Raw genomic sequence first — 113,050 nt, 5'->3', positions numbered from 1 at the left:
CTCGGAGAGAGACGGATCCTTCGACGAGCAGTCCTTGAGCTTGCCCGGCATGCCGCCCGATTCGAGGAGCCCCTTGCGACGGGTCGCCTCGCGCGCCTTGCGGGCCGCGATGCGCGCGGTCGCCGCCTGGATGGCCTTTCGGATGATGTCGCGTGCCTGTGTGGGGTTGCGCTCGAACCAGTCGCCCAACTGGTCGCCCGTGACCTTCTGCACGAACGACTTCGCCTCGGTGTTGCCGAGTTTCGTCTTCGTCTGGCCTTCGAACTGCGGCTCGGCGAGCTTCACCGAGATGACCGCGGTGAGTCCCTCGCGCACGTCGTCGCCGGAGAGGTTGTCGTCCTTCTCCTTCAGGATGCCCTTCTCGCGGGCGTACCGGTTGACGAGGGTGGTGAGCGCCGCGCGGAAGCCCTCTTCGTGCGTGCCGCCCTCGTGCGTGTTGATGGTGTTCGCGTAGGTGTGCACCGACTCGGTGTAGGCAGTGGTCCATTGCATCGCGACCTCGAGGGCGATCTTGCGCTCGGTGTCCTCGGTCTCGAAGGAGATGATCTCGTCGTTCACGACGTCGGACTTCTTCGAGCGGTTGAGGTACTCGACGTAGTCGACGAGTCCGCGCTCGTAGAGGAAGGTGTCGGTGCGCGGTGCTGCGACATCCGTGTCGGTCTTGGCCGTGTCGTCGGGGTCGATGGCGGCGTGGCCCACACGCAGGTCGGTGAGCGTGATGCGGAGGCCCTTGTTCAGGAACGCGTACTGCTGGAACCGTGTGCGGAGGGTTTCGTAGTCGAACTCGACGGTCTCGAAGATGTCGGTGCTCGGCCAGAACGTGATGGTGGTGCCGGTGGCGTCGGATGCCTCGCCCTTTGCGAGCGGGGCATCGGGCACGCCGACCGTGTACGACTGGGTCCACGCGAAGCCCTGGCGTCGCACGTCGACGTCGAGCTTCGACGACAGGGCGTTGACGACGGACGACCCGACGCCGTGCAGGCCGCCGGACACCGCGTATCCTCCGCCGCCGAACTTGCCGCCGGCGTGGAGCATGGTGAGCACGACCTCGACCGTGGAGCGACCCTCGGTCTTGTGGATGTCGACGGGGATGCCGCGGCCGTCGTCGACGACGCGAACGCCGCCATCGGGGAGGATCGTCACGTCGATCTCGGTGGCATAGCCGGCGAGCGCCTCGTCGACGGAGTTGTCGACGATCTCGTACACGAGGTGATGAAGCCCGCGTGGCCCGGTCGAGCCGATGTACATGCCCGGCCGCTTGCGAACCGCTTCGAGGCCCTCGAGAACCTGGATCGCGTCGGCGCCGTATTCCGGCTTCTGCTGGGCCTTCGTGGGTTCGACTGTCATGTGTGAATCGGGCTCCTGACCGTCATTCTGGCGACCCTTAACCCTATCAAACGGTGGGTCCTCGGCAGCCCGGAAGCGCCGATCTGAGGCGATGACACAGGGGAAGTGACCGAATTTGCCGTGTCAGCCGTAAGTATCACGCGGACCGCGCCCTGGAACCGATCTGGGGCCCCTTTTCCAGGTGGGTGCATCCGGCCCTTGGAAGCGGATCGTCTCGACCCCCGCGCCCGGGTACCGGTCGAGGATGCGCGTGACGAGCTCCGTGCGCATGAGACGCAGCTGCGTCGCCCACGCCGTGGACTCGCACCGCACCTGCAGCACGCCGTTCTCGATCGCGATCGCCTCGGAGTGCTTCGCGGTCTCCTCGCCGGCGACCTCGGCCCATGAGGCGAGCACCTCGTGCTGCGACAGCGGGGCCGTCCATCCGAGCTGCGTGGTGAGTCCGTCGATGGCGTCGCCCAGCGGTTTCGGGTCACGCCCGGGGCTGAAGGGCTCGCTGCCGGATGCCTCGCGGGTGCGGTTGCGAGCGCGACCCGGTCGCGACCTGGTGTCGCCGAAGATCTCGCGGAAGTGCTGGTAGACGCGTGACGCCTCGGAACGCGTCGCGTCCGGACGTGCGGGGTCCGGACGTGCCCCGTCAGGCATCCGTCGTCGCCTCCTCCCCCACGATGCGGCCCGCCTCGATGTGCACGATGCGAGCGATGAGCGGCTCGGGTACGTCTTCGAGGACCGCCGCGGTGACGAGCACCTGCTCGAACCCGCCGATCGCCGCGGCGAGGCGCTCCCGGCGCATCCGGTCGAGCTCGGCGAAGACGTCGTCGAGCACGAGCACGGGATCCCCGGTGGTCGAGTCACGGCGGAGCAGCTCGGCGGAGGCGAGGCGGAGCGCGAGCGCGAACGACCACGACTCGCCGTGGCTCGCATAGCCCTTGGCGGGCAGGCCGTTGAGGAGCAGCACCACGTCGTCGCGATGCGGACCGGCGAGGGTGACGCCGCGCTCCAGTTCCTTCGGTCGCAGGACACGGAGCGCCTCGGTGAAGCGTGCGCGTGTGTCGGCCCGCGGATCGGCCGGCGCTTCGACATCCGCGTTCTCGTCATCGGGGTCGGCACCATCGATCGAGAGGAGCGGGCGCAGCCGGGGTGCATGGTCGTCGTCGACGATGGAATGGTATGCGTCGGCGAGCGGCGACGCGAGCTCGTCGATGAGGGCGACGCGTTGGTCGATGAGCTCGGCGCCGAGTGCCACGAGGCGCTCGTCCCAGATGTCGAGGGTCGGCAGTCGGTCCACCGGAAGGCCTCGGGCTCGGGCGCTCTTCAGCAGCGAGTTGCGCTGCTTCAGCACCCGCTCGTAGTCGGCCATGACGCCCGAGAGGCGCGGGGTGCGCTGCACGAGCAACTCGTCGAGCATGCGACGGCGCACCGACGGCTCGCCGCGCACGATTGCCTGGTCTTCTGGGGCGAAGAGCACGCTGTGCGCGTAGCGCGGCAGTTCGCGCGTCTTCACGGGCGAACGGTTGAGCTGCGCGCGGTTCGCGCCCTGCCGGTTGAGTTGCAGTTCGATGAGCAGCTCGCGGTCGCCGTGTGCGAGCAGGGCACGGATGATCGCGGCATCCGCCCCGGCGCGGATCAGCGCCTGATCGCCCGACACCCGGTGCGAGCCGAGGGTGGAGAGGTAGCCGATCGACTCCACGAGGTTCGTCTTGCCCTGGCCGTTGCGCCCGACGAGCACCGTGGCGCCCGGCCCGAGCACCAGCTCGGCCCGCTCGTAGTTGCGGTAGTCGGTGAGAGACAGGCGGGCGACATGCACGCGGGCCTCCCTTCCGATCCGAACTCGACAAGGCTACCCGCGCCGCCCGACAGCGCCCGGGGTGCATGCGGGTCGAGGAGCCTGCGCGGTGGGCTCTCAGCCCGCAAGTCGACTCAGCGCAGGAGCAGGTTGGGCTGCAGGAGGTAGCGGTACGTGTCAGCGCCCGCCTGTTCGCGCGACGACTGGCTCGTGATGAGCACGGGGCCCGGCTTGTTGGGGTTCTCGGTCTTCGTGAACGAGATGCGGACGAACTCGGAGTGCACCGCGCCGAGGCCGTCGAGCAGGAACTGGGGCTTGAGCGACACGACGGTGTCGTCGCCGGTGAGGATCGCGTCGATCGTCTCCGACGCCTGTGCCTGCTCGCTGCCGATCGCCTCGAGGGTGAGGCCATCGGCGGTGAAGGTGTAGCGCAGGGCCGCCTCGCGCTCGAGCACCAGGGCGACGCGACGGGTCGCCTCGATGAGCTCGGCGGTGTTCATGACCGCGTAGTTGTCGACCGTCTCAGGGAAGAGCCGCCGCACGGGCGGGAAGTTGCCCTTGATGAGCAGTGAGGTCACGGTCTTCTTGTCGGCGCTGAAGGCGATGAGCTCACGGTCGTCCCGGCTGGTGATAGCGACGGAGATCGTGCCCGAGTGGCCGAACGTCTTGCCGACCTCCTGGAGGGTGCGCGCCGGCACGAGTGCGGTGACGACCTGATCGCCGCCCCCGACGGCGCCGCCGTCCCATTCGATCTCTCGCACCGCGACCCGGTATCTGTCGGTCGCCACGAGGCCCAGATGGTTCTCGCGGACTTCGAGCTGCACGCCCGTGATCACCGGTGTGACATCGTCTCGGGATGCCGCGACGGCGACCTGCGCGACCGCCGTGGCGAACTCCTCGGCCGGCACGACCCCCGACTCGGGGCCGATCTCGGGGATCGACGGGTATTCCTCGACGGGCATCGACAGGAGGGTGAACGTGGCGGAACCGCAGGTCAGCGAGATTCGGGACTCCTCGGTCGCGACGCGTACCGGTGCGTTCGGCAGGCGGCCGGCGATCTCGGCGAGGAGACGACCTGAGACGAGCACCGTGCCGGTCTCCTCGACGTCGGCCTGGATCTCGGTCTGGGAGGAGACCTCGTAGTCGAATGAGGAGAGGACCAGTCCCTCGTCGTTCGCCTGGATCAGCACGCCGGACAGGATCGGCAGGGTCGTGCGCTGCGGGAGCAGCTTGACGGCGAAGGAAACGGCCTCACTGAATACGTCGCGATTGACCTGGAACTTCACGGTTCTCCCGTCGTGGAGGTGCTGGCTGGCTCCCCCATGCTATCCGGAGTGTTCGAGCCGGTGAGGGGACATTCTCGTGGGGGGCGCGAGGTTGTCGGCGGATGCCTGTTGAGGTGGTCTGACGCGGATGCCTCGTGTGTGTCGAGACCCGACAGGGTCGTGTGCCCGGGAGGCGCGCGCCTCGATCCGCGCGCCTCGATCCGCCCACGATCGAATGTTGTCGGGATCCCCCGGTTAACCACTTCTCTCTTAACGGTGTTAACCGCTGTGGAAACTGTGGATGGTGTGCAGGGATCCCCGGAACGACGCCCAAGTCGCCCCCTCCGATCTGTGCACAGTGTGTGGGTTTCGAGGCGAATGCTGCTCGTGAGCGCCGGGCCGGCAGACGGGTTATGCACAGGGCGGGACGCCGTCTCAACAGGGCCTGACGGGTTGCTCGTTAACAATCCACAACTTTTCCACAGCTGTGGGAATCGCCCCTGAACGGGGCGCACGGGGGCGCCTGCGGGGTCGATCGATCGGCCGGAGGGGCGGGATCGTCGGCGTGCCGGGACGGTGTCCGCGGCATCCGATCAGCGGTAGCGGCCCGTCTGCTTGATGCGGGCCGTGAGCTCGGTGACCTGGTTGTAGATCGACCGGCGCTCCTTCATGAGCTCGGAGATCTTCTTGTTCGCGTACATCACGGTGGTGTGATCGCGGTTGCCGAAGAGCTGCCCGATCTTCGGCAACGAGAGGTTCGTGAGCTCACGGCACAGGTACATGGCGATCTGTCGCGCGGTGGCCACCGCCTGCGAGCGGCTCGACCCGTAGAGGTCGTCGACGGTCAGCTTGAAGTACTCGGCCGTCGCGGTGATGATGTCGACCGGGGCCACGACGTTGTCCGAGTCATCCATGATCAGGTCCTTCAGCACCGTCTGCACGAGCGGCATGTCGACCGGCGTGCGGTTCAGGCTCGCGAACGCCGTGACGCGGATGAGGGTGCCCTCGAGCTCGCGGATGTTGCTCGACACCTTCGACGCCATGTACTCGAGGATCTCGTCGGGCACCTGGAGTCGCTCGGACTGCGCCTTCTTCCGGAGGATCGCGATGCGCGTCTCGAGGTCGGGCGCCTGCACGTCGGTGATGAGGCCCCACTCGAAGCGACTGCGCATGCGGTCCTCGAAGCCGGTGAGGTGCTTCGGCGGCACGTCGCTCGTGATCACGACCTGCTTGTTGTGGTCGTGCAGGGTGTTGAAGGTGTGGAAGAACGCCTCCTGCGTCTCCGCTTTTCCCTGCAGGAACTGGATGTCGTCGATCAGGAGGATGTCGATGTTGCGGTACCGCTGCTGGAAGAGCGAGCCGCGGTTGTTCGCGATCGAGTTGATGAAGTCGTTCGTGAACTCCTCGGATGACACGTACCGCACGCGGATGCCCGGATACAGGCTCATCGCATAGTGGCCGATGGCGTGCAGGAGGTGCGTCTTGCCGAGGCCCGAGTCGCCGTAGATGAACAGCGGGTTGTACGCCTTGGCCGGCGCCTCCGCGACGGCCACTGCAGCGGCGTGGGCGAACCGGTTGGACTGGCCGATGACGAAGCTGTCGAACGAGTACTTCGGGTTGAGTCTGGCGTCACGGGGCCGGTCGACGTTCACGTTCTCGAACACCGACTGCGGGGAGGCCGGCAGCTCGACCGGGTTCGGGTAGTCGTCGAACCCGACGGGCTTCGGCTCCGGGGCCCTGGTCTCCTCAAGCTCGGGATTCACGACCACGTAGAACGAGGTCACTGAGGACGGCGATTCGATGACGCTCATCGCTGAGAGCAACGACACCCGCATGCGCTGGTTCAACATGCTCGCCGTGAAGTCGTTCGGCACCTCGAGGTAGAAGGTGCCCGCCGCGATGCCCTTCGGCTCCACGAGATTGAGGAAGCCCTGCAGCATCGGGGTGATCGCGTCGTCGTCGGAGAGCCGGTCGAGGACGGTGGCCCATGTGTCGGAGATGGGCTGCTCGGTCATCGTTCCCCGCAATCATTCGGTGCCGTCGTGTGTGCCGCTCATCGATCCCCCGATCGACGACGCAAGCGGCGCGAGGCGAAGTGTTCACAGCGTTCTCCACCGCCTGTGGGCAGAATCGGGAAGTCGCCCGTGATTCCGCGCGCAAAGCTGGGGATAACTGGTCTCACACGGTATCGAATGTCGCCCGCCGGGACAAATGCCCGAGGAGGGATTCGACGGCATGGGCGTGTCGATCCACAGCGGATCCAGAGCTACGAGGGATACTGTGACGTTTGCACTACGCCGGGTTCGACCGCACCTGGTTTGACCCCGGGACTCCGAGGCCGTAGTTTTAATAGGTTGACCCCAGCCCTTTCGGGCACCCCAGTTTTCCTGCCGCAGCATTGCACGAGCTGCGCGCGGAGATCCGACAGCCGGAGAAGAAGAATGAGCAAGCGTACGTTCCAGCCGAACAACCGTCGTCGCGCCAAGAAGCACGGCTTCCGCCTTCGCATGCGCACCCGCGCAGGCCGTGCCATCCTGTCGGCACGCCGTGCCAAGGGTCGCACCGAACTCTCCGCATAGTCCCTCGGTGCTCGCCAAGGCCAATCGCATCACGAGCGCCGACGACTATCGAGTCATCGTGCGCCGCGGTGCGAAGGTTGCCGGTGCCCACACCGTGAGCTATATGCGCTCACGGGAGTCGGGCACCGACGCACGCTTCGGCTTCATCGTCTCCAAGAAGGTCGGGGGCGCAGTGCGTCGCAATCTCGTGCGGCGCCGCCTGAAGGCGGTGTGCCACGAGGCCCTCACAGACGGCGTGCGCGGCGTCGATGTCGTCGTGCGCGCGCTGCCCGGTGCGGCAGAGGCGGAGTGGGGCGACTTGCGCGCCGAGGTGATCGCGGCGCTTGCGCGGCGATCCGATCGTCGTGGTGCGAACGCGGTGCTCCCGGGCACGAAGGGTCGCTGACGTGCGCAACCTGGCTCTGTTCCTCATCCTCGTCCCCCGCAATGTCGGGGTGCTGCTCCTCCGCGCGTACCGCGCGGTGATCTCACCGCTCTACGGCGATGTCTGCCGGTACTACCCGTCGTGTTCCGCCTATGGCCTCGGCTCCGTGCAGCAACGCGGCCTGGCGCTGGGTGTCGCGCTCACCGCCTGGCGCATCGTGCGCTGCAATCCCTGGGCGGCCGGGGGCATCGACGACGTCCGTCCGGCTCGCCATGATCGTTATCGGATCACGACGTTCGGCTGGGTGGTGCCGAAGGGCATGTTCCCGAAGGCCGAAGCGGATGCCGCGGCCGCCCGCCGTGCACACGAACTCGAGCACCAGACGTCGGAGCTCGGAATCGCTCGCCACTCCCACCCTCGCCCGCTCGGCACCGAGTCGGCGTTCTCGGCTTCCTCCCCCACCCTGTCCCGGAAGGACTGACCCCGCACCCATGGACATCATCGGTACGATCCTTTGGCCCATCAAATGGGTCATCGAGCTGATCCTCGTGGCGTTCCACTCGATGTGGACGTTCTTCGGGCTCGACCCCGATTCCGGCATCACGTGGGTGCTGTCGATCGTCGGCCTCGTCATCGTCGTGCGTGCGGCCCTCATCCCGATCTTCGTCCGCCAGATCAAGAGCCAGCGCCGCATGCTCGAGGTCGCGCCGCAGCTGAAGAAGATCCAGGACAAGTACAAGGGCAAGAAGGACCAGCTCTCGCGCGAGGCGATGTCCCGCGAGACCATGGAGCTCTACAAGAGGACGGGCACCAACCCCCTCTCATCCTGCCTCCCGCTCCTCCTGCAGATGCCGATCTTCTTCGGGCTCTTCTCCGTGCTGAACGACGCGTCCGTGAAGGACCAGGCGGGCGTCGGCCTGCTGAGCCAGGAGCTCGCCGACTCATTCGCGAACTCCGTGTTCCTCGGGGCGCCCCTCAGCTCGACGTTCATCCAGGCGTGGAACAACGGCGGTCAGCCGTGGCAGACGATCGTGATCGCGTCGACCATGATCGTGCTGATGACCGCGTCGCAGTTCATCACGCAGCTGCAGATCGTCTCCAAGAACATGTCGCCTGAGACCAAGGCGAGCCCGATGTTCCGGCAGCAGCGCATCCTCCTCTACCTGCTCCCGCTGGTGTTCGCCGTCTCCGGTGTCGCCTTCCCCATCGGCGTGATGTTCTACTGGCTGGTCTCGAACTTCTGGACCATGGGCCAGCAGTTCGTCGTCATCCGCAACATGCCGACGCCCGGCAGTGAAGCGGCGAAGGCGCGCGAGGCGCGCCTCGCCAAGAAGGGCAAGCTGGCGGTCGAAGAGAAGCCCGAGCACGACGTCGTCGAGCAGAAGAAGACGACCCAGCGCCAGCAGCCGGTCAGCAAGACCCGCGCGAAGAAGCAGGGCGGGAAGTAGACCATGACTGACGTGCAGCACGAAGCCGAGAACCGCTCGATCGCCCAGCTCGAAGAGGAAGGCGACATCGCGGCGGACTACATCGAGGAGCTCCTCGACATCTGCGACCTCGACGGCGACATCGACATCGACGCGCGCAACGGTCGCGCCTACGTGTCGGTGAACGCGGGCGAAGGTGCGAACCTCAACCTCCTGTCGAAGCCCGAAACGGTGAGCGCCCTCCAGGAGTTGACGCGCCTCGCGGTGCAGACGAAGACCGGCGTGTTCTCACGCCTCATCCTCGACATCGGCGGTTCGCGAGACGCTCGGCGCAACGAGCTCGCCGACCTGGTGAACCGCGCGGTCGAGCGTCTCGAGGCGGGTGCCGCCGAGGCGGCGCTTCCACCGATGTCGTCGTACGAGCGAAAGCTCGTGCACGACCTGGTGAGCGAGCGGGGCTTCCACTCGGAGTCGCGCGGCGAAGGTGCCGATCGGCACACCGTGATCACCCGCGGCGCCTGACGTTTCACGTGAAACGATGATCGACGGACTCGAGCCCGAGCCTGCCGCCGCGGCTGAGATCTTCGGAACGCACCTGGAGCAGGGCCGCCGATTCACCGAGGCGCTCGCGCGCCATGGCGAGGAGCTCGGGCTCATCGGCCCGCTGGAGCTCCCCCGGCTGTGGACGCGCCACATCCTCAACAGCGCGCTGGTGGCCCCGCTCCTGCGCCCCGGCCGTGTGGGCGACGTCGGATCCGGAGCCGGCCTGCCCGGGCTCGTGCTCGCGATCATGCGACCGGATGTCTCGTTCACGCTCATCGAACCGATGGAGCGGCGGGTCGCATGGCTCGAGCGCCAGGCGGCCGAGTTGGAGTTGGCGAACGTCGAGGTCGTCCGGGCCCGAGCCGAGGAGTCGAAGCTGAAGGGCGCACTCGACCAGGTGACCGCGCGTGCGGTGAGCGCACTGCGCACGTTGATCCCGGTGACGGCTCCCCTGCTCCGACCCGGTGGCGAGCTGGTGCTCATGAAGGGCGCGGGGGTCGACGGGGAGATCGCCGCCGCCGACAAGGCGATCCGCAAGTACCGGGTCCACGACGCCGAGGTCCTGGTGCTCGGCGAAGGGGTCGTCAGCGAGATCACCCGCGTGTTCCGCGCGACCGTGGGGTGACAGTTCCGCCGTCCTTGCGTTTCCGAGCGTCCCGGTGGTTGGTGGGCGGGTGATCATCCGCTGAGGTGGATGTCAGGAACCGCTCGCAGAAGCGGCAGCGGGACCAGCGCGGAAGGCGGCAACCGGGGAACAGCCCTTGCCTCATGCGCTTCGAGAGCGTCGGTGTGTCGAATGGCCGATCTCGAACACCGACTTTGCGGCACTGGATCCTTCTTCAGCCTCCTCCCACGCCCGTGCTCGGCCGATCAAGACTCCCCCACCTTCCACAATCGCCCTACCGGCAGGGCGCCGGAGCGGGTACGTAGCGGTCGATCTACGCCTTTGAGCACGGGGGACGATGGATCGGCCGCGCCGGCCGGGTCTTCCCCGAGGCCTCGCGACAACGTGTCGCATCCCGGGTGGAATGCGAGCCGGCGGTGCTCGCGGAGCCGCTGACGACCCCGAGGCCCGCTTCCTCGTGGCGGCCGATCCCATAACCGATCCGGCGTCGTTGGCGCGCACGCCACGGAGCGCCGACATCGCGAACAAGGCGAGGCGGCTGGCAGACCTCGCGTCGGCACGCGTCCTTCGTTCCCTATGCAGCGCTGGGTTGGCACGCCCGTCAGGACGAAATCAACACTCGAGATCGATGCCGCCCAGACCGCATTCCCTGGCGGTCGGAGTGGCGTTCCCGACCCACGCTGGCATCCGTGAACCCCGCACGGCCACGTCCTTCGGAGCTCAGAGGATGCCGCCTCATGGCCGTTTCACGTGAAACACCCGAGGCGAGGCCGGCGTCTCGTCGCGATGCACGTGGGAAGGGGCTAGGACGTGTCTGACAAACGCGGCGCCGGTGCGGCGCGATGCTGGTCAGCGTGTCACGGTTCCAGTGCTCTCTGATGCCGATTGGGCGATGATCGCTGATTTGCTGCCAGCAAGGACGGGCAGGCAGGGTCGACCGTTCTCGGATGCCCGCACAGTGATCGAGGGGATCATCTACCGGTATCGCTGTGGGATCGCATGGCGGGACCTTCCCGCTGTGTTTGGGCCGTGGCAGACGGTCTGGACCTGGCTTCGGCGGCTTGCTGCCGAAGGCACATGGGATGTCGTGCTCGCAAGGCTGATTGCCGCAGCCGACGCTGCCGGCGCAGTGAACTGGTCGGTGTCAGTCGACTCGACGATCGCACGCGCGCACCAGCACGCCACGAATCTCACACGGCACACAGGGGGTTGGGTCGAACTACAAGAATCCGCTCCTCGAGCCGCCTGACCACGCGCTCGGCCGTTCCCGGGGCGCCTGTGGACCAAGATTCACCAGCTCGTCGACGGATGCGGGCTACCGCTCGTGATGCAGTCCCCCCGGTCAGGCGGGGACTCACCGATGTTCATGCCGCTGATGGCCCAACTCCGGGTACCCCGCACGGTCGGCCGGCCGCGAACCACGCCGGGACGCAGTCCGGGCCGGCAAGGCGCACTCCTCACTGGCGATGCGCGCGCACCTGCGTGATCGGCGCATCAAGGCGGTCATCCCGGAACCGGCCGATCAGGCCGGGCACCGGAAACGACGCGGCCCACGCGGTGGCAGGCCGCCGCAGATTCGACGCGCGCGACTACCGTGGCCGGAACGTGATCGAGCGTCGGTTCTGCCACCTCAAGCAACGGCGTGGACTGGCCACCCTCTACGACAACCTCGCGGTCGTCTACCGTGCTGCCGCGCTCCTGAACGTAGTCATCGCCTGGGCACGACATCTATCAAACGGGTGCTATAGCCCCTCCCCGGGCGACCAAATCGCTCACGCGCCTGCTGCAAGATGTCCGCGTAGCGTGGATCGAACGGCTCGACGAGGAGACGCTCGAGCGGCCCAAGAGAGCGCCCACAACGCAGTCTGCTCGCCGGGTAGGAGTTGTAAGTCCTATGGAAACGGTTGGGGGTTCGAGTCCCTCCGGGCCACGCTCATAACCCCATCTCGCCAGCCGGGGATTTCGGGCCCGCCGGTGCAGGTCGCTCCCCCGCCCGGCGTGCGGTGGCCCGATACGTTCGCCGCATACCCCGTCGTAAGATGGCGGCTGAGAGGAGGAGGGCGATGGCCGATCCCGTGGGCGACATCATCGGAGACTATCGGGCGTTCGCCGCGCAGCAGCGCGACCGCCTGCTCGCCCGAGGCATCGACATCGCGCCGTACGAGCTGAGCCACCTCGCCGTCCGCGTGCCGGAGTGGGACCAGTATGTCCACCTGCGGACCCTGCTCGAACGCCACGCCATCGCCAATGTGGAGGGCGTCTGGAACGGGCGGCCGATGTCCATGATCCTCCTCGCTGAGCCGCTCCGCTTCCTCGACGGCCAGGTGATCCCGCTCATCGAGCTCATCCCGCCCGTCCACCAGCGCGTCTACAAGATGGGCATGGAGCACTTCGGCGTGGTCGTCGGCGAGGAGGTCGACGCGTTCTCCCGCCGGCATCGGGCGGCGCTGACCGGCCAGCAGTTCCAGAGCCCGTGGAACGAGCCGTATTACGTGCTGTTCGAGGACTTCACTCACGTGAAGTTCCACCGCCGCTCGCTGCGAGCGGTGATCGAGCTGCAGGGCGGGACGTTCGACGGCATCCACCATGTCGACGGCTGGGTCCCGCAGCGGCTGGTCACGGCGACTGGCCCGAACCCTCTGCCGCGCTGAGCGGAGCGGGCGGTCGGAGTAGTCGAAATCCTCGTCTTCCCACCGATGCAGTACCTCGAAAAGGACAATAGCTGCTGCGTCCGCGTCCAGAACCACAGCTCGATCTGTCATGGGCAAAGGCTATTCACCTGGGACACGGGCCCTTAACCCCACGAGGCCAAGTTTCCAGCGCAGTCCGCGTTTGTCGCACACGCCCTGGTGGCCGGTGGGGCATTTTGGGACTCGTAGAGGAAATGACAGGACCGCTGTGCGAGACCGTCGGATCACCAGCGGAGTCCGACTTCCGCGGGGGCGTCGACTCGGGTGCCCGGGTTGAGTGTTCCCGACCCACGCCGGCATCCGTGGACCTCGCACGGCCACATCTTCTTCGGAGCCCGAGAAGGCGGGCGCGTGACGCGTTTCACGTGAAACAACGCAAGGCGAGGTCGGTCAGCGTCCGTGGGAAGGCGGGGTTTGTGGGACCGCGGCCGGGCCCTGATGCAGGCGGCGATCGGCGGGATCTTCGGTCTGTACGGCCAAGCACGCACTGAAGGAAGAGGTTCGAGATGGGCCTTGTCCCAGTCGGCCCTGTCCGAGCTGCTCGAGGCGTTCCGTGCCCGCGACGGCGTGGACCTGATCCGGGAGTCGGTCCGCGTGGCGTTTGCAAAAGTTGCTCGAAGCCGAAGCCGAAGCGACCGAGCGGATCGGTGCCGCACTGCATGAGCGCACCGAGTCCCGGGCGACCGAACGCAATGGCCACCGCACGAGGTCGTTGTCGACCAAGGCCGGCGAAGTCGACCTGCGGATACCCAAGCTGCGGTGGGGCTCGTGCTTCCCGGTCATCTTCGAGCCCCGCCGTCGCACGGACCAGGTCTTGTACGCGGCGGTATGGAGGCCGACGTCCACGGTGTCTCCACCAGGTCGGTCGACGATCTGGTCGAAGCCATGGGAACCGCCGGCCGACATGCACGACGAGTGGCAATCAGGCGAGTGCCACTACCTGTCCGAACCGTCTATGGCCCAGCTCAAACCAACCTCCGATACTGGCGGTATCGCCGCGATCGACTGCGGCGAGGAGACACCGACGATCAACCTCAAAGCCCACCACCCCGCGCGGCACCGCCGACGTTCGCGGGAAGCAGGACCACGAAACGACGACGTCAGCTACCAGCGGAGTCCGACTTCCACGTGGCGTCCGCTCGGCGGTCGGAGAGGCGTTCCACGACCCATGGTGGCATCCATGAACCTCGCACGGCCGCATCCTTCGGAGCTCAGAGGAGGCCGCCACATGGCGTTTCACGTGAAACACCTGAGGTGAGGCCGGCGTCTCGTCGCGGTGCACGTGGGAAGGCTGGTCGCCGGTGGGGCATTCTCGGACTCGTAGAGGAACGACAGGACCGCTGTGCGAGACCGTCGAGTCACCAGCGGAGTCCGACTTCCGCAGAGGCGTCGACTCAAGTGCCTGGGTCGAGTGTTCCCGACCCAGGCCGGCATCCGTGAACCTCGCACGTCCACATTCTCCCGGAGCCCGAGAAGGCGGGCGCGTGACGCGTTTCACGTGAAACACGCAAGGCGAGGTCGCCGCCTCGTCGCGGTGCACGTGGGAGGGCTCAGCCCTGCTTGTGGCACCGCCGAAACAGCGCCGTTTCACGTGAAACAGCACTCGCTCTTCTGAAGGTGACTCACCCTTCTTGAGACTCCATGGGCGGAGACATCACCATTTCTCCTGGCCGCGTCGCGGGTCGCGACGGTGAACCCTTGCCGTGCGCGTGCGCCATACCTTGGGCGCGCCATCCTCCGGTGCAGGAGTGGCCTGGTTCACATGAAACACAGGCGGGCCGCTTTCGGGTTCCCGACTCGGGTGCGGTCGATCCCCCTCACCGCGTGACTCTTGAGCGCGCTGGCGTTGAACACGCTGGCCAAGGCGGCCCGGGCGCGCACACGTCGACTGGCCTGGCACGGCGGCCCTCCGCGGCAAGTTGGTGGCCCGGAACGTGACTGGCTCGTCATGGCACACCTCAACGTGGCGCGGGAGATGGGTGGTCTCTCCAATACGTGTGACGTCGATCACCTGTCGGAACGCCGCTTCGGCAGGCGCGCGAGCGGATCCTCGTCCTCCCGCCGGTCGTGGAGGCGCTCCCCTCACAAGGACGCACGCCCCCGGATCACGATGTTCCACCCGCAGCGTGCGTACGCATCGAGCCCCGCGTGATCGCCGAACGATCGAGCGATGACACGTGAACCGGCCCGCGTCGGACGTGCCCACCTCGATCGGCGGGTGCGGGCGGTTAGGCTGGACTCGCGAGTCGTGCGGAGCCACCGCCGGGTCACGGACGTCGATGAGCAACGGGTTGGAGCAGTCGGGATGTCACAGGGTGGAGGTCGCGGATGGTTCCATCGAAAGCGGCATCAACCCGAAGCTGAGCAGCCCACCGGAACCACCCACGCGAGCTCGATGCGCCCGACCGACCCGACCACTTCCGATGCATCCCGATCGCGTGAGGCCCGGCTGTCGATCGGCGACGATCTCTCCCAGTGGAGTCCTGAAGCACGTCGGCCGGACGAGTCGGCGGTCGCGTCACCGACGGAGGGCCAGACGATCCCGTCGTCCTCCGCGACGCCGTCCCCCTACGGCACGTCGACGATGGACGACGTCCCACAGGCCGGGGTTGGCGCGTCCGGCGCATTCACGGCGACGCCGGACCCGGACGGAGCTGGATCGGGACTCCGATCGGCGATCAACGGGGACAGCGGGGAGCCTGCGTCCACGGACGCATCGCGGTATCCTCCATCGCCGAAGATCGCCGATGGTGCGGGAGCGTCGGCGGTCCCTGCCACCACGCCGATGTCTCCGCCCCAGCCCCTGACACCGGGCTCGACCGGACCGATCGCGCCCGGAAACACGCCGATGTCTCAGCCCGAGGCATCCACTCCTGATCCACCGGTCGCGATGCGCATCGACTGGGACGTCGCGACCGCTGCCGCCTTCGCCGATGAGCCTGAGCCGGTCGGCTCCGTTCCACCGCACCCCGCGAGCACGTCGTCGCCCGATCGACTGCTCGAGGATCTCATTCGCGAGATCGTCGGTGATGCCGCCGTGGACGCTGTCTCCACGTTGCAGCCCACGACGGCGTCACCCCAGGGGCCACTCGGCACGACGGCGCCGGGAACCGGGACGCCACGCACGTCCGGCTCGTCGACGGATGCCCCGACCCCTCCTCCGCGCCCAGCCGACACACCGGGCGCTGAATCGTACGTCTCACCGGAGGCGAGCGAGGCGGAATCGGAGCTGCAGCCGGCTCCAGATCCAGGCATCTCGCCTCCGGATGAACAGAGGGTCGCCGACGCACTCGTCTCCCGGCATGACACCGAGTCGCAGCCGCAGCCGCAGTCGTCGTCACTGCCACTGCCACCGCCACCGCCACCGCCAGCCTCGTCGCCGGCCGGGGCGGCCACGCCGAGCTCAGGGACATCCCCCACGACGCCAGTCGCCGCTCCCCCCAGTACGCTGGTCTCGCGGGTTCCGTCCGACGACGAGCTCCCGACGAGGAGCGTATCGCCTGGCCAGCCAGCGACCCGCCCGTCGCCTGCTCCCCATGCGGTTCTACGTGAAACCGCGAACACGCTTGCATCTCCCGTTTCACGTGAAACGGGTACTGAATACGGAGGAACTCCCCTGGCCGATCAACTTGCGGATGAGACACGGCGCCGCCTCGCCCTCGACGAGGAGGTGCTGCCGTTGCCGGCCGGTACTCGCATCCTGACGATCTCGAATCAGAAGGGCGGGGTCGGAAAGACGACCACCGCGGTGAATCTCGCCGCCGCACTCGCGCGGTCCGGAGCGCACGTGCTCGTGATCGACCTCGACCCACAGGGCAACGCGTCAACGGCCCTCGGCGTCGACCACCGTTCCGAGCAGCAGAGCGTGTACGACGTCCTCGTGGCGGATCTGCCGCTCACCGACGTGGTGCGTCCGTCCACCGAACACCCCGACCTCGATTGCGTCCCGGCCACAATCCATCTCGCCGGCGCCGAGATCGAACTCGTCTCGCTCGTCGCTCGTGAGCAGCGACTCCGGCGCGCGTTGGATGCTCATCTCGCGAGCATGGATCGCCCGTACGACTACGTCTTCATCGACTGCCCACCGTCGCTCGGGTTGCTGACCATCAACGCGTTCGTCGCCGCCCGTGAGGTGCTCATCCCGATCCAGTGCGAGTACTACGCGCTCGAGGGCCTCTCGCAACTCCTGAGCAACATCGAGCTCATCGAGAAGCACCTGAATCCCGACCTCCGCCTGTCGACGATCCTGCTCACGATGTACGACTCGCGCACGAATCTCGCGCAACAGGTCGCCCAGGAGGTTCGCGACCACTTCCCCATCCAGACCCTCGACACGATCATTCCCCGTTCAGTGCGAGTCTCCGAAGCGCCGAGCTACGGACAGAGCGTGATCAGCTACGACTACGCGTCGACCGGATCGCTCTCATACCGCGAAGCGGCAGCGGAGATCGCCCGCCGCGCCTCCGCGACCCAGAAGGACACCAACTGATGGCAACCAAGCGAACCGGTCTCGGCCGAGGCATCGGCGCACTGATTCCCACCGGCGACGACACGAACCGCGCCGCGCGGCCGGTCGACGTGTTCTTCCCCGACGCGGATTCGACCCCTGCGACGGCCATCGCCGCAGTCGAACAGGCGGCCGCGGCCGAGGGACTGCTCACCGTCCCGGGTGCGCACCTCGCACACCTGGACCCCGACACGATCGTGCCGAACGCCCAGCAGCCGAGAAGCTCATTCGACCCCGAAGACCTCGCAGAACTGGTGCACAGCATCCGAGAGTTCGGCGTGCTGCAGCCGATCGTCGTGCGCCCCCATCCCGACCTGCCCGGCAAGTACGAACTCGTCATGGGTGAGCGTCGGCTACGGGCGACGAAGGAAGCCGGACTCACCTCCATCCCCGCGGTCGTCAAGGACACCGCGAATGAGGCGATGCTCCGTGACGCCCTGCTCGAGAACCTGCACCGGTCGCAGCTGAACCCGCTTGAAGAGGCATCCGCGTACCAACAACTCCTCGCCGACTTCGGCATCACGCAGGAGGAGTTGGCCGCACGCATCGGACGTTCCCGCCCTCAGATCTCGAATACGTTGCGCCTGCTCAAGCTCCCCGAGCCGGTGCAACTCCGGGTTGCCGCCGGGGTCCTGAGCGCAGGCCATGCGCGCGCGATCCTCTCGGTGGGCGACGACCCCGAGGAGATGAAGCGCTTCGCAGACAAGATCGTGAACGAGGAGCTCTCGGTGCGAGCCGCCGAGGCGATCGCCACCAGCACCCCGAAGCCATCACGAGCCAAGCCCGCGGCGGGCAAGCGCCAGGACTTCCTGGACGACCTGGCAGGGCGCCTCGGTGACCGCCTCAACACCCGCGTGCGGATCGCACTGGGCGCTCGAAAAGGCCAGATCAGCATCGATTTCGCGACCGTTCAAGATCTCCGCCGCATCCTCAGTGATCTCGGCGAGGAACTCGACGGCGTCTGAACCGCAGGCGCGCGCAGGATCGTTCCTGATGAACTGAAGGCACCGGATTCACGTTCACCCGAGGACCGGTCGGCGCCGTCGGCACGTCAGGACGCGCGTGCGGCCGCCGCTCGAACGAGGCTCCCGTACACGGTCGGCGCGTCGGTTCCCGACGCCTCGATCGCGAGCGGAACCAGCGAGGTCTCGGTGAGCCCCGGGATGACGTTCGCTTCGAGGAACCACGGTGTGCCCTCGCCGTCGACCACGAAGTCGACTCGCGAGAGGTCGCGGAGCCCGAGCGTCCGATGCGCGAGCACCGCGGCATCCGACAGGGCGGTCGCGACGTCGTCGCCGAGTCGCGAGGGGGCGTAGAAGGTGGTCTCACCCGCGTTGTACCGTGCCTGGAAACCGTACACACCATGGGTCGGCTCGATCTCGACCGGCGTGAGCGCACGCGGCCCATCTCCGGTGTCGACGACAGCGACGGCGATCTCAGTGCCGAACACGCGGCGCTCGACGATCGCCACCTCGTCATAGGTGAACGCCTCCACCATCGCGCGCGGCAGGTCGTCGGGGTCGTCGACGATCGTGACGCCCTGTGCGGACCCGCCGGAGCCGGGCTTCACGACCAGGTCGCCCTCGAGCGCTTCGCGCACGACGCGCAGCACGCTGGCCGCACCGAGCTCCCGGAACGCCTCGTGCGACAACACGATCGACTCGGGCACCGAGAGTCCGGCGCCGGCGACGAGTGAACTGGCGACCGGCTTCGACCACGCACGACGCGCGGCGGACCCGGTCGATCCGACCGTGGCGATGCCGAGTGCGCGCAGGAGGTCGAGCAGTGAGCCATCCTCTCCGCTCGATCCGTGCAGTGCCGGGAACACGGCATCGGGACGCTCGCTCGCCAGGAAGGGCAGGAGTCCGGCGTCGGGATCGCGCAGCACGACCCGATGGCCCGCCGCCGCGAGCGCGTCGGCGACACGTCGGCCGCTGCGGAGCGAGACATCTCGCTCGTGTGAGATGCCGCCTGCCAGCACGACGACGTACAGGCCACTGGAATCGCTCATGATCAGAGGGTTCTCCATTTACTTGAGGTCAGAGGGCGGGGCGGAGTCGTAGCCGTCGCTCGGGGGGAGCTGCAGCGAGCCGGTGCCGGCGAAGGTGTCGAGCAGGTCGAGCTCGCCGTTTACGACCGTCGCGAGTCGCCGGATGCCGACCCGGATCGCATCAGGTGTCGGGTAGCAGAAGGACAGGCGCATCGCGTGCCGGCCGCGGCCGTCGGCGAAGAACGCGGTGCCCGGTGTATAGGCCACGAGCTCCTTCACGGCCCTGGGCAGCATCTGCTTGGAGTCGAGCACGTCGGGCATGGTGACCCACACGTAGAAGCCGCCGTTCGGATTGGTCCAGTGCAGCTGCGGCAGGTACTCCCCCAGCGCCTCGATCATCGCGTCCTTGCGTTCGCGGTAGACGCCGCGGAAGGTGTCGATCTGTGCTCGCCAGTCCGTCGTCGACAGGTACTCGGACACGACGAGCTGGCTGAAGGAACTCGGTGAGAGGATCGCGGACTCCGCGGCGAGGATGAGCTTCTCGCGGATGGCATGCGGTGCGAGCGCCCAACCGACACGGAAGCCGGGCGCGAGGGTCTTCGAGAAGGAGCCGAGGTAGATCACGCCGTCCGCGTCGAGCGAGCGCAATGCGTTCGGCGCCGGCTCGTCGAAGTGCAGCAGCCCGTACGGGTTGTCCTCGAGCACGAGGATCTCGTTCGTGCGGCAGATCTCGAGGATCTCGGGCCGCCGCGACGCCGACAGCGTCACCCCGGCCGGATTGTGGAAGTTCGGGATCGTGTAGAGGAACTTGATGCGTCGACCCTGCCCCCGCAGATGCGCGATGGTCTGTCGCAGCGCCTCGGGGATGAGACCGTCGTCGTCCATCGCGACGTGCACGACGCTCGCCTGATACGAACGGAACACGCCGAGGGCACCCACGTAGCTCGGCGACTCGGCGAGGATCACATCGCCCGGGTCGATGAACAGCTTCGCGACGAGGTCGAGCGCCTGCTGCGAGCCGGTCGCGGTCACGACGTTGTCGACCGAGCCGCGGACGCCCTCGAGCGACATGATGTCGAGGATGTGCTCGCGGAGCTCGGGGATGCCCTGGCCCGATCCGTACTGCAACGCGGTCGGCCCCTGCGTGCGCATGACCCGCTCCATCGAGGAGACGATGAGCTCCTGCGGAAGCGCCGAGACGAACGGCATGCCGCCGGCGAGGGACACGACCTCGGGACGGGAGGCGACGGCGAAGAGGGCTCGGACCTCGGATGCGGCCAGCCCGGCGGCTCGCTCGGCGTAATTCGCGTACCAGGGGTCGAGATTGTTGCCGGTCCGTTGGGGGACGCCGTCAGGGGTCACGTCGCTTCCGTTTCTGCTCAGGATATTCATGCTAGTTGCTGGGTTCGGGGGGCCCGGATACGCGAGAGACCCGCCCGGCGTGTGCCGGGCGGGTCTCGATGCGTGTGCGAGGCGGCCGGCTACGAGATGTAGGCGGCGAGGTCGGCCTCGAGGGCGGGCTTCGGCTTGGCGCCGATGACGGTCTTCACGACCTCGCCCGCCTGGAACACCTTGAACGCCGGGATCGCGGTGATCTGGTACTTCATGGCGAGCTGCGGGTAGTCGTCGACGTTGAGCTTGACGATGTCGAGCCTGTCGGAGTGCTCCGTGGCGATCTGGTCGAGGATGGGGCTCACCGCGCGACACGGTCCGCACCACTCGGCCCAGAAGTCGACGACGACGGGCTTGTCGTTCTTGAGGACCTCCTGCTCGAAGGTGGCCTCGGTCACTGCACGTGCAGTCATTGCGTTTCTCCTTTGGTGAAGCGGATGTCGCGTCGCGTCAGTCGACCACGACGAATTCGTTCTCGAGCAGTGCCTCGGCAGCGTTCTCGTTGCCGAGTGCGGCCAGGTAGTGCTCGGCGTCGAGCGCGGCGACCGTGCCCGAACCGGCGGCCGTGACGGCCTGCCGGTAGTGCGGGTCGATGACGTCGCCGGCGGCGAACACGCCCGGTACCGACGTCTTCGAGGAGCGGCCGTCGACCGCGATGGTGCCCTCCGCCGTGAGCTCGAGCTTGCCGTGCACGAGGTGGGTGCGCGGGTCGTTGCCGATCGCGACGAACAGGCCGTCGAGGTCGAGTCCGCGCTCCTCGCCGGTGACGGTGTCACGCAGCGTCACACCGCTCACGGCGTTCGCGCCGTGGATCGCGGCGACCTCCGCGTTCCAGATGAATTCGATCTTCTCGTTGTCGAACGCCCGCTGCTGCATGATCTTCGACGCCTTCAGCGAGTCGCGCCGATGGATCACGTAGACCTTGTCGGCGAACCGGGTGAGGAAGCTCGCCTCCTCCATGGCCGAGTCGCCGCCGCCGACCACCGCGATGGTCTTCTGACGGAAGAAGAAGCCGTCGCACGTCGCGCACCACGAGAGCCCGTGGCCCGAGAGGATCTCCTCCTCTGGGAGGCCCAGCTTGCGATACGCCGAGCCGGTCGCGTAGATGAGCGCCGCGGCCTCGTGCTCCTCGCCGTTGCCCAGCTTGACGCGCTTCACGGGGCCGTCGAGCTCGAGCTCCACGACATCGTCGTAGACGACCTCGGTGCCGAACCGCTCCGCCTGCGCCTGGAACTTCGCCATCAGGTCGGGGCCCATGATGCCGTCGGGGAAGCCCGGGTAGTTCTCGACCTCGGTCGTGTTCATCAGCTCGCCGCCGATCTCGACGGAGCTCGCGATGAGCAGGGGCTTCAGATCTGCGCGCGCGGCGTAGATCGCGGCCGTGAATCCGGCCGGGCCCGAGCCGATGATGATGATGTCGCGCAACTTCGCTCCTGTCGTCACATGCGTATCGGCAGCACCGGCGCGCCGGAAATGCCACCGTCATGGTGAACACAGTCTAGGCGGCGCGTATTCCAGCGCCTGTCGACGGTCTGCGAGAGTCGGATGCCGCGGAGCGGCGCTCGGTTGCACGGATGCCGCGGTGCGGGGAACGCCGCATCCTCAGGTCCAGTTCATCCGCGCCGCATCCGGGACATGAGCGGCGTCGCGAAGCCGCGGAGCTCGGGTGAGCGCAGCAGCCAGAGGATGCCGAAGTACGCGGCCGCCATGACGACGCCGATGAGGGCCATCGAGATGATCGCCCCGAACCGATCGCTGATCGCGAAGCCGCCGGCTGTGGTGCCGCCGAGCGCGATGAGGAGCACGACGCCGACGCCGGCGGGCACGAGCACGGCGGCGAGGTCGCGTCCGAGGCTCACCGCGATCCGACGGCCGTCGAGTCCGCCGAGTCGTCGTCGCAGCAGCACCGTCGCGAGGATGAGTTGCGCAGTGCCGGCGATCGTCGTCGCAACGGCGACGCCGACCGCGATCCACTCGAGCGGGAGCAGGACGCATCCGAGCGCAGCGATCGTGAAGAGGACCACCTGGAACAGGGTGAAGAAGAACGGCGTGCGGGTGTCGCCGAGCGCGTAGAACGTGCGTTGCACGACGAACAGGATGCTGAAGCCGACGAGGCCGATCGCGAACGCGATGATGACGTTGCCGAGCGCCGATGCCCGCTCGAGACCAGGCTGGAAGACCGCGGCGAACGGATAGGCCACGACCATCAGCACCGCGGCCGCGAGCACCAGGATCACGCTGACCCCGCGCACCGCGCTCGAGAGGTCGTCGCGCACGCGGTCGACCACACCGGCGTGCGCGTGCTCGCTCATGCGCGTGAAGTAGGCCGTGGCGATCGACACCGCGATCACCGAGTGCGGCAGCATGAACACCAGCCACGCGTTGTCGATGGCCGCGATGGACGCGCCGGTACCAGAAGCGCGCAGCACCACCTGCTTCTGCACGATCCCGGCGAACGTGGTGAGCAGCAGCATCCCGAACGTCCACCCGGCCATGCGGCCTGCGGCGCCGAGCCCCACGCCCCGCCAGGCGAAGTCGGGGCGGTAGCGCAGGCCGATGCGCCGCCAGAACCAGAACAGCACGAGCGCCTGCGTGGCGATACCGAGGGTCGCAGAGCCGGCGAGCAGCGCGACCATGCCGGGCGTCCAGTCGGCGACTGCGCGCGCGCCGTCGGGATCGAAGCCGAACAGCACGCCGAACGCCACCAGGCCGGCGAGCGCGACGACGTTGTTGAGCACCGGCACCCAGGTGAATGGGCCGAAGCTGCGACGCGCGTTCAGCACCTCGCCGAGCAGCGTGTACAGGCCGTAGAAGAAGATCTGCGGCAGGCACCACCATGCGAAGGCGATCGCGAGCGGCAGGATCTCGCTGTTCGAGCCGGCGTAGATCCAGGTGAGCACGGGTGCGAGCACCGTGGCGAGCACGGTCGCCGCGCCGATCACGACGAGCGCGAGGGTGAGCAGCTTGTTGATGTAGGCGCTGCCGCCGTCGGTGTGCGTGCTGGCACGCACGATCTGCGGCACGAGCACCGCCGACAGCACGCCGCCCGCGACGATGACGTACACGGTGTTGGGCAGGCCGTTCGCGACCGCGAAGGCGTCGGCCGACGTCGACCCGATCACGCCGATGGCGGCCGCGAGCACGATCGCCTTCACGAACCCGAGGATGCGGGAGACGATCGTGCCCGACGCGAGGAAGACGCTGGCCCTGCCGATGCGATCGTCGTCAGCCACGCGCGGGGTCCGTCGGTTCGCCGGCTCGGGGCGCAGGGTTGTCATCGGGCGTCGCCTCGCTCGGGGTCTCGGTTTCGGCTCGAGTCTCTTTCGCGGTTCCACCCTCGTCGGTGTCGGCCGCGTCCCCGTCTGGCCCGGTCACGTTCCCGTCGGCGTCGGCCGTCGTCGCGGTCGCGACGGCGCCCGCCCCCGACGTGCCGACGGCCGTTGCCGCTGCCGCTGCTGCCGCCGCTGTCGCCGCACGCTCGCGCCGCCGGCGCCGGACATTCCGCCACACGCCGATGCCGAAGACGAGCACCACGATGGTCGCGATGACCGCGGCTCCGAGCCCCTCCCAGTCCGCCTGCACGTTGGCGGGGATCACCACGGTGCTGCCGATCGGCACGCCGGTGGTCGATGTCAGCGAGACCGCGAGCGACACCTCGCCGTTGCCGACCCCGGCGGCGACCGGCACCCGCACCGTGGACCGCGATTGCGGTTCGACGGTGACCTCGACGCGGTCCTCGACGATGAGGCGTCCGTTGGAGGGGTCGACGTTGACGACGACGGTGACCGCATAGGGCAGGGTGTTCTCGATCGTGGTGGGCACGCCCGTCTCGGTGGACACCACGTTGATCGTGCTGCTCGGCACGACCGAGACGGCGCCGAGCACGCTCCGCTGCGCGGCCAGCCAGTCCGCCACGGCGGCATCCCATGCCTCGCGATCGTCGAGCCAGGCGACATCGAGGAGCGACAGCAGCTCGCGCCGGGTCGGACCCGTGAGCAGCGCCTCGTCGTCGAGCACGGTCGCGAACTCGGTGAGCTGGGCTTCGGTCTCGACCATGCGCGCGACGGTGGCGACGCGCTGGTCGGACTCGGGTTCGTCGATCAGCATCCGCGTCTCGGGCGGCGCGCCGATCGCGTCGGCGAGCCCGGCCAGCGACGACCAGCCCGATCCGGCGATCTCGTCGATGAGGGCCGACACCCGTGCCGACTGCGAGGCCGAGCCGCGATCGAACGTCGCGAGCACGGTGGTGCGGGCCGTGCCCGCGTCGAGCGCGAGCTCGGCGAGGAGCCGGCCGGTGGCCTCGCCCCACTCGGTGTCGGTCGAGGCGTCGGATGCCGCCCTGAGGGGCTCGGTGAGCCCTGCGTCCGCGACGAGGGCGGTGGAGCCGTCGATGGTGGCCGACGAGGAGGTCGGGCCATCGACCGGCTCGACGTTGCCCGGGGCGAGCAGGGCCGTGGTGAGGCCGGCTGCGTCGAAGTAGGCGAGGTCGCCCGCCGCGACCGTATCGTCGGCCGGCCAGGCGAGGTCGGTGCGGGTGTACGGCCAGTCGAGGAGCTCCTGCGCGGTCGGCAACTGGCCCGGCGTCGGTTCGGGCTCGCTCGGCTCGTCGGTGGCCGGCGCGGATGCGCCACCGCCGGCCGCGTCGTCGCCTGCCGCATCGTCGGACTGTGCGGCGAAGTTCGCGGGGTCGAGCACGTCGGAGAACGAGGTGGGCGTGAGCGGGGAAGGGAGGGCGAGCTGCGCCTGCACGGCGAGGTCGGCGTCGGCGTAGGCGAGGGGGAAGACCTCGTTGGGCACGTTCGCAAGTCGTTGCAACCACGCCGTGGCGGATGCGGGCGCGCTCGAACCGAGCACGCGGATCGATGCGATGATGCGCGGATCGATGCCGATCGCGACGCGTCGACCGGAGAGCGCATCGAGTTGCCGGGTGAGCAACCCGGTGGGTCCCGTCCAGTTCGTGAGCCGGTCGGCGTCGATGAGTCCGACAGCGCCCCCAGTCGTGGGCGTGGTCAGGGGGGCTGCGAGGGCGACCGCCACGGAACCGGCAGCGGCGACGTCGGCGTTCGCGTAGGCCGCGGTACCGGCCGCCACGACGGTGTCACCGACCATGAGCTCGGCACCGAGGCCGATGACCGCCGACTCGTCCACGTCGGCGAATGCCTCGCCGGGAACGGTGAAGGACACGACGGCGGCGCCGCCGGCTGCGAGGCTGCGGGAATCGCCCTCGCCGAGCGGCACCGCGGAGGAGCCGATGCCGGCACTGCCCTCGGCATCCGCTGCGAGCCAGTCGTCGAGCTCGGCATCGTCGTCGATCGCCGCGCCGGCGCGCACGAGGCGCACGACGCCGGGCGCGATGGCCTCGCCCGTGGCGTTCTCGATCTCGACCGAGATCGCCACCGGCGCCTCGAACGAGAGGGTGGTGGCGATGGTCGGCGCGACTCGCACGCGCAGCCCGGTGGTTTCGTCGACCACCTGTGGAGGGCCGGACTTCGCGAGCCCCGTGCCCTCCAGCGACCCTGCGCCGCCCGCGAACGCGAGCACGGCCTGCAGGCCGGCAGAGGGATCCACGCCGGCGTTCGCGGCAAGGGGCGCAGCGGCCACGCCCGCGAGCGCGGCGACGGCGAGGCCCGCCAGGGCGAGGCGCGTGCGGCGTGTGGGGCGCCGGGGGGATGAGTCGGCGCGGCGACGCGCAGGGTTCGACTCGGCCACCATGCACGCGATTCTACGGCGTGGGGTCGGGGCATCCGCTCGGCGTCCACAGGCGGAGGCCGTCCGGCGCCCGTCAAGGGACTCTCGCGCGAGCCCGCTTAACATAGGGGTCATGCAGAGTGTCGCGGCGGCCCTCGACCGGCTGGGCGAGCTGGCTGCTTCGCCGACCGTCGCAAGGCTCTCGGAGGCGTTCGACGCCGCGGGGCACGAGCTCGCGCTCGTGGGCGGCCCCGTGCGCGACGCGTTCCTCGGACGCGGCACGAACGACCTCGACTTCACCACGGATGCCACACCCGACGAGATCCTCGCGATCGTCAGGCCGATCGCCGAGGCGCACTGGGACATCGGCCGCGCGTTCGGCACCATCGGCGCGAAGATCGCCGGCGAGACGGTCGAGATCACCACGTACCGCGCCGACACCTATGATGGCGGCTCGCGCAAGCCCGAGGTCGTGTTCGGCACGAGACTCGAGGACGACCTCATCCGACGCGACTTCACGGTGAACGCGCTCGCGCTGCGCCTGCCGCAGCTCGCCCTCGTCGATCCGTCGGGCGGTGTCGAGGACCTGCTCGCAAAGACCCTCCGCACCCCGGCGGCGCCCGAGCAGTCGTTCGGCGACGACCCGCTCAGGATGCTGCGGGCCGCCCGATTCTCGGCTCAGCTCGGCTTCGACGTGGAGCAGGGCACCCGCGTAGCCATGACCACGCTCGCGCCCGAGATCGACCGCATCTCGGCCGAGCGCGTGCGCGATGAGCTGTCGAAGCTGCTGCTCACCGCGGTGCCGCGCGGCGGCATCCGCCTGCTCGTGGACTCGGGGCTCGCCGACCGCGTCATTCCCGAGATCCCCGCCCTGCGCCTCGAGGTCGACGAGCACCACCACCACAAGGATGTCTACGAGCACTCGCTCACCGTGCTCGACCAGGCGATCGACTACGAGGTGAGCCGCGGCAACCTCGACTCCCCCGATCTCGTCGCGCGGCTCGCGGCGCTGCTGCACGATATCGGCAAGCCGGCGACCAGGCGCCTCGAACCGGGCGGTGCGGTGTCTTTCCACCACCACGATGTCGTGGGGGCGAAGCTCGCCCGCAAGCGCCTGCGCGCGCTGCGCTTCGACAACGACACGATCGCGGCCGTCTCGCGGCTCATCGAGCTGCACCTGCGGTTCTTCGGGTACACTGACGGCGCGTGGACCGACTCCGCCGTGCGCCGGTACGTGCGCGACGCGGGCGACCAGCTCGAGCGCCTGCACATTCTCACCCGGGCGGACGTCACGACCCGCAACCGGCGCAAGGCCGACCGCCTCGGCTTCGCCTACGACGACCTCGAGGAGCGCATCGCGGTGCTCGCCGAGGAGGAGGAGCTCGCCGCGGTGCGCCCCGAGCTCGACGGGGAGCAGATCATGGCGCTGCTCGACGTGAAGCCCGGGCCGGTGGTCGGTGAGGCATACCGATACCTGCTCGAGGTGCGACTCGACGAGGGCCCGATCGGGCCGGATGCCGCGGCCGAGCGCCTGCTCGAATGGTGGGCGGCCCGCGAAGCACACTGACGCCGGCCGCTCGCTGCCCGGTGAGTCACCGTGTCAGCTCTCGATGAGAGTGGCCGTGGCCCGCAGGAACTCCGCAAGCGCTTGGTTGCGGGCAACGGTACCTCCGGCCGCCACGACCCCATCGGGCACCGGGACCGGCCGGCCGGTGTCACTGGTCGGCGTGTGCGGAACGACGGTGGGTTGGTCGGGAACGCCCGTGAGCAGCTTCCGCGCCTGCAGAGCGGGAGGCTTCAGCACCGGGGTCTGCCGTCGGCCATCGCCGAAGGCGGCGAGCACGGCGTCGTAGAACTCGGCGTTGGTGGAAGTGCCGATCGCCGCATGGAGCAACGGGATGGCCCGCGCTGTGAAGTCCCCGCTCGAGACAGTGCCGTCGGGGGTCTCGTGTGGGCTCTCGTAGGCCGGCTGGTTTTCGAGGCAGGCGCCGAAGAACACGCTCCGCTCGTTGTCGCGGGCTGTCGTGACCGGTATGCCGCCACGCTTCTCCTTGTACGCCGCGACCGTCGTGCGCCCAAGGCTGACATAACGGGATCGGGTATCCGCAGCGACTTTCTCGCCGAGCACCTTGCGCTGCGCACCGCCGGAGTGGCAGGAATCGAAGAAGATCGTGAGGCTCACGCCGTCGGGCAGCAGATCCCAGATGGCGCCGAGGTCATCGTCGATGAGCAACTCGCCGTCGTGGAAGTCCCAGGGACACAGTGCTTCGTCGACGAGCTCGCCCTCCCTGTCCTCGATCGCCTCATCGCCATCGAGGTCGACGATGGTGGTGCCGTGGCCCGAGAACTGCAGGGCGAGCACATCGCCCGGACGGCTGGACACGACGAGGTTCTGGATGGCGTCGACCATGTTCGCGCGGGTCGCGTCCTTGTCATGCAGGGTCTCGACCCGGAACCCGGCGGTGGTGAACTCCTTCGCCCACGCCTTGGCGTCTTCGACGCATCCGTTCAGCGGGGCGGTCGGGTAGGTGTCGATGCCGATGCACAGGGCGCGGCGGCGCCCCTCGGCGTCGGGCACCGTCGAAGGCGCCCCGGTCCGTGACTCGACGTACTCGAACACCTCGTCCTCGGTCGGCCACAGTGCATCGTCGATGGCGCGGGCACGCTGCCACGGCCGCGTCAGGTCGGATCCGACGACGCGTCGGGCGACGCTGTTCATGGTGTCGGTCTCACCGTCGAACGCGCCGTGGGTGGTCGCCTGGCTGCTCGTGCGCGACCCTCCGCCAACGGTCCTCGACCACATCACCTCACCCTTGGCCCCGCTCCCGGGAGCACCGAACAGCGCAGACAGCTCCGGGTCGGCCTTCACGACCTCCTGCAGGCCGAGGATTGCGGCACCGGTCTCATTCTCCAAGGCGGCGCGGATGAGGTAGAGCAACGACTTCTTGTAGATGCCCAGGCAGGTGTCGTCGAGCTCGAAGGCCTTCGTCATCGTGAACAGCGCCAGCGAGTCGACCTGGTCGAGCACGGGCACGAGCTTCTTCTTGAAGGTGTCCACACGCACGGCGGGGGCGAGCAGATTGAGTGTCGAGATGCTCGGAACCCCAGCCTCCAGCGCGACCGGCAGAAGATGCGAGTGGAAGATCGACCCCGCGCTGTGGCCGACGGCGTGCACGGTGATCTCGCCCGGGTTCGCCTTCATGAACGCGCCGAGGCGTTGCGCGAACTGCCAGGCGCCGCCCGTCCCCGGCTTGGAGGCGTTCTCGGCGATGGTCTTCATCGCGCCCCAGGTCGCCTTGCCGTTGGCGAGGCGTACGGCCTGTTCGATGACACCGTCGAAGAAGTCGTCCATGCTGCGCGGCCGGCCGGGGAGGGCGTCCTTCACGGCGTCCCAGAGCGAGCTGGCCAGGCCCGTCTCCCAGACGAAATGGACCGGGTAGGCGCCGTTCGCCTTCCACCAGGCCACCTGCGCCTGCGCCACGGTGAGGCCGGCTCCCTTGTCGACGAGGCCGCCGTGCGCCCAGATGACGAGCGGTACCGGGCGCTGCCCGTTCTGCGCTGCGATGAACTGCGGCAGGTGGGTATCGAACAGGGCGTCGAGGTCGGCGGGGACGGTCTTGAAGTCCGTGTCGCTGCTCGGCAACACGGTGGGGCCCGTTGCGAGCTTGCCGTCGGGGATGTTGACGACGTGCGGGTGCAGGGCACGAAGCTGCGCAGCAGTGAGGTTAGACGATCCGCGGCTGGCTGAGGGAGCGGGGGAGGTCATGGCAGTTCCTTTCGAGAGGGTACCGGCCGCGGTGGCGGCCGATTCGCGCGTTGAGGATTTCGGTTCGATGCCGTCGAGTTCGACATGGGCGTCCGGGTGCGCATAGACGGTGTAAGCGAGCCATGAGCTGTCCCCGCTCATGCGGGCGGCCAGCCGCGCTCGGATCGTCGCCTTCGATACGGAGAGGCCCTCGTGCAGGCCGTCGTAGAACGCTTCGACGAAGGCGCGCGCGGGCTGGTCCCCGATGGACCACAGGCATCCGACGAATGCAGCGGCGCCACCACGCAGGAAAGCCTCAGCGAAGCCGCCCTGCTCGGAGCGACGGGTTGGCGCTCGGCCCAGCCGGCATGCGTTCAGCACGATGAGTGGCCCGGGCTCGGAGAGGGTGAACGGTGGCTTGTCGGGTAGGTCGAGGCGCAAGTCGTCGAGCGAGTAGGCGACCGTACGCGGGTCGGGAGGCTCCTCGGCATTTGCGTCCGCGTCGTCCGAGGGCAGGCGGAAATTCGCGAGCACCATCTGCTGCAGCGGCGGCGTGACCGAGTCGTCGGTCACTCCATGACCGGCGAAATGGAGGAGATCGACGTTTTCGCTGTGCAGCAGGGCGCTGATGTCCGCGGCGCTGCCGGGGGTGATCGGGGTCGCCTGGAACGCGTCGAGGTATTCGAACTCGAACTCCGCCTCCGAGAGGGCGATGCGGGGATCGACGTATTCGGGTATGAGGTAGTGAGCAGCGCCCGGGCGGATGCGCATGGTCTTCGGGTGCGCCGTGCTGTAGATCCAACGCACGAGTCCGGCCCGGCCGAGGAAACCTTCATCGAACTCGTCTTCGCCCGATGTTTCATCCCAGATGTAGAGCAGCTCCCATGGGATGTCGGTCTCCGCGCTTGTGAGGATCGTGAGCTCGTCGAACTCGTCAGGGTGCGCCCGCAGGTAGGCGTAGAGGTCGCCGGGCAGCACGTGGCGGGCGAGCCGATTGCCTTGTTCCCGCAGCAGCCCACGGAAGGAGGCGCTTCGCTCTGTCGGGTCGAGGTTCGCGAACTTCTCCCAAGCCGCCTCGATGTCGGTGTACAGGGTGGCCATCAGTTCGGCCTTGTCGAGGGCGACGGAATCGTAGCGATGGTGAAAGCCGGGCAGCACGAGTTCGAAGGTCAGCCGGGATTGCGTGTCGACGAGGTCCTCGTCGACAGTGAGCGTCTTCGGCGCGAGGAAGCGGTCGATCGAGCGTGCGACTCCGCCCTCGACTTCGGCCAGCATGGGTTGATCCTCCTCGCGGATGGGCAACTCCTGCACGACGGACTGCAGTCGCAGTACGGCGATCGGCTGAGGATGATCCTGTCGCGCGATCACCTGCACCTCAACGTCTCCGAGTTGGACCGCAATCAGTCGGAAGGTCTCGCTCTTCTCCGGTGCGTCGACCTCGGGGATCTGCATCAGCCGCTCCCCGGTCTCGTCGGCGTCGAGGTCGAGCCCCTGGCGCACGAGTGTGACCGTGACCGCCTGGTTCGGGTCGACGACGATCACCGTTTCGTCGTGCGATGAGCCGGCGGTCACGTGCACCCGCCCTCGACTCAGCCTCACGACGACGGGCACCGGTTGGCCGATCTGGGCGACGAGCGGCATGCTCGCGCCGATCTGCGCCAACTCAGCCGCGCGATGCTCGACTTCGGGGGCCGGTCCGAATCCCTCTTCGAAGGAGCCCGCGGGTCCCTCGCCATTGGGAAACGGGCTCTGTGCCCCCGCATCATCGAAGGCTCCATCCGGCTCCAAGGCATTGCCGCCGAAGTCGGCCTGAGGTTCGAACGCCGGGCCCTCTGGGAACTCCTCGTCGATCGATACCGCAGGTGCTTGGGGCGGGGCCGGGTGTCGAGTCGCCTCAGGTGGAGCGGGTGGACCTGGCGCCTCGACGGGCTTGCCGGCGGGTTCGCCGAGCAGCGTCATCAACCCTCCGAGCTCGAACCCATCCTCATGGGCGAGGAGATGGATGCGCTCGGTGGTTCCGCCGACGATGTGAACATCGAAGACCTGACGACCCTCGCCGTCGCGCGTCGGGCGCACGAGCCGGAATCCAGCGAGGTCCTCGCGAATCAGCGCGAGGGGGTGGAGGCCGGGGGAGACGAGGACGGTGATGCGGCCGTCGTTCTCCGCCTGCACCCCGAAGGACGCGAACAGGCGGATCGAGTCGTTGCCGCCGCTCTCATTGCGGATCGAGAGTGCCTCGATGAGTCGAGGTGTGACGTCTTCTGGACTGAGGAAGCTGAGGGCGAGGCCCTCGTCGGCGGTCGCGGTCGCCAGACGGTCAGCCAGATCCAGGCTCGTCGGTCCTGCCATGATGCCTCCACCTCGAGGAGGTCGTCGGACGATCGCCCGGCGCTGCTCACGCGCAGCTTAGGGTGCCCAAGCCGCGGGGGCATCCGTGCTCACACTGATCTGTCATCCGTCCTGTTCACGGCATGCCCCGTGGTCGGCGAGGCGACCACGAACTCCGCGATCAGGCAGCGGTACTGGGGCACACCGCCGGCGGTCTCCTGCTGCCATTCGGCGATGCGATCGACGACCAGTCCGGATGCCGCGCCGAGGCGTTCGAGAGCCTCGGGCGAGCCGAACCGCGCATGCGGGTCGGCCGCCGCCCCGCCCGGCTCGGGTGCGGGACGATGTCGTGACGTGCTGTCGTCCGAATAGCTCGCGACCACGATGCATCCGCCGGATCTGAGGAGTCGGCGCCATCCCCGCATCGCGGCGACCGCATCGGGCAGGAAATGCATCACGGTCGCGCACGTGACGAGGTCGAACGAGGCGTCGGGGAAGTCGAGGTGCATGGCATCCGCGACGTCGAGCTGCGCGTTCGGCAGGGCGGCCCGTGCGACGTCGAGCATCCCGCTCGACAGGTCGACGCCCACGAGCCGCCACGGCCCGGCGGGCAGCGATCGCAGCACGAGCCCGGTGCCGGTCCCCACATCGAGGATGTCGCGCACGCCCCGCAACCGCACGAAGTCGGCGACCGCCTTCGCGAGCCCGCGGTGCATCTCCGAGTCGTCGTAGGTCGATGCGCGTCGGTCGAAATGGGCGGCGAGTTCCGCGGGGGTCTCCACGGGGCAAGCGTATGCCGGGGGCCCGAGTCGCGGTCAAGGTGAGGAATCCGCTAGACTGCCAAGGTTGCCCGTGCGCCGCATTGCGCGGCCTCCTCGGAGCGACGTATGCACAACCCTCCTGCTGCAGAGAGTCTGTAGCCGTTTAGTCCGAAGGAGGTGGGTTAGTCATGCACCAGTACGAGCTGATGGTCATCCTCGATCCCGAGATCGACGAGCGCACCGTTGCTCCCAGCCTCGACAAGTTCCTCAACGTCATCCGGAACGATGGCGGAACGATCGACAAGATCGACATCTGGGGACGACGTCGCCTGGCCTACGAGATCAACAAGAAGTCCGAGGGCATCTACGCCGTCGTCGACTTCACCGCCGAGTCCGCGACCACCAACGAGCTCGACCGCCAGCTGAACCTCAGCGAGGCCGTCATGCGCACGAAGGTGCTCCGCGCCGAGGAGGCCATCGCCCAGGTCGCCGCGCACGCGAAGGCCCAGGAGGAGAAGGCCGCCAAGAAGGCCGCCGCTTCGGCGAAGGCCGGCGCGAAGGCGGCCGCTGCCGCATCCGCCCCCGCTGCGGCATCCGCCCCCGCCTCGGCATCCGCCCCCGCTGCGGCATCCGCCCCCGCCTCGGCCGCGAAGGACGCCTAGTCCTCATGGCCGGCGAGACCATCATCACCGTGGTCGGCAACCTCACTGCAGATCCCGAGCTGCGTTACACGCAGAACGGTCTCGCGGTTGCCAACTTCACCATCGCGTCCACGCCCCGCACGTTCGACCGTCAGGCGAACGAGTGGAAGGACGGTGAAGCGCTGTTCCTGCGTGCGAGCGTCTGGCGTGAATTCGCCGAGCACGTCGCGGGTTCACTCACCAAGGGTTCCCGGGTCATCGCTTCCGGGCGTCTCAAGCAGCGTTCCTACGAGACGAAGGAAGGCGAGAAGCGCACCAGCATCGAGCTCGAGATCGACGAGATCGGCCCGAGCCTGCGCTACGCCACCGCGTCCGTGACGCGCGCCCCGTCCAACCGCGGCGTCGGCGGCGGCTCCTTCGGGGGCGGCCAGTCGGATGACGCGTGGGCGCCCAGCGCTCCCGCAGCCCAGCAGTCGGGCGGCGGCGACGTCTGGAACACGCCGGGCACGAACTACGGCGACGAGACCCCCTTCTAATACTCAGCGGGTTTCGAGACGGCGCTCCGCGCCTCCTCAACCCGCACCAACTCCAAGACAGGAAAACCAATGGCTGGAAAGAGCAGCGGCGACCGCCGCAAGCCGAGCCGCGGGAAGGGCGCGAAGAACGCCGCCCCGGCGAAGTCGATCAAGGTAGGCGTCATCGACTACAAGGATGTCGCCACCCTTCGCAAGTTCATCTCGGAGCGCGGCAAGATCCGCGCCCGTCGCATCACCGGTGTCTCCGTGCAGGAGCAGCGCCTCATCGCCCGTGCCGTGAAGAACGCACGCGAGATGGCGCTCCTGCCCTACTCGGGCTCCGGCCGCTAAGGAGCACGACAATGGCAAAGGTAATTCTCACGCACGAGGTCACCGGCCTCGGCACCGCCGGCGACGTGGTCGAGGTCAAGAACGGCTACGCGCGCAACTACCTGCTTCCCCAGGGCTTCGCCACGCCGTGGACCCGCGGCGGCCAGAAGCAGGTCGAGCAGATCAAGGCCGCCCGCGCGGCTCGCGAGCTGCACTCGCTCGAGGACGCGCAGGCCCTCAAGGCCAAGCTCGAGTCGGGCAAGGTCAGGCTGGCCGTCAAGGCCGGCCTCGGCGGGCGCCTCTTCGGCTCGGTCAAGACGGCGGATGTCGCGGCTGCGGTCGAGGCCGCCGGCCTCGGCGTGCTCGACAAGCGCAAGATCGAGATCCCGACGCCCATCAAGACGATCGGCGAGCACGAGGCGACCGTTCGCCTCCGCGACGAGGTCTCGGCCACGATCACCCTGCAGGTGGTCGCCGCGAAGTAGTTCGCGCACCCACGCAGACGGCGGCTCGGGCTTCGTCCGAGCCGCCGTTCCGCGTGCTCGGGAGAAGTGTTCTGGGGCCTGTCGAGGCGTCGACCATCGGCCGTACCGTCCCCCTCGACGGCGCGGATCCCCCTGTCTCGACTGCACCGGTCTACCACTGCAGCGGGCGGGCCGCAAGGTGCGTTGTCGTGCGTTTCCTGTGATGGTTGTGCACAGGTGTGCATGCGGCATCCGTGGACTTCTGAAGAACTTTTCGCCCACAGGTGTGGAAACTTAAAACACCTGATCAGTCCAAAATTACATCAGTGTGATTCCACACAATTCCACAGTTTTCCACAGGCTGAGTGCACACGTTCCGCGGCGTTTCGCCCAGTTTGTCCCCAGAGTTATCCACAGGCTGGGTTGTGCTGTGGACGAGGCTTCCATATCGTGAGACCGCGTCCTTCGATCAGCGGGTTTCCACCGGTCAGAGAGCCTCATGTCGGAGGCTCCCGACACACTGAAGTGCGGGCGCTTCGCACGCAGCCGGCGGTACCGAATCGGGGGTCATGGAGTTGTCGATCGCGCACATCGGGCTCGCCGGAACGGTGGACGACAGTGACGCCCGAAGAGGCGAGCGCACACCGCCGCACGACCTGCTCGCCGAGCAGAGCGCGCTCGGCGGCATGATGCTCTCGAAGGACGCGGTCGCCGACGTCATCGAGACCGTTCGCGGCATCGACTTCTACGTGCCGAAGCACGAGGTCGTGTTCAATGCGATCCTCACGCTGTACTCGCACGGCGAGCCCACCGACGTCATCGCCGTCACCGACGAGCTCACGAAGACGGGCGACTTGCAACGCGCGGGGGGCGTGGAGTACCTGCACACCCTCACGAGCCTCGTGCCCACCGCCGCGAACGCGGGCTTCTACGCGTCGATCGTCGCGGAGCGGGCGCTGCTCCGTCGGCTCGTCGAAGCCGGCACGCGCATCGTGCAGATGGGCTATGCGGGCGAGGGTGAGGTCACGGAGCTCGTGAACCAGGCCCAGGCCGAGATCTACTCGGTCACCGGGTCGACCGAGAGCGAAGACTACGTGCCGCTCACCGAGGCGGTCACCGCCGCGATCGACGAGATCGAGGCGGCCAAGCACACCGACGGCAAGTTCACCGGCGTGCCCACCGGCTTCGCCGACCTCGACGAACTCACGAACGGCTTCCACCCCGGGCAGATGATCATCGTCGCGGCGCGCCCGGCGATGGGCAAGTCCACGCTTGCGCTCGACTTCGCGCGAGCCGCGTCGATCAGCCACGACCTCCCGTCGATCCTCTTCTCGCTCGAGATGGGCAAGAGCGAGATCGCGATGCGCCTGCTCTCGGCCGAGGCATCCGTGCCGCTGCAGATGATGCGCAAGGGCACGGTCGACTCGCGCGACTGGACCACCATCGCCGCCACCCGCGGCCGCATCAACGATGCACCGCTCTACATCGACGACTCCCCCAACATGACGCTCGTCGAGATCCGCGCCAAGTGCCGCCGGCTCAAGCAACGCGTGGGCCTCAAGATGGTCGTCATCGACTACCTGCAGCTCATGACGAGCGGCAAGCGGGTGGAGAGTCGCCAGCAGGAGGTCTCGGAGTTCTCACGCGCCCTGAAGCTCTTGGCCAAGGAGCTCCAGGTGCCCGTCATCGCGCTGTCACAGCTCAACCGCGGTCCCGAGCAGCGCGCCGACAAGATGCCAGCCCTCTCCGACCTGCGCGAGTCGGGCTCGATCGAGCAGGACGCCGACATGGTGATCCTGCTGCACCGTGAGTCCGCCTATGAGCGCGACAGCCCCCGAGCGGGCGAGGCCGACCTGATCGTGGCGAAGCACCGCAACGGTCCCACGCGCACCATCACGGTGGCGTTCCACGGGCACTTCTCCCGGTTCGCCGACATGGTGCAGGTCTAGGTTCGTTCTTGTAGGTTCCGGCGGAACATGTCCAATTCCGCGGGTACTTGTCACCTAAATGTCCAATTGGACATTTGGACCCTCCGAGACCGTCTCCACGAAGACAGTTCGGGACGGCCAACTAGATTCCGGCCGACGACATGCCGGGCGTAGGCCGCTTCGGCAACCTACTGGACCCTGGCGGCAACATGTTCGGGCTCATCTCGCCAGTGATGTCCGTCGGCACGACCGCGATGGGACCCGAGGCGACCGAGTGACCCAGGCCGGCGAGGGGCACGGGTCTCGTCTCGCTCAGCTTCTCATCGAAGGAACCAGGACGGCACCTGGTAGCCGTGGCGGTACAGTCCGGCGGCGGTCAGGCGACGCCCCACGTCGCCCTCGTAGCTCGCGCCGAGTACATCGGCCAGCCGGTTGATGACGTCGAACATGAAGGCGACATGCAGCGCGTCGGAGAGTGCCTGGTCGGAGACGCCGGCATGCCGCGCGGCGGAAACGGCCTCAGGTATGGGCGCCCCTGTCGAATCCTTCAGGGCAGCCAGCGCACCGAGGGTCGCCTTGACGGGTTCACTGAACGGTGCGCTCATCCAGTCGTCCAGCAGGTCCACGGTCATCTCCCTGCCCGAGGCGATGCTCGCCACGTGGCAGTGGATGCCCGTGCAGAAGGTGCACGAGTTGCGCCGCGAGACGAACGCGGCGAACAACTCGCGCTCTCCCACCGTCCAGTCGGACCCGCCACGCATGACCTCCCGCATCAACCGCATGAACGGGCTACCGAAGATCCCCGGCCGGTAGAGCGCGATGCGGGCGATGTCGTCGGGTTTCGTGCGGGAGATGAGCCCGATCATGCGAATGGCGACTCGCGCCCGGAGCCGCTGGCCACGCTCCAGGATCGTCAAGCGCATCGTCACGGCCGGCCCCCGATCGCCTTCAATCCGGCCTGCAACTGCGAATAGGCCTCGCCGACGGCGCATGCGATCGTCAGCTCGAAGATCGCATCCTCGTTCATACCATCGCGCCGAAGGGAGTCGATGTCGGCATCCGTGACCGAGTACGCGCGACGTCGAACCTTCTCGGCGAAGGCACCGGGCGCCCCCGCCATCGGTTCAGCAGCGAAGGCGGCGCGGCGCTCGGCGAGTGCACGACCCGGGGAGTTCACGACCGCATCGATGAGGTCCTCGAGGAGATCCCCGAAGAGTCGCGTCGCTCGGTTGGACGAGGGTTCGACCGGTTGGTGTGTCATGTGACCTCCGCTCCGGCGTGATGCCGAGTTGCGGTGCGTCGGTCCGATCGTACATCCGACCTCTGCTCAGATGTCGGCGGCCGGGCGGAATGTCAATGCCGGTCGACCGAAGGAGAGTGCGAATTGCGATCGGCGGATTCTGGCGGTCATCGCAACAGCAGGTCGCCGATCAACTCGATCCCGGCAAGTCCCGTACCCTGCTCACGAACAACCATCATGTTGCATCAAACACAACGTTGTGGCGCTTCGCGGAAGATGCCATCTTCCGCGGAATCCGAGCGCTCAAACCGATGACATTTGCCGTGAATTTCTCGGACCCTGATGCCATTTCGGCGCGGAACCTACACGTGTGTAGGATCCGCGCGAAGATGGCCAAATCCACGAAAGATGTCCAGTACTTGGCCAATTGGCCATGTTGCGTGGACGGAGCCACAGCAGGCGCCTGTTAGATCCGGCGCCGTCGTGGACTCACCGCCGCTTCCGACCGAGGTGCCGGCCGCCGACTGAGGCCGGTCAGCCCTCGTCGGCGGCGCCCTCGTCGAGCCGGAGTACCACGAACTCGAGATCGCCATCGCGGTCGGTGCCCACCGGCCGGAAGCCACAGCGCTCGAGGAGCCGCACCGAGGCGGTGTTGCCCACGAACACGTCGGCGTAGAGGGGTCGGACCTGCTCGCGCTGCAGGAACTGTCGCAGCGCCGCGGTCCCGACGCCGCGGCCCCAGAACCGCTGCCCGAACCAGTAGCCGACGAAGCGCCTGTCGTCCTGCCACCACGCGACGATGTTGCCGGCGACCTCTCCGTCGACCGTGACGGTCTGGACGTGCCCGGTGGGGTTGCCGAGCACCTTCGTCCGCCAGTGCGTCAGGAAGCGGTCCCGATCGCGGGCGGGAAACTGCGCCCGCCGCACCGCCTCCTCCTCACGCTGCTGCTCGTAGAACACCTCGAGGTCCGCATCGTCGACATCGCGCAACAGCACATCGGTCATGCCGGCTCCTCCGCGGGAAAGCGTGCGTCGTCGGTCATGCGGGACAGTGTGCCCGGACCCACCGACAGTGCCCGGCGATCTGGATGACGATGCCGCCCGGATGCCAGCGCAGGGCTGGTCCGCGGCGCTATGTAGAAATTGGCCATCTCTCGTGGAATCAGAGCCCTCGAGTGGATGACAAAAGCCGTGGATTAGATGGCATTTTCCACGGCACTTGGCATACAAATGGCATTTGTACCATTTACCGTGGAATCGCGTCTCAAGACGAAGCTGAAACGCCACGGACGCGGGCGTCGGGTCGCCCTCGTCGGCCACGAGGTCAGCGCGCCAGCTAATGCTGCGAGGACGCCGCCATTTACCGCCGCGATCCACAACCGTCGACCAGCGCGAGAAGGAGTTCGTTAGGCGATCGGCGGATCCCCAATCGGACATCCCTGTTGCGGATGGCGTGCCCCTGCGGGCATCTTCACCAGGCGAGGTGTACGGGCATCACGATTCGCGCACCCGCGAACGTGCGGCTCGGCCGGGACTGTGGGCGCTCGAGGACCGGCTTTCGGGACGCCCAATATGTGTCGATGGCGTGGGCGTCACTGTGTCCATGTCGCGACGGTAGGCCTTGGACCCGATTCCAAGGTCAACGCGTGGCCCTTCGACCGGCTCGCGGAATCAGGGCCGGGAGAGCGCGTCGACGAGTGCCGTGAGGGTGGCGTCCGCGTGCCCCTCGACGGCTACCGTGACCGAACGCCCGGAGTCCTTGATGTCCAGCCGCGTGTTCGCGGCCACGGTGAGCGTGCGGGCCTCCCACCGCACCACCTCGGCGCGGGTCACCGCCAGCGCGGCCAGCTCGTCCCAGAGCTGCTGGCCCGCACCGGTGGCCCGTTCGGGCCACCCATCGAGCAGGTCAGCCACGAGCGCGGCGCCGGGGGCGGCCTGTTTTGCCTGCAGGCGTCTGCGGAGGTCGCCCGGGACGGGCACGTCCTGGGTGGCGTCGAGCGGGACCAGCCGGAGCGTGACGGACGTGGCGAACACCTCCCGGAACGCCTCGGGGTCCAGGACGGCGTTCCACTCGAGCCGGTCCTCGTACCTCACCGAACCCACTTGGACGTTGCCGTCCACGTCGACCGCTCCGACCATCGCATGGACGGCGCTTACCCGACCGACCAACTTCGGGTCGGCGGCGAAGGCGTCCTTGAGGTTCGTCCACGGGCCGAGCGCGACGACCAGGATCGGCACAGGAGATGCCTTGGCCGAGCGCGAGATCAGTGCGGCCGCCGTCGTGGTGTCTGCCCCTGCGGGTACCGGAGGCAGAGTCAGTCCCCAGATCCGCGCGGCACCCGCGTGATAGGTGGCCGGGAAGGCGAGGGCACCTGGGGCGGCGTGCTCCCGCCCGCAGGCCAGGGGCACGTCGGTGCGCGACATCCGGTCGAGCACCCAGTGGCCGAGGCGGAGGAGCGTGTTGCAATCCCACGGTCCCGTGCCGTTCGGCGTGAGGGTCACCGCCACGACGTCGACCTTGGGCTCGCGGAGTAGAGCGGCCAGTGCAGCGATGTCGGAGAGGTCGAGGTCGGTGTCGACGACGAGGCGCTGCACCGTGCCCGACACCACGCTCACGGGTCGCGCCGAGTCACAGCCCGACGAGAGCGCAAGCAGGGCGGTCGCGACCAAGGCGCTGACAATGCGCATGCGCGTACCTGATCGTGGCGCGTGAGCGCACCCTTCGGAGGGACTTTGGGCCTTCTCGGTGGGCGCTACTGGGTGAGCTTGTCTAGGGTTCATTTCGTCGTTGTAGGATCCACGCGAAGATGGCATTTTCCACGGAAGATGGCATGCACTTGGCAAATTTTGCCATGTTGCGTGGACGGCCGCCCGGATCAACGGCCGGACAACACTATGCCGATCGTCTTACGGACTGCACCGCCGCGGCGTGTCGAGTTTCCTTTAGCGACCTGGTTTGCCGCGCGTAGTCTGAGCGCGAACGCGGCATAGTCGCGTTCCGGCGGTGTCGGAGGGTCCGGATATGCCCCCCGGTGGTCGGTGCGCCGCCGCCTAGTCTTTGTCCACGGATACTCACCGCGCCGGCAGCGACCGCGGTAGGCCGAACCACGGCAGCACGGTGCCCTCGAAGCGAGTCATCGCGCTGATCCGATCGCCGGAGAGTGTGAGAACGAGCAGCCCGGTTCCGCGCCGCGTGCCGTCCGATGTCTTGAGGTATGTGCCGAATGCGGGTTGTCCGTTGGCGCGGGTAGCCAAGAGCTCAAATCTGCGTCCCGCTCCGAAGATGCTTCCGCAGAGGGCGGCGGCCGCCTCAGGACCTTCGTATTCGAAGGGCATCGGCGGCATCGAGATGAAGACGTCGTCGGTGAGCAACGCGACAACCGACTGGACGTCGGCCGACTGGTACGCCCGTACGAAGTTCTCGACGATCGCGGTCTCGTCCGGGGACAGCGGAAGGGGGGGCGTTTCGCCGGTCCGTTGCCGGCGGCGGAGTCCGGCGCGTCCGCGCTTCAGCGCGCCGTTGACGGCGTCGACGGTCGAATGAAGCATTTCGGCGACCTCGTTCGCGTGGAAACCGAGGACGTCGCGAAGGATCAGGACCGCGACCTGGCGAGGCGGCAGCGTCTGCAGCGCGGTCACGAAAGCGAGGGACATGGTCTCGGTCTGTTCCACCCACGACTCCGGGGTGGTCTCACCAGCGAGAAAGACGTCGGGAAACGGCTGCAGCCATACGATGTCGCCCATTCGGCTCGGCTCCGGCGGTTCGACACCCGGCACGTTCCACTCCTTCGCGCGACGACTGCTAGCCGATCGACGCGCATTCAGACACCGGTTGGTGGCGATGCTGTACAGCCAGGTGCGCACTGAGGCGCGTCCTTCGAATCGACCGATTGCCTGCCACGCGCTCAGCAGGGTGTCCTGCAGAGCGTCCTCGGCATCCTGGAAGGAACCCAGCATGCGGTAGCAGTGCAGTTGGAGTTCGCGACGGTGCGGATCGGTGAGCCGCCGAAAAGCCTCACTGTCTCCAGCGCGAGCCCGCGCTATACCGTCAGCAATCGTCGGGTGCACGGTCACCCATACCTCTTCCATATCTATTTAGACACCGATCGTCTCGGCAACTGGGCGGCTCGGCGTTGGAAACCGGTTTTGGAGAACCGACCAGTTCTGCGGTTCGCCTGTGTCTAACCCACCGATCGCAATCGATGAACGGAGTCAAGGTGTCAATCCCAACCCCCCGCAGCAGAGGGCTTCTCCTCGCGCTCGCCTGCATGGCGCAGTTCATGGTCGTACTTGACGTCGCCATCGTCAACGTGGCACTACCGTCGATTCAGTCGGAGCTCGAGATCGAACAGGGCGTCTTGCAGTGGGTCGTCATCGCGTACGGCCTGCTTCTCGGCGGATTCCTGCTTCTCGGCGGACGGTTGACAGACTTCCTCGGCCGGCGCCGCATCCTGATCGTCGGACTGGCCCTGTTCACCCTCGCGTCGCTCGCGGCGGGGCTCGCCGGATCCGCAGAGACACTGATCGGTGCTCGCGCCGTGCAAGGCTTCGGCGCCGCTCTCATACCTCCGGCAGCCCTATCGATTGTGGCCGTCACGTTCGAAGAGGGCGAGGCCCGCAACCGGGCGCTCGGACTTTTCGGCGCTGTCACGGGCGTATCGGCTTCGATCGGCGTCATCGCGAGCGGACTGCTGACGGACGGTCCGGGATGGCGATCGATCTTCCTGATCAACGTCCCGATCGGCGTCGTCCTGATCGTGCTGGCTCTTGTCGGACTCCCCGCGGAGGCTGGTGCGAGACGTGCCGGCGCCCGGTTCGATGTAGCTGGCGCCGTCACCGTCACCGGGGGTTTGCTGGCCATCATCTTCGGACTAAACCGCGCCGCGGATTCAGGCTGGGCCTCGTCGTGGGCGTGGGCTCCTCTCGTTGCAGGCGTCGTGCTCCTGGCCGCCTTTGTCCTCATCGAGAAACGATCCCGCGACCCGCTCTTGCCGGGCGTCGCACTGCGTAACCGGACGCTCGTTGCCGCGAACGTCTCAGCGTTCTTCACATTCGGAGCCTTCTTCTCGTTCATCTTCCTCGGATCGCTTTTCATGCAGCAGGTGCTGGATTACTCGCCGACCCAGGCAGGTATTGCCTGGCTCGCGACGACGGTTATCTCATTTGTCGCAGCGGCGGTCACCGGGAGCAAGCTCGTCGGAGTAGTCGGGGTCCGTGTACTGCTCGTCGTCGGTCAAGCGCTTCTCGCGGCGGCGGTCCTCCTACTCACCTCGGTGTCGGCCGATGCCGTCTATGCGTTCAACCTGCTGCCGGCTTTCGTGCTGGCGGGCCTCGCCGGGGGAATCGCCGCGCCCGCGGCGCAGATCGGCGCGCTGTCCAACGTCTCCCCCTCGCTGACCGGCCTGGCATCCGGCCTCGTCGAGACGATGCGTGAACTCGGCGGAGCGATCGGTGTGGCCGTCGTGGCCAGCCTGTTGATCGCGACGGCCACCGGAGTCGATGGATTCCGCGCGGGATTCTGGGGGATCTTCGTCACCGCGGCTGTCGGCGCAATCGCCTCCGCAATCGCGTTCCCGACACCTGGGCGCCGCGCGCGCGTGGAAGCCGCACCGTCGTCTGTTTCGAACGTCAACTGAGAGGAAGAAGAGCATGATGCTTCAGGACAAGGTCGCGGTGGTCTACGGTGCCGCCGGGTCCATCGGCGAGGCGGTCGCACGCGCGTTCGCCCGAGAGGGAGCCCGTGTGTTCCTCACCGGGCACACGCTGGGGCCGGTCGAAAGGATCGCACGGGACATCGTCTCCTCAGGTGGGTTCGCTGAGGCGACCGAAGTGGATGCGTTGGATGAGGATGCGATCGAAACGCACCTCCGATCGGTCGTCGAGAAGGAGCAAAGGATCGACGTCTCCTTCAATGCCGTTGCCATCCAGGACTCACAGGTCGTTGGCGAGTACCTGGTCGATCTCGATCTCGACCGTTTCATGCGGGCGATCGACAGCTACGCGACCACTTACTTCCTGACGGCACGCCTGGCCGCACGCCAGATGCTGCCCAACCACTCGGGCGTCATCATGACCGTCGGCGCCCTGCATTCGCGGATCGGCATCCCGCTTGTAGGCGGCTATGGTCCTGCCCAGGCGCTCAAGGAGTCGTTGACGCGGAGCCTGTCGGCCGAACTGGCCCCGCACGGAATCCGCGTGGTCGGCTTGCGGCCCCAAGGCATCGATGGGTCGAGCACGATAAAGGAGGCGTTCGAGCCCCGGGCAGAAGCCACCGGACTCACCTGGGAGCAATTCCGAGACACTCTCGCCGCTCGAACCCACTCTCGCCGGCTGATGACGCTCGAGGAGGTGGCGAATGTCGCGGCTTTCATGGCATCAGACCAGGCGGGCGGCATGACCGGAACCACCATCAACCTCACCATGGGCAGCATGGACGACTAGCGTTCCTCCGCGTACCGCTCTCTGAAGGGCCTCGAGATTCCCAGACTCGAGGCCCTTCAGTTCGCCGGTGCGGGGTTTGCTGCGGCGGTGCTCCCCATCCTCGGGTGAGCGATCGACGCCAGCAGTCTTCATCCCGCACCGGCTCTCGGACAGCAAGGCGGTGAGGAATCTGCGGAACATGTCCAATACCGCGGGTACGTGTCATCTGAATGTCCAACTCAACACCTCCGTGGAGCGCCTATCTCGGGCACGTCGCGAGCCACGTGGCGCTGGTCGACTGACGGGCGGCTCGACCCGGGAACGGTCGACCCTGTCGAACCGGGAATCCCGAGTGGTCTCCTGAGGTCGAGGCGCGTTGGCGCCGCGATGGAAGGAGAAGACCATGAATGCATCGGTTCGGGTAGCGGGCTGGGCGATGCTGGGGTTCGCGATCGTGTTCGTCGCGACGTTCTCGGTGAACGCCGCGCTGTCGATCCTTGGCGATACGCCCGAGTATCCGCTCGCCGGTGAGATGCAGGCGAGAGGCTGGGAAGGGATCCTCTTCATGCTGTTCTGGGCGAGCGCCGGGATCGCACTCGCGGTCGTTGCGCCGTCGCTGGCCGGCGTCGTCTGGCCTGCCGGCGGGCTCGCCGCCCGTATCTCGACGACGTTCGGGACGATAGCGGCCGGCGGCTGGATGCTCACCGGCTGCGCGGGCTTCGCGCAACGCACTGCCCTGCTCAATGGGAACATCGCGGCGGTCGGTGCCGACCACGCCGCTGAGCGAGCCGTCGTCGAGGGGCTCTTCATCCTCGTGCACCTCGGCACCATCCTGTTCGCGTTCGCGGCGGTGCCGTGGATCTCGATGGTCGCGGTCGGGGCAGCCAGGGGCGAGCGGATGTCGCGCACCGTGATCGGGCTGCTATGGGTCGCCGGCGTCACACCGCTGCTCGGGTTCCTGGTGACGGGCTACCAGTACGGAATCTTCGGGGCGGTGCTCGGCTTCGGGATCGCCGGCATCCTGCTGCTGCGACGGTGGCGACGTGGGACCACCGAGCCCGAACGCACCGCGGCTTCCGCGACTGCGGCATGATGACGACATGGACCTTGTGGTCGCCGTCCTGATCCTGGCGGTGAACCTCCCGCTCGCCGGACTATTGGCCTGGCGGGCGGCACGGCGCCGCGTGCCCGCCTTCGCCGCGGGCGCCACGATCGTGCTGCTGCTGGCGTCCTGCTCGGCGGTGTGGGACCCCGCCGCCGAGGGCCCCCCGGCACGGGCCGCGATCGCGGTGGCGAACATCAGCCTCGCGGTCCTGCTCGCCGTCTATCCCGACGGCAGGTTCACGCCGCGCTGGATCGCCGTGCCCGCGTTTGTCGAAGTCGGCCTCCAAGCGGTGAACCTCGCGACGGGCTTCGCGTGGGAGCAGCAGGCGTGGTGGCCGTGGCACTTCCTGTTCACCTGGGTGCCGTTGTTGCTCGGCGGACAGCTGTACCGGTACGTGCGGCGCTCGTCGGTCGCCGAGCGGGAGCGGGCCCGCTGGCCGCTCCTCGCCCTGGTCGCGATGGTCCTCGGCTTTCTCCTCTGGACGATCGCCGTGGCGGCGGGCGCAGCGAGCGAGGATGCGGACTGGCTCGCGAACCTGCTCCTCGACCTTCCGGCGGCCGCGTTCGCAGGCGGCCTCCTCACCCCCCGGCTCGTCGCAGTCGACCGGTTGCTGCGTGTCGTGCTCGGCGCCGGTACCTGGGCGGTGGCGGTCGGACTCGTGGCGTGGGCGGTCTCACTGGGCGCGGATGCCTGGGCGCCGCGCGGTGCTGCATGGCTCACCGGTGTGGCGACCGCGATCGTCGCCGTGCCGCTCGCGGTCGGCGCACGCCGCATGGCCGACCTGGTCGTGTCGGGGCGGCACCCCGATGCGCTGCGCTCCCTTATCGCCCTGGGCGACCGGCTCTCGGCCACCGTCGATCCGCGAGGCGTCGCCGCGGAGATCGTCGAGGGGGTCACGGGCGCCCTCGGCGTGCGGTACGCCGGCGTGCAGGGCAAGAACGGCGTGGCCGCCCAGGCCGGCGAGACCGGCGACACGGAAACGTCCCGGTTCCCGATCACCTATGCCGGAGAGGAACTCGGCGAGCTCGTCGTCGCCCCGCGTCCCGGGGAGGCGCAGCTCACATCGTCCGATCGCGTCGTGCTCGCCCAGATCTGCGCCCAGGCGGCACCCGCCCTGAACAGCGCACGCGTCGTTGCCGAGCTGGAGGAGGCCCGCTCCCGCATCGTGTTCGCACGCGAGGAGGAACGCAAGCGCCTCCGCCGCGATCTCCACGACGAGCTCGCCCCTACCTTCGCCGGGCTCGGTCTCTCGGCGGCGGCGGTCGAGGCGTTCGCTCGCGCGGGAGATGACCGGGCTGCGGATGCCGCAGAGCGTCTGGTCACCGGACTCCACGCCGCGACGCGACAGCTGCGCGAGGTCGCCTACGACCTCCGCCCGCCGGTGCTCGACGACCGGGGCCTCGCCGCCGCGATCCGCGAGCGCGTGGCCGCACCCGGGAGCCTGCCGGTGGTGGAGGTCGATGCACCCGAACGGCGACTCACGCTCCCCGCTGCGGTCGAGTCCGCGGCCCTTCGGATCACCCAGGAGGCGGTCGCGAACGTCCGGCGGCACGCCGCGGCATCCCGTTGCACCGTCACCCTCGGCCTCGAACCGGGGATGCTGCGGCTCGACGTCGTCGACGACGGACGAGGCCTTCCGACCCGCGTCAATGCGGGCGTGGGCCTGCGATCGATGCACGAGCGCGCGGCGGAGCTCCTCGGCACCGTCGAGGTGACCCGGCGGGCCGAGGGAGGAACCCGGGTGACTGCGCGACTGCCGGCGCCTGGGCCCTCGCCGGCGGAGGCGCAGGCGACGACCACGACCACGGGAGCGGCGGGATGAACGGCCGACGGGTCCTCATCGTCGACGACCACCCGGTGTTCCGCAGCGGGCTCGCCGCCCTGATCACCTCCGCGGGTTACGACGTGGTCGGCGAAGCGGCGGGATTCGCCGAGGCGATCGCGCTCGCGCGGACGACCGCCCCCGAGGTCGTCCTCATGGACCTCGGACTCCCCGACGGCTCGGGCGTCGACGCCACCGAGCGGATCCTCGGCGAGCGTCCCGGCACGCGCGTCATCGTGGTCACGATGTTCGACGACGAGGCCGCGGTACGCGAGGCGCTCGACGGAGGCGCCGCCGGGTACGTCGTAAAGGACGCGATGCCCGCCGAGGTCCTGGCCGCGGTCGCCGCCGCCGTAGAGGGCGCTGTCGTGCTCGGGTCCGGAGTCGCCCGGTCCACTGGACGGCTCGTGCCCACCCCAGCCCCGGATCCCTTCGGCCTCACGCCGCGGGAGCGCGACGTGCTCGACCTCGTCATCCGGGGCCTCGGCAACCGCCAGATCGCGGAGCGACTCGGGCTATCCGGGAAGACCGTCGCGAACCACGTCTCCACGCTGCTCGTCAAGTGTGGGGCGACCGACCGCGTCGAGCTCGGCCGCCTCGCGCGCGCGGCGATCGCCGCCGCCGCCGGCTCCGGCTCCGGAAGTCAGGGCCATCCGGTCGGATGAGCATTCTCGCTAGCCGACGGGTGGTGTCAGTCGCGCGTGGAGCGCACCGCATCCTCGGCGTCACTGCTGCTGAAGCCTTGGCGCTCGAGGTCTGCGACGAATACCTTCTCGCGCCGGGCGCGCCGTTCCGCGCGCCGAACATCTCCCTGAACGCTGATCAGCATGGACAGCAGACGGTAGCTCAGAAGCGCCCCCAATAGGAGCAACCCGAGCAACCCGGCGATGATAACCGCTGACCCGAACGCCGTGAGGATGTCCATGATCTTGCGAAAGTATCACTAGGGCCGAGAAGTGGATTCCGTTTCCGATGCCACCCTCTGTAGGAATCTGCCATCTTCCATGGATTCCCGGGGCCTAACGCGATGACATTTACCGTGGATTCGTGGCCACAGATGCCAAGTCGGCGCGGAACCTACAGCTGTAGGTTCCACGGGAAGATGGCCAATTCCGAGAAAGACGGCCAGCACTTGGCCGAATCGCCATGTTGCGTGGACGGCCGACGGGCGGGTGCATTCCGCGCGCGTCTGGTGGTCACACGTCGTCTGCAAGGGTGATGGTCTGGAATGGGATGGGGCAGTTCTCTTTCAGCGCACAGACGGTGAGGTCGTCGCAGCCGGCCTCGATCGTCTCCTCGAGGGTTGCCTCGATCTGCTGCAGAGCGGCGATCTTCGCGCGAACCTGGACGAGCTTCGCGCGAGCGTGATCCGCGAGGTGCGTTCGACGCCGGTGGGCGTGGGAGCCGGCATCGACCAGCTCAGTGACTTCATCAAGGGTGAAACCGAGGCCTTGGGCTGCCTTGATCACGCGGAGGAGCAGCACGGTGTCCTCGTCGTACTAGCGATGCCCGCCCGGGCTGCGATCGGGGGCGGCGAGGATCCCACGCCGCTCGTGGTAGCGGAGCGTCTGAAGGTTCACGCCGGCACGAGCGTCGACCTCTCCGGCACGAAGGCTCATGACCGCGGCGACTCCAAGCCCGCCGCGCGACGTGCGGAGTCGACGAAGGCATCCAGCACGCGAACCTGCGCAGCCGGCACAGAGATCGACATCACCGATTCAGCGTCGGCCTCCAGGATCTCGAAGGTGAAGAATGAGCAGCACGATGACTCTTGTTCCGCGAGGTCGCGAGCCCTCGCGGTGCTGTCGCGGGTGAGTCCGAGCCGAGCCGTGTCCGGGGATACTCGCTCCACACGGACCAACGAGGAAGCGAACAGGTCAGCGAATTCGTTCTCACGCAGCGGCCGCTCGACCGTCGGCAGCGTGCAGGCTTCGGGAGCCCAATCCAATGCTTCCAAGGTCATGACTGCGCGATAAACCTGTACCTAGGTATCGAATTCAAGCCGTCAGCCGCACCAAGCTGCGATCCGGGCGGGACCGCACGAGAGACGGCTGACGTTGAAGCCTTGGCGCGACGAACTGGCTGACTAGGGCTCTGGCTCCCGCAGGCGCGGCTTCACTTCGACCAGCGCGCCGAGCGGCGGCGGTGGGGCGGGATCATCTGCGCTCGGACCGAGCAGGGAAAGCAGAGTCCAACGGGGGCTGCGGCTCAGACCCCGGCTGGCTAGCATCTGATCGGAGCGCCGTGTCACCGGAACATCCGAACGCTGCAAACGCGTTGTGCCACGTCGCACTTCGGTCACGCGGCCGGTCGATTGATCGAGGGGAGCTCGCCATGCCACAAGTCGGGTCCAGGCCAGGTGCACGCGATAGAGTCCTCGCCGCTACTCTCATCGTCTCGGGTGCTCGTGTATCTGCGCTCGGCGGCACGATCATCGTGGCGTCCATGGTCTTGATGTCCGCCGGTTGCGCGGCCTTCCCCGGTGGCGGGGCGCAGGCGAACCGGACCCCCCGGCAGTCGAGCCCGACCGCCACGCCATCGGAGGCCGCACAAGTCGGCGCGCTGGAATCGCTCGGCTTTGCTGACGGCGACCAGCTCGACCCGTTGGCAAAGGTCGGCTGGCAATTCGCCTTCCTTGCGGCGGACGACGCGGCCTGGACATCGAACCCGGCTGATGACCCGTATGACGAAACGAGTTTCGTCAACGCCGACGACACATGTACGGCGTACTCCTTTCAGGAGATCTTCGAGACGGCGACGGTTGACGACCGGTCCGCATCCGACGAATATCTCGCAGAAGTGTCCGGCGCGACGGCCGATGAGGTCGCAACGTATGCGTTCGATGGGTATTTTGCGCTCACCCACGTCTTGACGCCCGAGCCCGCGGATGGCGAAGTGGCCAGCCGGAATATCCTTGCGGAAACCGATGAGGAGACGTGGCTCGGGGCCGCGCGCGTGTTCACGAACATGGATTACACGACCTCGCAGATGAACAACGCGTATTCACTCCAGCTCGCGTGCGACGCGGGTATCGATCCGACGACACAGCTCGACTCGCTCGACGAGATCGCAAAGATCGTTGTTGACCAGTGAGATCCGGACTGGAGATCCTCTGGGACGTGGGCGAGGAGCGTGAGGCGAAGGCGAGCTGAGAACGAGCAGCATGATGACTCTCGCGGCGCAGGGTCGTGGCACAGCGCCGTGCTGTCGCGGCCACACGACGCCGATCCCATTCAAGAACGCCCGGCTTCATGCAAAGGACGAAACAGATGACCCGCCCCACGCCCGATGACCTTCGACGCCTCTGGAACCTCACCCGGATGCCGACCGAGACGGTCGATTTCCTGCAGACATACATCGACCCCAAACAAGGCCCGGACGGCAAACCGTTGTGCACGGCCACCGTCGCATTGCTCGACGTCGATGCGTGCTCGGAAATGCACGCCCTCCCGACCGACGAGATCTGGCATTTCTATCTCGGCGATCCCATCGAGCTGCTTCTGCTCTACCCGGACGGCAGGGACGAACTCGTGATCCTCGGCCAGGATGTCCTCGCCGGAGAACGAGTGCAGACCGTCGTCCCTGCCGGAACGATCATGGGCGCGAGACTCCGGCCCGGTGGAGACTTCGGCGTCTACGGGAACACCATGGCACCGGGCTTCGCGATCTCGGACTTCGAACCGCTCGACCTCGCTGACGCCCTTCGACGTTGGCCGCACCGTCGGGACCTCATCGTGGCGATGGTGCCGCAGGGCGAAGAATGACCCAAGCATTGCCCAGCCTCACCGACCTCACGGGCAAGTCCGCGGCGATCACCGGCGCCGGAACCGGGCTCGGCAGGGGGTCGCAATGGGTTTCGGCGAGGCCGTCGGAGGAGGGTTCGCGGCTCAAGCCGCGGATGTGGGAATTGGCCAGGAGGCCTTCTGCCTCCATGCGCTCGAGCGATTTCAGGACATCGGTGGAAGCCGGCCACGAGATGCCGACGAGCTTTTCGGAGTAGATGTCGACGACACATCCGGCAGCCGCAAGCGTCTCCGTCGGTTCACGCCAGGTGTCCCCGCCCTCTTCGAACCACAGTCGTGCGCTGTCATAGCCGCTGCGCGCGGCGCTGTGCGCCCCTGAGGATTCTTGCCGGATCGCGGGGGGGCGGAGGCCTGGCAGGGGCTCCTGATTTCCCTGCGGGGCGCACAGGAATTCCGAGGCGCACAGCAGGCCTGCGCGCGATCGCTCGGACGCCGGGCGGGTCGCCGAAGGTGGGCGCTGTGCGCCGGGAGCGGGGCGGGAGTGACGGAATGACGAAACGAACTTCATTCCGTCACTCCGGGGCCCCACTCTGACGTCTACACGGGTGGCACCTTCCCCGGCGCGGTTCCTATTCAGCGGCCCGCCTCGGCGTCGTTCCCGACGGCTCCATGCGGTGACCGGCGCAACAGCTCTCTTCCCACGCGAGCGCACGATGCACGCCGACGAGGAGTGTCGCGCTGGTCCCGGCGTCGACGAAGGCGGCATCGCCGCGGGTGACGCGTGCAGCGCCCTCTTGACCGAGCCAGGACAGGTTGCTTTGCTGGTTGCAGAGTTGCTTTGCTGGTTTCAGAGCACTTCGGGGGAGCTCGAAGCGATCGACCGCATCGTTCGGGGGTTTTCAGCGCCGTCGAGTGCTTGACAGGCAGATGGGTTCGATCCGCTCGCCTCGACCGCGGGGCGGACGCTCTGAAAGGGTAGCTGAGGTCGGGACATGGCTGGTACGGCGCCGGCGGGCTGGCACCCGGACCCGTGGGGAAGACACGAGGTCCGTTATTGGGACGGCACCCGATGGACGGAGCATGTCAGCGACGGCGGAATCGCGTCCGTCGATGGCGGCACGGCCACCACAGGTGGTGCGTACCACTCGCCGACGTGGACGGCCGCCGCGGATGCGACTCGACACGTCCTCCTGGACGAACGGCTGCCGATCGGAGTGGGTGCGAAGCGACTTGTCGCGGACGACCGAGGCATCTCGTGGGGTCGCCATTCGGTGCCGTACTCGCAGATCACGGCCATGGCCTACTGGGTCACGACGGTCGTCGCGGTTGTGGTCTACAACCACGGGTACCGCATCGATCTTTGGGAGGGGAAGGAGCACACCACGATCACGTTCAGCGGATGGGGCGAACGCATCAGGGGTGCCTACTCCAAGGCGGTTGACATCCTCCTCCACTACTCGGGCACGCGAATCTGCAACGATCTGCTTTCCGCGCTCGACGCCGATCAGTCCGTCGAGATCGCCGGTTTGACACTGACTCGGGCCGGGATCACTCGCAAGAAGCAATTCCATTCCTGGGACGTCCCGCTGAGCTTCCAGAAGATGGCCGACTTCCCCGGAGTGTATGTCGTCGATGGCGTAGGCCCGAAGGCGAAGGTCATCGCACAGGTGTCGTTCATGCGGCCCAACGGACCCCTCGTGCCGCCGTTGCTCGAGGCGTGCCAGCGCCGGTACGGGAGCAGCTGGACGCTATGAGGAGTATTGAGGCCGGGGCCTCTCGTCGCATAGACCGTAGGTTGCGGGCGGGATTCTCGTGCCCGTAGAGCCCCTCATCGCGTCTAGGTCTCGCGGTCAGGGACCGGCTTGCGGGCGGCGAGCGAGGGAACTCGTTGGAACAGTAGCCGGGGTCGTCGGCAGATAGTTGGTCGGCTCCCCGCCTGAGCGGGTGGGACGACCTTTCGCACCTTGTCTACGAGCTCCACAGGTGGCCGTGCCGACCTTGTCGAGAGTCGGAGTCAGTCGGCAGACTGGCAGCACTGACGCGAGGAGTCTGCCATGGCCGATGAGGACGTTCCGACCGAATACACGCCAGCCAGCTTCCACGAGCAATCGGGAGTCTCGGATTGGCGGGCCGCGTGGGCCGACACGTGGGGCGGGTGAGGTGGTGGTGACGACTTCGCACGTGATCAAGCCGCTCACTCCCGAGACCTTCCCGGCGTGGCTGGCGCTCGCGCAGAAGCACAATGGGGTCTGGGGCGGGTGCTACTGCTCGTATTTCCATAACGACACGGAGCACACCGTCAAGGACGAATACGACCGGCCGACGTTCAAGCAGCGACTCGTGGCGGAGGGCATCGCGCACGCCGCGCTCGTCTTCGACGGCGACGCCGCGATCGCGTGGTGCGAGTACGGCAGTCCGGTCGAACTGCAGAACATCTACCACCGCAAGCAGTACGACGCGGGCGAGACCAAGCCGGCACCGTGGCGCATCACATGCTTCTTCGTCGACCGCGACCACCGACGGTCGGGAGTGGCACGGGAGGCGCTGGATGGCGCGCTCGAGCTGATCGCGCAGGCCGGCGGGGGCGAGGTGGTCTCGTTCCCCAATGAGCTCGCCCCCGGCAAGAGGACGTCGTCCTCGTTCCTCCACAACGGCACGAGGGCCATGTTCGAGAAGGCGGGATTCACGTTCGAGCGTCACATCGGCAAGAGCAAGACCGTGATGCGCAAGACGGTCCCGCCGGCCCGCGGCTGACGCCGGGTTCGCACGGGCAGGAACGACTAACCGCCGAGGGGTCCGCTCGCCCTGGCGTCCCTGTCGCATGAGGGACCGGGTGACGGACCCGTCGCGGAAGGACTCATCGACGAACCCGAGGCGTTCCATCGCCTCTGCGCGCGGTCAACACCGAAGGCGCTAGGTTGCCGCGGGTGCCGCGGGTGCTGCGGGTGCCGCGGTTAGTTTGACTATCCGGAGGCGACTGATCGCCCACATGAGGGCACCGAGCACCAGGACAGTGACCGTCATTCCCAGGACGGTTAGGGCGATCGTGCCGTACCCGTTCGACGGCTCGAGGAACGGATAGGGCACCCAACCATCGGTGGCCCCGCGGATGAGCACCACACCTGTCCAGACCACCGGGTCGACGATGACCAGCCACAGGTGCTTCCACTTCAGGGCTGGGCGGTCGGCGAAGAGCAGCCAGTCGAGCAAGGCGTAGATCGGGAACACGATGTGCAGGACGTGGTTCGCCCATTCGAGGGCGACCCCACCCCCACCGGGTGTGCCGACCAGCAGGGTGTTGTAGATAACGCCGACCAGCGCCATGTAGGCGACCCACATGCCTCGGACGACATGGAGCCAGTACGAGATCTCGCGGCCAATGAGGGCTAGGACGCCGACGATGACGAAGATCACGGCGGCGATGATGTTGGTCTGCAACGTGAAGTATCCGAAGAAGTTGAAGGGATTGATCGTTGCGCGCGAGGCAGTGTCGATGAACGTGGCGACGACTGCGATGAGCACGAACAGGCCCATGGCAATCCGGATGACGGCGACGAGTGCTCTCACGATTGCTCCCTCGGACCCTTGCTGTACTCGCGCTTGATGCTATTGGACGCCGACCCTCTCTGTAAAAGATCCCGGGTCGGGGCCCGATTACAAGAGCGGGGATCGGTACTGCTGGGATCCCGCGTTACCCATTTCTTCAGTTCTACTGCGACCACCGCTTAAGGTCGACGTAGTCAGCCATTCGCGTGCCTATCTGTGCGGCGTACTTTGTGATGACGGCCGGGCTGCAACCAAGAAGATCGATGAGGGCGCGGGCGTCGACATGGTGGACCAGGTCGCAGAGAGTTGCATTGCGGATCGCTGGGCGTCGATGCCGAGAACTCTCAAGCGGGTCGAGAGTGTCGCCGGGTGGAGGTGCCCGCCCGCGCGGGTTCCGGGGAACAGCCAGTCGGCGGCGGTGTTCGTGGTGCGCTGATGTGATGGTCGCTCGGCGTGGCACCAGAACAGGCCGGCGATCGCTTCGGGCACTGTCGCCGGACGGGCGCCGAGGGTGGGTGTCATACCTTTCGGGCCGCGTTGGATGTGGTCGTGGCAGAGCGGGAGGTGTCCCTCACCGATCGCTCCGCGGACCGTGTCCCAGGTGTTGGCACGTCACGGGCTGCCGTATCTAGCGCGGCTGGGTCCGATCAGTGGTCGACTGATCCGCCCGTTGAAGACCACCGCGGTGCGATACGAACGTCGACCATCCAGGCGAGGTCCTGCACATGGATGTGAAGAAGCTCGGCCGCATCCCAGATGGCGGTGCGCAGTCCTTGGGGCGGAGGCGCTCTATTCCCCGAAACTGGCCCTCCAGGCGGGGCCGTCCGTTTCGTTGGCTACTCTTCGGCTTTCCACAAGATCTGACGTATCGGCCCGTCTTGGGACTTCGACTCGACGAACTCATATGACTCTTGGACGATCCGCTCGAGCACTGGCAGTTCGACATCGCTGAGCCGCCGGATGTAGACGCAGTATCCCGTGGTGGAGTGCTTGCCCAATTTCGCCAGAAGTTCCGAGTGGCGTGCCGTGCCATCCATCAGGTAGATGGTCAGCTTGCCTCTTCTTGGATAGAAGCCGATCGTGTGACCGTCACCTTCGCGTCCGCTGTCGTACTGGTAGTGGTAGGTGCCAAACCCGATAGTGCCGGCATTCCACAGCGTTGGCTCGTGCCCACTTATCCGCTGCATCATTTCGATCAACGTCTCGCTGTCCTTGACAGTCTGCTCATCATCAAGCGACGCGATGTAGCGGTCTACTGAGCGGTCGTTGTGGTCTGTCATTTCCATCTCTGATTCTCTATGCCCCATGAGGGAGTCGATCCCTGGACGCTACTCCACCGCAAGTGGGACCACAGAAGTGCGCGCCGACATCCTCGCAGCTGGGTCCTCGAGGACGCGGAAGTGCCGCCGGCTGCCGAACATGACGTCGCGCAGAACGAGCAGCGACCAGCGGTAGCCGATCACCTCCACCGCCGCGTCGATGGGGCAGCCTGAGCGCGGCTCGCTGGCGACGCGTGTCGCCATGCCACGTTGAGTGCTTTCAGTTTGCGATCGCCCTCGGGTAGATTGCTGGCCACTGCTTGCCAATCGCAATCACCTTCGAAAGGGTTGTGGATGCCGGACACCACCTGCCACATGTCGATCTCGCTCGACGGTTTCGTTGCCGGGCCGGACCAGAGTCGCGAGCACCCGCTCGGCAAGCGCGGAATCGAGCTCCACGGCTGGCACATCGGCGACGAGCGCGCCAACGAGGCCGACGAGATCGCGGCCGGCTGGCTGATGCGCCCGCGCGGCGCCTACCTGATGGGCCGCAACATGTTCGGGCCGATCCGCGGCGAGTGGGAGGAGGACTGGCGCGGGTGGTGGGGGCCCGAGCCGCCTTATCACGCACCGGTGTTCGTGCTCACCCATCACGCCCGCGATCCGATCGAGATGGAGGGCGGGACGACCTTCTACTTCGTCACCGATGGCTTCGACGCCGCCTACGCGCGGGCGCGTGAGACGGCCGGCGATGACGGCGTAGACATCGCGGGCGGCGCCTCCACCGTTCGGCAGGCGCTCGTCGCCGGGGTCGTCGACGAGCTCACGCTCGACATCGCCCCAGTCCTGCTCGGGTCCGGCGAGCGGATCTTCGACGGCGTCGAATCTTTCGGGTTAGAGCCCGTCGAGGTGCTGCATTCGCCGCTGGCCACCCACATCCGCTACCGCCGGGCGAGCTGAAGGCCGGTTCCCGATACGTCTGCTAGGCAACGCGCCGAGTCTCCCGATGCGGACGCCAGCGACGCACTTTCGGGCGTCCCGCAGGGACCCCACGGTAACCGCCACATCTGACGCGCTCGGGATAGGCGTTGCGGTTGTACTTGAGCTTTGTCATAGGACCGACGCGCACCGCCCGCAAGCCGGTCGATTTGCGGACATGCCGGGGGTCCGCGCGGTTGCCAACGCTTAGTTCGCCCTTCGCGCGTCAGCACTCAATATTGCGAGGATACCTTCGACGACCATCCTTCGATATCCATGGCTCTGGCCTGTTACCTCGCCTCCCGCGCGGGGTAGCGGGCCAACCCCGACTCAAGGCGGCCGAGCGCGCGTCCGGCCTGCTCGGCGGCATCGCTGGCGAGCAGTGGACCACGCCGCCCAGCCAGGACCGCATCGCGAACATGTTCGAGCAGCCCCCGGTGGACCGCCATCAGTGCGCTCGCGACCACCCGTGCCTCGACGTCGTCGTGATCGAGGCCGGCCTCGGCCGCGAGGACGCCGGCGAGTCGCGTCGTGTACTGCTCCGTGATCTCCCGCTCGCGGGCCTGCAGCGTCGGGCTGGCGCGGATCACCGTCGCAGCCCGGACGATCACCTCCGCTCGAGCATCGAGCTGATCGATGTCCGCGAGCAACACCCGGCCGAACGCAGTCGCAATGGACTCCTGTGAGGCTCGCCGTTCGACCGCGGTCACGAGTCGCTCCTCGACGAACTCCATCCGCCCGAAGACGAGATCTCCCTTCGTGGGGAAGTAGTTGAAGACGGTCACCTCCGAGACGTGAGCGGTGCGGGCGATTTCGGCCACGCTGACGTCTTCGAACCCGCGCTCCGCGAACAGGCGGGCGGCGGTGTTGGCGATCAGCTGCCGCGTCTGCTGCTTCTTCTGCTCTCGGAGGCCGGGCTCGGTCATCCCTCGAGAATACTGGGTTGCTTAATAGTTGTGGTAACCATAATCTTATGGTCACTAAAGTTAACGAGTGCAGGGGATGACCGACATGACCGAAACACTCAAGAACGCGACCACCGTGGACCGGAGTTCGTTGACGGATCGACTGCTCCTGTGGGGCGGCGTCGCCGGGCCGGTGATCTTCGTGCTGGCCTTCACCATCGCGGGCCTGCTCCGGCCGGACTACTCGCCGATCGAGCAGGCGATCAGCGACCTCGGAGTGGGTCCCAACCTCTGGCTGCTCAACGTGCCTCTGGTCCTGCTCGGTGCGTTCATCGTCGCGTTCTGCGTCGGCCTCACCCGAGTACTCGGCCCAAGGCTGGGTGATCCATGGCGTTGGATCTGCACGGTGCTGCTGGCCCTCCCAGGGCTTGGGTACGCGTGGGCCGGCATCTTCACGGAAGCCCCCGCCACCATGACCCTCCACTGGGTGGTGGGAATGCCGTTGGTCGGACTCGGAGCCATCGCAGGGTTCCTGATCACCGGCCTTCGTCTGCGCCGCCTCGAGTCCTTCCGTGGTCTCGGAACGTACTCGGTGGTGGCGAGCCTGCTGACCCTCGCGCTGATCGTGGTGATGTTCTCCACCTGGACGCTGGGCTTCGGGGGCCTGACCGAGCGGGTGTTCTTCATCGAGATCCTGGCCTGGTACGTCGTGGCCGCATTCCGGCTGCTTCGCGACGAGCCAACTGGTGCAGCAGCCGACAGCTAGGCTGCGGCCATCCGCGCGTTCGTCGAGCAGGTCGGGGCGACGGAACGGGGCGGGCTTGGTTGAGCGCGCGTAAGCGGACGATGACCGATCGGCATTGGGTGTCACGCCCTCGGTAGCGCGCACTCGCCTGTCCTGGGTGAGGGCGAAGCTCCGCCTCGAACGGCCCGCCGTCGCCGCACCGATCTCTAAGGAGGTGACCCGAATCAGCCACGACCGGCACCTTCTCGCGACATCTAAGGCGTGTCTCCTAAACGTTGGCAGGCGAGCGACGCCAGTCGACAATCGCCGCGATCGCCTCGACCTCGACGAGTTGGTGCTCATACCCAAGGACCGTGACACCCAGGAGGGTGCTTGGAACGTCGTGGGATCCGAAGGCATCACGCACGACTTCCCACGCAGCCACGAGATCAGCCCGATTCGACGACGCGACAAGCACCCGAGTGCTGATCACGTCCTCCAGCGTTGCTGCAGAATCGGCCAATGCTCGCGTCATGGTGTCGATACATGCTGCGGCTTGGCCTGCGTAGTCGCCGATCGCTGCTGTAGTTCCATCGTCATTGAGCGGGCATGCCCCAGCGAGAAAGACCAGGCGCGCGTTACTCGGTGCCGTTGCAGCGTACGCGTACTCGGCAACATTGGAAAGAGTCGAGGAACGGATGAGCTTGACGGCACTGGGCATACCCGGAGTCTTTCAGAGTGCACGCGTCCCCACCAATGAGGGTTTGGAAGACACGCCATAGTCACTCGCAGGCGGATGCCCCGCCCGATTCGTTAGGGCGGGGCATCCGTCGTCTGCACTGGGCATCCGCTCGTCCGCCGTTCGCGAGGGCTGCGCGGAGGCCTCGGCTAGAGCAGGCCGAGAGTCGACGACCGGTGGTGGGCTGCGTCACGCTCTGCGATGGCCTGCTCGGCGGCCAGGCGGCCGAACGGCGTTCCATCAGGCGGTCGCGATCGCGGCGGCCCCCGCGGGCGCGTCGGATCACCACATCATCGGTCACAATGGTCAGTATCGCGACGACCGGGAGCCGCTCGGTAGCGGGTAGTCGGGAACGCTGTCGTCGGTGGCGAACATGTCGGTCATCTTCATCATCACCGCGTAGGCGAGGCGGTTGGAGAAGTTCAAGTCCCGCATCCGGATGCGGGCTCGCGACGGTGGGGCGAGGAATGGTCCGGCATTGCCGGAGCGGGCGATCTTCGTCGGCTTCAGCATGCGCCGGTCGTAGCCGGCGAAGGCGCCACGGTGGTCGCCGGCGGCGGCAGCGACCTCGCCGGCGAGGATGTACGCCCCGACGAGGGCGAGGCCGGTGCCGAACCCACCCAGAGTGTTCGCATGGCCGGCGTCGCCGACGAGAGCGACGCGCCCGGACGTGAACGCTGTCATCCTGGTCCGTGCCAGGGCGTCGAGGTAGAACTCGTCGCTCGCTAGCGCAGCGGAGAGGAGTTCGGGGACGCGCCAGCCCGCGTCCTTGTAGTGGCGCTCGAGGAAGCGCTTCTGCGAGCCGACGTCGTGACGGTCGTAGTCGTCACGGTCAGCGGCGAACACGAACAGCTGCGGAGCCTTCGAACCACCGAGGATGGCCAGCCGTCCCGGCTCGTTGTAGGCGTACCCGATCTGCCGCCCGCTCGGCAGCACCATCTCCAGGTCGCTCGGCACGGTCGCGCCCGCCACGGCGTAGTAGTAGCCCAGCGGCTTCACGAACTCTGGCTCCGGTCCGAAAGCCAGGCGGCGCACGGCCGAGTGAACACCGTCCGCCCCGAGCACGAGATCGAAGGTCTCCGACCCGCGATGCGCGAACGACACCTCGACGCCACGACCGGTGTCGGACAGCTCGGTAATCCGATCTCCGAAGACGTACTCGCATTCCGCGACCGTGTGCTCATGCAAGATGCCCGCCAGATCACCGCGCAGAATCTCCACGTCGCCACCGATGAACTCGCCCGGCATCACCGCTCGAACTCGGTCGGTGTCATCGACGATGCGTAGATCCGTCTTCGGTGTCTGCGCGGCGATCACGTCGTCCCAGATCCCCATCCGCTCGAGCACCAACCGATGCGTGCGCCCCTTAAAGTCGACCGCCTGCCCGCCGGGCCGCAGGAACGGAGCCTGCTCGACGACAGTGACGTCGTATCCGAGCCTGCTGAGCCACAGCGCGGCGGCCGGCCCAGCGATGCTCGCACCCGAGATCAGTACCTTCTTCGACGACATGAACAGCCTTCCAATCATAATTGCGTCCGATGGACACAGATTAGCGTATGGTAGACACAATTTCAAGCGCAGCGTCGAAAGGAGCCTTCGATGGCCATTGATCGGACGCTTCTGTGGCCCAGCCAGAGCATCCCGAAGCGCGGACCCAAGCCGAGGATGACCCTCGAGCGTATCGTCGCGGCAGCCATTGGCATCGCCGACACCGAAGGCCTCGCCGCCGCCTCCATGCAACGCGTCGCCGACGAGCTCGGCGCGACCAAGATGTCGCTCTACCGCTATGTGCCGGGCAAGTCGGAATTGACCGCACTGATGCTCGACAAGCGCCTCGGCGCCCCACCGGCACCAGCCACAGCCGCGCAACCGGACTGGCGGACGGCCCTCAGCGCATGGACGATCGAGATTCATCGTCGGTTCTCCGAGGCCCCTTGGACTCTCGAGCTCGCGGTCGGTGCGCGGGTGATCGGACCGAACGAGCTCGCCTGGACCGAGCGGGGACTCGCCGCGCTCACCGGGACGCCGCTGACTGGAGCGGAGCAGCTGGATGTTCTCGCCTTGCTCAGCGGACACGCGCGCAGCATCGTTCAACAGCAGACGATTGTCGAACCCGAACACGTGACCGCCGTCCTCATGTCCGGAATCATCGAGGAGCACGCCACGCGTTTCCCCTACGTGGCGGCAGCCTACGCGAGCGCATCTGTGAGCGGCGTCCGCGACGACGCTCTTCATTTCGGAACCGACCGCATCCTCGACGGCATCCAAACCCTCATCAGCACGCGTACCAACTGACGACGAACGAAGCGGGCGCCTTCCTGGAGTCGCCTATGCGCGGGCGTTCAGCATGCGCGTCCTCGACCATGAATACGGGTGGGGATCGCCTTGCAGCGGGCCTCGCGTTGGACGTCACCTAGCGTGGTCCGGAGGGCGGGCTGCTCATAGGGCGTATCGCGAGTCACCCTCGGACGCTGCCGTCACCACCGCGGCGCGGCCGGAAGCTCAGCGCGGGTTATGGCATCACGGCCAGGGACCAGCACCAGCCGGCGAGCTCGCGTGCGATGGCCGCGTTCGCGACCACGCTGCGCTTCCCGCGGGCACGGAACTACTGCCACCGCTGGTGCAGCCGCACGTTCCCGGCGTGCCCGCGGTCCCGGGCTTCGGCGTCGACCCTGTCCCACCGGGCCCGCAGGATCGGCGATGAAGCATGGTAGGCGGGTCGGTGGTGCCATGCGGCCTCGATCAGCAGCCGCCGGGCGTGCGTGTTCCCGGTCTTGGTGATCCCGCCTTGAGACCTGGTTGCGCCCGAGGAGTGCTCGGCTGGGGTGAGCCCGAGGTAGGAGCCAATCCGCCGCCCGTCCAGGCGGGTCCAGTCGCCGATCTCGACCGCGAGGGCGAACCCGGTCAGCGTCGAGATCCCGCGCAGGCAGCCGAGCCGGTCCACGACCGGGGTGAACTCGCTGTCTGCGGCCATTCCCGTGATCGCCTGATCGAGTCGGTCGCGACGGTCGATCACCGCGATCATCGCGTCGTAGGCGGCGTTGAACGCGGCCTGCAGGCCGGTCAGCTCAAACCGTTGCTGCCGCAACCACGCCCGGTGAGCGACCGTCCACGCCTTCCCACCCGAATACACGATGCCCTGCCGCAGCAGCAGCTTGCTGACACGATGCCGCGCGCTCATCAGATCCCCGCGGGCATCCTCCCGAGCACGCACCAGATCACGCGCAGCTTCCGTCTGCACGGTCGGAACCGTCACCTGGGTTATCTCGTCCAGCCGCAGCAGCCGGGCCAGGTGCAACGCGTCCCGAGCGTCGGTCTTCACCCGATCCCCGACCGGGCGTTGCAGCTTCGATGGCGCCGCGACCACAGTGCGTACCCCGGCCGCGTTCAGCGCCCGGGCCAGCCCGAACCCCGTTGCGCTCGCCTCATGCGTGGCCGCTTGCGGCCCCGGCAGCCCTTGCACCCAGCCGATCACCTCGTCAGGGCCGGCACCCAGCCGACGCTGGAACACCCCCCCGGTCACCCCTTCGATCCCAGCTGCGACCACGCTGCGGGCGTGCACATCCAGCCCGACACTCGTACGCTCAGTAAACACCGGGGCCTCCTTCACATATGTGGCTCTACGGCTAGGAGAATCCCGCCCGCAACCCACGGTCTATGCGAGAGGAGGCCCCGGCCTCAACACCACATAGCGTCTAGCGACTGATGGGCGGGTCTGCGAAACTGAGCCATGCCCCAGGGTTCCACCGGTCCGTACCGTGTCCAAGTGACGATCTGCGTAGTCCTCATCGTTGTCGGCGTCGGTGTCCTCGCCGTTCCCGCCGCTGGCGAGGGTCGCGTTCTCGTGCCGATCAGCGACGGTCACGGACTCTCAGCCATCGACGCTGTCGGTGCCTCCCTGCTGGCATTGGCTGCCACCTGGTTGGAGGTACTCGTAATACGGCGACTACCGCATCTCGCGCTGCCCCCGCGGGCCGTATTTGGACTGGGCCTGCTTGCCGGCCTCGGCATAGGGATCGTCATCGCCTCGGTCTTCTCGGGGTTCTTCTGGTGGTGGTTCGTCGGCGCGGCGGCACTCGGTGTTGTCACGCTTGTCCTGGTGGCCCTCACCGTGAGCCGTTGACGGAGATGTCGGACCGTCCGCACATGCCGCCGATAGTTCCCAAAGTCCGGCAAGAGCCGGCGTAGATGATCGCCGGCGGCAACGAGACCAAGGCCAGTCCAAGAGTCCGTATCCGCACACCGAATCTGCTCGGCTCGACGGGCAGTTCGCTCCGGACCCGCTCACGATCGGAGTCTCGCCCGAATCCTCCTTGCGCCATCACTATTCAGTGTTGCTATCTACCGGTACTTATGCTTACTATGTACCGGTAGTCAGCAACACCGAGTAGTTGAAGGGAGGGGCTCCATGGGCAAGCAGATGACCGAGATGCTCAAGGGCACGCTCGAGGGCATCGTCCTCGCGATCCTGGCCGTGCGCCCTGCGTACGGCTATGAGATCACCGCCCGCCTGCGCGACCAGGGCTTCTCCGACATCGCCGAAGGCACCGTCTACGCCCTGCTGGTCAGGATCGAGCAGCGGGGTCTCGTCGATGTCGAGAAGGTGCCGTCCGAGAAGGGGCCGCCGCGCAAGGTGTACTCGCTCAACGCGCAGGGACGAAATGAACTCGACGAGTTCTGGAGGACGTGGAGCTTCCTCGCAGAACGTATCGAACAGCTCCAAGAAGGAGAGAACTGATCATGGTCGCGAAGTGGATCGAGACCCTCACCGGCTCGCTCGAGCAGAAGAAGCAGTACCGGCAGTACAAGGCCCGCATCGAGGCGCTTCCCGAGCCGTACCGCGCGGCCGCGAAGGCATTCGACCGGTACTTCATGTACTACGGGGGCATCACCGACGGTGACACCCTCGTCCAGATGTTCGGCGACTTCGCCGACCTCTGGGAGCGCGCCGCCGTCGATGGAACGCCCGTGAGCGCGATCGTCGGCGACGACCCCGTCGAGTTCGCCGAGACGTTCACGCAGGCCTACGGCGGCACCCAGTGGATCGACAAGGAGCGCGCTCGCCTCACGAAGGCGATCGACGACGCAGAGAGGAAGGAGCACTGATGACTACGGAAGCAGCCATTCGCGTTCAGGGCATCGAGAAATCGTTCAAAGACCTGCACGTGCTGCGGGGCGTCGACTTCGACGTGAAGGCGGGGAGCATCTTCGCGCTGCTCGGCTCGAACGGTGCGGGCAAGACCACGCTCGTGCGGATCCTGTCGACGCTGCTGAAGGCCGACGCGGGCACCGCCACCGTTCACGGCATCGACGTCGCCGCACAGCCCGGCGAGGTGCGCGAGTCGATCAGCCTGACCGGCCAGTTCGCCGCGGTCGATGAAGTCCTCAGCGGTCGCGAGAACCTCGTGCTGATCGCCAAGCTGCGTCACCTGAAGAACCCGGGTGCGATCGCCGACGAGCTGCTCGCCCGCTTCTCGCTCACCGAAGCCGGGGGCCGCAAGGCCTCGACGTACTCGGGCGGCATGCGCCGCCGACTCGACATCGCGATGAGCCTGATCGGCAGCCCGCCGATCATCTTCCTCGACGAGCCGACGACCGGACTCGACCCGCAGGCGCGGATCGAGGTGTGGCAGACCGTCAAGGAACTCGCGAACAACGGGACGACGGTGCTGCTCACGACGCAGCACCTCGACGAGGCCGAGCAGCTCGCCGACCGGATCGCGATCCTGCACAAGGGCACGATCATCCAGAACGGCACCCTCGCCGAACTCAAGCGACTCCTCCCGGCCGCCAAGGTCGAGTACGTCGAGAAGCAGCCGTCTCTCGAGGACGTCTTCCTCACGCTCGTCGGTGACACCGGCGAGACCGAAACGACCGACGGCGACCGCATCGACGGCGCGGTCCCGGCAGGAAAGGAACCCCGATGACCACCCACGTCCTCGGCGACACCGGCGTCCTCACCAGCCGCTCGCTGCGCCACATCCTCCGCAGCCCCGACACGATCATCACCACGGCGGTCACGCCGATCGCGCTGATGCTCCTGTTCGTGTACGTGCTCGGCGGTGCGATCAACACCGGATCCGACGAGTCGTACATCAACTACATGCTCCCCGGCATCCTGCTGATCACGATCGCGTCCGGTGTCGCGTACACCGCGTACCGGCTGTTCCTCGATCTGCAGGGCGGCATCTTCGAACGCTTCCAGTCCATGCCGATCGCAAGGTCGAGCGTGCTCTGGGCGCACGTGCTCACCTCCCTGGTCGCGAACCTGGTCTCGGTCGCGATCGTCATCGGCGTCGCGCTGATCATGGGGTTCCGCACCGGGGCATCCGTTGGCGCATGGCTCGCAGTCGCCGGCATCCTGATCCTGTTCACCCTCGCCCTGACCTGGCTCGCCGTGATCGCCGGGCTCTCGGCGAAGACCGTGGACGGCGCGAGCGCGTTCAGCTACCCGCTGATCTTTCTGCCGTTCATCAGCTCGGCGTTCGTGCCCACCGACTCGATGCCCGCCCCGGTCGCCTGGTTCGCTGAGAACCAACCCGTGACCTCCATCGTGAACAGCATGCGAGCCCTGTTCGCCGGTGAACCGGTCGGCAGTGACATCTGGGTCGCCCTCGCCTGGCTCGTCGGCATCCTCGTCGTCGCCTACGCCTTCGCGATCGCCATCTACCGTCGCAAGATCAGCTGACGCCGAGCGCTGCTCGCGGACCGCACGACCGCGCGACGATGCCGCCCGCGCCCCCACGGAGACGCGGGCGGCATCGTCGTTGCGCCCTCGACGGGCGGACGAACGACGGCCCGCTCCGGTCTGCGCCTGACCGTGGAGGGCAACCCGGATCGGCTGGCCGAGCTCGACCTCCGCTGAACGCCCCGAAGACGGCGCGGGTGCAGGAATTGGGGGGAAGACCCTTCGTCTCCGAGCGTGTGACCGGGGGGTGCGCCAGACTCGGCATCCGGATTTGGGGGTGCTGCTTTCCGGCGAGCGGACGGGTGTCGGGGCGCCGCCGTCCCGTGTGGGGCAACGCACTGCGGCATCCGACATTCCATGTATGTGCATATCCTCACTCTTGGCGATCTGCGTGCGCCCCGACGACGCGTGGTGGTGCGTGAGTGCCTCGGCGAGTAGCATCCGATCATGGGCGGACGTGCCTGGATGACGGTCGCCGTCGCCGGGCTGATGGTGACGTCAGGGTGCAGTGCACCTGGGGCATCCGACTCGTCACCCGAGGCCACGGTGACCTCGTCACCCGACAACGGACCGGCCGTGACCCTGGACGGTGCGTTCGATGTCGGCGATGGGCGCGAACTCGCGATCCGCTGCTGGGGTGAGGGCAGTCCCACCGTCCTCTACGACGCGGGCACCGGAACGCCGGGCATCGACACCGTACTCAGCGTGCCGTCGACCCTCGAGATCGCGGGTACGACGCGATTCTGCAGCTACGATCGCGCGGGGATTGGGCGCAGCGATCCTCCGGCACCGGACCGGGCTCGCACGATCGACGACCTCGTCGATGACCTGCATGCCCTGCTCGCTGCCGCCGAGGTCGAACCTCCGTATCTCTTCGTCGGCTCCTCAGGGGGCGGATTCGACGTCTACCACCAGGCCGGGCGCTACCCCGCCGAGGTCGTCGGCATCGTGATGGATGACGTGCCGTCGCCGCAGGCCGACATGCCGGCCGAGGGGATGGACTGGACCGGGAACCCCGACCGGGTGGACTACGTCGGTTTGGAGCACCAGATGGCCGTCGCTCGCCTGCCGATCCCCCCCATCCCGGTCACGGTCGTCACCGCCGACCAGGGGCAGTCGGATGCCGCGGACCAGGCGCTCTGGCTCGAGGGCAGTTCCCGTCCCGTGGCGACGACGGTCCCCTCAGGTCACGACGTCTTCCACAACAACCCGCAGGCGATCGTGCAAGCGGTCGAGGAGATGCTCGCGTACCTGCAGCAATGAGCCGGCGCAAACGCGAGACGGCTGGCTGCGTAGTCTGCGCCGGGACGCGCCTGGCGCACAGCTTGCCGTGGTCACCGGAGGCCGCGGAAGAACGTGCGTACATCGCCGACCAGGAGGTCGGGGACCTCCATGGCGGGGAAGTGGCCGCCGCGTTCGAACTCGGACCAGTGGACGACGTTGTGGTCGCGCTCGGCGATGCGGCGGATCCCGACGTCGCCGGGGAACACCGCGACTCCGGAGGGCACGTCGGATCGTTGCGCCTGTTGCCCCCAGCTGGCCTGGCCCTCCTTGTAGAGCCGCGCAGACGAGGCGGCCGTGCCGGTGAGCCAGTACACGCTGACGTTGGTGAGCAGCTGGTCGCGATCGACCGCCTCCTCGGGAAGCTCGAACACCGGATCGGTCCATTCCTTGAACTTCTCGACGATCCAGGCGAGCTGCCCCACAGGTGAGTCGGCGAGCCCGAATCCGAGCGTCTGCGGGCGGGTCGACTGGATGATCGCGTACCCCGCGCCATCCTGCATCTGCCGTTGCATGCCGGCGAGCCGCGCCAGCTCCGCCTCGTTCAGACCGGCCAACTCTGCCGGATCTCCTGTGGGGAAGCCGAGACTTCCGTTGACGTGGACGCCCACAACGTGCTCGGAATCGATGCCGCCCAGCATCGGAGAGATCACCGCGCCGGTGTCGCCGCCCTGGGCGCCGTACCGCTCGTAGCCGAGTCGGCGCATCAGCTCCGCCCAGGCACGGGCGATCCGTGACATGTCCCACCCGGTCTCCCGCGTCGGCCCGGAGAATCCGAACCCGGGCATGGACGGGGCGATGACGTGGAACGCGTCTGCCGGCTCGCCTCCATGGGCAACGGGGTCGGTGAGAGGCCCGATGATGTTCATGAACTCCACGATCGACCCAGGCCACCCGTGGGTGATGATCAGCGGCAACGCGTCCGGCTCGGGTGAGCGGACGTGCAGGAAGTGCACGTTCTGCCCGTCGATCGTGGTCGTGAACTGCGGGAATTCGTTGAGCTTCGACTCGAACGTGCGCCAATCGTAGGAGGTCCGCCAGTACTCGGCCAGCCCCATCATGTAGCTGACGGGGACGCCATAGGTCCAGCCCACGCCAGGCAGTTCGTCGGGCCAGCGGGTGTGGTCCAGTCGACGGTTCAGGTCGTCCAGGTCGGTCTGCGGGATCTGGATGCGGAACGGTCGGATTGCTGTGGTGTTCGTGATCATGGGTCGACGGTACCGACCATTGTGGACGATTACTGTCCTAATGAAGCTGGAAACCCATATGGGTTGGCCGGAAGGCGCGTACTCGACACACCTGAGTTCTCCCGTGGCCTGTGCGGTCGCCTCGAGTGGCGGACCGTCGCGTCGAGGAATGGCGATCCCGATCGTGCTCGCCGAGTCGGTCGATGTCATCGTTCCTGGCGTCGATCGTCGGATCGTCCAGATGATGCAGAGGAATGCGTCTTCCGGCGGTCGCCCACCCGTCAATACGATCCACTGCATGATCGACGACGCTGCCCTGCTCCGCCTTCCCGACACCCCTGCCGATCAGGCCGGCCTGCCGGTGGCGGCGTGGAGCGAACCCGTTCGACTGCGCACATACGAGGCGGGCGATCCGGGCGCGATGCCGGCCTTCCTCGAGCACCGCGTGTACCAGGGATCGTCCGGCCGCGTCTACCCGCTCCCGTTCATCGAATCGGTCGCGCACGAGCCGACGGTCCGGGAGTGGAAGGCCGTGCACCTGGAGAACGAGTACGTGCGACTCATGATCATGCCGGAGCTCGGCGGCCGCATCCACGTGGCCTACGACAAGCCGAGCGGCCGCGACTTCTTCTATCGGAACAACGTGATCAAGCCCGCCCTCGTCGGCCTCGCAGGCCCTTGGCTCGCCGGTGGCGTGGAGTTCAACTGGCCGCAGCACCACCGGCCTGCGACCTACCTCCCCGTCGATTGGACCATCGAGCGCGAGGCGGACGACTCGGTCACCGTCTGGTGCTCTGACCATGATCCCTTCGAGCGCATGAAGGGGATGCACGGGATCCGGCTCCGACCGGGCAGCGCGGTCGTCGAGGCACGGGTGCGCCTCTTCAATCGCACTTCCCTGACCCAGACATTCCTCTGGTGGGCCAACGTCGCCGTGCATGTGAACGATGACTACCAATCGTTCTTCCCCGAGGACGTGACCGTCGTAGCCGATCACGCCAAGCGCGCGATCACCGCGTTCCCGGCCGCCGATCGTCCGTACTACGGCATCGACTACCCCGCGCGGGCGGATGCTGCGAGCCCGCAGTTCCGCGGACCTGACGCCGACCGCCTCGACTGGTACCGCAACATCCCCGTGCCCACCTCATACATGTGCGTCGGCAGCGAGGACGACTTCTTCGGCGGCTACGACCACGGCATCGGTCTCGGCTTCGTGCACGTCGCCGACCACCGCATCGCGCCGGGCAAGAAGCAATGGACCTGGGGCAACGCGCCATTCGGCTGGGCGTGGGATGCGAACCTCAGCGACGGAGACGGACCCTATGTCGAGCTCATGGCCGGCGTCTACACCGACAACCAGCCCGACTTCTCGTATCTCGCTCCCGGCGAGACCAAGTCGTTCAGCCAGTACTGGTTCCCATACCACGGGATCGGGCCGGTCACGCAGGCGACGACGGATGCCGCGGCGAGCCTACGGACGGAAGACCGGGACGGACGAGCCATGGTCGAGCTCGGCGTCGTGACGACGCGAGCCCACTCCGACGTGCGAGTCCGGCTGCATGACGAGGCGGACGGCACCATCTGGCTGTACGCGGGTACGATCGCGCCCGGCGCGCCGGTCCGGGCCACGGTCGAGGTGGAGTCCGGGACCGGGCCCTTCGTGCTGATCGCCACCGACGGGGACATCGAGTTGGTGCGCTGCTCGACCGCGATCCGCGAACCAGCCGTCACCGATGTAGAGACCGCGACGGCCCTCCCGGAGCCGGAGGAGATCGCCTCCGCGGACGAGCTCTACCTGGCCGGAGTGCACCTCGCCCAGTACCGGCACGCGACGCGATCCCCCGAGCCCTACTGGCAGGAGCTGCTCCGACGCGATCCGCTCGACTCGCGCGGCAACACGGCCCTCGGACAACTCCGGATGCGCGACGGACGCCTCGAGGAGGCCGAACGCCATCTCCGCGCCGCCATCGCCCGGGAGACGAGGCGGAACCCGAATCCGGTGTCGGGCGAGGCCCACTACCTGCTCGGTCTCGTGCTGGTGGCGCAGGGTCGGCGGGGCGACGCCTACGACGCCCTCTCCAAGAGCCTGTGGAACGCCGCCTGGCGGGTGCCCGCCGGCCTCGAACTCGCTCGTCTCGATGCCTCCGCGGAAGAATGGTCTGCCGCGCTCGAACATGCCCGACAGGTGCTCCGCCTCGACTCCGAGCAGCTGCAGGCCATTGCGATCTCGGCGATGGCGCTGCGGCGCCTGAACCGTCCGGATGAGGCGGACGACCTGCTCGACCGCGCGGGCGCCCTCGACCCGCTCGACCTCTGGACCCGCGATCTCTCTGGAGATCCGGTGACCTCCGAGGCGCACGCCTTGATGGACCTCGCAGCGGAGTACCGCAGCGTCGGAGCGGACGAGGACGAGCTCCGCCAGCTCGACGCCGCACTGGCCGCGGCGACCGACCGCCCGGTGCCTGCAGCGGGCAACCCGATCCCCCTGATCCACTACTTCCGCGCCGAGGTCCTCGACAGGCTGGGCCGTACCGGCGAGGCGCGCGTGGCACTCGCCGCGGCGCGGTCGGCCGATGCCGACGGATGCTTCGCCGGCGGGCTCTCCGAGGCACTCATGCTCGAGCGTGCCACGACCGATACGGACGCGGACGCACGCGCCCACACGCTCCTCGCGCACTGGCTGTACTTCCATCGTCGCTACGAGGACGCCGTCGTGCACCTCGAACGGGCCGCCGAACTGGATCCCGGCGACGCCGTGGTGTGGCGTGGGCTCGGCCTCGCCGCCTACAACGTCCGCGGCGACCGCGCGGGGGCTCTGCGATGCTACGAACGCGCCATCGACTGTGCACCGCGCGATGCGAAGCTGCTGCACGAGGCGGACCAGCTGGCGCGGCGGACGGGTCGTGCAGCGCACGAACGACTGAAGCGCCTCGAGGCGGTGGCGGAGGTCGTCGCGTCCCGCGACGACCTGACCACCGCCTACGCCGAGCTGCTCGTGCTGAACGGCGACGCGGAGGCGGCGCACCACGTCATGGCCGAGCGCCGGTTCACGCCCTGGGAGGGCGGTGAGGGCGAGGTGCTGCGCGTGTGGGAGCTCGTGCAGCAGTCGAGGGCAGCGCTCGCGAGCGCCGCGGGGCATCCGGATGACGCGGTCGCCGCGCTCGAAGCGGCCCTCGACTCGCCCGCGAACCTCGGTGAGGCGCGGCACGAGCTCGCCAACTTCTCGGATGTCCTGCTCGCCTACGGGGATGCCCTCGCGAGTGCGGGCCGACACGACGAAGCCCGGGCTGCGTGGACGCGTGCCGCTCGCAGCGCCGGCGACTTCACATCCATGCTGACCGTGCCCTATTCGCCGATGACCTACTTCTCCGTGCTCGCCGCACGGCGGCTGGGCGACGAGCACACCGCGGCCGAGCTCGCCGACGGACTGCGCACGTACGTTTCGATGAAGGAGGCCGAGCGACCCTCGATCGACTACTTCGCGACGTCCCTTCCCACGATGCTGACGTTCGACGACGACCTCGAGCAGGGCCACCGGGTGCTGATCGCCGTGATGCGGTCGGAGCTCGCGCTCCTCGACGGCCGAGCGACCGAGGCAGCCGGGCGTCTGGAAGCCCTGAGTGCCGTCGACCCGGCCGACCCGCTCGTGCGCCGCCTGCTGGTCGATGCGACGGCGTCGATCGCCGCCTGATTCACCCCTTGTGCTGGTTGCGGTACTCGCGGGGTGTCACCCCGTGGATCTTCTTGAACTGGCGGGCGAAGTAGAAGGAGTCGGGATATCCGACGTCCGCGGCGATGGCGGCCACGGTTCGACCGGTCGTGTCGAGCATCTCGCGAGCACTCGCCATCCGGAGCATCGTCTGGTACTGCAGCACGGGGTAGCCGAGGTGCCGCTTGAACAGGGCGCTGAAATGCGACGTGCTGAGTGACGCCATGGCGGCCAGCTGTCCGACGGTCACGTGCTCGGTGATGTGGGTCCGGAGGTAGTCGGCGGCCTGGTCGATGAGGTCGCTCGTGTCGTCGAGCCCCATGCGGTCGGCGGCGAGCAGCGTGAGCACGTGCCAGGCCGCACCGGCAGCCGCGAGCAGGCTCGGCGTGGTGGAGTCACGCTCCATCCACTGCACCACCTCGGTCATCAGCGACACCACGTGGTACATGTTGCGCACGCGTCGCACCGGGTTCTCCTCGGTCATGTTGGCGGCGCTGAGGAACGACTCGATGTCGGACCCGGTCACGTGGAACCACCAGAGCGTCCACGGCTCGGCGTCGTGCGCCCCGTAGGCGTGCGGCCGTCCGGGCGGCAGGACCACCACCTGGCCGGCGGCGACGTCGAAACGTCCAGCCGGGGTCTCGCACCATCCGCCGCCCTCCACGCAGACGAGGACCACGACCTGGCTGATGGGCATCGGCCGGACACGTCCGTGCGAATGCGCCTGCGGGAAGTAGCCGCAGTCGGTGACGACCAGGTGCGCCGTTCCGGGCTGGTGCAGGAACTCGCGGACTCGAGGTCGCGGGAGGACGAGCATCCGCTGTCCGGGGAAGCCATCGGGGATGAGCACGCTCGATTGTCCGACGTGATCGGCGGATTGTCCAGATACAGCGAAGGATCCTTCTGAATGGGGGTGCACTGCCGGGCGTACCGTCATAGACGCCCCGGATCCGAGAACCACGATCTCCCCCGATCGCCCCGCTCGCTTCCGACCGGCACGGCGCCGAGACGGCGCAGCACCCGACCTCGGATCACATCCAGAATGGAGTCGAAGATGACCCACATGCCACGGCGGCGTCTCGCCGCACTCGGCGTCTCGATCGCCGCGTCCGCACTGCTGGCCGGCTGCGTGGCGACCGGCGGCACGGCCGCGGGCCCGGCAGTCGGCGAGGACGAGTCAGGCCCGCTCGTCCTGCAGTCGCGATTCACCGACGCCGAGAAGGGCGGGATGGAACAGCTCGTCGCCGGCTTCAACGAGCTCGGCGAGGGCGAGGTGGAACTGAACAGCATCCCCACGTCGACGTTCAACGCACAGCTGCCGACGTACCTCACCTCGGCCACCCCGCCCGACGTGTACACCTGGTACGCGGGGCAGGCCACCCGCGACTTCGCCGAGCAGGACCTGCTGCTCGACCTGAGCGACGTCTGGGAGAGTGGGATGGGCGACTTCTCGCCCGCCCTGCGCGAGCTGAGCCAGACCGAGGACGGCACCGAGGTGTTCGTGCCCACCGGCTACTACTGGTGGGGCGTGTACTACTTCAAGAGCGATTTCGAGAAGCTCGGCATCGAGCCGCCCACCACGTGGGACGAGTTCCTCGCCGCCTGCGACCAGATCAAGTCGCAGGGCGTGAACCCCCTCACGATGGGGCTCAGCGACAACGCCTGGCTCGCCTCGGCGTGGTTCGACTACCTCGACCTGCGCATCAACGGCGGCGACTACCACCTCGACCTCCTCTCGGGTGACGAGTCGTTCGACAGCCCTGAGGTGCGCGCGGTCTTCGACGAGTTCGCGAAGGTCCTCCCCTTCTTCGATCCGGCCGTGCTCGGCACGTCGCACAACCAGGCGATGAGCGATTTCGCCCAGGGCAAGTCGGCGATGTACCTCCTCGGTGCCTGGGCCCAGCCGTCGGTGCCGGAGGATCGTCGCGACGATCTCGCCTTCTTCCAGTTCCCGATCATCGATCCCGATGTGCCGGTCGCCGAGGAGGCCCCGACCGACGGATTCATCGCGAGCGTCAAGTCGACGCGGCCGCAGCTCGCCAAGCGGTTCCTCGAGTACGTCGCGAGCGCAGAGGCGCAGTCCATGCTCATGAAGGGACAGCAGGGCACGGCGCTCGCCGCGAACCCCGAGGCCGAGCAGACCCTCGACGAGCTCGCGTCGCAGGGCAAGGAGATGCTCGAGTCCGCCGCGCAGGTGACGCAGTTCTTCAACCGGGATGCCGGTGACGCCCTGCAGGGGCCGGCGGATGCCGCGCTCACCCAGTTCATCGCGCAGCCGGAGAACATCGACGCCATCCTCGAGGAGTGGCAGGCGGCGGCGGAGCGGGTCCGGGCGGGTTCGTGACCATCACCGCACTGCCACGCGATCGGCGGCGGGCGAAGGTTCCGCCGCCGATCGTGTTCGCCTTCGTGCTGATCCCGTTCCTCATCGAGGCGGTGGGCGTCTTCTGGCCCGCGATCCAGGGCGTCGGCCTCTCGTTCCTCCGATGGAACGGCATCGCCCCGGCCGAGCCGGTGGGGATCGGCAATTACGTCGACCTCATGAGCGACCCGATCTTCCTCACCGCGATCAGGAACACCGCCATCTGGATCGTGCTCTTCGGCGGGATCTCGTTCGTCGCGGGACTCGGCGTCGCGCTCCTGTTCCAGTCGGAGCGCCGCGGCGTCGGCGTGTACCGGACCGCCCTGTTCCTCCCGATCGTCTTCTCCCTCGTGGTCACCGCGCTCATCTGGACGGCGTTCTTCCAGCCGAGCGGCGTGCTCAACACGTTCCTCCAGTCCGTGGGCCTCGGCGACCTGACCCGGGTCTGGCTGGGAGACCCCGACACCGCCCTCTACGCGGTCATCGTGGCGGCCCTGTGGCGAGAGATCGGCTACGTGATGGTGCTCTTCATCGCCGGGCTCAAGGGGCTCGACCCGTCGGTGATGGAGGCGGCACGGGTCGACGGCGCGACGCGCTGGCAGCGCTTCCGCCTCGTCACCTTCCCCCAGCTGCGCAGCGTGAACCTGGTGGTGCTCAGCGTCATCATCATCGACTCCCTCCGATCGTTCGACATCGTGTGGGCGATGACGCGCGGCGGACCGTTCCACTCGACGGAACTGCTCAGCACCTACATGTTCTCGACGGCGTTCGAGTCCCGCGCACTCGGCTACGCCTCGGCGATCGCCGTCGTCATCTTCCTGCTGGCCATCGCGGTCATCGTCTCGTACCTCGTGCGGGCGCTCTCTGAGGAGAAGGAGTCATGACCACCCTCACGTTTCCCCGCGGCGACGTCGCCGTGCCGACGGCACCCGAGCCGCGGCCGACCAGGCGGCGGCGCAGCCTGCGGCGCACCGCGGCGACCGCCGGCTTCCACGGCGCGTCGATCCTGATCTCGCTCGCGTGGTTCGCGCCCATCCTGCTCATCGTCGTGACGTCGTTCCGCACGTTCGACGACGTGAGCGCGAACGGGATCGCCAGCGCTCCGCAGAGCTTCACGCTCGACACGTACGTGCAGGCCTGGAACCAGGGCGGGATGTTCCAGGCGACCGTGAACAGCATGATCGTCACGATCCCTGCGGTGATCCTCACCCTCGCGCTGTCGGCGATCGTCGCGTTCGGGCTCAGTCGGTTCCGCATCCCGTTCCGCCGGACGATCCTCCTGCTGATGCTCGCCGGCAACCTCCTGCCCGTGCAGATGCTGCTCATCCCGGTGACGCGGATCACCCAGCAGCTGGGGATCTACGACACGCTCTTCGCGCTGATCCTCGTGCAGACGGCGTTCGGCATCGGGTTCTACACGTTCGTGCTCTACGGCTTCATGCGGTCGATCCCGCACGAGCTGCAGGAGGCGGCGACCCTCGACGGCGCCGGACCGGTCCGGATCTTCCTGCAGGTCGTGCTCCCGCTCACGCGTCCGGCGCTCGCCGCACTCGGCGCGCTGTCGTTCACGTGGATCTTCAACGACCTGCTCTGGTCGATCACCCTGCTGCAGACCTCGTCGAAGCTGCCGATCACGGCCGCAGTGCTCTCGCTGCAGGGCCAGTACGTGTCGTCCTGGTCCGTCATCGCCGCCGCCACCGTCATCGCCGCGATACCGTCGACCATCGTGTTCCTCATCTTCCAGCGCAGCTTCGTGGGCGGACTCGCACTCGGGGCGGTGAAGTGACCGGCCCGGGATCGCCGGCCGAGCATCTGCGGGCGGGCGGCACGAGCGTCGTCGTGGCGCTCGGCGACGGCCGCCTGCCCCGCATCCTGCACTGGGGCGAGGATCTCGGCGACCTCTCGTCCGAGACGCTCAGGGTGATCGTCGAGACGGCACTGCCTGCGATCGGGGACAGCCGGGTGACCTACCCCCAGCCGGTCCCCGTGCTCCCGCAGCTCGCAGAGGGGTGGCTTGGCCGACCGGGGCTCGTCGGCGACAGCGGGGGTCGACGATGGGCGTCGCAGTTCACGGCGGTCGGCCACCGGATCGACGACGATCCCGCCGGCCCCGTGCTGCGCGTGGACGCCGTCGACGATGCCTTCCGCCTCGAACTCGTGCTGGAGCTCCAGTTGCTGCGGGCGAGCGGACTGGTCCGCCAGCGCGCAGAGCTCGTCAATCGCGACGACGCGCCGTTCCGGCTCGGCGGGATCGAGCTCTCCCTCCCCGTCCCGCACGAGGCCGTGGAGCTCCTCGACCTCACGGGACGCTGGTCCCTCGAGCGCGTGCCGCAGCGGCACCCTTTCCACGTCGGCGAGTGGGTGCGCGCATCCCGCGGCGGCAAGCCCGGACTCGAGCACACGATGCTGCTCGCCGCCGGCGCGTCGGGCTTCGGATTCCGAGCCGGCCGCGTATGGGCGACGCACCTCGCATGGAGCGGCAACCAGGTGCTGGCGGCCGAGCGGACTCCCGCCGACACCCGGCACCTCGTGGCCGGCGAGTTGTTGCTCGCCGACGAGGTGGTGCTCGCACGCGACGGGTCGTACCGCACGCCCTGGCAGGTCGGCTCCTGGGGCGACGGCCTGGACGAGCTCGCCGCCCGCTTCCATCGGCACCTCAGGTCGACTCGACCGCTCGGCCCACGACCGGTCATCCTGAACACCTGGGAGGCGGTCTACTTCCGGCACGACGTCGCCAAGCTCACCGCACTGGCCGAGCTCGGCGCCGAGGTGGGCGCCGAGCGCTTCGTCGTCGACGACGGGTGGTTCTCCGGGCGGCGCGACGACACCACGTCCCTCGGCGACTGGGACGTCGACGAGGACATCTGGCCCGACGGGCTCGGACCGCTCGTCGCGCGCGTGCGGGAACTCGGCATGGACTTCGGCCTGTGGTTCGAGCCAGAGATGATCAACCTCGACTCGGCCCTGGCCCGTGCGCATCCCGACTGGCTGTTCGACGCCGGCCACGGCCCCGGCCTCCCGTCCCGGCACCAGCACGTGCTCGACATCGGTCATCCGGGGGCGTACGAGCACGTGCTCGCGCGGATGTCGGCGCTCATCGATGCCCTGCACATCGATTACGTGAAGTGGGATCACAACCGGTACCTCCTCGACGCCGGCCACTTCCCCGACGGGAAACCCGGGGTACGGCGCCAGACCGAGCAGGTCTACCGGCTCATGGACGAGCTCCGCACGCGGCATCCATGGCTCGAGATCGAATCGTGCGCGAGCGGCGGCGGCCGGATCGACCTCGGCGTGCTCGAACGCGCCGATCGCGTGTGGCCGAGCGACTGCAACGACCCGCACGAACGCCTGGAGATCCAGCGCTGGACCGGCCTGCTCGTGCCGCCCGAGCGCCAGGGCACCCACATCGGCGCCGAGGCGTCGCACACGACGCACCGCTCGCATCCGCTCGACTACCGGGCCGAGAAGGCGATCTGGGGGCACCTCGGGATCGAGGTGAACCTGCTCGAGGCCGACGACGCGGAGCGGGCGCGCATCGCACGCTGGGTCGCGTTCCACCGGGCGCATCGCGAGCTCCTGCATCACGGGGTGGTGGTGCACGCCGATCTCCCCGAACCGGCCGCGCGCCTCGAAGGCGTCGTCGCGCAGGACCGCTCGGAGGCGCTGTACGCGCTCAGCCTCGTCGAGCGCCCGCGCACGTGGCCGCTCGGGCGTCTGGGGCTCCCCGGCCTCGACGACGGCACCACATACGACGTTCAGGTCGTCACGCCCGGCGGCGAGGAGCTCCACGGCCCGCAGTCACCGTGGATCTCGGATGGGATCCGCCTCCCCGGACGCGTGCTGCGGACCGTCGGCCTGGAGGCCCCGTCGCTCGACGTGGATCGCTCCGTCCTGCTCCGCGTGGTCGCGGTGCGATGATCGAGCTCGCCGCCGAGTTCGGCGGCGGCCCGGTGGTGGCGACGATCTCCCCGTTCGCGGCGAGCCTGCTGCGTTTGCGGTCGGGAGGCGTCGACCTCGTGCAGCCGTCCGACGGGCGGCATCCGGAGCTCTCGGCGGGAGCCGTGCTCGTGCCGTGGCCGAACCGCGTCGCCCGCGCCACCTGGGTGCTCGACGGCGACGCGCAGCGACTGCGCGTCACGGAGCCTGAGCTCGGTCATGCCCTCCACGGGCTGCTCATGCGCCGCCGGTACGAGGTGGCGAGCCGTGGCCCGCGGTGGGTCGTGCTCTCCGCCGGGATCGCCGACGAGCCGGGCTACCCGTTCCGGCTGGCGACGTCGGTGCGGTACGAACTCGTGGCGGGTGGGCTGGCGGTGATGCACGAACTGGAGAACCTCGGGGATCGTGCGGCCCCCGTTGCGATCGGTGCCCATCCGTACCTCCGCCTCGGCGATGAACCCCTGGCCGGGCTGCGACTGGAGGTCCCAGCGGGCGAGGCGCTCGAGCTCGACGACCGTAGTCACCTGCCCGTGCGTCGCTTCCGCGTCGATCGAACCCCCTACGACCTCCGCCGGGGCACTTCGGTGGCGGAGGTCGTCCGCCACGCGGCCTACACGTGCTTCGGCGCATCGGGCGGCCGGGTCGAGCATCGCCTGTCCGCCGCGAACGGACGCGCGACGGTGCTCTGGGCGGATCCCGACTTCCGATGGGTGCAGGTCTGGGTCACCGACGCGTTCCCCGGAGCACCCGACGGCCGGGCGATCGCGATCGAACCGATGACCGCGCCGCCCGACGCGTTCAACAGCGGCACCGACCTGAAGTGGCTCGCGCCGCGGGGGCGATGGCGAACCCGCTGGGGCATCCGCATCAGCGGAGCCCCAGCGGGCTGATGGCGCGTGGGTCAGCAGTCGATCTCGAGACCGGCCCAGTCCGCACGGTCGTTGTACCCGCCGTCGCCTGCATCGCCCACGTGGAGCACGAGTTCGCGCGCCCCGACGACGTCGGCGGTGAACGGAACGGCCACGCCGCGTGCCACCGTCCCGCTCTCCCAGACCGTCACGCCGTCGGCGATGACCGAGAAGGTGGCCGTGCCGCCCTCCGGGCCGACGTTGTCGACGACGTCGTCGATGCCGACGAACCCGTCGAGCACCCGACATGCTCCGCCGAGGTAGTAGCGGATGTCCGACGGGCTGGCGACGCCGAGCCCGGTGGCGTAGGTCGTCCCGGCGAGCTTGATCGGGTTTCCGCCGCCGACGCTCTCGTCGATCGCCGGTGTCATCCACCCGCTCGTCGCACTCACCCACGGGTGGTGCGGGAGCACCACGTCGTCGCCAGACGGCGGGGCGGGGGCGATGGTGACCACGAGGGGCGCCGAGGTGGCAGCCCGTTCGCCGGCGATCGAGGCGAACGCGACGGTGGCCGACACCTCATGGGAAGTCGCCTCGGCGTCGCCGACGAGCACGAGCTCGTGCCGCACCGTGGCGGTGCCGCCGGATGCCACGACCTTGGGAACCGCGCCGGCCGACCGGACCTCCCAGCCGTCGGGAGCGTCGATCTCGAACGCGGGCTGACGCACCGGGGTGCCCCCGTCGTTCCGAACGGTGGTCTCGAGCTCCAGCGTGCTTCCGGCCGTGGTGAGGATGCTGCCGGTCGGCTCGACCTCCACCCCGTCCACCGCCGTGACCAGCGGGGCCGACACGGTGACCCGAGGTGCCTCGGGTCGGGCATCGGCCGGTGAGACGCGCACGAGCGCAGTGCCGTGTGCGGCGACGGCGGCCCTGACCGCGCCCGTCGTCTCGGTCGTCTCGTCAGTCCACGCGTCGACGACCCGGAAACGGGACCCGTCGAGACCGAGGTCCGCCGCGGTGGTCGCGACCTCGGCGGCTGCGTCGCCGCGGTTGAGGAGGGCGACGGCCACGGAGCCGTCGGCCAGGGGCTTCGCCCAGGTCTCGGTGACGCCGGCCGCGCCGACCCTCGTGCCCTGCACACCGAGCTCGTCCTGGTTGATGTCGAGCACGTCGTCGTCGAGCAGGGCGGCCATCGACGCCTCGCTCAGTGCGCGGGGGTCGCTTGCGATCACGAGCGGTGCGGCCGCGATCGACCAGAGCGACATCTGCGTGCGGAACTCCTCGTCGCTCATGCCAAGCTCGGGCCCGACGTAATCGGGATCGTTCCAGTGCCCGGGGCCGGCGGCCTCGGGATGCAGGGCGTTCGCGTCGAAGTTGCGCAGCACGTCCCGGTACTTCATGAGGCCGACGAAGCCGGCATCCGTGTAGGTTCGCCAGGATTCCGCGATACCGGGCGCGTAGCTCCAGGAGTAGGTCGACTGCTGCTCCTCGGGGTAGTTCCCCCAGTCGGGCGACGTGACCGGATTGCAGAGGTTGAAGATCATCGGACGGCCGGAGCTGTTGTTCCTGAGCGCTTCCGCGAACTCCGTGAACACGGTCTTCGGGTCGAGGTCGGCCGTGATGCCGCAGAGGAAGTCGACCTTGACGGCGTCATAGCCCCAGGCGGCGAAGGTGTCAGCGTCGGTCTGGTAGTGGCCGTGGCTGCCCAGCCCGCAGCTTCCCGGGATGTACGGGCCCGCGTCGGTGTAGATCCCGGCGCGGAGCCCCTTTGCGTGGATGGCGTCGGCGAGTGCGCCCATGCCGTCGGGGAATCGGGCCGGATCGCCGCGGAGGATGCCGTCGGCGCCGCGCGGCTCGGCGGCCTGCCATCCGCCGTCGAGCCAGACGATGTCGTATCCGGCGTCGGCCAGGCCCGACGAGACCAGGAAGTCGGCCACATCGAGCACCTCGTCGGCCGTGAAGTCCCCGCCGAGTCCGTAGTAGGTGTTCCATCCCTGGTACGGAGTGGGACTCAGCGAGGGGTCGGACACCGAGGCCGGCTGGATCCCCGTCGCCGGAGCGGCCGCCGCCGCGACGGGTGTTGCGAGCAAGCCGCCCGCGAGGGCGAGTGCGGTGGCGAGTGCCGCCGCCGAGGTTCGTCGTAAGTTCATCTGTCACTCCTGACTTCGTCGTCGTGCGGTGCGTCGAGCGCCGGACCTTCCCTACCCAACTCCCGCCCTCGAACGGCGGGAATGCACCGAGCCACGGTGAAGCTGGACGATCCGACGATTCGATCGACCCCACCGAATCGTCGGCCTCTCCCCCGAGATCGAGGAGCGCGGGTTGACAACGGGGTTTGACGCCGCGCCGTCGCCGGCGTAGACCTGAGACGACCGAGGAAGGGAGGGGCCTCATGGCGAAGGATCTCTTGGTCACCCTCGAGGACAAGCCCGGCGAAGGGGCGCGGTTGGGCGAGGCGCTCGGCAACGCGGGCGTCAACATCGAGGGGCTCTGCGCGGTGGTCGACGCGGGGAAGGGCATCGTCCACGTGCTCGTGGAGGATGTCGCAGGCGCCCGGGCCGCGCTCGACGGCGCCGGCATCAAGGTCGAAGGCGAAACCGACGTGATCGTCAGTCCGCCGATGTCCGAGACCGACGTCGACAAGCCGGGGCAGTTCGGCGCGATGGCGCGCGCTGTCGCCGACGCCGGGATCAACATCACGCTCGGCTACATGGCCAGCAGGAACCGCGTCGTGCTCGCGACGAGCGACAACGCGCGGGCCCAGCAGCTGTTGCAGTCCATGATGTAGCGCGGCGCTGCGACGGCCCGGGCGAGGTGCCTCGCCCGGGCCGTCGTCGTTCAGAACCCGGTAGCCGCGTGCTCAGCCGCGTCGAGCGGTGAGATGGACGTGCACCGACGCGCCCTCCTCCTTGCCGATGGCTCGGCGCGCCTTCGCGGTGACCGCCAGCTTGTGGCGCCCATCGCCGAGCGCCATGAAGGAGCCCTGGAACGGGACCCCGTCGACCGTGCCCTCCACCTTCACGAGTCCTCGCGTGCCGAAGAACTCGACCGACCGCGGCCAGATCACGTAGGTCCAGCCGCCCTGCGCCGGGCTACGCTCCAGCACTGCGTCGAACGAGACGTCGAGGGGTGCGGCTCCGGTGCGCTCCGGCGTGGTGCTCATCGTTCCCATCATGGTTCCTCCTCGGTGGTGTCACCAGTGGGTCGGATCCGTCGTGCCGAGTTCGACACCCCGGCGGTCGGGTCGACGGATGCTGCGTCGCCAATTGCGCTGTTGTCCGTCGTCCATCAGTAGTAAGAATTACCTCAACAGACAGGTGAACCTGATGAAGTGAGTTCCGGCCAGCCGACCGCTCGACGCCCTACCTCGACACCGGCCACTGCCGCCTGAGCCCGCTCGCCGGAACATGGGGGTGCGTCGGCATGGATGTCACGCAGAGCGAATCGACCGCCGTCGACAGCGGCCCCGACGAGCCGAGAGCAGGGATGATGCGCGCCGGCGCCGCGGCAGCCGTCGGAGGACTCGCGGGGCTCACGTGGGCCGCCGGATTCCGCGGCTACATGTCCGCGCTGGCGGGCAAGGAGTCCGCGGTGACCTGGTACGGCACGTTCGGCACGATCCTCGCACCCGCCGCGGCCGTCGGTGCGCTGTTCGGGTGGGCCGAGCATCGTCGGCTCGCCGGCGACGAGCTCCCGTACCGGCGGGCCATCGCCGCGGCGCCGATGGCACTCGGGGTCCTGCCCCTCACGAAGCCCGGGGCGCTTGCGACCCTCCGCAAGACCGGCGAGGGCAGCGGCGCCGGTGCGGTCGCGCTCGCCGCCATCGGTGGCGGGTACGCGGTGGCAGGACGCGGTCCGGTCTGGACCAGGGTGGCGACCGGCGTCCTCGCCGCCGCCGTCGCGGCCGGCGCCGCGGCGAGCGTGCCGTCGGTCGGCGGGCGCCGCCTGTCGCTGGCGACGCCTCGCGGCGCGCTCACGGCCGCGCTGGGCGCCGGGTCGGTGCTCACCTTCGCGCTCGCCGCCTCCGTGCCGTTCCGGGCCCGCGCGACGGGCGACGCTGCGCGCGGCAGTTCCGCGGAGTGAAAGAACACGCGATCTTTCCGCCCTGAATCGACCGAATCACGCAGCGGATGCCGCGCCGGCACGTACGCTGAACGACACGTGCAGCAGCGCCGCCGTACAGGGCTCCCCCCACGACGACGGCTCCGCTGCACTCCCGTGTGAGAGGAGGGCCCGTGAGGGTCGGCATCGCGAGAGAGCGACGAAGCGGCGAGCGGAGGGTCGCCGCCACCCCCGAGACCGTGCGCCAGCTGGCCGGCCTCGGGCTGGAGGTGCTCGTCGAGCACGGCGCAGGCGCGGCATCCGGTCACTCGGATGCCGCGTACGAGGCGGCCGGCGCGGCCGTCGTCGACGCGCTCGAGCTCGGCGACCTCGACGTGCTGCTGCACGTGCGGCCGCTCGACCCCGAGACGCCGCCGCGACTGCGCCGCGGCGCCATCACGGTCGGGCTCGCATCACCGTCGACCGAGTTGCCGACCGTGCGGGCGCTGCGTGACGCAGGTGTCACGGCGTTCGCCCTCGAACTCGTGCCACGCATCTCGCGTGCCCAGTCGATGGACGCACTCACCAGCCAGGCGCTCGTCGCCGGCTACCGGTGCGTGCTCGAGGCGGCGATGCGGCTCCCCCGATTCTTCCCCCTCTTCATGACGGCGGCGGGCACGATCCCGCCCGCGAGGGTGCTCGTGCTCGGCGCGGGCGTCGCGGGGCTGCAGGCCATCGGCACCGCGAAGCGCCTCGGCGCGCGGGTCTCGGCGAACGACGTGCGCGCGGCATCCGCCGACGAGGTGCAGTCGATGGGGGGCACGTTCATCCACCTCGACCTCGACGCGGCCGATGCGGGCGGCGGCTACGCGAAGGAGCTCGGCGCGGATCGCGCCGCACGCCAGCGCCAACTGCTGGCGCCGCACGTCGCCGACGCCGACGTGCTCATCACGACGGCCGCGATCCCGGGCCGGCCGGCTCCATTGCTCGTCACAGCCGACATGGTGCGGGCGATGCGGCCCGGCTCGGTCGTCGTCGACCTCGCGGCGGAGTCCGGCGGCAACGTCGAGGGTTCCGTGCCCGGCGCGGATGTCGCGGTGCCGACCGCCGACGGCGGCACGGTGACCGTGGTCGGCATGCAGGATGCCGCGTCGACCATGCCGGCAGACGCCTCCCGCCTCTACGCGAAGAACGTCGCCAACCTGCTCGCGCTCATGACCCACGACGGATCGGTGGAGCCCGACTTCGGCGACGTGGTGGTGATGGACGCCTGCCTCACCCATGACGGCGAGGTGCGGCATCCGCCGACGGCGGAGGCGATCGCCGCGGAAGCGGCACTCAACGAGACCGGCCCGACGGATGCCACTCACGGCCCCGACGCACAGGAAGGAACGCGCTGATGGACGGCGTCGCCCTGCTCACCATCACCGTGCTCGCGGTCTTCGTGGGCTTCGAGGTGGTCTCGAAGGTGTCGAGCACCCTGCACACCCCGCTCATGTCGGGCGCGAACGCGATCCACGGCATCATCCTCGTCGGCGCGATCATCGTCGCCGGCCAGGCGGGCGACGGCGGGACGCTCACCCTCGCGCTCGTCGCGGTCGTGCTCGCCACCGCCAACCTGGTCGGCGGGTTCGTCGTCACCGATCGCATGCTCGAGATGTTCCGGGGCCGGAAGCCGAAGCCGGCTCCCGCCGAGTCGTCCGCCACGGACCGGAAGGGGGCGGGTCGATGACGCTCCTCTCCCCCACCTGGACCGCCATCCTCTACCTCGTCGCCGCCGCCTGCTTCATCCTCGCGCTCAAGGGCCTGAGCTCGCCGAAGACCGCGCGCCGGGGCAACCTCATCGGCGCGGCCGGTGCGCTCATCGCCGTGGTCACGGTCTTCCTCTCGTCGAAGCTCGAGAACATCCCGTGGATCCTCTTGGCGATCGCGGTCGGCTCGGCCATCGCCGCACCCGTGGCTCGCCGCGTGCAGATGACCCAGATGCCGCAACTCGTCGCCCTCTTCAACGGCGTCGGCGGCGGCGCGGCGGCGCTCGTGGCGCTGCTCGAGCTCGGGCACACCGAGGACCCGTGGGTGCGCGTCGCGGTCGTGTTCACGATGTTCGTGGGCGCGATCTCGTTCTCGGGGTCGCTCGTCACCTTCGCGAAGCTGCAGGAGCTCATGACGACCAGGCCCGTGGTGTTCACGGGCCTGGCGGTGCTGATGGGCCTGACGCTCGTGGCGGCGGTCGCGGCATCCGTCGCCATCGTGCTCGCCGGCGGGGCGTGGCTCGCGGTCGTGCTGCTCGCACTCGGGCTCGTGGCGGGCGTGCTGCTCGTGCTGCCGGTGGGCGGCGCCGACGTGCCGATCGTGATCTCGTTGCTCAACGCGTTCACGGGGCTCGCGGTCGCCGCCTCGGGCCTCGTGCTGGGCAACGTGCTGCTCGTGGTCGCGGGCACGCTCGTCGGGGCATCCGGAACGATCCTGACCCGCGCGATGGCGTCGGCGATGGGCCGGAGCGTCACGGGCATCCTCTTCGGCGCGTTCCGCGGCGGGTCGACGGCCGGCTCGACCGCGACATCCGACCGGCCGGTGCGCTCGTCGAGCCCCGAGGACGTCGCGGTGCTCCTCGGCTACGCGCAGAAGGTCGTCATCGTGCCCGGCTACGGACTTGCGGTCGCCCAGGGACAGCACACCGTCGCCGAGCTGCAGTCGGCGCTCGAGGCGCGCGGCATCGAGGTCGTGTTCGCGATCCACCCGGTGGCCGGGCGCATGCCGGGCCACATGAACGTGCTGCTCGCCGAGGCGAACGTGCCGTACGAGTCGCTGAAGGAGATGGGCGAGGTCAACCCCGAGTTCAAGACAGCGGATGTCGCGCTCGTCGTGGGTGCGAACGACGTCGTGAACCCCGCGGCGAAGTCGACGCCGGGGTCGCCCATCTACGGCATGCCGATCCTCGAGGTGGAGGACGCACGCCAGGTCGTGTTCCTCAAGCGGTCGATGCGCCCCGGCTTCGCCGGCATCGAGAACGAGCTGCTCTACGAGCCGCAGACCACGCTGCTGTTCGGCGACGCGAAGGACTCGCTGGCCAAGGTGCTCGGCGCCGTGAAGTCGCTGTAACCGGTCGGTGCGGTTGCGCGGGTCCGTCCCGCGATGGCCGATCGGCGGGGTTGCGGCAGGCGAGGGACCGCGGGCCGCAACCCCGTCAGGGTCAGTCGGCCTGCGCGGGCGCGCCCGCGACGCGAAGTTGCGCCAGCGTGTCGAGGTAGTGCTGGTTGTACATGATGCCGAGCAGGTTGCCGAAGGGGTCGACGACCACGGCGGTCACGAAGCCGGGGCCGCGTTCGATCGGCGGCTGGTAGGGGGTTGCGCCGAGGCCGAGCAGGCGCTGGTATGTGCCGGGCAGGTCGTCGACGTGCCACTGGATGATCTCGCCGCCCGGCTCCGTGGGGCCGGCCGGCCGGTACTGCGCGTCGATGATGCCGAGTTCGTGCTGGTAGTCGCCGACGCGGAACTCGACGTAGCCCGGGCGGCGGAAGTACGGCTCGATACCGAGCACCTCCGAGTACCAGGCGGCGGCGGCCTCGAGGTCGGCGGCGTAGTAGCTGACGGTGGCGAATCCCCTGAGCATGAGCGGTGTCTCCTTCGTGCGGTCGGTCGTCGGTCGGTGATGGATCCAGTCTCCAACAGAGAAGTGCTCACCCTCTGACTACTTTTCCGAGGAGAATCGGAACATGCGCGCAGACCGGCTCGTCGCCACGCTCCTCACCCTCCAGGCACGCGGCCGCGTGACCGCGGCGCAGCTCGCCGAGGAGCTCGAGGTCTCGGTCGCCACCGCGCGCCGCGATCTCGAGGCGCTCTCAGCGGCCGGCATCCCGGTCTATCCGCAGGCGGGCCGGGGCGGCGGGTGGCAGCTGCTGGGCGGCGCTCGCACCGACCTCAGCGGGCTCACCGGCCCCGAGGCACGAGCGCTCTTCCTGCTCGTGGGGCCCGCGGCATCCGTCGACCCCGACGCGAAGGCGGCCCTGCGCAAGCTCGTGCGCGCCCTTCCCGAGACGTTCCGAACGGATGCCGCGGCCGCCGCCGACGCGATCGTCATCGATCCCGGCGAGTGGGGCCGCGAGGCGATCGACCGCCCCGAACTGCTGCCCGTGCTGGAGACCGCGATCGTGCAGCGGCGACGCGTGCGGGTGCGCTACGCGGCGTGGAACCGCGAGCCCACAGACCGCCTCGTCGACCCGTGGGGACTCGTTCGCAAGCGCGAGCACTGGTACCTCCTCGGTGCCATGGACGGCGCCGAGCGCACATATCGCGTCGACCGGATGCTCGATGCCGCCGTCACGGAGGAGGCCGCGGTGCGGCCCGACGACCTCGACCTCGGCGAGCTGTGGGCGCGGATCACCGACGAGGTGGAGCGGCAGCGGGCGGGCGCTGCGGCCACGGTGATCGCCGACACCGGTATCGTGCCGCTGCTGCGCACGCAATTCGGGCAGCGCGCCGTCGTGGAGGCGCCGGTCGACGACCTGCGCTCGCGGGTCCAGGTGACCGCGCCGACCGAGCAGCTGCTCGCGCGCGGACTGGCCGGCTGGGCCGAGTACCTCGACCTGGTCGAGCCTGACTCCCTCCGGGCGGAGCTGGCGCGACTCGGACGCGTGCTCGTGGAACGAAACGGCGTACGGCGGTCGGGTTCCCCGGACGCCGGGCCCGCGGAGCCAACGTAGGATGGATCGGTACCCCCCTCCGATGTGAAAGAGGTCGCCGTGGCCACCGCCCGCGATGCCGATCCGGAGCGCACCCAGTACTGGGTCGTCCCGGTCGTGCGCGGACTCCTCGCACTCGTGCCGGCCGCGGTCATCACGTTCTCGCAGAACCACGCCCCCGAGCTCGGCCTGCTCGTGTTCGGCACGTGGGCGATCGTCTCGGGCCTCGTCGTCGGTGCGCTGAACCTGCGCCTGGTGGCCGGTCGCGGCATCCGCTCGCTCTTCGTCGTGAACGCGGTCGTGACCGTCGCAGCCGGCCTGCTCGCCGTCAGCATGGCCGGTGGGCTGCCGTTCCTCCTCTACCTGGTGAGCGTCTGGGCGGCCGTGACCGGGTTCGTCGAGCTGTACGCGGGGCTCCGCTCGCGGGGTCGCACCGCCGCCGCACGCGACTGGATCGCCGCGGGCGCGCTCACCGCAGTGCTCGCGATCGTGTTCCTCGTGCTGCCGCCCGACGCCGTCACGGCCGTCGGCCTCCTCGGCGGCTACTTCGTGATCCTCGGCGTGTATCTGGTCATCGGTGGGTTCTCGTTGAAGTGGGCTGCGGCGCCCGGCGCCGCGGCATCCGGATCGGAGCAGCGCTCATGACCCAGTCCCCCGGCGAGTACAAGCCGAACCGGCGCGACGTGCTCCGTCCCGTCGAGTACGTCGGCGGCGCTGCAATCGCCGCGATCTTCACGGGCGTCATCACGATCGTCGTGACCCGCGACCTGACGCTCGCCCTCATCGCGACCGGCGGCGTGTTCATCGTCGTGCTCGTCGCGCTCGCGCTGCTCGCGATGACGGTGAAACCGGATGCCTCGGAGTCCGCCGAGCTCGACGACGACGCCAAGTCGCGTGGCGAGGGCAACGCCGACGGGCCCGAAGGTCGCCCGCCCGGCCACTGACGGGACCACGCTCACCCGGTGCCCTCAGCGGATGGCCGGGTGCGTTTCCCGCGCCGTCCAGGCTGTCTCCACGCTCTCGCCGCCGGCCGCGTCGACCACCGCGAGGATCGCCTCCGCGACGCGGCTCGCGTGCTCCCGATCGGCGATGAGCGACTCGTGCGTCGCGTCGGCGATCACCCGGCGTGCGCTGTTCATGGAGAGTCCGGGGAGCTCCTCCTGCAGCGCGTCGAGCGTCTGGGCGCCCATCGGCTGGACGCCCACCCCGATGACCGCGAGCGGCAGGTCCCCGAGCGCGGACGCGCGATGCAGGAACGGCCGGGTGATCGGCTCCCACGCCCGCATTTCCGCGGCTTCGACATCCGACGTGCTCGGCAGGGCGAAGCGGGCGTTCAGTTCTGCCACCTGTCGTTCGGGAAGTCCGGCGGAGACGGCTCCGAATGCGTCGACGATCCGGAACAGGCCCACCCGGGCGGCGGCGGCCGAGATGCGCAGGGAGATCAACTGGATCCGATCGGCACTCGGCACCGGCCAGCGAGCCCACTGGTCGGGATGTGAGGCGTCGACGAGCACGAGGCCCGCGGTCTCCGGCCGGTAGAGCTCGGCGAACGCGCGCACCACGAGTCCGCCGAATGAATGGCCGGCCAGCACGTAGGGCCCCTCGATGTCGGCGGCGTGCAGTGCCGTGTGCAGTTCGGCCGCCATGGTCGCGGCGTCACGCGGTGCCGGGCTCGGGTCGCTCCACCCCAGTCCGGCGCGGTCGTACGCCACCACGCGGAGGCGGTCGGCCAGCGCCTGCTGCACCCAGTGCCAGTTCGGGGAGAACGATCCGAGTCCCGCTTCGAGCACGATCGTCGGGCCGCCGAGGTGCTCGCCGCGCACCTCGAGGTGCATCCGGAAGCCGCCGGCTTCGACCATTCGGCCGGGCGCCGGAAACCGGCGCTCGTCCCGCTGCGCCGCGGCCCGCTGCGCTGCAGAGCCGGCCAGGCCGGCGGCGGCCAGGCCGATGAACGTCCACGCCATGACCCGTCGTGCCGGGTGGCGGCGTGCTGGTGGTGTGGTCGTTCTCGTGCCTCGCTGCATCGGCAGACCCTCGTCGCGCCCATGATCCCGCAGATCGACGCCTGACGGAAGGCTCCAGCTCGACCCGGAGAAGGCCCGCGGCCGCTCGGTCAGAGCCGGTCGACGAGCTCTGCCGCGATGCCCGTGTAGCTGGCCGGCGTGAGCGCCAGCAGGCGCTGCTTGGCGGCATCCCCGACCTCGAGGCCCTCGATGAACGCGGCGAGCTCCGCCGCGGCGACTCGCTTGCCGCGCGTGAGCTCCTTGAGGAGCGCGTACGGGTCGGCGATGGTGGACCGCCCGGCAACCACCTCGGCGCGGATCACCGTCTGGATCGCCTCGCCGAGCACCTCCCAGTTGCCGTCGAGGTCCTCGAGGAGCCGTGCGCGGTCGAGGTCGATCTCGCCGAGCCCGCGCTGGATGTTGTCGAGCGCGAGCAGCGAGTGGCCGAATCCGACGCCGATGTTGCGCTGGGCGCTGGAGTCGGTGAGATCACGCTGCAGGCGGCTCGTGACGAGCGTCGCCGCGAGCGAGTCGAGCACCGCGCTCGAGAGTTCGAGGTTCGCCTCGGCATTCTCGAACCGGATCGGGTTCACCTTGTGCGGCATCGTCGACGAGCCGGTCGCGCCCGCCTGCGGGATCTGGCGGAAGTAGCCGAGCGAGATGTAGGTCCAGATGTCGGTGGCGAGGTTGTGCAGCACGCGGTTCGCGTGCGAGACCCGGGCGTACAGCTCGGCCTGCCAGTCGTGCGACTCGATCTGGGTCGTGAGCGGGTTCCAGGTGAGCCCGAGCGACTCGACGAACTCGCTCGAGACCTCGGGCCACGCGACATCCGGTGCCGCGACGACGTGCGCCGAGAACGTGCCGGTCGCACCCGAGAACTTGCCGAGGTACTCGGTGGCCTCGACCTGCCTGGCGATGCGCTCGAGCCGGTGCGCGAACACGGCGAGCTCCTTGCCCATCGTCGACGGGGTCGCGGGCTGCCCGTGCGTGCGCGAGAGCATCGCCGCGTCGCGGTGCTCGCCTGCGAGGGCGGAGAGGGTGTCGATGACGCCGCGGTACTTCGGCAGCCACACCTGGCGCACGGCGTCGCGCACGGTGATGGCGTAGGAGAGGTTGTTGATGTCCTCGCTGGTGCAGGCGAAGTGCGTGAGCTCGGCGATCGCGTCGAGTCCGAGCAGTTCGAGCCGGCGGCGCACGTAGTACTCGACCGCCTTCACGTCATGTCGGGTGGTGGCCTCGAGCGTCGCAAGCTCGTCGATGTCGGCCTGCCCGAACTCCGTGACGATCGAGCGCAGCTGCGCCTTCTGCTCCGGCGACAGCGGTGACGAGCTGAAGAATCCGCGGTCGGTCTGCGCGATGAGCCACTCGACCTCGACCTGCACGCGCGCCCGGTTCAGCCCCGCCTCGGACAGGTGCTCGCCGAGCTCGCCGACCGCAGCACGGTACCGTCCGTCGAGCGGGCTGAGCGGCTGGGGAGGCAGCGAAGTCATCGGTTTCCTTGTCTGAGTGCGGGGGCGAGTTGCCGGAAGAGCGCATGAGTCGACCGCTCTATCATCCCAAGAACTCGATCGAAGGTCGCCTCGTCGGAGTAGTAGGGGTCAGGCACGTCCTGCAGCGGCGCGAGGTCGGAGTCGAAGTCGAGCAGCAGCCGCACCTTGTCCTGGTCGAGCGATGACGGCGCCCAGTTGCGCAGGATCCGAGCCTGCCCTCGGTCGAACGCCACGATCAGGTCGAGCCGGGGGAAGTCCCCGACGTCGAACTGGCGCGCACGGTGATGGGATCCGTCGTAGCCCGCCCGCCCGAGCGCATCGATGGTGCGTTGGTCGGCCTGCTCGCCTACGTGCCAGTCTCCCGTCGCGGCCGACTCGATGGCGAGGCGATCGCCGAGCCCCGCGCGTTCGGCGAGGGAGCGCAGCACGACCTCGGCCATCGGCGAGCGGCAGATATTGCCGGTGCACACGAAGGACACTCGGAAGGGCTGCGCGGCGTCCCCCGCGGGCTCCGCTCGCGTCATGGTCCCATTGTGGACGAGATATGCCCACGGCACAGCAGGCAAATCGCGGCTGCGCTACGCTGGGCGATCCGCGCACGGGGAGGGGTCGAGATGACGGATGCCCCACCCGCCGACTTCCACGTCGACGAGGCGCTCGCGGCGCGGCTGGTGGCGGCGCAGCATCCGGATCTCGCGGGCCAGGTGCGGCTCGTGGCCAACGGCTGGGACAACGCGATCTTCCGGCTCGGCGACCGGTACGCGGTGCGGATGCCGCGGCGCGAGGTCGCGGTCGGGCTCATGTGGAACGAGCAGCGCTGGCTGCCCGAGCTCGCCCCGAGACTCCGCGTGCCGGTGCCCGCGCCGGTGCGGCACGGGCGGCCCGCTCCGGAGCTCGGCTACGACGTGCCGTGGAGCATCGTGCCCTGGTTCGCCGGTGAAAGCGGACTGGCGTTCGACGTCGAGACGCGCGGGGTCGCCGTGAACAGCCTGGCTGCGTTCGTCGCCGACCTCGGCGCCGTGCCCGCACCGGCGGATGCCCCGGCGAACGCCTACCGTGGCGTGCCGATCGCGAACCGCGACGCCCACGTGCGCGCCCGCCTCGCCGGCGGGCGCATCCCCGATGCCGCGCGGCTCCTCGCGGTGTGGGAGCGGGCGCTCGCGGCATCCCCGTGGTCGGGGCCCCGGGTGTGGCTGCACGGCGACCTGCACCCGGCCAACCTGGTGCTCGGGCCGTCGGGAGCGCTCGCCGCGGTGGTCGACTTCGGCGACATGACCGCGGGCGACCCGGCGACCGACCTCGCCACCGCGTGGCTCACGTTCGACGCGCGGGCGCGGCGGGTGTTCCGCGCCGAGCTCGAGGCCGTGCGCGGCGTCGACGAGGCGACGTGGGACCGGGCGCGCGGCTGGGCGCTCGTGATCGCCTCGGCCGTCGTCGAGCAGCAGGGCCCGTCGGGGGTGTTCGGCCGAGTTGCGTCGTACGTGCTCGAGCAGGTGCTGCGCGACTGATCGCGCTCGTCCTCCACAGCGGATGCGGGCGATCGTTCGTGCCCGGATGCCGCGGGGCGACACATCGGAGGACGCGCTGCGGCGAGAGGCTCGCGGCATGGATCACGACCCACTCATCGCCGCGCTCACCGGCCGGGCCGTCACGCCCGACCGCATCGACGGCGCCCGCCGGCACCTCGTGATGCTGCGCTCCCTGCACGACGAGGTGCGCCTCGATTCGATCGGGCTCGCGCCGCCGCCCCCGGGCGCGTGGCAATCCGCGGCCGCCGAGGGGTACGCGGAGCTCCTCGACGACCTGCGGATGCGGCTCGCCGGGGCGATGTCGGCGCTCGCGGATGCCGAGACGGCCCTGGAGCATCGCATCCGCCGGTTGGAGCACGAGCTGGAGGCGCAGGGCGACGTCGGGCAGGGCGCGCGGTGAGCGAGAACGGGAACGCGCCCGCCGCGCCTGACGCGCTCATCGTGTCGGGCGGAGGATCGACGGCCGTCGCGGTCGACGAGCTGTTCGTCGACGCGGCGAGGCTCGGCGCAGCCGTGACGGTGATCGCCGACTGGATAGATCGAGCCCATGTGGTCGGGCGCGGGCTGCACACGCTCGATGTCGACGAGCCCGCCATCCTCGGCGCCGCCGGCTCTCCCACCATGAACCTGGCCTTCGCGCGCCAGTGCCTCGAGCAGGCCGAGCGCCGTGCGAGCTCGCTGCGGTCCTCGCTCCTCGAATCGGCCGAGCGCTATGGCGCGACCGAGCGGCTCGTCGACGGGCTCTGGCAGCTCGCGGCCCTCATCGGCGCGCCATGGCTCGGCTTCCACGCGCCCGCCATCCTGGCGGGCGGACTGCTCGTGGCGAGCGCGCAGGCGGCCGCCTCCGCGATGGGGCGTGCCTTCGGCTGGGGCCCGACGCCCCTCGCGAGTTGGCTCGAGGAGCATCGCACGCTGCTCTCGGACCCGGCGTTCGTGCGACTCGTGCGCGTCGCCGCCGATCACGCGGATGAGACGTTTGCCGGCGCCCTGCACCTGCCCTTCCCGGTCGGACCCGCCGTGCGCGCGCCGGAGGGCGCGTCGATCATGCTCGGCGTCGCGGGGCTCCTCGGCATCGCGGGAAGCCATGTGCTGGTCGATGGCCCGGTGAACGTGAAGCGAGTGGCGCCCGCCACCTCGTCCGTCGCGGCCGACGCGGCTTCCGGGCGCCCGCCGGCGGGGCATCCGGCCGAGGCATCCGTTCGGCTGGGCGACATCGTCGAGCCGCCGAGCGGGGTCGGCGACCTCGCCGACCGCGTGCCGACGGGCGAGGGTGGGGCGCAGATCCGCATCGAGCAGTACGGCGCGGGCGACGAGAAGCGCTGGATCGTCTACGTGGGGGGCACCGTCGACGTGGGACTCGTCGCCGGCCGGCAGCCGGCCGACATGACGAGCAACCTGCACGGCATCGCCGACGACACGGCGCTCGATGCGCTCCGCATCGCCGGCGCCGAATCGGGTGCGGGCGAGCGTGCGGTGCGCGAGGCGATGAGCAGGGCGGGCGTCGGGCCGGATGACCCGGTGCTCGCGGTGGGGCACTCGGGCGGCGGCGTGATCGCGGCGAAGCTCGCGGTCGACCCCGAGCTCAATGCCGTCGGTGCGGTCAACCTCGGCGGCCCTGTCGCCTCGGCACCGACCCGCGAGGGCGTGGGCCTCCTCTCCATCGAGCACGAGGAGGACCTGGTTCCCGCCACCGGCGGTGCGGGGCATCCGTCGCCCGATCGCGTCACGGTCTCACGGAGCGTGCTCGACGCCGACCGTGAGTACGACGCCGTGCTGCCGGCCCACGAACTCGTCCGCTATCGCCAGACGGCCGCGCTCGTCGACGCCTCCGAGGAGGAACGGCTCGCGTCGTTCCGCTCGCTCGTCACCGACGTCACGGGTGGGGTGTCGGGCCTCCGCAGCGATTGGATGGCGACCCGGGACCTCAGTCCCGCGACGGGCGCACGATGAGCCCGATCAGCCAGCTGATGAGGCCAAGCACCAGCGCGCCGAGCACGCCCCACCAGAATCCGTCGATCACGAGCCCGAAGCCCATCAGGTCGCTGATCCAGGCGACGAGCAGGAGCAGCAACCCGTTCACGATGAACGAGATGAGGCCGAGCGTGAGCACGTACAAGGGGAACGCGACGATGCGGACGAAGGTGCCGACGATGGCGTTCACGAGGCCGAAGATCAGGCCGATCAGGAGGTACGTGAGCACGGTGGCGAGTTGCGTGTCCTCGTACGGGACGACGCGGATGCCCGAGACGATGAAGGTGGTGAGCCAGAGTGCGAGTGCGACGACGATGACCTTCAGGATGAACCGCATGGACCAACTCTGGCAGACGGTGCTTCGCGATCGAAGCGGTACGGTGGAATCCGTGACTGCACCTGAGCCAATGAGGGCGAGCGTGCGCCTTCGCCCCGAGATCGCCGCCCTCCCGCCCTATCGCCAGGGTCGGCCCGCGCCCGCCGAGGGCTACAAGCTGTCGAGCAACGAGAACCCGTTCCCCCCGCTTCCCGGTGTCGCTGCCGCGGTCGCGGCCACCGCGAACGAGATCAACCGCTACCCCGATGCGACGGCCCTCGTGCTGCGCGAGAAGCTCGCCGAGCGCTTCGGCGTCTCCGTCGACGAGGTGATCGTCGGTGCCGGATCGGTGTCGCTGCTTGCGCAGTTCATCGCGGCCGTCGCGGGTCCCGGCGACGAGGTCGTCTACTCGTGGCGCTCGTTCGAGGCCTACCCCGGGCTCGTCACGGTCTCGGGTGCGACGAGCGTGCAACTGCCGAACCGAGGCGATCACCGCCACGACCTCAACGCCATGGCCGACGCGATCACCAAGCGCACCCGGGTCGCGATCGTCTGCTCCCCCAACAACCCGACCGGCACGATCGTCACCGCCGCCGAGTTCGAGTCGTTCATGTCGCGCGTTCCCGATGACGTGCTCGTGCTGCTCGACGAGGCGTACATCGAGTTCGTGCGCGACGAGGCATCCGTCGACGGCCGCACGCTCATCGGCCGCTACCCGAACCTGGTCATCCTCCGGACATTCTCGAAGGCCTACGGCCTGGCCGGGCTTCGCGTCGGCTACGCGATCGGGCCCGTGCCGATCCTCGACGCGGCGCGCTCGACCGCCATCCCGCTCAGCGTCACCGCGGCATCGGCGGCTGCAGCGCTCGCCTCCCTCGAGCCCGCCGCCGAGGCGGAGCTCCTCGCCCGCGTCGAGACCATCGCGGGGCGCCGTGAGGCACTTCGCAACGCGTTGCTCGAACAGGGCTGGCCCGTGCCCGAGGCCCACGGCAACTTCGTGTGGCTGCCCACCGGAGAGTCGACGACCGAGGTGGCGGAGCGCCTGTTCGACGCCGGCCTCGTCACCCGGGCGTTCCCGCCCGAGGGCATCCGCATCTCCGTTGGGGAGCCCGAGTCTGTCGATACCCTCCTCCGGATTCTGGGTGAGCTTGTACCGGCCTCACAAGAACGGCACCCTGCGTAGCGGGTAGCGTGGAACGGTGCCAGCCCGCGAGAGAGACTTCACCGCGCCGACGGTCCAGCTCCTGACCCCCTCCGGGGAGTTGCGTCCGACTCCCGAAGCGGAGGCCTACCTGCCGCTCGTGGAGGCGCTACCCGACGCGACGCTCGAGCAGTTCTACCGCGACATGGCGATCTCGCGCCGCATCGACGTCGCCTGTGCGAACCTCCAGCGCCAGGGGCAGCTCGCCCTCTGGGTGCCGAGCCACGGGCAGGAGGCGGCGCAGGTCGGCTCGGCCCGCGCCGCCCGCCCGCAGGACCACATCTTCCCGTCGTACCGCGAGCACATCGTCGGTATGATCCGCGGCCTCGACCCGGTCGCGATCCTCTCGCTGCTCCGCGGCGCGACCCTCGGTGGCTGGAATCCCGCCGAGAACGGCAACTTCCACCTCTACACGCTCGTGCTCGCCTCGCAGACGCTGCACGCCACGGGTTACGCCATGGGCATCCAGTTCGACGGGCTCGTCGGCACGGGCGACCCTCACGCGGATGCCGCCGTGCTCGTGTACTACGGCGACGGCTCCACCTCGCAGGGCGACGCGAGCGAGGCACTCGTGTTCGCATCGAGCTACCAGACCCCCCAGGTCTTCTTCGTCCAGAACAACCAGTGGGCGATCTCGGTGCCCGTGTCGCGCCAGTCGCGCAGCCCGCTGTCGCTGCGCGCCGGCGGATTCGGCATGCCCGGCGTGCGCATCGACGGCAACGACGTGCTCGTGAGCTACGCCGTCACCCGGCAATCGCTCGAGGAGGCGCGCTCGGGCGACGGCCCGAGCCTCATCGAGGCCGTCACCTACCGCATGGGCGCGCACACCACCGCCGACGATCCCACGAAGTACCGCACCGACGCCGAGGTCGCGTACTGGGCCGAGCGCGACCCGATCACCCGGTACCGCACATGGCTCGAGGGCCGCGGGGCGTCGGCAGCCTTCTTCGACGAGGTCGATGCCGAGGCGGCGGATGTCGCGGCCGACCTCCGGCGCCGCGCACTCGACCTGACGGCGCCGACGCGCGAGAAGATCTTCGCCCACGTGTACAGCGAGCCGCATCCGCTCATGGCCGAGGAGTCCGCGTGGCTCGAGGCCTTCGAGTCCGGCTTCGAAGGAGGAGCGGCATGAGCCAGCGCACCGAGGAGGAGCGGCTCGTGGCCGGGTCCGTGGACGTCGCGGAGGCATCCGCCGAGGCATCCGATGCGGCTCCGGTGACACCCACGACCGAACATGCCGAGAGCGGCATGCGGGGCGTGCAGACCCTGTCGATGGCCAAGGCGATCACCGCAGGGCTTCGCGAAGCGCTGCGCGCCGACGATCACGTGCTGCTCATGGGCGAGGACATCGGCCCGCTCGGCGGCGTCTTCCGCGTGACCGAGGGGTTGCACGCGGAGTTCGGCGACCGACGCGTGCTCGACACGCCCCTCGCCGAGTCAGGCATCGTCGGCACCGCCATCGGGCTCGCGATGCGCGGCTACCGCCCGGTCATCGAGATCCAGTTCGACGGCTTCATCTTCCCGGCGTTCGACCAGATCACCACCCAGCTCGCGCGCCAGACGGTGCGCCACGACGGCACCGTCAGCATGCCGGTGGTCATCCGAGTCCCCTACGGCGGGCACATCGGGTCGATCGAGCACCACCAGGAGAGCCCCGAGGCGTACTTCGCGCACACCCCGGGGCTGCGGGTGGTCAGCCCTTCGAGTCCGCACGACGCGTACTGGATGATCCAGGAGGCGATCGACTCGAACGACCCCGTGCTGTTCTTCGAGCCGAAGAGTCGCTACTGGCCGAAGGGACCGGTCGACCTCGACCACTCGGGCATGCCGCTGCACGCGAGTCGCGTCATCCGCCAGGGCACGGATGTCACGGTCGTCGGTCACGGCGCCATGGTGTCGACCCTGCTGCAGGCGGCCGACGTCGCCGCGGGCGAGGGCACGAGCCTCGAGGTCGTCGACCTGCGCTCCCTCTCCCCCATCGACTACGGCCCCATCCTCGATTCGGTGCAGCGCACCGGGCGCCTCGTCGTCGCACAGGAGGCGTACGGCTTCGTCAGCATCGGCTCCGAGATCGCGGCGACCGTCGCCGAGCGCGCGTTCTACTCCCTCGAGGCGCCGGTGCTGCGCGTATCGGCTTTCGACACGCCGTTCCCCCCGGCCGCCCTCGAGGCCGAATACCTGCCGAGCCCCGACCGGGTGCTCGAGGCCGTCGACCGCGCACTTGCGTACTGACCCGCGGCCGTGGCCGAGAAAGGCGTGAGATGAGCGAGATCCGGTTCCCGTTGCCCGATGTCGGCGAGGGGCTGACCGAGGCCGAGATCGTGGAGTGGCGGGTCGCCCCCGGCGACCGCATCGAGCTCGACCAGGTGTTCGTCGAGATCGAGACGGCGAAGTCGCTCGTCGAGTTGCCGAGCGCGTTCGAAGGCGTGGTCTCGGAGCTGCTCGTCGACGAGGGCAAGACGGTCGACGTCGGCACGCCGATCCTGGTGATCCAGACGGATGCCGCCGCCACGGATGGCGCCGCGCCCGCGCCTGCGACCGGGGCAGCGTCGGGGGCGCAGGCCGCTCCCGCCGCATCCGGGGTGACCGCGCCCGCATCGGGGACGGTCGCATCCCACGCTCCCGCCGCGTCGGAGGGCGGTGGGGCCGTGCTGGTCGGACACGGATCCTCCGGTCCCGCGCCGACGCGGCGCAAGCGGCATCCGTCGCCTGGCGGCGCGCACGAGCAGCTCGCAGCGCGACCCGCGCCCATCGCCCCCGCGACACTCCCCGCACCGCCGGCCGCGGCGCAGCCGAACGCGACCGAGGCCGATGCGGCGCCGGCGGTCGCTGCGCCCCGCCCCGATTCGGGCGTGCCCGTGATCGCGAAGCCGCCGATCCGGAAGCTCGCCAAGGACCTCGGCGTCGACCTCTCGCGCGTTGCGCCCACCGGCCCGATCGGCGACATCACGCGCGACGACGTGATCCGCGAAGCGAGCCAGGCGAGCGTGTTCCGCAACATCCAGACGCCCGAGCTGCCGCCCGATCGCGAGACGCGGATCCCGGTGAAGGGCGTGCGCAAGGCCATCGCGAACGCGATGGTGCAGAGCGCATTCTCCGCACCGCATGTGTCGGTCTTCGTCGACGTTGACGCCACGCGCACGATGGAATACGTCAAGCGACTGAAGTCGTCCCCCGACTACGCAGGTGTCAGGGTGTCGCCGCTGCTCATCATGGCGAAGGCCATGATCTGGGCGGTGCGCCGCAATCCGTCGGTCAACGCGCAGTGGACCGACGAGGAGATCATCGTCAAGCACTTCGTCAACCTGGGCGTCGCAGCCGCGACCCCGCGCGGCCTCCTGGTGCCGAACGTCAAGGAGGCGCAGGCGATGACGATGGTGGAGCTCGCGGCGGCGCTCGAGCAGCTCACGCTCACCGCACGCGAGGGCAAGACCCAGCCGGCCGAGATGCAGGGCGGCACGATCACCGTCACGAACATCGGCGTCTTCGGCATGGACACCGGCACCCCGATCCTCAATCCGGGCGAGGTCGCGATCGTGGCACTCGGCACCATCAAGCAGAAGCCGTGGGTCGTCGACGGCGAGGTGCGCCCGCGGTTCGTCACGACGATCGGCGCCTCGTTCGATCACCGCGTCGTCGACGGCGACGTCGCGAGTCGCTTCCTCGCCGACGTCGCGTCGATCATCGAGGAGCCCGCACTGCTGCTCGAGTGACGGATGCCGCGGCATCCGTCACTGCGTCAGAGGCGAGCCTCGTAGACGACCGCGTCGTCGCTGCGGCCGACCTCTATGAGCCCGGCGCGCTCGAGGGCACGTCGGGCGGGGAGGTTGGGGATCTCGCACGCGGCGCGGGCCGTGGTCGCGCCGGCCGTGCGCGCGAGCGCGAGCGCCTCGAGCACCGTGTGCAGCGCGAGGCCCTGCCCGCGCACGGCGGGCACGAGCCCGAAGGCGAACTCGACCGTTCCGTCGCCGTCCGGCGGACCGAACAGGTTCACGCCGCCGATGGTCGCGCCGTCGTGCACGCGTCGCACGAGGTACGGGCCGAACGGGGTGGGGTCGCCGGTCTCGCGCACCGCACGCACGTACTCGCTGAGCAGCTCGGGCTCGTCGGTGAAGGCGTAGCCGCCCTCCCACCCGTCGTGCGGGTCGACCTCGCCGGAGAGCACGCGCTCGGCATCGGCGACGGTGAACGGATGCAACGTGAGAGGGGTCGTCGTCGTATCCACGTGCTTCATGCTCGCACGTCGGTGCGACACTCGCCAGCGCTCTCCACAGGATGACGCGGAATGCCGGACGCGCCTCGCGTGTTGCCGACCTGCATCGCGCCCACTCCACATGGTTTTGACAATCATTATCAATAAGGACTACCTTCGGGATATGACCTCACCTCCAAGGCCGATGCGCAACCGAATCCGGAACGCGTTCGGAACGGGCGCCGTGCTGGCGATCGGCGCGCTCGCGCTCGCCTCGTGCGCGAGCCCCGGGGCATCCGGAGCCGACGACGGCAGCGGCCCTTCGATCGTCGCCACGACCACGCAGGTGGGGGACTTCACACGCGAGCTCGTCGGCAGCACCGCCGAAGTCACCCAGCTCCTGCGGCCTGCGCAGAGCGCCCACGGCTTCGACCCCTCCGCGGCGCAACTGCTCGCGCTCGCCGACGCCGATGCGCTCGTCGTGAACGGCGCGGGGCTCGAGAGCTGGCTCGACGACGCCGTGAGCGCATCGGGCTTCGACGGCGTGCTCATCGATGCGAGCACGGGCATCGAGCTGTTCGGCTCGGGCGACCACGACGAAGAGGCCGACGCCGCGACCGACACGGAGGCCGACGAAGCATCCGACCATGACGGTCACGACCACGGCGACGGCAACCCGCACATCTGGACCGACCCCGAGCTCGCCGAGCACATGGTCGAGAACATCGCGCACGGCCTCGCGGAGGTGCCCGGCATCGACGCGGCGGCGGTCGACGCGAACGAGGAGGCGTACGTGGGGAAGCTCGACGCACTCGACACGTGGATCCAGGAGAACGTCGACACCGTGCCCGCGGAGCAGCGCCTGCTCGTGACGAACCACGACGCGTTCACGTACTTCATCGACGCCTACGGCCTCACGTTCGTCGGCAGCGTCATCCCGAGCTTCGACGACAACGCCGAGCCGAGCGCCGCTGAGATCGACGACCTCGTGGCGAAGATCCGCGCCACGGGCGTGCAGGCGGTCTTCTCCGAGGCGTCGATCTCACCGAAGGCCGCGGAGACGATCGCGCGTGAGGCGGGCGTCACGGTGTACTCGGGCGACGATGCCCTCTACGGCGACTCGCTCGGCACGGCGGGCTCGCCGGGGGAGACCTACCTCGGCAGCCAGATCCACAACGCGACCCTCATCCTGGAGTCGTGGGGCGTCACGCCTTCCCCGCTCCCCGCGCTGCTGCAAGGATGACCTGATGACCGACTCCGCCGTGCTGCGCCTCGATGGCGTCGCGTTCACCCACCCGGGTGGCGGGGGCGTCTCCGGCCTCGACTTCGAGATCGCGCCCGGTGAGGCGGTCGCCCTGATCGGCCCGAACGGCGCGGGCAAGTCGACGCTGCTGAAGGGCGTGCTCGGACTCGTGCCGCTCACGGCCGGCCGGATGGTCGTCGGGCGGAGCGCAACGGATGCCGCCGGGTCGGCGCGAGCGGCGAGCCCCGGCACACCGGGCCCCGCCTCTGCCGGCGACGATCATGCCCGCAACGGCATGATCGGCTTCCTGCCGCAGTCGGCCGAGCTCGATCCCGATTTCCCGATCAGCCTCGAGCAGGTCGTGATGCAGGGACGCTTCCGCCGGCTGGGGTTCCTGCGGTGGCCGGGCCGTGCCGACCGCGAGGCCGTGCGGCTGGCGCTCGCCACGGTCGGTCTCGCCGACCTCGCGAAGCGGCGGTTCGGCGAGCTCTCGGGCGGCCAGCGTCAGCGCGGGCTGCTCGCACGCGCGCTCGCCGGCGACCCGACGCTGCTGCTCCTCGACGAGCCGTTCAACGGGCTCGACCAGCAGAACCGCGATGCGCTGATCGACACGCTGCGCGCGCTCAAGGCGCAGGGCGTGGCCGTGCTCGTGTCCACGCACGACCTCGAGCTCGCAAAGCTCGTCTGCGACACCGTGGTGCTGGTGAACGGCACCCAACTCGCATTCGGGCCCGTGGCCGAGGTGCTCACGCTCGGCAACGTGCAGGAGTGCTTCGACGGCGTGGAGGTCGAGCTCGACGAGCACACGCTGGTCGTTCCCGGCCACGAGGGGCATTGATGCCGGTCGCGGCATGCGTGCGTGAGCGGCGACACGCGACGCGGCGGGGGAGTGGCGCGCGATGAGCCTGGGCGACGCGCTGTTCGGTGCATTCGCCGTGCCGTTCATGGGCCGAGCACTCGTGGTGATGCTCGTGCTCGCCGTGGTCGCGGGCGTCGTCGGCGTGCTCGTGAACCTGAGGGGGCTCGAGTTCATCAGCGACGGACTCACGCACGCGGTCTTCCCCGGGCTCGCGATCGGGCTGGCGGTGGGCGGCACCGCCGGCCTGCTCCCGGGTGCCGCCATCGCCGCGCTGACCGCGGCCGTGGTGCTCACCTGGCTCGTCAGGGCGGGCATCACCTCGGATGCCGCGATCGCGATCGTGTTGACGGCCACCTTCAGCGTCGGCGTCATCGTGGTGTCCCGCAGCGACGACTACTCCGGCGAGCTGGAGGCGCTGCTGTTCGGACGCGTACTCACGATTCCGCCGGAGGAGGTGCTCCCCCTCGTCGCGGTGTGCGCGATCGCCCTCATCGCCGTGGCGATCACCCTGAAGCAGCAGCTCTTCCGTGCGTTCGACGCGGGCGGCAGCCGTGCCGCAGGCGACTCGGCGCTCACGCTCGACCTCGTGTTGAACGCGTCGGTCGCTCTCGTGGTGGTCGCCGGCGCGAGCACGGTCGGCACGCTGCTCGTGCTGGCGCTGCTCATCGTGCCGGGTGCCGCCGCGCGCCTCGTGACCGAACGACTGTGGCTGCTCTTCCCCGCCGCCGCGCTGTTCGCCGCGCTCGCCGCGTGGTTCGGGCTCGCCGCGGGGTACGCGGCGTCGGTCGGGGCAGGCGTCGGCCTGCCGGCGGGCAGCACGATCGTCGCGGTGTTCGTCGCGGGTTACGCCGTCGTGCTGGCCGGTCGGTGGATCGCCGACCGCGTCGCGCGGCGCGGGGGAGTGGGTCTCGAGACGCGTCCGGCTGCGCCGGGCGCTCCTCGACCAGCTGAGGTGGGGGAGGGGCGCTGATGGGCTACTTCGAGCGGGCGCTCCTCGCGTCGATCGTCATCGGCGCCGGAGCCGGGTTCGTCGGGGCACTCGTGGTGCTCCGGCGCCGCACGTTCTTCGCGCAGGCGCTCACGCACGGCACCTACCCCGGCGCGGTCGCGGCGGCCGCCCTCGGGGTGAGCGTGCCGCTCGGGGCCGCAGCGGCATCCGTGGTGCTCGTGGCCGTGATGTCGGGCATCGCGCGCGTGCGGCGGCAGGGCGCGCAGGTTGCGGCCGGCATCGTGCTCACCGGCGGGTTCGCGGCGGGCGCGATCCTGCAGGCGGTCATCCCAGGCCTTCCGGTGCAGGCCGAGTCGCTGCTGGTCGGGTCGATCCTCACGGTGACCGAAGGGGACATCCTGCTCGCGGCATGCGTCGCGCTGGTCGCGGTGATCGCCGTGGCGGTCTTCGGCAAGGAGATCGCGTTCTCGACGTTCGACCAGGCGGGATTCCGCGCGGCCGGCTACCGGGAGTGGCCGGTCGAATTGCTCGTGCTGACGCTCACGGCTGCGACGGTCGTGAGCGCGCTGCCCGCCGTCGGCGCGATCCTCGCCATCGCGCTCATCGCCGCGCCGGCGGCCGCCGCGCGGCTCGTCGTGCCCACGTACCGCGGCATCCTGTTCACCGCACCCGTCATCGGCGCGGCATCCGGGGCCATCGGGGTGCTCGCGTCGCGCGCGCTCGCCGTGGCCGCCGGCCCGAGCATCGTGCTCGCCGCCACCGCGTTCTTCGCGCTCGCGCTGGGAATCTCCAAGTTGCGCGCACTACCGTGGAATCGAGTCGCCATCCCCGTGGAGACCGCAGAGGACGCAAGAACCGCATGAAGCGAAACACCTGGCAGCGCGAAGCCGTACGCGAGGCCCTCGACGAGACCGAGGGGTTCATCAGCGCGCAGGCGCTGCACTCGTCACTGCACGCGAGCGGATCTCCGATCGGCCTCGCCACGGTCTATCGCGCGCTCGGCGACCTCGCGGCGAACGGCGAGGCCGACTCGCTGCAGTCGCCCGAGGGCGAGGCGCTCTATCGCGCATGCAGCACGACCGGGCACCACCACCACCTCATCTGCCGCAACTGCGGACTCACGGTGGAGATCGCCGCCGACGAGGTCGAGTCCTGGGCGAAGCGCGTCGCCGCCGAGCACGGCTTCACCGGGGCCGCGCACGTCGTCGACGTGTTCGGGCTCTGCGCGAACTGCACGAAGGCGCTCGGCGCGGAGGAGGCGCATCCGCCGAGACACTAGCGGCCGGTGAGTGCCCGGGCGTAGTGTCTCGCTCGTAGACGGTGACCGGCCCGGGGGGCTCCGGCACCTCCCTGGGGTCACGGCCTTCCGGTTGCTCGCGCGGCGCGCGGGCCGGGGAACCACGCCAACCGGAAGGACCCAGCACATGCTCCACGACCCCAACGTCCTCAAGCCCACCTACACCCGCGCCGGGGTGCGTACCGCCGCGCCGCGCTTCACGATTCCCGACGGTGAGATGGACCCGACCTCGGCGTACCAGATGGTGCACGACGAGGCCATGCTCGACGGCAACGCACGGCTCAACCTCGCGACCTTCGTCGCCACGTGGATGGGCGACCAGGCCGACCGCCTCTATGCCGAGACCTACGACAAGAACATGGTCGACAAGGACGAATACCCGCGGACCGCGGCGATCGAGGAGCACTGCTGGCACATCCTCGGGTCGCTGTGGAACGTCCCGGATGTCGAGGACTCGATCGGCACCTCGACGATCGGCTCCTCCGAGGCGTGCATGCTCGGCGGGCTCGCATTCAAGCGACGGTGGCAGCTCGCCCGGCGCGCCGCGGGCAAGTCGACCGAGAAGCCCAACCTCATCATGAGCTCCGCCGTGCAGGTGTGCTGGGAGAAGTTCTGCAACTACTTCGAGGTGGAGCCGCGCTACGTTCCGGTCACCGACGAGCACCCCATGCTCGACGGCAGCCAGCTGGAGCAGTACGTCGACGAGAACACCATCGGCGTGGTCGCCATCATGGGGGTCACGTACACCGGTATGTACGAGCCGGTGAAGGAGATCGCGGCCGCCCTCGACGCCCTGCAGGCGAAGACGGGGTTCGACGTGCCGATCCACGTCGACGGGGCATCCGGCGCCATGATCGCGCCGTTCCTGCAGCCAGAGGTCGAATGGGACTTCCGACTCGAGCGCGTGCACTCCATCAGCACGTCGGGCCACAAGTACGGGCTCGTCTACCCCGGCGTCGGCTGGATCGTCTGGCGTACCCTCGACGCGCTGCCCGACGAGCTCATCTTCCGAGTGAGCTACCTCGGCGGCGACATGCCGACCCTCGCCCTGAACTTCTCGCGGCCCGGCGCCCAGGTGCTGCTGCAGTACTACCAGTTCCTGCGCCTCGGACGAGAGGGCTACACCGCCATCCAGCAGGAGAGCCAGGATGTCGCGAAGTACATCGCGAAGGGCATCTCCGAGATCGGCGCCTTCGACCTGTGGAGCGACGGCTCCGACATCCCGGTGTTCGCGTGGCAGCTGAAGCCCGGCTATACCGACAAGTGGAACCTCTACCACCTCTCCGATCGGCTGCGCATGAAGGGCTGGCTGGTGCCGGCATACCCCATGCCCGACAACATGAGCGACATCACCGTGCAGCGCGTCGTCGTGCGCAATGGGCTGAGCCGCGACCTCGCCGACGACCTGCTCGACGACATCCGCGTCGAGACGGCGTGGCTCGATGCACTCGAGACGCCGATGCCCACCCAGGGGCAGAAGCCCGGATTCCACCACTGAGCGCAGCGAACCGATGAGCGCGGATGCCGCGGCGATGAGCGCGCCGGCCGGGCACACGGGTCGGCGGCGACGCCTGCGCCGCGAGGCGTGGGGCTTCGCCGTCGGCTCGCTGTGCTTCGCGGTCGGAGCGGTGCCGTTCTACGCGGAATGGGCCGGCGCCGTGGCCGTCGGCGTCACCTTCTTCGCCGGCTCGATCTTCTTCACGGCGGCGGCGTTCATCCAGCTGAGCCTCAGTGGACGGCGCCCGCCCCGGAGTGACACGAACCGTGCCGACCGTGCGGACTGGTGGGCGGCCATGATCCAGTTCATCGGCACCCTCTTCTTCAACGTGAGCACCGGGGCCGCGCTCATCGCGGCGATCGCCGACCCGACCCGGCTCGGTGCGGGGTGGCGGCCGGATGCGTTCGGCTCGGTCGCCTTCCTCGTCTCGAGCGCGCTGGCCGTGGTGGCGACGAAGGACCGCGGCAAGCTCTGGGACCGCGACGCGCGAACCTGGCACGGCACGTGGCTGAACCTCCTCGGCTCGATCGCCTTCGGCGTGTCGGCGGTGGGCGCCTACGTGTCGCCCGAGACCGGCACGTTCGTGAGCTTGCTCTGGGCGAACCTCGGCACGTTCCTCGGGGCGATCTGCTTCTTCGTGGCAGCGCTGCTGTCGCGTCGGACGATCGACTCGGAGCCGGCCTAGTCGACGTTGCGCTGGAGGTGCTCCCGCAGGAGCTTCGCCGGCGCGGCGGCCGCCCACGCCTCGGCCACCACCTCCGAGAGTCGCCGCTTCGAGATGCGGTCGAGGTGCACGAGCACGGCGGCGTACCCGTCGAAGTGCGGCGTCGTGAAGAACACCGAGGGGTCCTCGGCGATCAGCGCGAACTTCACGGCCTCGTCCTCCGTCGCCGCGCCGAGCACCGGCCCGGTCTGCGCGTCGATCCCGAGCGCGTCCAGGTCGGCGCGGCGCAGCGGGCGCTCCCACACGAATCCCTTCGCGCGCACCTTCCACTGGGCGCCCCCGTGCGAGACGTGCTCGCTCGTCTCGGGCAGCGCGAGCGCCAACGCACGCACGTCGTCCCACGTCGCCATGGGCGTCAGGCTACGCCCCCGGATGCCGCGCCGCAGCCCCGTGGCATCCGGCTCGTGCGGTACCCCGCGGCATCCGCTCGTTTCGGCCGATCAGGCCTGGTGTGGCTGAACCTGCTCGGGTCCATCGCGTTCGGCGTGTCCTCGGTGGGCGCGTACGTGTCGCCCGGGACGGGCACGCTCGTGAGCATGTTCTGGGCGAACCTCGGCACCTTCCTCGGTGCGATCTGTTCGGCGGGGGCCCCGCCTCTTTGCTTCCAGATTGAAAGTTGGTTCGAACACATCGCGCGATATTGCTTGACATTCGAGGTCCTGCCGCTATGGTTACTTCCAACAATGAAGTTACTGGAGGTACCGTGGCAACGAAGCCCCTCGCTCGGAATCAGCTCGCTCCCGCGCTGATGTTCCTGGCCCCAGCGCTCCTTGGGTTCGCCGTCTTCTTCGCATGGCCGTCGATTCGCGGCCTCTACCTGAGCTTCACCGACTTCAACCTGCTGAGGGCACCGGAGTGGATCGGGCTCGACAATTACATCGCCATCGCCCAGGACCCGGTCTTCTGGAACTCCCTCTGGGTCACCATCGAGTACGTCGTGATCAACATCGGCATCCAGACGGCGGCGGCCCTCGTGCTGGCCGTGCTGCTGCACCGCTTCACGCGCTCGATGATCATCCGCGGCATCGTGCTGCTGCCATATCTCATCGCGAACGTCGTCGTCGCCCTCGTCTGGTTCTGGCTCGCCGACTACAACCTGGGCCTCATCAACTCGGCGCTGGATTCGATCGGGTTCGATCGCGTGGGGTTCTTCGGCAACGAATTGCTCGCCATGCCGACGATCGCCCTGATCAACGTGTGGCGGCACCTGGGGTACACGACGCTGCTCATCTTCGCCGGCCTCCAGGCGATCCCGCGCGACGTCTACGAAGCCGCCGAGGTCGACGGCGCGGGGGAGTGGCGGACATTCCGGTCCGTCACGATGCCGCTGCTGCGGCCGGTCCTCGCGTTCGTGCTGGTCATCTCCGTCGTCGGGTCGTTCCAGATCTTCGACACGATCGCCGTGACCACGGGTGGCGGCCCCGTCGACGCGACCCGAGCGCTCAACGTCTACATCTACGACCAGGCGTTCGCCCAATTCGACTTCGGGTACGCGTCGGCACTCTCGGTCGTCCTCATGCTCATCCTCGCCGTCGTCGCGCTGCTCCAGTTGCGCGTGCTTCGTGCGAACGAATCGGATCTGGATCGCTGACCATGACGCTCCTCACTGCACCCCCGACCACCGGAACCTCGCCGCGCCCCGAGAAGAGCCGACCCGCCTCGAAACGGAACCAGGAACGCGAGACAGGCGCGACGAAGTCCCTGCGATCGCGGGTGATCGGATGGGTCCTGATCGTGATCGCGATCGCGATCACCCTGTTCCCGTTCTATTGGATGATCCGGACCGCCCTCAGCAACAACCGGTCCATGTTCTCCGAGCCGCTGAGTCTGCTTCCGGTCGACTTCACGCTCGGACCGTTCCAGCGGGTCCTCGGCATCGCGTCGACCGCGGACGCGATCGCCGAGGGCGGATCGGGCGCCGACATCAACTTCGGCCTGTACCTGCTGAACTCGATCATCGTCTGCACCATGATCACGGTCTTCCAGGTCGTGTTCAGTTCGATGGCCGCCTACGCCTTCGCCCTGCTCGAGTGGCCCGGCCGTAACGTCGTGTTCGCTGCGTTCCTCGTGGCGCTCATGGTGCCCGGCATGTTCACCCTCCTGCCGAACTTCGTGCTGATCAAGGAACTCGGGCTCCTCAACACCTATCTCGGCATCGCCCTGCCGGCGATGCTGATGTCGCCCTTCGTCGTCTTCTTCCTCAGGCAGTTCTTCCTCGGCGTGAACCGGAGCATCATCGAGGCGGCCGTCATCGATGGAGCCGGTCAGTGGCGCATCTTCAGTCGGATCGCGCTGCCGCTCATCGCTCCGCAGGTCGTGACGATCGCCATCCTCCAGTTCATCGCCGCATGGAACGACTACCTCTGGCCGCTCCTGGTCGGCCAGACCGAGGACACGAAGATGCTGACCGTCGGCCTGGGGATCTTCCGCTCCCAGACGCCGCAGGGCAACCCCGACTGGGCCGGGCTCATGGCGGGAGCGCTCCTCGCCGCCGTGCCGATCTTCATCCTCGTCCTCGTCTTCGGCCGTCGGATCGTCGGCTCGATTCAATCGTCCGGAGTCAAGTAGCACCGCCCCACGACCCCGGCCATGACGGCTCGACGCCGTCTCCCACCCCCACCCCACCGAGATCTCCCACCCGACCAGGGAGAGACCTCCCATCCCCACCAAGAGAGAAAGCAGACACCACCATGAAGAGAATCGTGACCGCCGGCGTCGTCGTCGTCGCGACCATCGGAGCGTTCACCGGCTGTACGGCCGGCTCGTCCGATGACGGCACGAAGACGATCAAGTACGGCCTGTGGGATGCCAATCAGCTTCCGGCATACCAGCAGTGCGCCGAGGACTTCGAAGATGCGAACGACGGCTACAAGATCGACATCGAGCAGATCGGCTGGGACGACTACTGGAACAAGATCACGACCGGCTTCGTCTCCGGCGACACCTACGACGTCTTCACGAGCCACGTCGCCTACTACCCCGAGTTCCAGAAGAACGGTCAGGTGCTGCCGCTCGACGACTACATCGAGCGCGATGACGTCGACCTCTCCGTGTATCAGGACGGCCTCGTGGAGCTCTGGCAGAACCCGGACGGCGAGCAGTACGGCCTGCCGAAGGACTTCGACACCGTCGCACTCTTCTACAACGAGCAACTCACCGAGGCCGCCGGCATCACCGACGAGCAACTGGCGAGCCTCACCTGGAACGCCGAGGACGGCGGCACGTACGAGGACGTCATCGCCCACTTGACCGTGGACAAGAACGGCGTGCGCGGCGACGAGCCCGGCTTCGACAAGAGCAACGTGGAAACCTATGGGCTGTGGATGGAAGGTTCCGGCGGCGCCGACGGCCAGACCCAGTGGACCTTCCTCACCGGGACGCTCCCCTGGGAGCAGACCGACGGACCGTGGGCGGATTCCTACCACTACGACGACCCGAAGTTCCAGGAGACCATCGCCTGGTGGCACTCGCTCGTCGAGAAGGGGTACATGCCGCCCTTCGAGGCGCAGACCGGCATCGGCTGGGCCGACCAGCTCATCGCCGGCAGCGCCGCGCTCGTGCCGAACGGGTCATGGATGACCGGCTACGTCTTCGGCTCCGCAAGCGACACCTTCACGCCCGCGGTAGCACCCACGCCGGTCGGTCCCCACGGCGAGCGGGCCTCGACGATGAACGGCCTCGCCGACAACATCTCGGTGACGACGAAGGACGCCGACGCGGCGTGGGAGTGGGTCAAGTACCTCGGCTCGGAGGCCTGCCAGGACGTGGTGGCTGACGCCGCCGTCGTCTTCCCCGCCATCAAGACCGCGACCGAGAAGGCGGTCGCCGCCTTCGAGGGCAAGGGCATCGACGTCTCGCCGTTCATCTCCCAGGTCGAGAACGGGACGACCATCCTCTACCCGATCACCGACTTCAAGTCCGATGTCAACGCCATCATGACGCCGGCGATGGAAGCGGTCATGTCGGGCAAGGCCGGAGTCGATTCGCTGACGGACGCGAACAACAAGGTGAACGCCCTCTTCGAGTAGCCTCCGACCGACATCGTGGGGAGGATGTCCCGATCATCCTCCCCACCCCCATGCAGAGAGGGAATCGCAGTATGTTCGCCACTGCGGCACGCGCAGACCACAACATCCATCTCGTCGGCGGAACTGTCGAGCTCCTCATCGACACGTCCGCCGGGTACCCGATCATCGCGCACTGGGGCGCTCCGGTGTCGCGCGGGAACTCGCTCGACCTGCCCGCCCTCCTCAGCGGGCCGGTGCCGCACGCCCATCTCGACCGGCCGGCGGATGCCGGGGCACTCCGCGATCCGGGCCGCGGGTTCCACGGCCGCCCCGCCGTGCGCGGCCACCGCGGATCGCGCGCCTGGTCGACCCTCTTCGAACTCCGCTCCATCGAATCGACCGACACGGACTGCCAGTTCCAGCTCGTCGACGCCGCCGCGATGCTGAGCCTCTCGCTCCGCTACGAGGTCCTCCCGGAGGGCGTGATCAAGGTCGACGTGCAGCTGACGAACGACGGCGACGACGCCTACACGCTCGACGAGCTCTCGTCCTGGTTGCCCCTGCCCGACCGTGCCGCTGAGATCATCGACTTCAGCGGTCGCTGGCTGCGCGAACGTCAACTCGCACGTCGACCGATCCTTCCGGGCATCGCCCTGCGGGAGGGCCAGGAGGGCCGCTCCGGTCACGATTACACGATCGTCCAGTGCGCGAGCACCGCCGGCGCAACATTCGCGCGCGGAGAGATCTGGGCGATGGCGCTCATGTGGAGCGGTAACACCCGTCACATGGTCGAGCAGCTGCCGACCGGACGGAAGTCGATCGGGGCAGGTGAGCTGCTCGCGCCGGGCGAGGTCGTCCTGGGGCCCGGGGAACGGTACACGGCGCCGACCGTCGTCGCCCTGCACTCGCGGGCGGGTCTCGACGGGATCAGCGACGTCGCGCACGGCTGGCTCCGGTCGCGGCCGCAGCATCCCACTCGCGTCCGTCCGCGCCCCCTGACCCTGAACGTCTGGGAAGCGGTCTACTTCGATCACGACCTCGAACGACTCTCGGCGCTCGCCGAGGTCGCGGCGTCGGTCGGCGTCGAACGCTTCGTGCTCGATGACGGATGGTTCGGCGCCCGTCGAGACGATCATGCCGGCCTCGGCGACTGGGTCGTCTCGCCCGACGTCTGGCCCGACGGCCTCCGCCCGCTCGCCGACAGGATCCGATCGCTCGGCATGGAGTTCGGCCTCTGGTTCGAGGGCGAGATGGTCAGCCCCGACTCCGAGCTGTATCGCACGCACCCCGACTGGATCCTCCGTGTCGACAGCCGGATCCCGCCGACCGCCCGCAACCAGCTCGTGCTCGATCTTTCGAACACCGACGCGTACGCGCACGTCCTCGAACAGGTCGACGCCGTCATCCGCGACGCGGGCGTTTCGTATATCAAGTGGGATCACAATCGCACCCTCGTTGATCCCGGGCACGGGGGCGCGCCGGCGGTCCGCCGTCAGACGCAGGCGATATACGCGCTCTTCGACGAACTCCGCCGGCGTAATCCCGGGCTCGAGATCGAGTCCTGCGCCTCAGGTGGCGGAAGGGTCGACCTCGGCATGGTCATGCACGCCGACCGGTTCTGGACCTCGGATTCCAACG

Annotated in this window: 107 protein-coding genes and 4 pseudogenes (2 of these 111 running past the window's edge); 70 read left to right on the top strand and 41 right to left on the bottom strand. The window is 68.6% G+C overall.

Annotation, left to right across the window (positions count from 1 at the left end; all coding sequences use genetic code 11):
• From gyrB to dnaA, 5 genes are all read right to left on the bottom strand, one after another.
• Nucleotides 1-1,347: the 5' portion of a DNA topoisomerase (ATP-hydrolyzing) subunit B gene (gene gyrB, locus ASG80_RS01040; protein ID WP_056727600.1), read on the bottom strand. It extends 666 nt beyond the left edge of the window; the window shows 1,347 of its 2,013 coding nt (coding positions 1-1,347); its start codon is at nt 1,345-1,347; the stop codon falls past the left edge of the window.
• A 123-nt stretch (nt 1,348-1,470) separates the two neighbouring features.
• Entirely contained in the window at nt 1,471-1,992 is a 522-nt protein-coding gene (locus tag ASG80_RS01035; RefSeq protein ID WP_056727598.1) for a DUF721 domain-containing protein, read from the bottom strand.
• Nucleotides 1,985-3,154, bottom strand: a complete 1,170-nt coding sequence (gene recF / locus ASG80_RS01030) for a DNA replication/repair protein RecF (RefSeq protein ID WP_056727596.1) — start codon at nt 3,152-3,154, stop codon at nt 1,985-1,987. Before recF ends, ASG80_RS01035 begins: the two co-directional genes overlap by 8 nt.
• Nucleotides 3,155-3,267: 113 nt before the next feature.
• Nucleotides 3,268-4,419, bottom strand: a complete 1,152-nt coding sequence (gene dnaN / locus ASG80_RS01025; protein WP_056727595.1) for a DNA polymerase III subunit beta — start codon at nt 4,417-4,419, stop codon at nt 3,268-3,270.
• Between the two features lie 572 nt (nt 4,420-4,991).
• Nucleotides 4,992-6,413: a chromosomal replication initiator protein DnaA gene (gene dnaA, locus ASG80_RS01020; RefSeq protein ID WP_056727593.1), complete on the bottom strand. Its 1,422-nt coding sequence runs from the start codon at nt 6,411-6,413 to the stop codon at nt 4,992-4,994.
• A 426-nt stretch (nt 6,414-6,839) separates the two neighbouring features.
• Here dnaA and rpmH point away from each other — a divergent pair, with 426 nt between their 5' ends.
• The 11 genes and pseudogenes from rpmH (at nt 6,840) to ASG80_RS00975 (ending at nt 18,098) form a co-directional block, all read left to right on the top strand.
• Complete coding sequence (gene rpmH, locus ASG80_RS01015) at nt 6,840-6,977, top strand: 50S ribosomal protein L34 (protein ID WP_022889115.1); 138 nt, start codon at nt 6,840-6,842, stop codon at nt 6,975-6,977.
• A gap of 7 nt (nt 6,978-6,984) precedes the next feature.
• Nucleotides 6,985-7,362: a ribonuclease P protein component gene (gene rnpA / locus ASG80_RS01010; protein WP_056727592.1), complete on the top strand. Its 378-nt coding sequence runs from the start codon at nt 6,985-6,987 to the stop codon at nt 7,360-7,362.
• A 1-nt stretch (nt 7,363) separates the two neighbouring features.
• Nucleotides 7,364-7,822, top strand: a complete 459-nt coding sequence (gene yidD / locus ASG80_RS24825) for a membrane protein insertion efficiency factor YidD (RefSeq protein WP_082589628.1) — start codon at nt 7,364-7,366, stop codon at nt 7,820-7,822.
• A 10-nt stretch (nt 7,823-7,832) separates the two neighbouring features.
• A complete protein-coding gene (gene yidC, locus ASG80_RS01000; protein WP_056727589.1) occupies nt 7,833-8,789 on the top strand; it encodes a membrane protein insertase YidC in 957 nt (318 codons plus the stop codon).
• 3 nt (nt 8,790-8,792) lie between these two features.
• Nucleotides 8,793-9,290: a R3H domain-containing nucleic acid-binding protein gene (locus ASG80_RS00995; protein WP_056727586.1), complete on the top strand. Its 498-nt coding sequence runs from the start codon at nt 8,793-8,795 to the stop codon at nt 9,288-9,290.
• Between the two features lie 16 nt (nt 9,291-9,306).
• Entirely contained in the window at nt 9,307-9,936 is a 630-nt protein-coding gene (gene rsmG / locus ASG80_RS00990; RefSeq protein ID WP_056727584.1) for a 16S rRNA (guanine(527)-N(7))-methyltransferase RsmG, read from the top strand.
• Between the two features lie 854 nt (nt 9,937-10,790).
• Nucleotides 10,791-11,673, top strand: a pseudogene (locus tag ASG80_RS23290) (IS5 family transposase); the annotation flags it as partial.
• A 326-nt stretch (nt 11,674-11,999) separates the two neighbouring features.
• Nucleotides 12,000-12,587: a VOC family protein gene (locus ASG80_RS00985; RefSeq protein WP_056727581.1), complete on the top strand. Its 588-nt coding sequence runs from the start codon at nt 12,000-12,002 to the stop codon at nt 12,585-12,587.
• Between the two features lie 606 nt (nt 12,588-13,193).
• A pseudogene (locus ASG80_RS22665) lies at nt 13,194-13,517 on the top strand (transposase); the annotation flags it as partial.
• Between the two features lie 2,725 nt (nt 13,518-16,242).
• Complete coding sequence (locus ASG80_RS24315) at nt 16,243-17,115, top strand: ParA family protein (RefSeq protein WP_056728427.1); 873 nt, start codon at nt 16,243-16,245, stop codon at nt 17,113-17,115.
• Complete coding sequence (locus ASG80_RS00975; protein WP_056727580.1) at nt 17,115-18,098, top strand: ParB/RepB/Spo0J family partition protein; 984 nt, start codon at nt 17,115-17,117, stop codon at nt 18,096-18,098. The genes ASG80_RS24315 and ASG80_RS00975 overlap by 1 nt, the downstream gene beginning before the upstream one ends.
• Before the next feature lie 86 nt (nt 18,099-18,184).
• Here the strand turns inward: ASG80_RS00975 and ASG80_RS00970 are convergent, their stop codons facing one another.
• From ASG80_RS00970 to ASG80_RS00945, 6 genes are all read right to left on the bottom strand, one after another.
• Entirely contained in the window at nt 18,185-19,144 is a 960-nt protein-coding gene (locus ASG80_RS00970) for a D-alanine--D-alanine ligase (protein WP_056728424.1), read from the bottom strand.
• An 18-nt stretch (nt 19,145-19,162) separates the two neighbouring features.
• A complete protein-coding gene (locus ASG80_RS00965) occupies nt 19,163-20,485 on the bottom strand; it encodes a PLP-dependent aminotransferase family protein (RefSeq protein WP_056727578.1) in 1,323 nt (440 codons plus the stop codon).
• Between the two features lie 119 nt (nt 20,486-20,604).
• Nucleotides 20,605-20,928 (bottom strand): thioredoxin, encoded by a 324-nt coding sequence (gene trxA, locus ASG80_RS00960; protein WP_056727576.1) that lies wholly within the window; start codon nt 20,926-20,928, stop codon nt 20,605-20,607.
• 37 nt (nt 20,929-20,965) lie between these two features.
• Nucleotides 20,966-21,940: a thioredoxin-disulfide reductase gene (gene trxB / locus ASG80_RS00955; protein ID WP_056728422.1), complete on the bottom strand. Its 975-nt coding sequence runs from the start codon at nt 21,938-21,940 to the stop codon at nt 20,966-20,968.
• Nucleotides 21,941-22,128: 188 nt separating this feature from the next.
• The gene (gene murJ, locus ASG80_RS00950) at nt 22,129-23,748 is read right to left on the bottom strand and encodes a murein biosynthesis integral membrane protein MurJ (RefSeq protein ID WP_235507898.1); all 1,620 of its coding nucleotides are present in this window, start codon (nt 23,746-23,748) and stop codon (nt 22,129-22,131) included.
• On the bottom strand, nt 23,741-26,227 hold the full coding sequence (locus ASG80_RS00945; protein WP_056727574.1) for a DUF6049 family protein: 2,487 nt from the start codon (nt 26,225-26,227) through the stop codon (nt 23,741-23,743). Before ASG80_RS00945 ends, murJ begins: the two co-directional genes overlap by 8 nt.
• 109 nt (nt 26,228-26,336) lie before the next feature.
• Here ASG80_RS00945 and ASG80_RS00940 point away from each other — a divergent pair, with 109 nt between their 5' ends.
• The gene (locus ASG80_RS00940; protein WP_056727572.1) at nt 26,337-27,770 is read left to right on the top strand and encodes a CCA tRNA nucleotidyltransferase; all 1,434 of its coding nucleotides are present in this window, start codon (nt 26,337-26,339) and stop codon (nt 27,768-27,770) included.
• 33 nt (nt 27,771-27,803) lie between these two features.
• Here ASG80_RS00940 and ASG80_RS00935 read toward each other — a convergent pair whose 3' ends face one another.
• Together ASG80_RS00935 and ASG80_RS00930 are read right to left on the bottom strand one after the other, a co-directional pair.
• Entirely contained in the window at nt 27,804-32,297 is a 4,494-nt protein-coding gene (locus ASG80_RS00935; RefSeq protein WP_056727568.1) for a caspase family protein, read from the bottom strand.
• A gap of 89 nt (nt 32,298-32,386) precedes the next feature.
• Entirely contained in the window at nt 32,387-33,058 is a 672-nt protein-coding gene (locus tag ASG80_RS00930) for a class I SAM-dependent methyltransferase (RefSeq protein WP_156401592.1), read from the bottom strand.
• A 167-nt stretch (nt 33,059-33,225) separates the two neighbouring features.
• On the opposite strand from ASG80_RS00930, the pseudogene rpsF reads away from it, so the two are divergent.
• The 6 genes and pseudogenes from rpsF to ASG80_RS24820 form a co-directional block, all read left to right on the top strand.
• A pseudogene (rpsF, locus tag ASG80_RS00925) lies at nt 33,226-33,588 on the top strand (30S ribosomal protein S6); the annotation flags it as partial.
• Between the two features lie 116 nt (nt 33,589-33,704).
• On the top strand, nt 33,705-34,214 hold the full coding sequence (locus ASG80_RS00920; protein WP_056727563.1) for a single-stranded DNA-binding protein: 510 nt from the start codon (nt 33,705-33,707) through the stop codon (nt 34,212-34,214).
• A gap of 69 nt (nt 34,215-34,283) precedes the next feature.
• Entirely contained in the window at nt 34,284-34,544 is a 261-nt protein-coding gene (gene rpsR / locus ASG80_RS00915) for a 30S ribosomal protein S18 (RefSeq protein WP_056727560.1), read from the top strand.
• 11 nt (nt 34,545-34,555) lie between these two features.
• On the top strand, nt 34,556-35,008 hold the full coding sequence (rplI, locus tag ASG80_RS00910) for a 50S ribosomal protein L9 (RefSeq protein ID WP_056727558.1): 453 nt from the start codon (nt 34,556-34,558) through the stop codon (nt 35,006-35,008).
• Nucleotides 35,009-35,562: 554 nt separating this feature from the next.
• Entirely contained in the window at nt 35,563-36,936 is a 1,374-nt protein-coding gene (gene dnaB, locus ASG80_RS00905) for a replicative DNA helicase (protein ID WP_056728418.1), read from the top strand.
• A 140-nt stretch (nt 36,937-37,076) separates the two neighbouring features.
• The gene (locus ASG80_RS24820; RefSeq protein ID WP_369816193.1) at nt 37,077-37,193 is read left to right on the top strand and encodes a VOC family protein; all 117 of its coding nucleotides are present in this window, start codon (nt 37,077-37,079) and stop codon (nt 37,191-37,193) included.
• Between the two features lie 42 nt (nt 37,194-37,235).
• On the opposite strand, the gene ASG80_RS00900 is transcribed toward ASG80_RS24820, so the two are convergent.
• The 5 genes from ASG80_RS00900 to ASG80_RS00880 form a co-directional block, all read right to left on the bottom strand.
• Nucleotides 37,236-37,844, bottom strand: a complete 609-nt coding sequence (locus ASG80_RS00900) for a carboxymuconolactone decarboxylase family protein (RefSeq protein ID WP_156401591.1) — start codon at nt 37,842-37,844, stop codon at nt 37,236-37,238.
• Nucleotides 37,841-38,176 carry a hypothetical protein gene (locus ASG80_RS00895; RefSeq protein ID WP_056727553.1) on the bottom strand — a complete coding sequence of 112 codons (336 nt, stop codon included), beginning with the start codon at nt 38,174-38,176 and terminating at the stop codon, nt 37,841-37,843. Before ASG80_RS00895 ends, ASG80_RS00900 begins: the two co-directional genes overlap by 4 nt.
• 513 nt (nt 38,177-38,689) lie before the next feature.
• Nucleotides 38,690-39,160, bottom strand: coding sequence for a GNAT family N-acetyltransferase (locus ASG80_RS00890; RefSeq protein WP_200952457.1), 471 nt, complete (start codon nt 39,158-39,160; stop codon nt 38,690-38,692).
• Between the two features lie 666 nt (nt 39,161-39,826).
• The gene (locus ASG80_RS00885; RefSeq protein WP_056727551.1) at nt 39,827-40,843 is read right to left on the bottom strand and encodes a nucleoside hydrolase; all 1,017 of its coding nucleotides are present in this window, start codon (nt 40,841-40,843) and stop codon (nt 39,827-39,829) included.
• Between the two features lie 384 nt (nt 40,844-41,227).
• Complete coding sequence (locus tag ASG80_RS00880) at nt 41,228-42,229, bottom strand: RNA polymerase subunit sigma-70 (protein ID WP_235507896.1); 1,002 nt, start codon at nt 42,227-42,229, stop codon at nt 41,228-41,230.
• 194 nt (nt 42,230-42,423) lie between these two features.
• Here ASG80_RS00880 and ASG80_RS00875 point away from each other — a divergent pair, with 194 nt between their 5' ends.
• The 5 genes from ASG80_RS00875 (at nt 42,424) to ASG80_RS00855 (ending at nt 48,167) form a co-directional block, all read left to right on the top strand.
• Nucleotides 42,424-43,791: an MFS transporter gene (locus ASG80_RS00875; RefSeq protein ID WP_200952456.1), complete on the top strand. Its 1,368-nt coding sequence runs from the start codon at nt 42,424-42,426 to the stop codon at nt 43,789-43,791.
• A gap of 13 nt (nt 43,792-43,804) precedes the next feature.
• Nucleotides 43,805-44,596 carry an SDR family NAD(P)-dependent oxidoreductase gene (locus ASG80_RS00870; protein ID WP_056727547.1) on the top strand — a complete coding sequence of 264 codons (792 nt, stop codon included), beginning with the start codon at nt 43,805-43,807 and terminating at the stop codon, nt 44,594-44,596.
• A 382-nt stretch (nt 44,597-44,978) separates the two neighbouring features.
• Nucleotides 44,979-45,668: a hypothetical protein gene (locus tag ASG80_RS00865; RefSeq protein WP_056727544.1), complete on the top strand. Its 690-nt coding sequence runs from the start codon at nt 44,979-44,981 to the stop codon at nt 45,666-45,668.
• Nucleotides 45,669-45,675: 7 nt separating this feature from the next.
• Nucleotides 45,676-47,502 (top strand): sensor histidine kinase, encoded by a 1,827-nt coding sequence (locus ASG80_RS00860; RefSeq protein ID WP_056727542.1) that lies wholly within the window; start codon nt 45,676-45,678, stop codon nt 47,500-47,502.
• Nucleotides 47,499-48,167 carry a response regulator transcription factor gene (locus ASG80_RS00855; RefSeq protein ID WP_056727541.1) on the top strand — a complete coding sequence of 223 codons (669 nt, stop codon included), beginning with the start codon at nt 47,499-47,501 and terminating at the stop codon, nt 48,165-48,167. Before ASG80_RS00860 ends, ASG80_RS00855 begins: the two co-directional genes overlap by 4 nt.
• Before the next feature lie 26 nt (nt 48,168-48,193).
• Here ASG80_RS00855 and ASG80_RS00850 read toward each other — a convergent pair whose 3' ends face one another.
• The 4 genes from ASG80_RS00850 to ASG80_RS00840 form a co-directional block, all read right to left on the bottom strand.
• Nucleotides 48,194-48,427, bottom strand: coding sequence for a hypothetical protein (locus tag ASG80_RS00850; protein ID WP_056727539.1), 234 nt, complete (start codon nt 48,425-48,427; stop codon nt 48,194-48,196).
• 271 nt (nt 48,428-48,698) lie between these two features.
• Nucleotides 48,699-48,986 (bottom strand): MerR family DNA-binding protein, encoded by a 288-nt coding sequence (locus ASG80_RS00845; RefSeq protein WP_200952455.1) that lies wholly within the window; start codon nt 48,984-48,986, stop codon nt 48,699-48,701.
• A 15-nt stretch (nt 48,987-49,001) separates the two neighbouring features.
• The gene (locus ASG80_RS24065) at nt 49,002-49,121 is read right to left on the bottom strand and encodes a MerR family DNA-binding transcriptional regulator (protein WP_200952454.1); all 120 of its coding nucleotides are present in this window, start codon (nt 49,119-49,121) and stop codon (nt 49,002-49,004) included.
• Nucleotides 49,118-49,465, bottom strand: coding sequence for a hypothetical protein (locus ASG80_RS00840; RefSeq protein ID WP_056727537.1), 348 nt, complete (start codon nt 49,463-49,465; stop codon nt 49,118-49,120). The genes ASG80_RS24065 and ASG80_RS00840 overlap by 4 nt, the downstream gene beginning before the upstream one ends.
• A gap of 482 nt (nt 49,466-49,947) precedes the next feature.
• On the opposite strand from ASG80_RS00840, the gene ASG80_RS00835 reads away from it, so the two are divergent.
• From ASG80_RS00835 to ASG80_RS00815, 5 genes are all read left to right on the top strand, one after another.
• Entirely contained in the window at nt 49,948-50,595 is a 648-nt protein-coding gene (locus tag ASG80_RS00835; RefSeq protein WP_056727535.1) for a hypothetical protein, read from the top strand.
• Nucleotides 50,596-50,822: 227 nt separating this feature from the next.
• On the top strand, nt 50,823-51,266 hold the full coding sequence (locus tag ASG80_RS00830) for a cupin domain-containing protein (protein ID WP_200952453.1): 444 nt from the start codon (nt 50,823-50,825) through the stop codon (nt 51,264-51,266).
• A 653-nt stretch (nt 51,267-51,919) separates the two neighbouring features.
• Nucleotides 51,920-52,165, top strand: a complete 246-nt coding sequence (locus ASG80_RS23285) for a hypothetical protein (protein WP_156401589.1) — start codon at nt 51,920-51,922, stop codon at nt 52,163-52,165.
• A gap of 72 nt (nt 52,166-52,237) precedes the next feature.
• Nucleotides 52,238-52,999: a DUF2510 domain-containing protein gene (locus ASG80_RS00820; RefSeq protein WP_056727528.1), complete on the top strand. Its 762-nt coding sequence runs from the start codon at nt 52,238-52,240 to the stop codon at nt 52,997-52,999.
• Nucleotides 53,000-53,405: 406 nt separating this feature from the next.
• Complete coding sequence (locus tag ASG80_RS00815; protein ID WP_056727526.1) at nt 53,406-53,999, top strand: GNAT family N-acetyltransferase; 594 nt, start codon at nt 53,406-53,408, stop codon at nt 53,997-53,999.
• 159 nt (nt 54,000-54,158) lie between these two features.
• Here the strand turns inward: ASG80_RS00815 and ASG80_RS00810 are convergent, their stop codons facing one another.
• The gene (locus ASG80_RS00810) at nt 54,159-54,812 is read right to left on the bottom strand and encodes a Pr6Pr family membrane protein (RefSeq protein ID WP_156401588.1); all 654 of its coding nucleotides are present in this window, start codon (nt 54,810-54,812) and stop codon (nt 54,159-54,161) included.
• A 556-nt stretch (nt 54,813-55,368) separates the two neighbouring features.
• Between ASG80_RS00810 and ASG80_RS24310 the strand changes: the two are divergent.
• Nucleotides 55,369-55,555, top strand: a pseudogene (locus tag ASG80_RS24310) (IS481 family transposase); the annotation flags it as partial.
• Nucleotides 55,556-55,627: 72 nt separating this feature from the next.
• On the opposite strand, the gene ASG80_RS00805 reads toward ASG80_RS24310, so the two are convergent.
• A complete protein-coding gene (locus ASG80_RS00805; RefSeq protein WP_162256578.1) occupies nt 55,628-56,077 on the bottom strand; it encodes a DUF1801 domain-containing protein in 450 nt (149 codons plus the stop codon).
• Between the two features lie 42 nt (nt 56,078-56,119).
• Nucleotides 56,120-56,314: a helix-turn-helix domain-containing protein gene (locus ASG80_RS00800; protein WP_056727519.1), complete on the bottom strand. Its 195-nt coding sequence runs from the start codon at nt 56,312-56,314 to the stop codon at nt 56,120-56,122.
• Nucleotides 56,315-56,404: 90 nt separating this feature from the next.
• On the opposite strand from ASG80_RS00800, the gene ASG80_RS00795 reads away from it, so the two are divergent.
• Nucleotides 56,405-57,010 (top strand): dihydrofolate reductase family protein, encoded by a 606-nt coding sequence (locus ASG80_RS00795; protein ID WP_056727517.1) that lies wholly within the window; start codon nt 56,405-56,407, stop codon nt 57,008-57,010.
• 308 nt (nt 57,011-57,318) lie between these two features.
• Here the strand turns inward: ASG80_RS00795 and ASG80_RS00790 are convergent, their stop codons facing one another.
• Nucleotides 57,319-57,954 carry a TetR/AcrR family transcriptional regulator gene (locus ASG80_RS00790; protein ID WP_056727514.1) on the bottom strand — a complete coding sequence of 212 codons (636 nt, stop codon included), beginning with the start codon at nt 57,952-57,954 and terminating at the stop codon, nt 57,319-57,321.
• 85 nt (nt 57,955-58,039) lie between these two features.
• Between ASG80_RS00790 and ASG80_RS00785 the strand changes: the two genes are divergently transcribed.
• Complete coding sequence (locus ASG80_RS00785) at nt 58,040-58,699, top strand: DUF998 domain-containing protein (RefSeq protein ID WP_162256577.1); 660 nt, start codon at nt 58,040-58,042, stop codon at nt 58,697-58,699.
• 247 nt (nt 58,700-58,946) lie between these two features.
• On the opposite strand, the gene ASG80_RS00780 is transcribed toward ASG80_RS00785, so the two are convergent.
• Both ASG80_RS00780 and ASG80_RS00775 read right to left on the bottom strand, forming a co-directional pair.
• A complete protein-coding gene (locus ASG80_RS00780; RefSeq protein WP_056727509.1) occupies nt 58,947-59,378 on the bottom strand; it encodes a RidA family protein in 432 nt (143 codons plus the stop codon).
• Nucleotides 59,379-59,702: 324 nt separating this feature from the next.
• A complete protein-coding gene (locus ASG80_RS00775) occupies nt 59,703-60,905 on the bottom strand; it encodes an FAD-dependent monooxygenase (protein WP_056727506.1) in 1,203 nt (400 codons plus the stop codon).
• Nucleotides 60,906-60,995: 90 nt separating this feature from the next.
• On the opposite strand from ASG80_RS00775, the gene ASG80_RS00770 reads away from it, so the two are divergent.
• Nucleotides 60,996-61,691, top strand: coding sequence for a TetR/AcrR family transcriptional regulator (locus ASG80_RS00770; protein ID WP_056727503.1), 696 nt, complete (start codon nt 60,996-60,998; stop codon nt 61,689-61,691).
• A 310-nt stretch (nt 61,692-62,001) separates the two neighbouring features.
• On the opposite strand, the gene ASG80_RS00765 is transcribed toward ASG80_RS00770, so the two are convergent.
• Nucleotides 62,002-62,991, bottom strand: coding sequence for an IS110 family transposase (locus tag ASG80_RS00765; RefSeq protein WP_235507893.1), 990 nt, complete (start codon nt 62,989-62,991; stop codon nt 62,002-62,004).
• Between the two features lie 171 nt (nt 62,992-63,162).
• On the opposite strand from ASG80_RS00765, the gene ASG80_RS00760 reads away from it, so the two are divergent.
• From ASG80_RS00760 to ASG80_RS00735, 6 genes are all read left to right on the top strand, one after another.
• A complete protein-coding gene (locus ASG80_RS00760) occupies nt 63,163-63,519 on the top strand; it encodes a hypothetical protein (protein ID WP_156401587.1) in 357 nt (118 codons plus the stop codon).
• Nucleotides 63,520-63,804: 285 nt separating this feature from the next.
• Nucleotides 63,805-64,134 (top strand): PadR family transcriptional regulator, encoded by a 330-nt coding sequence (locus ASG80_RS00755; protein WP_056727500.1) that lies wholly within the window; start codon nt 63,805-63,807, stop codon nt 64,132-64,134.
• A 2-nt stretch (nt 64,135-64,136) separates the two neighbouring features.
• Entirely contained in the window at nt 64,137-64,502 is a 366-nt protein-coding gene (locus tag ASG80_RS00750; RefSeq protein WP_056727497.1) for a DUF1048 domain-containing protein, read from the top strand.
• On the top strand, nt 64,502-65,323 hold the full coding sequence (locus ASG80_RS00745; protein WP_056727495.1) for an ABC transporter ATP-binding protein: 822 nt from the start codon (nt 64,502-64,504) through the stop codon (nt 65,321-65,323). The genes ASG80_RS00750 and ASG80_RS00745 overlap by 1 nt, the downstream gene beginning before the upstream one ends.
• Complete coding sequence (locus ASG80_RS00740; RefSeq protein ID WP_056727492.1) at nt 65,320-66,084, top strand: ABC transporter permease; 765 nt, start codon at nt 65,320-65,322, stop codon at nt 66,082-66,084. The genes ASG80_RS00745 and ASG80_RS00740 overlap by 4 nt, the downstream gene beginning before the upstream one ends.
• Nucleotides 66,085-66,531: 447 nt before the next feature.
• A complete protein-coding gene (locus ASG80_RS00735) occupies nt 66,532-67,347 on the top strand; it encodes an alpha/beta fold hydrolase (RefSeq protein WP_056727490.1) in 816 nt (271 codons plus the stop codon).
• Between the two features lie 71 nt (nt 67,348-67,418).
• Here ASG80_RS00735 and ASG80_RS00730 read toward each other — a convergent pair whose 3' ends face one another.
• Nucleotides 67,419-68,573 (bottom strand): epoxide hydrolase family protein, encoded by a 1,155-nt coding sequence (locus tag ASG80_RS00730; protein WP_200952452.1) that lies wholly within the window; start codon nt 68,571-68,573, stop codon nt 67,419-67,421.
• Nucleotides 68,574-68,850: 277 nt separating this feature from the next.
• Between ASG80_RS00730 and ASG80_RS00725 the strand changes: the two genes are divergently transcribed.
• Entirely contained in the window at nt 68,851-72,243 is a 3,393-nt protein-coding gene (locus tag ASG80_RS00725; protein ID WP_056728412.1) for a DUF5107 domain-containing protein, read from the top strand.
• A gap of 1 nt (nt 72,244) precedes the next feature.
• Here the strand turns inward: ASG80_RS00725 and ASG80_RS00720 are convergent, their stop codons facing one another.
• Entirely contained in the window at nt 72,245-73,111 is an 867-nt protein-coding gene (locus tag ASG80_RS00720) for an AraC family transcriptional regulator (protein ID WP_162256576.1), read from the bottom strand.
• Between the two features lie 204 nt (nt 73,112-73,315).
• Here ASG80_RS00720 and ASG80_RS00715 point away from each other — a divergent pair, with 204 nt between their 5' ends.
• The 5 genes from ASG80_RS00715 to ASG80_RS00695 are packed head-to-tail and all read left to right on the top strand — an operon-like array spanning nt 73,316 to nt 79,452.
• Nucleotides 73,316-74,605 carry an ABC transporter substrate-binding protein gene (locus ASG80_RS00715; RefSeq protein WP_082589700.1) on the top strand — a complete coding sequence of 430 codons (1,290 nt, stop codon included), beginning with the start codon at nt 73,316-73,318 and terminating at the stop codon, nt 74,603-74,605.
• Nucleotides 74,602-75,507 carry a carbohydrate ABC transporter permease gene (locus ASG80_RS00710; protein WP_056728410.1) on the top strand — a complete coding sequence of 302 codons (906 nt, stop codon included), beginning with the start codon at nt 74,602-74,604 and terminating at the stop codon, nt 75,505-75,507. The genes ASG80_RS00715 and ASG80_RS00710 overlap by 4 nt, the downstream gene beginning before the upstream one ends.
• The gene (locus ASG80_RS00705; RefSeq protein WP_082589619.1) at nt 75,504-76,409 is read left to right on the top strand and encodes a carbohydrate ABC transporter permease; all 906 of its coding nucleotides are present in this window, start codon (nt 75,504-75,506) and stop codon (nt 76,407-76,409) included. The genes ASG80_RS00710 and ASG80_RS00705 overlap by 4 nt, the downstream gene beginning before the upstream one ends.
• Nucleotides 76,406-78,544 (top strand): alpha-galactosidase, encoded by a 2,139-nt coding sequence (locus ASG80_RS00700; protein ID WP_056727482.1) that lies wholly within the window; start codon nt 76,406-76,408, stop codon nt 78,542-78,544. The genes ASG80_RS00705 and ASG80_RS00700 overlap by 4 nt, the downstream gene beginning before the upstream one ends.
• Nucleotides 78,541-79,452 carry a hypothetical protein gene (locus tag ASG80_RS00695; RefSeq protein ID WP_056727480.1) on the top strand — a complete coding sequence of 304 codons (912 nt, stop codon included), beginning with the start codon at nt 78,541-78,543 and terminating at the stop codon, nt 79,450-79,452. Before ASG80_RS00700 ends, ASG80_RS00695 begins: the two co-directional genes overlap by 4 nt.
• A gap of 11 nt (nt 79,453-79,463) precedes the next feature.
• On the opposite strand, the gene ASG80_RS00690 is transcribed toward ASG80_RS00695, so the two are convergent.
• Nucleotides 79,464-81,560: an NPCBM/NEW2 domain-containing protein gene (locus ASG80_RS00690; RefSeq protein WP_056727478.1), complete on the bottom strand. Its 2,097-nt coding sequence runs from the start codon at nt 81,558-81,560 to the stop codon at nt 79,464-79,466.
• Between the two features lie 242 nt (nt 81,561-81,802).
• Between ASG80_RS00690 and ASG80_RS00685 the strand changes: the two genes are divergently transcribed.
• The gene (locus ASG80_RS00685) at nt 81,803-82,198 is read left to right on the top strand and encodes a hypothetical protein (RefSeq protein ID WP_056727476.1); all 396 of its coding nucleotides are present in this window, start codon (nt 81,803-81,805) and stop codon (nt 82,196-82,198) included.
• Nucleotides 82,199-82,270: 72 nt separating this feature from the next.
• On the opposite strand, the gene ASG80_RS00680 is transcribed toward ASG80_RS00685, so the two are convergent.
• Nucleotides 82,271-82,573, bottom strand: a complete 303-nt coding sequence (locus ASG80_RS00680) for a DUF1905 domain-containing protein (RefSeq protein WP_056728406.1) — start codon at nt 82,571-82,573, stop codon at nt 82,271-82,273.
• 260 nt (nt 82,574-82,833) lie between these two features.
• On the opposite strand from ASG80_RS00680, the gene ASG80_RS00675 reads away from it, so the two are divergent.
• From ASG80_RS00675 to ASG80_RS00660, 4 genes are all read left to right on the top strand, one after another.
• Entirely contained in the window at nt 82,834-83,493 is a 660-nt protein-coding gene (locus ASG80_RS00675; protein WP_056727473.1) for a hypothetical protein, read from the top strand.
• Nucleotides 83,494-83,645: 152 nt separating this feature from the next.
• Nucleotides 83,646-84,851, top strand: coding sequence for a Re/Si-specific NAD(P)(+) transhydrogenase subunit alpha (locus tag ASG80_RS00670; RefSeq protein WP_056727469.1), 1,206 nt, complete (start codon nt 83,646-83,648; stop codon nt 84,849-84,851).
• A complete protein-coding gene (locus tag ASG80_RS00665; RefSeq protein WP_056727465.1) occupies nt 84,851-85,183 on the top strand; it encodes an NAD(P) transhydrogenase subunit alpha in 333 nt (110 codons plus the stop codon). Before ASG80_RS00670 ends, ASG80_RS00665 begins: the two co-directional genes overlap by 1 nt.
• On the top strand, nt 85,180-86,553 hold the full coding sequence (locus tag ASG80_RS00660; protein ID WP_056727462.1) for an NAD(P)(+) transhydrogenase (Re/Si-specific) subunit beta: 1,374 nt from the start codon (nt 85,180-85,182) through the stop codon (nt 86,551-86,553). The genes ASG80_RS00665 and ASG80_RS00660 overlap by 4 nt, the downstream gene beginning before the upstream one ends.
• Before the next feature lie 91 nt (nt 86,554-86,644).
• Here the strand turns inward: ASG80_RS00660 and ASG80_RS00655 are convergent, their stop codons facing one another.
• Nucleotides 86,645-87,064: a VOC family protein gene (locus tag ASG80_RS00655; protein WP_056727461.1), complete on the bottom strand. Its 420-nt coding sequence runs from the start codon at nt 87,062-87,064 to the stop codon at nt 86,645-86,647.
• Between the two features lie 103 nt (nt 87,065-87,167).
• Between ASG80_RS00655 and ASG80_RS00650 the strand changes: the two genes are divergently transcribed.
• The 3 genes from ASG80_RS00650 to ASG80_RS00640 are packed head-to-tail and all read left to right on the top strand — an operon-like array spanning nt 87,168 to nt 89,077.
• Nucleotides 87,168-88,154, top strand: a complete 987-nt coding sequence (locus ASG80_RS00650) for a YafY family protein (protein ID WP_056727459.1) — start codon at nt 87,168-87,170, stop codon at nt 88,152-88,154.
• A 39-nt stretch (nt 88,155-88,193) separates the two neighbouring features.
• Nucleotides 88,194-88,778 carry a hypothetical protein gene (locus ASG80_RS00645; protein WP_056728403.1) on the top strand — a complete coding sequence of 195 codons (585 nt, stop codon included), beginning with the start codon at nt 88,194-88,196 and terminating at the stop codon, nt 88,776-88,778.
• Complete coding sequence (locus ASG80_RS00640) at nt 88,775-89,077, top strand: hypothetical protein (RefSeq protein ID WP_056727458.1); 303 nt, start codon at nt 88,775-88,777, stop codon at nt 89,075-89,077. The genes ASG80_RS00645 and ASG80_RS00640 overlap by 4 nt, the downstream gene beginning before the upstream one ends.
• A 24-nt stretch (nt 89,078-89,101) precedes the next feature.
• Here ASG80_RS00640 and ASG80_RS00635 read toward each other — a convergent pair whose 3' ends face one another.
• The 3 genes from ASG80_RS00635 to ASG80_RS00625 all read right to left on the bottom strand — a co-directional run bounded on the left by ASG80_RS00635 (nt 89,102) and on the right by ASG80_RS00625 (nt 92,150).
• Nucleotides 89,102-90,097 carry an alpha/beta fold hydrolase gene (locus ASG80_RS00635; protein WP_056727457.1) on the bottom strand — a complete coding sequence of 332 codons (996 nt, stop codon included), beginning with the start codon at nt 90,095-90,097 and terminating at the stop codon, nt 89,102-89,104.
• Nucleotides 90,098-90,246: 149 nt separating this feature from the next.
• Complete coding sequence (purB, locus tag ASG80_RS00630; protein ID WP_056727455.1) at nt 90,247-91,626, bottom strand: adenylosuccinate lyase; 1,380 nt, start codon at nt 91,624-91,626, stop codon at nt 90,247-90,249.
• Complete coding sequence (locus tag ASG80_RS00625; protein WP_056727454.1) at nt 91,623-92,150, bottom strand: low molecular weight protein-tyrosine-phosphatase; 528 nt, start codon at nt 92,148-92,150, stop codon at nt 91,623-91,625. The genes purB and ASG80_RS00625 overlap by 4 nt, the downstream gene beginning before the upstream one ends.
• 90 nt (nt 92,151-92,240) lie before the next feature.
• On the opposite strand from ASG80_RS00625, the gene ASG80_RS00620 reads away from it, so the two are divergent.
• The 3 genes from ASG80_RS00620 to ASG80_RS00610 all read left to right on the top strand — a co-directional run bounded on the left by ASG80_RS00620 (nt 92,241) and on the right by ASG80_RS00610 (nt 95,105).
• Nucleotides 92,241-93,134 carry an aminoglycoside phosphotransferase family protein gene (locus tag ASG80_RS00620; RefSeq protein WP_056727452.1) on the top strand — a complete coding sequence of 298 codons (894 nt, stop codon included), beginning with the start codon at nt 92,241-92,243 and terminating at the stop codon, nt 93,132-93,134.
• Nucleotides 93,135-93,231: 97 nt separating this feature from the next.
• A complete protein-coding gene (locus tag ASG80_RS00615; RefSeq protein WP_156401583.1) occupies nt 93,232-93,555 on the top strand; it encodes a hypothetical protein in 324 nt (107 codons plus the stop codon).
• Nucleotides 93,552-95,105 carry a hypothetical protein gene (locus ASG80_RS00610; RefSeq protein ID WP_056727448.1) on the top strand — a complete coding sequence of 518 codons (1,554 nt, stop codon included), beginning with the start codon at nt 93,552-93,554 and terminating at the stop codon, nt 95,103-95,105. Before ASG80_RS00615 ends, ASG80_RS00610 begins: the two co-directional genes overlap by 4 nt.
• Here ASG80_RS00610 and ASG80_RS00605 read toward each other — a convergent pair.
• Nucleotides 95,080-95,463 (bottom strand): phage holin family protein, encoded by a 384-nt coding sequence (locus tag ASG80_RS00605; protein ID WP_056727446.1) that lies wholly within the window; start codon nt 95,461-95,463, stop codon nt 95,080-95,082. The genes ASG80_RS00610 and ASG80_RS00605 overlap by 26 nt on opposite strands.
• A gap of 70 nt (nt 95,464-95,533) precedes the next feature.
• On the opposite strand from ASG80_RS00605, the gene ASG80_RS00600 reads away from it, so the two are divergent.
• From ASG80_RS00600 to ASG80_RS00585, 4 genes are all read left to right on the top strand, one after another.
• Nucleotides 95,534-96,625 carry a histidinol-phosphate transaminase gene (locus ASG80_RS00600; protein ID WP_056727444.1) on the top strand — a complete coding sequence of 364 codons (1,092 nt, stop codon included), beginning with the start codon at nt 95,534-95,536 and terminating at the stop codon, nt 96,623-96,625.
• Nucleotides 96,626-96,641: 16 nt separating this feature from the next.
• A complete protein-coding gene (locus tag ASG80_RS00595) occupies nt 96,642-97,775 on the top strand; it encodes a thiamine pyrophosphate-dependent enzyme (RefSeq protein WP_056727442.1) in 1,134 nt (377 codons plus the stop codon).
• Between the two features lie 116 nt (nt 97,776-97,891).
• A complete protein-coding gene (locus tag ASG80_RS00590; RefSeq protein WP_056728401.1) occupies nt 97,892-98,875 on the top strand; it encodes an alpha-ketoacid dehydrogenase subunit beta in 984 nt (327 codons plus the stop codon).
• A 29-nt stretch (nt 98,876-98,904) separates the two neighbouring features.
• Nucleotides 98,905-100,356, top strand: a complete 1,452-nt coding sequence (locus ASG80_RS00585) for a dihydrolipoamide acetyltransferase family protein (protein WP_056727440.1) — start codon at nt 98,905-98,907, stop codon at nt 100,354-100,356.
• Between the two features lie 26 nt (nt 100,357-100,382).
• Here the strand turns inward: ASG80_RS00585 and ASG80_RS00580 are convergent, their stop codons facing one another.
• Nucleotides 100,383-100,868 carry a GNAT family N-acetyltransferase gene (locus ASG80_RS00580; RefSeq protein WP_162256575.1) on the bottom strand — a complete coding sequence of 162 codons (486 nt, stop codon included), beginning with the start codon at nt 100,866-100,868 and terminating at the stop codon, nt 100,383-100,385.
• Between the two features lie 172 nt (nt 100,869-101,040).
• On the opposite strand from ASG80_RS00580, the gene ASG80_RS00575 reads away from it, so the two are divergent.
• The 7 genes from ASG80_RS00575 (at nt 101,041) to ASG80_RS00545 (ending at nt 107,366) form a co-directional block, all read left to right on the top strand.
• Nucleotides 101,041-102,078, top strand: coding sequence for a metal ABC transporter substrate-binding protein (locus tag ASG80_RS00575; protein ID WP_156401582.1), 1,038 nt, complete (start codon nt 101,041-101,043; stop codon nt 102,076-102,078).
• A gap of 4 nt (nt 102,079-102,082) precedes the next feature.
• Nucleotides 102,083-102,916 (top strand): metal ABC transporter ATP-binding protein, encoded by an 834-nt coding sequence (locus ASG80_RS00570; protein WP_056727438.1) that lies wholly within the window; start codon nt 102,083-102,085, stop codon nt 102,914-102,916.
• Between the two features lie 61 nt (nt 102,917-102,977).
• A complete protein-coding gene (locus ASG80_RS00565) occupies nt 102,978-103,907 on the top strand; it encodes a metal ABC transporter permease (RefSeq protein ID WP_082589616.1) in 930 nt (309 codons plus the stop codon).
• Nucleotides 103,907-104,749, top strand: a complete 843-nt coding sequence (locus tag ASG80_RS00560; RefSeq protein WP_056727436.1) for a metal ABC transporter permease — start codon at nt 103,907-103,909, stop codon at nt 104,747-104,749. Before ASG80_RS00565 ends, ASG80_RS00560 begins: the two co-directional genes overlap by 1 nt.
• A complete protein-coding gene (locus ASG80_RS00555) occupies nt 104,746-105,165 on the top strand; it encodes a Fur family transcriptional regulator (protein WP_056727434.1) in 420 nt (139 codons plus the stop codon). Before ASG80_RS00560 ends, ASG80_RS00555 begins: the two co-directional genes overlap by 4 nt.
• 145 nt (nt 105,166-105,310) lie before the next feature.
• Nucleotides 105,311-106,681 carry a glutamate decarboxylase gene (locus tag ASG80_RS00550; protein WP_056727432.1) on the top strand — a complete coding sequence of 457 codons (1,371 nt, stop codon included), beginning with the start codon at nt 105,311-105,313 and terminating at the stop codon, nt 106,679-106,681.
• Nucleotides 106,682-106,694: 13 nt separating this feature from the next.
• Nucleotides 106,695-107,366, top strand: a complete 672-nt coding sequence (locus tag ASG80_RS00545; protein ID WP_056727430.1) for a YrhK family protein — start codon at nt 106,695-106,697, stop codon at nt 107,364-107,366.
• On the opposite strand, the gene ASG80_RS00540 is transcribed toward ASG80_RS00545, so the two are convergent.
• Both ASG80_RS00540 and ASG80_RS23280 read right to left on the bottom strand, forming a co-directional pair.
• Nucleotides 107,363-107,755 (bottom strand): MmcQ/YjbR family DNA-binding protein, encoded by a 393-nt coding sequence (locus tag ASG80_RS00540; RefSeq protein ID WP_056727428.1) that lies wholly within the window; start codon nt 107,753-107,755, stop codon nt 107,363-107,365. The genes ASG80_RS00545 and ASG80_RS00540 overlap by 4 nt on opposite strands.
• Nucleotides 107,756-107,760: 5 nt before the next feature.
• The gene (locus ASG80_RS23280) at nt 107,761-107,943 is read right to left on the bottom strand and encodes a hypothetical protein (protein ID WP_156401581.1); all 183 of its coding nucleotides are present in this window, start codon (nt 107,941-107,943) and stop codon (nt 107,761-107,763) included.
• A gap of 210 nt (nt 107,944-108,153) precedes the next feature.
• Between ASG80_RS23280 and ASG80_RS00535 the strand changes: the two genes are divergently transcribed.
• The 4 genes from ASG80_RS00535 to ASG80_RS00520 form a co-directional block, all read left to right on the top strand.
• Nucleotides 108,154-108,996: a carbohydrate ABC transporter permease gene (locus ASG80_RS00535; RefSeq protein WP_235508086.1), complete on the top strand. Its 843-nt coding sequence runs from the start codon at nt 108,154-108,156 to the stop codon at nt 108,994-108,996.
• Nucleotides 108,997-108,998: 2 nt separating this feature from the next.
• Nucleotides 108,999-109,973, top strand: a complete 975-nt coding sequence (locus ASG80_RS00530; RefSeq protein ID WP_082589615.1) for a carbohydrate ABC transporter permease — start codon at nt 108,999-109,001, stop codon at nt 109,971-109,973.
• A 122-nt stretch (nt 109,974-110,095) separates the two neighbouring features.
• Nucleotides 110,096-111,433: a sugar ABC transporter substrate-binding protein gene (locus tag ASG80_RS00525; RefSeq protein ID WP_056727424.1), complete on the top strand. Its 1,338-nt coding sequence runs from the start codon at nt 110,096-110,098 to the stop codon at nt 111,431-111,433.
• Nucleotides 111,434-111,504: 71 nt separating this feature from the next.
• Nucleotides 111,505-113,050 carry the 5' portion of an alpha-galactosidase gene (locus ASG80_RS00520; RefSeq protein WP_056727422.1) on the top strand. It continues 587 nt past the right edge of the window, so 1,546 of the gene's 2,133 nt are visible here — the first part of the coding sequence; its start codon is at nt 111,505-111,507; its stop codon lies off the right edge, out of view.

Origin of the sequence: Agromyces sp. Soil535 (assembly GCF_001428255.1) — a bacterium.
GTDB lineage: Bacteria > Actinomycetota > Actinomycetes > Actinomycetales > Microbacteriaceae > Agromyces.
The sequence above is the reverse complement of the archived record's forward strand: the minus strand, read 5'-3'. Positions and strand labels throughout refer to the sequence as shown.

What these genes read in the sequence shown, in the direction of transcription:
- ASG80_RS01035 (WP_056727598.1), bottom strand. Translation starts at nt 1,992, where the DNA reads ATGCCTGACGGGGCACGTCCGGACCCCGCACGTCCGGACGCGACGCGT.
- dnaA (WP_056727593.1), bottom strand. Translation starts at nt 6,413, where the DNA reads ATGACCGAGCAGCCCATCTCCGACACATGGGCCACCGTCCTCGACCGG.
- rpmH (WP_022889115.1), top strand. Translation starts at nt 6,840, where the DNA reads ATGAGCAAGCGTACGTTCCAGCCGAACAACCGTCGTCGCGCCAAGAAG.
- yidC (WP_056727589.1), top strand. Translation starts at nt 7,833, where the DNA reads ATGGACATCATCGGTACGATCCTTTGGCCCATCAAATGGGTCATCGAG.
- ASG80_RS00995 (WP_056727586.1), top strand. Translation starts at nt 8,793, where the DNA reads ATGACTGACGTGCAGCACGAAGCCGAGAACCGCTCGATCGCCCAGCTC.
- rsmG (WP_056727584.1), top strand. Translation starts at nt 9,307, where the DNA reads ATGATCGACGGACTCGAGCCCGAGCCTGCCGCCGCGGCTGAGATCTTC.
- ASG80_RS00985 (WP_056727581.1), top strand. Translation starts at nt 12,000, where the DNA reads ATGGCCGATCCCGTGGGCGACATCATCGGAGACTATCGGGCGTTCGCC.
- ASG80_RS00975 (WP_056727580.1), top strand. Translation starts at nt 17,115, where the DNA reads ATGGCAACCAAGCGAACCGGTCTCGGCCGAGGCATCGGCGCACTGATT.
- ASG80_RS00970 (WP_056728424.1), bottom strand. Translation starts at nt 19,144, where the DNA reads ATGAGCGATTCCAGTGGCCTGTACGTCGTCGTGCTGGCAGGCGGCATC.
- trxA (WP_056727576.1), bottom strand. Translation starts at nt 20,928, where the DNA reads ATGACTGCACGTGCAGTGACCGAGGCCACCTTCGAGCAGGAGGTCCTC.
- ASG80_RS00945 (WP_056727574.1), bottom strand. Translation starts at nt 26,227, where the DNA reads ATGGTGGCCGAGTCGAACCCTGCGCGTCGCCGCGCCGACTCATCCCCC.
- ASG80_RS00940 (WP_056727572.1), top strand. Translation starts at nt 26,337, where the DNA reads ATGCAGAGTGTCGCGGCGGCCCTCGACCGGCTGGGCGAGCTGGCTGCT.
- ASG80_RS00935 (WP_056727568.1), bottom strand. Translation starts at nt 32,297, where the DNA reads ATGGCAGGACCGACGAGCCTGGATCTGGCTGACCGTCTGGCGACCGCG.
- ASG80_RS00920 (WP_056727563.1), top strand. Translation starts at nt 33,705, where the DNA reads ATGGCCGGCGAGACCATCATCACCGTGGTCGGCAACCTCACTGCAGAT.
- rpsR (WP_056727560.1), top strand. Translation starts at nt 34,284, where the DNA reads ATGGCTGGAAAGAGCAGCGGCGACCGCCGCAAGCCGAGCCGCGGGAAG.
- rplI (WP_056727558.1), top strand. Translation starts at nt 34,556, where the DNA reads ATGGCAAAGGTAATTCTCACGCACGAGGTCACCGGCCTCGGCACCGCC.
- ASG80_RS24820 (WP_369816193.1), top strand. Translation starts at nt 37,077, where the DNA reads ATGCCGGGCGTAGGCCGCTTCGGCAACCTACTGGACCCTGGCGGCAAC.
- ASG80_RS00895 (WP_056727553.1), bottom strand. Translation starts at nt 38,176, where the DNA reads ATGACACACCAACCGGTCGAACCCTCGTCCAACCGAGCGACGCGACTC.
- ASG80_RS00890 (WP_200952457.1), bottom strand. Translation starts at nt 39,160, where the DNA reads ATGACCGATGTGCTGTTGCGCGATGTCGACGATGCGGACCTCGAGGTG.
- ASG80_RS00885 (WP_056727551.1), bottom strand. Translation starts at nt 40,843, where the DNA reads ATGCGCATTGTCAGCGCCTTGGTCGCGACCGCCCTGCTTGCGCTCTCG.
- ASG80_RS00875 (WP_200952456.1), top strand. Translation starts at nt 42,424, where the DNA reads ATGGCGCAGTTCATGGTCGTACTTGACGTCGCCATCGTCAACGTGGCA.
- ASG80_RS00870 (WP_056727547.1), top strand. Translation starts at nt 43,805, where the DNA reads ATGATGCTTCAGGACAAGGTCGCGGTGGTCTACGGTGCCGCCGGGTCC.
- ASG80_RS00865 (WP_056727544.1), top strand. Translation starts at nt 44,979, where the DNA reads ATGAATGCATCGGTTCGGGTAGCGGGCTGGGCGATGCTGGGGTTCGCG.
- ASG80_RS00860 (WP_056727542.1), top strand. Translation starts at nt 45,676, where the DNA reads ATGGACCTTGTGGTCGCCGTCCTGATCCTGGCGGTGAACCTCCCGCTC.
- ASG80_RS00855 (WP_056727541.1), top strand. Translation starts at nt 47,499, where the DNA reads ATGAACGGCCGACGGGTCCTCATCGTCGACGACCACCCGGTGTTCCGC.
- ASG80_RS00850 (WP_056727539.1), bottom strand. Translation starts at nt 48,427, where the DNA reads ATGGACATCCTCACGGCGTTCGGGTCAGCGGTTATCATCGCCGGGTTG.
- ASG80_RS24065 (WP_200952454.1), bottom strand. Translation starts at nt 49,121, where the DNA reads ATGAGCCTTCGTGCCGGAGAGGTCGACGCTCGTGCCGGCGTGAACCTT.
- ASG80_RS00840 (WP_056727537.1), bottom strand. Translation starts at nt 49,465, where the DNA reads ATGACCTTGGAAGCATTGGATTGGGCTCCCGAAGCCTGCACGCTGCCG.
- ASG80_RS00835 (WP_056727535.1), top strand. Translation starts at nt 49,948, where the DNA reads ATGGTCTTGATGTCCGCCGGTTGCGCGGCCTTCCCCGGTGGCGGGGCG.
- ASG80_RS00830 (WP_200952453.1), top strand. Translation starts at nt 50,823, where the DNA reads ATGCCGACCGAGACGGTCGATTTCCTGCAGACATACATCGACCCCAAA.
- ASG80_RS00820 (WP_056727528.1), top strand. Translation starts at nt 52,238, where the DNA reads ATGGCTGGTACGGCGCCGGCGGGCTGGCACCCGGACCCGTGGGGAAGA.
- ASG80_RS00805 (WP_162256578.1), bottom strand. Translation starts at nt 56,077, where the DNA reads ATGGAAATGACAGACCACAACGACCGCTCAGTAGACCGCTACATCGCG.
- ASG80_RS00800 (WP_056727519.1), bottom strand. Translation starts at nt 56,314, where the DNA reads ATGGCGACACGCGTCGCCAGCGAGCCGCGCTCAGGCTGCCCCATCGAC.
- ASG80_RS00795 (WP_056727517.1), top strand. Translation starts at nt 56,405, where the DNA reads ATGCCGGACACCACCTGCCACATGTCGATCTCGCTCGACGGTTTCGTT.
- ASG80_RS00790 (WP_056727514.1), bottom strand. Translation starts at nt 57,954, where the DNA reads ATGACCGAGCCCGGCCTCCGAGAGCAGAAGAAGCAGCAGACGCGGCAG.
- ASG80_RS00785 (WP_162256577.1), top strand. Translation starts at nt 58,040, where the DNA reads ATGACCGAAACACTCAAGAACGCGACCACCGTGGACCGGAGTTCGTTG.
- ASG80_RS00780 (WP_056727509.1), bottom strand. Translation starts at nt 59,378, where the DNA reads ATGCCCAGTGCCGTCAAGCTCATCCGTTCCTCGACTCTTTCCAATGTT.
- ASG80_RS00775 (WP_056727506.1), bottom strand. Translation starts at nt 60,905, where the DNA reads ATGTCGTCGAAGAAGGTACTGATCTCGGGTGCGAGCATCGCTGGGCCG.
- ASG80_RS00770 (WP_056727503.1), top strand. Translation starts at nt 60,996, where the DNA reads ATGGCCATTGATCGGACGCTTCTGTGGCCCAGCCAGAGCATCCCGAAG.
- ASG80_RS00755 (WP_056727500.1), top strand. Translation starts at nt 63,805, where the DNA reads ATGGGCAAGCAGATGACCGAGATGCTCAAGGGCACGCTCGAGGGCATC.
- ASG80_RS00750 (WP_056727497.1), top strand. Translation starts at nt 64,137, where the DNA reads ATGGTCGCGAAGTGGATCGAGACCCTCACCGGCTCGCTCGAGCAGAAG.
- ASG80_RS00745 (WP_056727495.1), top strand. Translation starts at nt 64,502, where the DNA reads ATGACTACGGAAGCAGCCATTCGCGTTCAGGGCATCGAGAAATCGTTC.
- ASG80_RS00740 (WP_056727492.1), top strand. Translation starts at nt 65,320, where the DNA reads ATGACCACCCACGTCCTCGGCGACACCGGCGTCCTCACCAGCCGCTCG.
- ASG80_RS00735 (WP_056727490.1), top strand. Translation starts at nt 66,532, where the DNA reads ATGGGCGGACGTGCCTGGATGACGGTCGCCGTCGCCGGGCTGATGGTG.
- ASG80_RS00730 (WP_200952452.1), bottom strand. Translation starts at nt 68,573, where the DNA reads ATGATCACGAACACCACAGCAATCCGACCGTTCCGCATCCAGATCCCG.
- ASG80_RS00725 (WP_056728412.1), top strand. Translation starts at nt 68,851, where the DNA reads ATGATCGACGACGCTGCCCTGCTCCGCCTTCCCGACACCCCTGCCGAT.
- ASG80_RS00715 (WP_082589700.1), top strand. Translation starts at nt 73,316, where the DNA reads ATGACCCACATGCCACGGCGGCGTCTCGCCGCACTCGGCGTCTCGATC.
- ASG80_RS00705 (WP_082589619.1), top strand. Translation starts at nt 75,504, where the DNA reads ATGACCACCCTCACGTTTCCCCGCGGCGACGTCGCCGTGCCGACGGCA.
- ASG80_RS00695 (WP_056727480.1), top strand. Translation starts at nt 78,541, where the DNA reads ATGATCGAGCTCGCCGCCGAGTTCGGCGGCGGCCCGGTGGTGGCGACG.
- ASG80_RS00690 (WP_056727478.1), bottom strand. Translation starts at nt 81,560, where the DNA reads ATGAACTTACGACGAACCTCGGCGGCGGCACTCGCCACCGCACTCGCC.
- ASG80_RS00685 (WP_056727476.1), top strand. Translation starts at nt 81,803, where the DNA reads ATGGCGAAGGATCTCTTGGTCACCCTCGAGGACAAGCCCGGCGAAGGG.
- ASG80_RS00680 (WP_056728406.1), bottom strand. Translation starts at nt 82,573, where the DNA reads ATGAGCACCACGCCGGAGCGCACCGGAGCCGCACCCCTCGACGTCTCG.
- ASG80_RS00675 (WP_056727473.1), top strand. Translation starts at nt 82,834, where the DNA reads ATGGATGTCACGCAGAGCGAATCGACCGCCGTCGACAGCGGCCCCGAC.
- ASG80_RS00665 (WP_056727465.1), top strand. Translation starts at nt 84,851, where the DNA reads ATGGACGGCGTCGCCCTGCTCACCATCACCGTGCTCGCGGTCTTCGTG.
- ASG80_RS00660 (WP_056727462.1), top strand. Translation starts at nt 85,180, where the DNA reads ATGACGCTCCTCTCCCCCACCTGGACCGCCATCCTCTACCTCGTCGCC.
- ASG80_RS00655 (WP_056727461.1), bottom strand. Translation starts at nt 87,064, where the DNA reads ATGCTCAGGGGATTCGCCACCGTCAGCTACTACGCCGCCGACCTCGAG.
- ASG80_RS00650 (WP_056727459.1), top strand. Translation starts at nt 87,168, where the DNA reads ATGCGCGCAGACCGGCTCGTCGCCACGCTCCTCACCCTCCAGGCACGC.
- ASG80_RS00640 (WP_056727458.1), top strand. Translation starts at nt 88,775, where the DNA reads ATGACCCAGTCCCCCGGCGAGTACAAGCCGAACCGGCGCGACGTGCTC.
- ASG80_RS00635 (WP_056727457.1), bottom strand. Translation starts at nt 90,097, where the DNA reads ATGGCGTGGACGTTCATCGGCCTGGCCGCCGCCGGCCTGGCCGGCTCT.
- purB (WP_056727455.1), bottom strand. Translation starts at nt 91,626, where the DNA reads ATGACTTCGCTGCCTCCCCAGCCGCTCAGCCCGCTCGACGGACGGTAC.
- ASG80_RS00625 (WP_056727454.1), bottom strand. Translation starts at nt 92,150, where the DNA reads ATGACGCGAGCGGAGCCCGCGGGGGACGCCGCGCAGCCCTTCCGAGTG.
- ASG80_RS00620 (WP_056727452.1), top strand. Translation starts at nt 92,241, where the DNA reads ATGACGGATGCCCCACCCGCCGACTTCCACGTCGACGAGGCGCTCGCG.
- ASG80_RS00615 (WP_156401583.1), top strand. Translation starts at nt 93,232, where the DNA reads ATGGATCACGACCCACTCATCGCCGCGCTCACCGGCCGGGCCGTCACG.
- ASG80_RS00605 (WP_056727446.1), bottom strand. Translation starts at nt 95,463, where the DNA reads ATGCGGTTCATCCTGAAGGTCATCGTCGTCGCACTCGCACTCTGGCTC.
- ASG80_RS00600 (WP_056727444.1), top strand. Translation starts at nt 95,534, where the DNA reads ATGAGGGCGAGCGTGCGCCTTCGCCCCGAGATCGCCGCCCTCCCGCCC.
- ASG80_RS00590 (WP_056728401.1), top strand. Translation starts at nt 97,892, where the DNA reads ATGCGGGGCGTGCAGACCCTGTCGATGGCCAAGGCGATCACCGCAGGG.
- ASG80_RS00585 (WP_056727440.1), top strand. Translation starts at nt 98,905, where the DNA reads ATGAGCGAGATCCGGTTCCCGTTGCCCGATGTCGGCGAGGGGCTGACC.
- ASG80_RS00575 (WP_156401582.1), top strand. Translation starts at nt 101,041, where the DNA reads ATGCGCAACCGAATCCGGAACGCGTTCGGAACGGGCGCCGTGCTGGCG.
- ASG80_RS00570 (WP_056727438.1), top strand. Translation starts at nt 102,083, where the DNA reads ATGACCGACTCCGCCGTGCTGCGCCTCGATGGCGTCGCGTTCACCCAC.
- ASG80_RS00565 (WP_082589616.1), top strand. Translation starts at nt 102,978, where the DNA reads ATGAGCCTGGGCGACGCGCTGTTCGGTGCATTCGCCGTGCCGTTCATG.
- ASG80_RS00560 (WP_056727436.1), top strand. Translation starts at nt 103,907, where the DNA reads ATGGGCTACTTCGAGCGGGCGCTCCTCGCGTCGATCGTCATCGGCGCC.
- ASG80_RS00555 (WP_056727434.1), top strand. Translation starts at nt 104,746, where the DNA reads ATGAAGCGAAACACCTGGCAGCGCGAAGCCGTACGCGAGGCCCTCGAC.
- ASG80_RS00550 (WP_056727432.1), top strand. Translation starts at nt 105,311, where the DNA reads ATGCTCCACGACCCCAACGTCCTCAAGCCCACCTACACCCGCGCCGGG.
- ASG80_RS00545 (WP_056727430.1), top strand. Translation starts at nt 106,695, where the DNA reads ATGAGCGCGGATGCCGCGGCGATGAGCGCGCCGGCCGGGCACACGGGT.
- ASG80_RS00540 (WP_056727428.1), bottom strand. Translation starts at nt 107,755, where the DNA reads ATGGCGACGTGGGACGACGTGCGTGCGTTGGCGCTCGCGCTGCCCGAG.
- ASG80_RS23280 (WP_156401581.1), bottom strand. Translation starts at nt 107,943, where the DNA reads ATGCTCACGAGCGTGCCCGTCCCGGGCGACACGTACGCGCCCACCGAG.
- ASG80_RS00535 (WP_235508086.1), top strand. Translation starts at nt 108,154, where the DNA reads ATGTTCCTGGCCCCAGCGCTCCTTGGGTTCGCCGTCTTCTTCGCATGG.
- ASG80_RS00530 (WP_082589615.1), top strand. Translation starts at nt 108,999, where the DNA reads ATGACGCTCCTCACTGCACCCCCGACCACCGGAACCTCGCCGCGCCCC.
- ASG80_RS00525 (WP_056727424.1), top strand. Translation starts at nt 110,096, where the DNA reads ATGAAGAGAATCGTGACCGCCGGCGTCGTCGTCGTCGCGACCATCGGA.